106 protein-coding genes, 1 other RNA gene and 1 riboswitch (1 of these 108 only partly in view) are annotated in these 113031 nt (G+C 64.9%); of the genes, 47 read left to right on the forward strand and 60 right to left on the reverse strand.

Annotated elements, in window-relative coordinates:
* Both ACREXZ_RS07210 and ACREXZ_RS07215 read right to left on the reverse strand, forming a co-directional pair.
* Window positions 1-154, reverse strand: a 154-nt coding sequence (locus tag ACREXZ_RS07210; RefSeq protein WP_431763675.1) for a PAS domain-containing protein, incomplete at its 3' end; no start/stop codon positions are given.
* A complete protein-coding gene (locus ACREXZ_RS07215; RefSeq protein ID WP_431763366.1) occupies window positions 151-774 on the reverse strand; it encodes a chemotaxis protein CheC in 624 nt (207 codons plus the stop codon). The genes ACREXZ_RS07210 and ACREXZ_RS07215, both read right to left, overlap by 4 nt.
* 183 nt (window positions 775-957) lie before the next feature.
* On the opposite strand from ACREXZ_RS07215, the gene ACREXZ_RS07220 reads away from it, so the two are divergent.
* The gene (locus ACREXZ_RS07220; RefSeq protein WP_431763367.1) at window positions 958-1179 is read left to right on the forward strand and encodes a helix-turn-helix domain-containing protein; all 222 of its coding nucleotides are present in this window, start codon (window positions 958-960) and stop codon (window positions 1177-1179) included.
* Window positions 1180-1248: 69 nt separating this feature from the next.
* Here ACREXZ_RS07220 and ACREXZ_RS07225 read toward each other — a convergent pair whose 3' ends face one another.
* Both ACREXZ_RS07225 and ACREXZ_RS07230 read right to left on the reverse strand, forming a co-directional pair.
* Window positions 1249-1872, reverse strand: coding sequence for a hypothetical protein (locus ACREXZ_RS07225; protein ID WP_431763368.1), 624 nt, complete (start codon window positions 1870-1872; stop codon window positions 1249-1251).
* Window positions 1873-2378: 506 nt separating this feature from the next.
* Window positions 2379-2864, reverse strand: a complete 486-nt coding sequence (locus ACREXZ_RS07230) for a GNAT family N-acetyltransferase (RefSeq protein WP_431763369.1) — start codon at window positions 2862-2864, stop codon at window positions 2379-2381.
* Window positions 2865-3176: 312 nt separating this feature from the next.
* Between ACREXZ_RS07230 and ACREXZ_RS07235 the strand changes: the two genes are divergently transcribed.
* The 5 genes from ACREXZ_RS07235 (at window position 3177) to ACREXZ_RS07255 (ending at window position 8398) form a co-directional block, all read left to right on the forward strand.
* Complete coding sequence (locus tag ACREXZ_RS07235; RefSeq protein WP_431763676.1) at window positions 3177-3848, forward strand: GntR family transcriptional regulator; 672 nt, start codon at window positions 3177-3179, stop codon at window positions 3846-3848.
* Window positions 3826-5097: a dicarboxylate/amino acid:cation symporter gene (locus ACREXZ_RS07240; RefSeq protein WP_431763370.1), complete on the forward strand. Its 1272-nt coding sequence runs from the start codon at window positions 3826-3828 to the stop codon at window positions 5095-5097. The genes ACREXZ_RS07235 and ACREXZ_RS07240 overlap by 23 nt, the downstream gene beginning before the upstream one ends.
* 341 nt (window positions 5098-5438) lie before the next feature.
* Window positions 5439-6041, forward strand: a complete 603-nt coding sequence (locus tag ACREXZ_RS07245; protein WP_431763371.1) for a hypothetical protein — start codon at window positions 5439-5441, stop codon at window positions 6039-6041.
* Between the two features lie 259 nt (window positions 6042-6300).
* On the forward strand, window positions 6301-7098 hold the full coding sequence (locus ACREXZ_RS07250) for a class I SAM-dependent methyltransferase (RefSeq protein ID WP_431763372.1): 798 nt from the start codon (window positions 6301-6303) through the stop codon (window positions 7096-7098).
* 55 nt (window positions 7099-7153) lie between these two features.
* Window positions 7154-8398, forward strand: coding sequence for a glycosyltransferase family 9 protein (locus ACREXZ_RS07255; RefSeq protein ID WP_431763373.1), 1245 nt, complete (start codon window positions 7154-7156; stop codon window positions 8396-8398).
* 30 nt (window positions 8399-8428) lie between these two features.
* Here the strand turns inward: ACREXZ_RS07255 and ACREXZ_RS07260 are convergent, their stop codons facing one another.
* Window positions 8429-8725: a LysR substrate-binding domain-containing protein gene (locus ACREXZ_RS07260; protein ID WP_431763374.1), complete on the reverse strand. Its 297-nt coding sequence runs from the start codon at window positions 8723-8725 to the stop codon at window positions 8429-8431.
* 171 nt (window positions 8726-8896) lie between these two features.
* Here ACREXZ_RS07260 and ACREXZ_RS07265 point away from each other — a divergent pair, with 171 nt between their 5' ends.
* On the forward strand, window positions 8897-10327 hold the full coding sequence (locus ACREXZ_RS07265) for a hypothetical protein (RefSeq protein ID WP_431763375.1): 1431 nt from the start codon (window positions 8897-8899) through the stop codon (window positions 10325-10327).
* A gap of 62 nt (window positions 10328-10389) precedes the next feature.
* Here the strand turns inward: ACREXZ_RS07265 and ACREXZ_RS07270 are convergent, their stop codons facing one another.
* The 5 genes from ACREXZ_RS07270 to ACREXZ_RS07290 form a co-directional block, all read right to left on the reverse strand.
* Window positions 10390-11511, reverse strand: a complete 1122-nt coding sequence (locus ACREXZ_RS07270) for a porin (protein ID WP_431763376.1) — start codon at window positions 11509-11511, stop codon at window positions 10390-10392.
* Between the two features lie 38 nt (window positions 11512-11549).
* A complete protein-coding gene (locus ACREXZ_RS07275) occupies window positions 11550-12080 on the reverse strand; it encodes a hypothetical protein (RefSeq protein ID WP_431763377.1) in 531 nt (176 codons plus the stop codon).
* Between the two features lie 69 nt (window positions 12081-12149).
* The gene (locus ACREXZ_RS07280; RefSeq protein ID WP_431763378.1) at window positions 12150-13493 is read right to left on the reverse strand and encodes an MFS transporter; all 1344 of its coding nucleotides are present in this window, start codon (window positions 13491-13493) and stop codon (window positions 12150-12152) included.
* Window positions 13494-13597: 104 nt separating this feature from the next.
* Window positions 13598-13957, reverse strand: a complete 360-nt coding sequence (locus ACREXZ_RS07285; RefSeq protein WP_431763379.1) for a protocatechuate 3,4-dioxygenase — start codon at window positions 13955-13957, stop codon at window positions 13598-13600.
* A complete protein-coding gene (locus tag ACREXZ_RS07290) occupies window positions 13954-14811 on the reverse strand; it encodes a gallate dioxygenase (RefSeq protein ID WP_431763380.1) in 858 nt (285 codons plus the stop codon). Before ACREXZ_RS07290 ends, ACREXZ_RS07285 begins: the two co-directional genes overlap by 4 nt.
* Before the next feature lie 426 nt (window positions 14812-15237).
* Between ACREXZ_RS07290 and ACREXZ_RS07295 the strand changes: the two genes are divergently transcribed.
* A complete protein-coding gene (locus tag ACREXZ_RS07295) occupies window positions 15238-15939 on the forward strand; it encodes a GntR family transcriptional regulator (RefSeq protein WP_431763381.1) in 702 nt (233 codons plus the stop codon).
* A gap of 37 nt (window positions 15940-15976) precedes the next feature.
* Complete coding sequence (locus ACREXZ_RS07300) at window positions 15977-17218, forward strand: LysR family transcriptional regulator (RefSeq protein ID WP_431763382.1); 1242 nt, start codon at window positions 15977-15979, stop codon at window positions 17216-17218.
* On the opposite strand, the gene ACREXZ_RS07305 is transcribed toward ACREXZ_RS07300, so the two are convergent.
* From ACREXZ_RS07305 to ACREXZ_RS07335, 7 genes are all read right to left on the reverse strand, one after another.
* Entirely contained in the window at window positions 17215-18120 is a 906-nt protein-coding gene (locus ACREXZ_RS07305; RefSeq protein WP_431763383.1) for a DUF1932 domain-containing protein, read from the reverse strand. The two genes, ACREXZ_RS07300 and ACREXZ_RS07305, sit on opposite strands and share 4 nt — an antisense overlap.
* Complete coding sequence (locus ACREXZ_RS07310) at window positions 18117-18821, reverse strand: 4-carboxy-4-hydroxy-2-oxoadipate aldolase/oxaloacetate decarboxylase (RefSeq protein ID WP_431763384.1); 705 nt, start codon at window positions 18819-18821, stop codon at window positions 18117-18119. Before ACREXZ_RS07310 ends, ACREXZ_RS07305 begins: the two co-directional genes overlap by 4 nt.
* Window positions 18818-19549, reverse strand: a complete 732-nt coding sequence (locus tag ACREXZ_RS07315) for a PIG-L deacetylase family protein (protein ID WP_431763385.1) — start codon at window positions 19547-19549, stop codon at window positions 18818-18820. The genes ACREXZ_RS07310 and ACREXZ_RS07315 overlap by 4 nt, the downstream gene beginning before the upstream one ends.
* A gap of 228 nt (window positions 19550-19777) precedes the next feature.
* Entirely contained in the window at window positions 19778-20806 is a 1029-nt protein-coding gene (gene galE / locus ACREXZ_RS07320; protein ID WP_431763386.1) for a UDP-glucose 4-epimerase GalE, read from the reverse strand.
* 11 nt (window positions 20807-20817) lie between these two features.
* Window positions 20818-21978, reverse strand: coding sequence for a glycosyltransferase family 4 protein (locus tag ACREXZ_RS07325; protein WP_431763387.1), 1161 nt, complete (start codon window positions 21976-21978; stop codon window positions 20818-20820).
* Between the two features lie 31 nt (window positions 21979-22009).
* Window positions 22010-22852 carry a glycosyltransferase gene (locus ACREXZ_RS07330; RefSeq protein WP_431763388.1) on the reverse strand — a complete coding sequence of 281 codons (843 nt, stop codon included), beginning with the start codon at window positions 22850-22852 and terminating at the stop codon, window positions 22010-22012.
* Window positions 22849-24111 carry an oligosaccharide flippase family protein gene (locus ACREXZ_RS07335; RefSeq protein WP_431763389.1) on the reverse strand — a complete coding sequence of 421 codons (1263 nt, stop codon included), beginning with the start codon at window positions 24109-24111 and terminating at the stop codon, window positions 22849-22851. Before ACREXZ_RS07335 ends, ACREXZ_RS07330 begins: the two co-directional genes overlap by 4 nt.
* Before the next feature lie 245 nt (window positions 24112-24356).
* On the opposite strand from ACREXZ_RS07335, the gene ACREXZ_RS07340 reads away from it, so the two are divergent.
* From ACREXZ_RS07340 to ACREXZ_RS07380, 9 genes are all read left to right on the forward strand, one after another.
* A complete protein-coding gene (locus ACREXZ_RS07340) occupies window positions 24357-25751 on the forward strand; it encodes a phosphomannomutase/phosphoglucomutase (protein ID WP_431763390.1) in 1395 nt (464 codons plus the stop codon).
* A 198-nt stretch (window positions 25752-25949) separates the two neighbouring features.
* A complete protein-coding gene (gene waaC / locus ACREXZ_RS07345) occupies window positions 25950-26951 on the forward strand; it encodes a lipopolysaccharide heptosyltransferase I (RefSeq protein ID WP_431763391.1) in 1002 nt (333 codons plus the stop codon).
* A gap of 64 nt (window positions 26952-27015) precedes the next feature.
* Window positions 27016-27900 (forward strand): Kdo hydroxylase family protein, encoded by an 885-nt coding sequence (locus tag ACREXZ_RS07350; RefSeq protein ID WP_431763392.1) that lies wholly within the window; start codon window positions 27016-27018, stop codon window positions 27898-27900.
* 49 nt (window positions 27901-27949) lie between these two features.
* Entirely contained in the window at window positions 27950-29260 is a 1311-nt protein-coding gene (waaA, locus tag ACREXZ_RS07355; protein ID WP_431763393.1) for a lipid IV(A) 3-deoxy-D-manno-octulosonic acid transferase, read from the forward strand.
* Window positions 29261-29342: 82 nt separating this feature from the next.
* A complete protein-coding gene (locus ACREXZ_RS07360; RefSeq protein ID WP_431763394.1) occupies window positions 29343-29705 on the forward strand; it encodes a hypothetical protein in 363 nt (120 codons plus the stop codon).
* Between the two features lie 125 nt (window positions 29706-29830).
* Window positions 29831-31138: a TolC family protein gene (locus ACREXZ_RS07365; protein ID WP_431763395.1), complete on the forward strand. Its 1308-nt coding sequence runs from the start codon at window positions 29831-29833 to the stop codon at window positions 31136-31138.
* 8 nt (window positions 31139-31146) lie between these two features.
* Entirely contained in the window at window positions 31147-32727 is a 1581-nt protein-coding gene (locus ACREXZ_RS07370) for an efflux RND transporter periplasmic adaptor subunit (protein WP_431763396.1), read from the forward strand.
* Window positions 32724-35957, forward strand: coding sequence for an efflux RND transporter permease subunit (locus ACREXZ_RS07375; protein WP_431763397.1), 3234 nt, complete (start codon window positions 32724-32726; stop codon window positions 35955-35957). Before ACREXZ_RS07370 ends, ACREXZ_RS07375 begins: the two co-directional genes overlap by 4 nt.
* On the forward strand, window positions 35954-36316 hold the full coding sequence (locus ACREXZ_RS07380; RefSeq protein WP_431763398.1) for a copper-binding protein: 363 nt from the start codon (window positions 35954-35956) through the stop codon (window positions 36314-36316). Before ACREXZ_RS07375 ends, ACREXZ_RS07380 begins: the two co-directional genes overlap by 4 nt.
* A gap of 70 nt (window positions 36317-36386) precedes the next feature.
* Here the strand turns inward: ACREXZ_RS07380 and ureG are convergent, their stop codons facing one another.
* The 19 genes from ureG to ACREXZ_RS07475 form a co-directional block, all read right to left on the reverse strand.
* Window positions 36387-37046, reverse strand: a complete 660-nt coding sequence (gene ureG, locus ACREXZ_RS07385) for an urease accessory protein UreG (protein ID WP_431763399.1) — start codon at window positions 37044-37046, stop codon at window positions 36387-36389.
* A gap of 14 nt (window positions 37047-37060) precedes the next feature.
* Complete coding sequence (locus ACREXZ_RS07390) at window positions 37061-37750, reverse strand: urease accessory protein UreF (protein ID WP_431763400.1); 690 nt, start codon at window positions 37748-37750, stop codon at window positions 37061-37063.
* Complete coding sequence (gene ureE, locus ACREXZ_RS07395) at window positions 37737-38390, reverse strand: urease accessory protein UreE (protein ID WP_431763401.1); 654 nt, start codon at window positions 38388-38390, stop codon at window positions 37737-37739. Before ureE ends, ACREXZ_RS07390 begins: the two co-directional genes overlap by 14 nt.
* A gap of 20 nt (window positions 38391-38410) precedes the next feature.
* Window positions 38411-40117 (reverse strand): urease subunit alpha, encoded by a 1707-nt coding sequence (gene ureC / locus ACREXZ_RS07400; RefSeq protein WP_431763402.1) that lies wholly within the window; start codon window positions 40115-40117, stop codon window positions 38411-38413.
* 44 nt (window positions 40118-40161) lie between these two features.
* Window positions 40162-40467: an urease subunit beta gene (locus ACREXZ_RS07405; protein ID WP_431763403.1), complete on the reverse strand. Its 306-nt coding sequence runs from the start codon at window positions 40465-40467 to the stop codon at window positions 40162-40164.
* Between the two features lie 10 nt (window positions 40468-40477).
* Complete coding sequence (gene ureA / locus ACREXZ_RS07410; RefSeq protein WP_266250274.1) at window positions 40478-40780, reverse strand: urease subunit gamma; 303 nt, start codon at window positions 40778-40780, stop codon at window positions 40478-40480.
* A 191-nt stretch (window positions 40781-40971) separates the two neighbouring features.
* Complete coding sequence (locus tag ACREXZ_RS07415; protein ID WP_431763404.1) at window positions 40972-41808, reverse strand: transporter substrate-binding domain-containing protein; 837 nt, start codon at window positions 41806-41808, stop codon at window positions 40972-40974.
* Between the two features lie 322 nt (window positions 41809-42130).
* The gene (locus ACREXZ_RS07420) at window positions 42131-43012 is read right to left on the reverse strand and encodes an urease accessory protein UreD (protein WP_431763405.1); all 882 of its coding nucleotides are present in this window, start codon (window positions 43010-43012) and stop codon (window positions 42131-42133) included.
* Between the two features lie 105 nt (window positions 43013-43117).
* Window positions 43118-43810: an urea ABC transporter ATP-binding subunit UrtE gene (gene urtE, locus ACREXZ_RS07425; RefSeq protein WP_431763406.1), complete on the reverse strand. Its 693-nt coding sequence runs from the start codon at window positions 43808-43810 to the stop codon at window positions 43118-43120.
* Between the two features lie 391 nt (window positions 43811-44201).
* Complete coding sequence (gene urtD / locus ACREXZ_RS07430; RefSeq protein WP_431763407.1) at window positions 44202-45059, reverse strand: urea ABC transporter ATP-binding protein UrtD; 858 nt, start codon at window positions 45057-45059, stop codon at window positions 44202-44204.
* Entirely contained in the window at window positions 45056-46234 is a 1179-nt protein-coding gene (urtC, locus tag ACREXZ_RS07435; protein WP_431763408.1) for an urea ABC transporter permease subunit UrtC, read from the reverse strand. Before urtC ends, urtD begins: the two co-directional genes overlap by 4 nt.
* Before the next feature lies 1 nt (window position 46235).
* Complete coding sequence (gene urtB, locus ACREXZ_RS07440) at window positions 46236-47861, reverse strand: urea ABC transporter permease subunit UrtB (RefSeq protein ID WP_431763409.1); 1626 nt, start codon at window positions 47859-47861, stop codon at window positions 46236-46238.
* Between the two features lie 98 nt (window positions 47862-47959).
* On the reverse strand, window positions 47960-49261 hold the full coding sequence (urtA, locus tag ACREXZ_RS07445) for an urea ABC transporter substrate-binding protein (RefSeq protein WP_431763410.1): 1302 nt from the start codon (window positions 49259-49261) through the stop codon (window positions 47960-47962).
* 229 nt (window positions 49262-49490) lie between these two features.
* On the reverse strand, window positions 49491-50207 hold the full coding sequence (locus ACREXZ_RS07450) for a GntR family transcriptional regulator (RefSeq protein WP_431763411.1): 717 nt from the start codon (window positions 50205-50207) through the stop codon (window positions 49491-49493).
* A gap of 50 nt (window positions 50208-50257) precedes the next feature.
* Complete coding sequence (gene uca / locus ACREXZ_RS07455) at window positions 50258-53860, reverse strand: urea carboxylase (protein ID WP_431763412.1); 3603 nt, start codon at window positions 53858-53860, stop codon at window positions 50258-50260.
* Window positions 53861-53873: 13 nt separating this feature from the next.
* Window positions 53874-55712, reverse strand: coding sequence for an allophanate hydrolase (atzF, locus tag ACREXZ_RS07460; protein ID WP_431763413.1), 1839 nt, complete (start codon window positions 55710-55712; stop codon window positions 53874-53876).
* A gap of 253 nt (window positions 55713-55965) precedes the next feature.
* Window positions 55966-57444: a TolC family outer membrane protein gene (locus tag ACREXZ_RS07465; RefSeq protein WP_431763414.1), complete on the reverse strand. Its 1479-nt coding sequence runs from the start codon at window positions 57442-57444 to the stop codon at window positions 55966-55968.
* A gap of 8 nt (window positions 57445-57452) precedes the next feature.
* The gene (locus tag ACREXZ_RS07470; RefSeq protein WP_431763415.1) at window positions 57453-57776 is read right to left on the reverse strand and encodes a rhodanese-like domain-containing protein; all 324 of its coding nucleotides are present in this window, start codon (window positions 57774-57776) and stop codon (window positions 57453-57455) included.
* 125 nt (window positions 57777-57901) lie between these two features.
* Complete coding sequence (locus ACREXZ_RS07475; RefSeq protein ID WP_431763416.1) at window positions 57902-58555, reverse strand: protein-L-isoaspartate O-methyltransferase family protein; 654 nt, start codon at window positions 58553-58555, stop codon at window positions 57902-57904.
* Between the two features lie 372 nt (window positions 58556-58927).
* On the opposite strand from ACREXZ_RS07475, the gene ACREXZ_RS07480 reads away from it, so the two are divergent.
* From ACREXZ_RS07480 to ACREXZ_RS07510, 7 genes are all read left to right on the forward strand, one after another.
* Window positions 58928-59938 carry a LacI family DNA-binding transcriptional regulator gene (locus ACREXZ_RS07480; protein ID WP_431763677.1) on the forward strand — a complete coding sequence of 337 codons (1011 nt, stop codon included), beginning with the start codon at window positions 58928-58930 and terminating at the stop codon, window positions 59936-59938.
* Window positions 59939-59953: 15 nt separating this feature from the next.
* Window positions 59954-61441 (forward strand): sugar ABC transporter ATP-binding protein, encoded by a 1488-nt coding sequence (locus ACREXZ_RS07485; protein ID WP_431763417.1) that lies wholly within the window; start codon window positions 59954-59956, stop codon window positions 61439-61441.
* Window positions 61422-62435 carry an ABC transporter permease gene (locus ACREXZ_RS07490; RefSeq protein WP_431763418.1) on the forward strand — a complete coding sequence of 338 codons (1014 nt, stop codon included), beginning with the start codon at window positions 61422-61424 and terminating at the stop codon, window positions 62433-62435. Before ACREXZ_RS07485 ends, ACREXZ_RS07490 begins: the two co-directional genes overlap by 20 nt.
* A 37-nt stretch (window positions 62436-62472) precedes the next feature.
* Entirely contained in the window at window positions 62473-63435 is a 963-nt protein-coding gene (locus tag ACREXZ_RS07495; protein ID WP_431763419.1) for a substrate-binding domain-containing protein, read from the forward strand.
* A gap of 62 nt (window positions 63436-63497) precedes the next feature.
* A complete protein-coding gene (locus tag ACREXZ_RS07500) occupies window positions 63498-64547 on the forward strand; it encodes a sugar phosphate isomerase/epimerase family protein (protein WP_431763420.1) in 1050 nt (349 codons plus the stop codon).
* 22 nt (window positions 64548-64569) lie between these two features.
* On the forward strand, window positions 64570-65709 hold the full coding sequence (locus tag ACREXZ_RS07505) for a Gfo/Idh/MocA family protein (protein ID WP_431763421.1): 1140 nt from the start codon (window positions 64570-64572) through the stop codon (window positions 65707-65709).
* A 221-nt stretch (window positions 65710-65930) separates the two neighbouring features.
* Window positions 65931-66407 (forward strand): GNAT family N-acetyltransferase, encoded by a 477-nt coding sequence (locus ACREXZ_RS07510; protein ID WP_431763422.1) that lies wholly within the window; start codon window positions 65931-65933, stop codon window positions 66405-66407.
* Between the two features lie 48 nt (window positions 66408-66455).
* On the opposite strand, the gene ACREXZ_RS07515 is transcribed toward ACREXZ_RS07510, so the two are convergent.
* From ACREXZ_RS07515 to ACREXZ_RS07535, 5 genes are all read right to left on the reverse strand, one after another.
* On the reverse strand, window positions 66456-66713 hold the full coding sequence (locus ACREXZ_RS07515) for a hypothetical protein (protein WP_431763423.1): 258 nt from the start codon (window positions 66711-66713) through the stop codon (window positions 66456-66458).
* Window positions 66714-66790: 77 nt separating this feature from the next.
* Window positions 66791-69991, reverse strand: a complete 3201-nt coding sequence (locus tag ACREXZ_RS07520) for an efflux RND transporter permease subunit (protein WP_431763424.1) — start codon at window positions 69989-69991, stop codon at window positions 66791-66793.
* A gap of 15 nt (window positions 69992-70006) precedes the next feature.
* Window positions 70007-71179 carry an efflux RND transporter periplasmic adaptor subunit gene (locus ACREXZ_RS07525; RefSeq protein ID WP_431763425.1) on the reverse strand — a complete coding sequence of 391 codons (1173 nt, stop codon included), beginning with the start codon at window positions 71177-71179 and terminating at the stop codon, window positions 70007-70009.
* 1051 nt (window positions 71180-72230) lie between these two features.
* Window positions 72231-73388, reverse strand: coding sequence for an ABC transporter substrate-binding protein (locus ACREXZ_RS07530; RefSeq protein WP_431763426.1), 1158 nt, complete (start codon window positions 73386-73388; stop codon window positions 72231-72233).
* Between the two features lie 138 nt (window positions 73389-73526).
* Entirely contained in the window at window positions 73527-74468 is a 942-nt protein-coding gene (locus ACREXZ_RS07535; protein WP_431763427.1) for a CysB family HTH-type transcriptional regulator, read from the reverse strand.
* Window positions 74469-74681: 213 nt separating this feature from the next.
* Here ACREXZ_RS07535 and ACREXZ_RS07540 point away from each other — a divergent pair, with 213 nt between their 5' ends.
* The 6 genes from ACREXZ_RS07540 to cobA all read left to right on the forward strand — a co-directional run bounded on the left by ACREXZ_RS07540 (window position 74682) and on the right by cobA (window position 80870).
* The gene (locus tag ACREXZ_RS07540; RefSeq protein ID WP_431763428.1) at window positions 74682-76361 is read left to right on the forward strand and encodes a nitrite/sulfite reductase; all 1680 of its coding nucleotides are present in this window, start codon (window positions 74682-74684) and stop codon (window positions 76359-76361) included.
* A 22-nt stretch (window positions 76362-76383) separates the two neighbouring features.
* Window positions 76384-76920: a DUF934 domain-containing protein gene (locus ACREXZ_RS07545; RefSeq protein ID WP_431763429.1), complete on the forward strand. Its 537-nt coding sequence runs from the start codon at window positions 76384-76386 to the stop codon at window positions 76918-76920.
* Window positions 76917-77666 (forward strand): phosphoadenylyl-sulfate reductase, encoded by a 750-nt coding sequence (locus ACREXZ_RS07550; RefSeq protein ID WP_431763430.1) that lies wholly within the window; start codon window positions 76917-76919, stop codon window positions 77664-77666. The genes ACREXZ_RS07545 and ACREXZ_RS07550 overlap by 4 nt, the downstream gene beginning before the upstream one ends.
* Window positions 77667-77749: 83 nt before the next feature.
* The gene (cysD, locus tag ACREXZ_RS07555; RefSeq protein ID WP_431763431.1) at window positions 77750-78712 is read left to right on the forward strand and encodes a sulfate adenylyltransferase subunit CysD; all 963 of its coding nucleotides are present in this window, start codon (window positions 77750-77752) and stop codon (window positions 78710-78712) included.
* Between the two features lie 4 nt (window positions 78713-78716).
* Window positions 78717-80057, forward strand: coding sequence for a sulfate adenylyltransferase subunit 1 (locus ACREXZ_RS07560; protein ID WP_431763678.1), 1341 nt, complete (start codon window positions 78717-78719; stop codon window positions 80055-80057).
* A 57-nt stretch (window positions 80058-80114) separates the two neighbouring features.
* Window positions 80115-80870 carry a uroporphyrinogen-III C-methyltransferase gene (gene cobA, locus ACREXZ_RS07565; RefSeq protein ID WP_431763432.1) on the forward strand — a complete coding sequence of 252 codons (756 nt, stop codon included), beginning with the start codon at window positions 80115-80117 and terminating at the stop codon, window positions 80868-80870.
* Between the two features lie 80 nt (window positions 80871-80950).
* On the opposite strand, the gene ACREXZ_RS07570 is transcribed toward cobA, so the two are convergent.
* Genes ACREXZ_RS07570 through lptF form a run of 3 tightly spaced genes read right to left on the reverse strand, consistent with a single transcriptional unit; the run spans window position 80951 to window position 83609 of the window.
* On the reverse strand, window positions 80951-81346 hold the full coding sequence (locus tag ACREXZ_RS07570) for a sirohydrochlorin chelatase (protein WP_431763433.1): 396 nt from the start codon (window positions 81344-81346) through the stop codon (window positions 80951-80953).
* Window positions 81347-81356: 10 nt separating this feature from the next.
* Complete coding sequence (lptG, locus tag ACREXZ_RS07575) at window positions 81357-82505, reverse strand: LPS export ABC transporter permease LptG (RefSeq protein ID WP_431763434.1); 1149 nt, start codon at window positions 82503-82505, stop codon at window positions 81357-81359.
* A 3-nt stretch (window positions 82506-82508) separates the two neighbouring features.
* Window positions 82509-83609, reverse strand: a complete 1101-nt coding sequence (gene lptF / locus ACREXZ_RS07580) for an LPS export ABC transporter permease LptF (protein ID WP_431763435.1) — start codon at window positions 83607-83609, stop codon at window positions 82509-82511.
* Between the two features lie 125 nt (window positions 83610-83734).
* On the opposite strand from lptF, the gene ACREXZ_RS07585 reads away from it, so the two are divergent.
* The 3 genes from ACREXZ_RS07585 (at window position 83735) to ACREXZ_RS07595 (ending at window position 86224) form a co-directional block, all read left to right on the forward strand.
* Window positions 83735-85243, forward strand: a complete 1509-nt coding sequence (locus ACREXZ_RS07585; RefSeq protein WP_431763436.1) for a leucyl aminopeptidase — start codon at window positions 83735-83737, stop codon at window positions 85241-85243.
* A gap of 78 nt (window positions 85244-85321) precedes the next feature.
* Window positions 85322-85738, forward strand: coding sequence for a DNA polymerase III subunit chi (locus tag ACREXZ_RS07590; protein WP_431763437.1), 417 nt, complete (start codon window positions 85322-85324; stop codon window positions 85736-85738).
* A gap of 87 nt (window positions 85739-85825) precedes the next feature.
* The gene (locus ACREXZ_RS07595; protein ID WP_431763438.1) at window positions 85826-86224 is read left to right on the forward strand and encodes a DUF2486 family protein; all 399 of its coding nucleotides are present in this window, start codon (window positions 85826-85828) and stop codon (window positions 86222-86224) included.
* 42 nt (window positions 86225-86266) lie between these two features.
* On the opposite strand, the gene ACREXZ_RS07600 is transcribed toward ACREXZ_RS07595, so the two are convergent.
* Both ACREXZ_RS07600 and ilvD read right to left on the reverse strand, forming a co-directional pair.
* Window positions 86267-86593: a c-type cytochrome gene (locus ACREXZ_RS07600; RefSeq protein WP_431763439.1), complete on the reverse strand. Its 327-nt coding sequence runs from the start codon at window positions 86591-86593 to the stop codon at window positions 86267-86269.
* A gap of 210 nt (window positions 86594-86803) precedes the next feature.
* Window positions 86804-88477 carry a dihydroxy-acid dehydratase gene (gene ilvD, locus ACREXZ_RS07605; protein ID WP_431763440.1) on the reverse strand — a complete coding sequence of 558 codons (1674 nt, stop codon included), beginning with the start codon at window positions 88475-88477 and terminating at the stop codon, window positions 86804-86806.
* 146 nt (window positions 88478-88623) lie between these two features.
* On the opposite strand from ilvD, the gene ACREXZ_RS07610 reads away from it, so the two are divergent.
* Window positions 88624-89631, forward strand: a complete 1008-nt coding sequence (locus ACREXZ_RS07610; protein ID WP_431763441.1) for a LysR family transcriptional regulator — start codon at window positions 88624-88626, stop codon at window positions 89629-89631.
* A 100-nt stretch (window positions 89632-89731) separates the two neighbouring features.
* Window positions 89732-90637, forward strand: coding sequence for a prolipoprotein diacylglyceryl transferase (gene lgt / locus ACREXZ_RS07615; protein ID WP_431763442.1), 906 nt, complete (start codon window positions 89732-89734; stop codon window positions 90635-90637).
* Window positions 90638-90746: 109 nt separating this feature from the next.
* On the opposite strand, the gene ACREXZ_RS07620 is transcribed toward lgt, so the two are convergent.
* The 5 genes from ACREXZ_RS07620 to ACREXZ_RS07640 form a co-directional block, all read right to left on the reverse strand.
* Complete coding sequence (locus ACREXZ_RS07620; protein WP_431763443.1) at window positions 90747-91478, reverse strand: SIMPL domain-containing protein; 732 nt, start codon at window positions 91476-91478, stop codon at window positions 90747-90749.
* A gap of 256 nt (window positions 91479-91734) precedes the next feature.
* Complete coding sequence (locus ACREXZ_RS07625; protein ID WP_431763444.1) at window positions 91735-92193, reverse strand: EVE domain-containing protein; 459 nt, start codon at window positions 92191-92193, stop codon at window positions 91735-91737.
* 83 nt (window positions 92194-92276) lie between these two features.
* Window positions 92277-92458, reverse strand: a non-coding RNA gene (gene ssrS / locus ACREXZ_RS07630) — 6S RNA.
* A 103-nt stretch (window positions 92459-92561) separates the two neighbouring features.
* Window positions 92562-92876: a cell division protein ZapA gene (locus ACREXZ_RS07635; RefSeq protein ID WP_431763445.1), complete on the reverse strand. Its 315-nt coding sequence runs from the start codon at window positions 92874-92876 to the stop codon at window positions 92562-92564.
* The gene (locus ACREXZ_RS07640) at window positions 92873-93232 is read right to left on the reverse strand and encodes an ATPase (protein ID WP_431763446.1); all 360 of its coding nucleotides are present in this window, start codon (window positions 93230-93232) and stop codon (window positions 92873-92875) included. Before ACREXZ_RS07640 ends, ACREXZ_RS07635 begins: the two co-directional genes overlap by 4 nt.
* Window positions 93233-93443: 211 nt before the next feature.
* Window positions 93444-93725: riboswitch (cobalamin riboswitch) on the forward strand.
* 105 nt (window positions 93726-93830) lie between these two features.
* Between ACREXZ_RS07640 and ACREXZ_RS07645 the strand changes: the two genes are divergently transcribed.
* The 6 genes from ACREXZ_RS07645 to cobC are packed head-to-tail and all read left to right on the forward strand — an operon-like array spanning window position 93831 to window position 100134.
* Window positions 93831-95783 (forward strand): TonB-dependent receptor plug domain-containing protein, encoded by a 1953-nt coding sequence (locus tag ACREXZ_RS07645; protein ID WP_431763447.1) that lies wholly within the window; start codon window positions 93831-93833, stop codon window positions 95781-95783.
* A 45-nt stretch (window positions 95784-95828) separates the two neighbouring features.
* Window positions 95829-96878 carry a FecCD family ABC transporter permease gene (locus tag ACREXZ_RS07650; RefSeq protein WP_431763448.1) on the forward strand — a complete coding sequence of 350 codons (1050 nt, stop codon included), beginning with the start codon at window positions 95829-95831 and terminating at the stop codon, window positions 96876-96878.
* The gene (locus ACREXZ_RS07655) at window positions 96875-97732 is read left to right on the forward strand and encodes an ABC transporter ATP-binding protein (protein WP_431763449.1); all 858 of its coding nucleotides are present in this window, start codon (window positions 96875-96877) and stop codon (window positions 97730-97732) included. Before ACREXZ_RS07650 ends, ACREXZ_RS07655 begins: the two co-directional genes overlap by 4 nt.
* On the forward strand, window positions 97729-98784 hold the full coding sequence (gene cobT, locus ACREXZ_RS07660; RefSeq protein ID WP_431763450.1) for a nicotinate-nucleotide--dimethylbenzimidazole phosphoribosyltransferase: 1056 nt from the start codon (window positions 97729-97731) through the stop codon (window positions 98782-98784). Before ACREXZ_RS07655 ends, cobT begins: the two co-directional genes overlap by 4 nt.
* A gap of 7 nt (window positions 98785-98791) precedes the next feature.
* The gene (locus tag ACREXZ_RS07665) at window positions 98792-99550 is read left to right on the forward strand and encodes an adenosylcobinamide-GDP ribazoletransferase (protein ID WP_431763451.1); all 759 of its coding nucleotides are present in this window, start codon (window positions 98792-98794) and stop codon (window positions 99548-99550) included.
* The gene (cobC, locus tag ACREXZ_RS07670; RefSeq protein ID WP_431763452.1) at window positions 99535-100134 is read left to right on the forward strand and encodes an alpha-ribazole phosphatase; all 600 of its coding nucleotides are present in this window, start codon (window positions 99535-99537) and stop codon (window positions 100132-100134) included. Before ACREXZ_RS07665 ends, cobC begins: the two co-directional genes overlap by 16 nt.
* Before the next feature lie 9 nt (window positions 100135-100143).
* Here the strand turns inward: cobC and ACREXZ_RS07675 are convergent, their stop codons facing one another.
* From ACREXZ_RS07675 to cobU, 4 genes are read right to left on the reverse strand one after another with little or no spacing between them, the layout of a single operon-like run.
* Window positions 100144-101085: a cobalamin-binding protein gene (locus ACREXZ_RS07675; protein WP_431763453.1), complete on the reverse strand. Its 942-nt coding sequence runs from the start codon at window positions 101083-101085 to the stop codon at window positions 100144-100146.
* A gap of 34 nt (window positions 101086-101119) precedes the next feature.
* A complete protein-coding gene (gene cobD / locus ACREXZ_RS07680; protein ID WP_431763454.1) occupies window positions 101120-102166 on the reverse strand; it encodes a threonine-phosphate decarboxylase CobD in 1047 nt (348 codons plus the stop codon).
* Window positions 102167-102170: 4 nt separating this feature from the next.
* Window positions 102171-103106, reverse strand: coding sequence for an adenosylcobinamide-phosphate synthase CbiB (gene cbiB / locus ACREXZ_RS07685; RefSeq protein WP_431763679.1), 936 nt, complete (start codon window positions 103104-103106; stop codon window positions 102171-102173).
* A 2-nt stretch (window positions 103107-103108) separates the two neighbouring features.
* The gene (gene cobU / locus ACREXZ_RS07690) at window positions 103109-103693 is read right to left on the reverse strand and encodes a bifunctional adenosylcobinamide kinase/adenosylcobinamide-phosphate guanylyltransferase (RefSeq protein WP_431763455.1); all 585 of its coding nucleotides are present in this window, start codon (window positions 103691-103693) and stop codon (window positions 103109-103111) included.
* Window positions 103694-103882: 189 nt separating this feature from the next.
* On the opposite strand from cobU, the gene ACREXZ_RS07695 reads away from it, so the two are divergent.
* Both ACREXZ_RS07695 and ACREXZ_RS07700 read left to right on the forward strand, forming a co-directional pair.
* On the forward strand, window positions 103883-105361 hold the full coding sequence (locus tag ACREXZ_RS07695; RefSeq protein WP_431763680.1) for a cobyric acid synthase: 1479 nt from the start codon (window positions 103883-103885) through the stop codon (window positions 105359-105361).
* 152 nt (window positions 105362-105513) lie between these two features.
* On the forward strand, window positions 105514-105930 hold the full coding sequence (locus tag ACREXZ_RS07700) for a DoxX family protein (RefSeq protein ID WP_431763456.1): 417 nt from the start codon (window positions 105514-105516) through the stop codon (window positions 105928-105930).
* Window positions 105931-106028: 98 nt separating this feature from the next.
* On the opposite strand, the gene ACREXZ_RS07705 is transcribed toward ACREXZ_RS07700, so the two are convergent.
* Window positions 106029-106448: a PaaI family thioesterase gene (locus ACREXZ_RS07705; protein ID WP_431763457.1), complete on the reverse strand. Its 420-nt coding sequence runs from the start codon at window positions 106446-106448 to the stop codon at window positions 106029-106031.
* A 174-nt stretch (window positions 106449-106622) separates the two neighbouring features.
* Between ACREXZ_RS07705 and ACREXZ_RS07710 the strand changes: the two genes are divergently transcribed.
* Window positions 106623-107252: a ParA family protein gene (locus ACREXZ_RS07710; RefSeq protein ID WP_431763458.1), complete on the forward strand. Its 630-nt coding sequence runs from the start codon at window positions 106623-106625 to the stop codon at window positions 107250-107252.
* A 68-nt stretch (window positions 107253-107320) separates the two neighbouring features.
* On the opposite strand, the gene panD is transcribed toward ACREXZ_RS07710, so the two are convergent.
* The 4 genes from panD to ACREXZ_RS07730 all read right to left on the reverse strand — a co-directional run bounded on the left by panD (window position 107321) and on the right by ACREXZ_RS07730 (window position 109810).
* Entirely contained in the window at window positions 107321-107707 is a 387-nt protein-coding gene (panD, locus tag ACREXZ_RS07715) for an aspartate 1-decarboxylase (protein ID WP_431763459.1), read from the reverse strand.
* Window positions 107708-107726: 19 nt separating this feature from the next.
* Window positions 107727-108560, reverse strand: coding sequence for a pantoate--beta-alanine ligase (gene panC / locus ACREXZ_RS07720; RefSeq protein ID WP_431763460.1), 834 nt, complete (start codon window positions 108558-108560; stop codon window positions 107727-107729).
* A gap of 189 nt (window positions 108561-108749) precedes the next feature.
* Window positions 108750-109622, reverse strand: coding sequence for a segregation and condensation protein A (locus tag ACREXZ_RS07725; protein WP_431763461.1), 873 nt, complete (start codon window positions 109620-109622; stop codon window positions 108750-108752).
* Window positions 109623-109624: 2 nt separating this feature from the next.
* A complete protein-coding gene (locus ACREXZ_RS07730) occupies window positions 109625-109810 on the reverse strand; it encodes a DUF3460 family protein (protein ID WP_431763462.1) in 186 nt (61 codons plus the stop codon).
* A 363-nt stretch (window positions 109811-110173) separates the two neighbouring features.
* On the opposite strand from ACREXZ_RS07730, the gene ACREXZ_RS07735 reads away from it, so the two are divergent.
* Complete coding sequence (locus ACREXZ_RS07735; RefSeq protein WP_431763463.1) at window positions 110174-111994, forward strand: autotransporter assembly complex protein TamA; 1821 nt, start codon at window positions 110174-110176, stop codon at window positions 111992-111994.
* Window positions 111995-112031: 37 nt separating this feature from the next.
* Window positions 112032-113031, forward strand: partial view of a translocation/assembly module TamB domain-containing protein gene (locus tag ACREXZ_RS07740; protein ID WP_431763464.1) — the start only. It continues 3230 nt past the right edge of the window; 1000 of the gene's 4230 nt are visible here — the first part of the coding sequence; the start codon lies at window positions 112032-112034; its stop codon lies beyond the right edge, outside the window.

Below are 113031 nucleotides of genomic sequence, written 5' to 3' on the forward strand. Positions count from 1 at the left end.
TCGAATGGCCGACCACCTGTTCGGCAGGCAGGCCGCTGTGATCCTGCATGAAGCGGTTCCACATCAGCACCTTCGCGTCGCGGTCGACCACGAAAATACCGAAGCCGACGCGCTCGACGACGAGATCGCTCAAAGAAGCGGCAGAAACGTTCATAGGCTGGACAACAGCGCGTCGAGCGCGCGATTCATATGGCGGATCGAGTCTTCGGCCATCAGGATGACCAGATGGGCGCGAAAACTCTGGTCTTCGAGCGCGAAATTCACTTCGACCAGCAGCGCGACTTCCCACGCGAGCACGCCTGGCTGGAACACCTCGTCGAGCATCAGCGACTCGCCCAGCATGCCGGGAGCGGAGAACACCGGCGTGCGGCCAAGCTGGTCGAGAATGCACGACACACACGCGCCAGTCAGTGCGTTCGCGACGTCGAAGATCAGTTCCTGCTGGGTCGTCGCCTCGTACGCGGAGCGCGCGTACGGATCGTTGACGAGATCGCACAGCTGCTCGACGCTGCCGCTGCGGCACAGCACCAGCGCCTCACCCTTGATGTCCGAGCGGAAGCCCTGGCGCACCGCGGAGACCGGCTCCTCGATGCCCGTCATCTCGCGCAGCGCATCGGCGGCCTCGCTCACGGCGACCACGCGCACGCGCGGCACCGACAGTTCGATGAACGTATTGAGCAACAGCGCGAGACGCGTCGCGGCCTGACCCATCGCCAGATTGGCGACCTCCTGCAGCGCGTCGCGCTGATCTTCGGTGAGGACTGGCTCAGACATCGGCGGCTACCTAATTTCGCCTTCTTGCTGAAAGCAGTAACGAGCGAGACCTTGAAGTTGAAGCAGCGCTTCAATCGGAGCCACGGTTATCGGGCACATGGCACACCATCAATTCCTAATATACTGGGAAGACAAAGTATAGGGTAAAACGGACATTTCTCCTAGTTTACTAGGAGAAATGATGTGGAGCCTGCTGTCGCTTTTGGTAGAACCCTTCGCCGCTTTCGCAAAACAGCGAAACTCACGCAGGAGCAACTTGCCCTAGAAGCCGGGGTGCGACGGACATACGTGAGCTTGATGGAATTGGGGCAGAATCAACCTACTATTACTACCGTCTTTAAGCTTGCGAAGGCGCTTGGTTGCGCACCTAGCACCCTGGTCAGGGCTGCAGAAGAGGAGTGCTAGATTCGCCGGATGCCCCATGCTGGTTTGGTTGTGCCGCCGGAGACGATGCCGGCGGCACAATGACGGTGTTTACGTCAGATTTGATTCATCCTCTTTCCTATCTGCGGCGAGGGCTGCCGCGACCGCTCGTACGGACACGCCAAGCAATCTCGCCGCCTTGAAGGGACTACCTCGAGTCATTATCAACGCGGTCATGGCAGCTTCTGCGCTGACGGAGTTTGAGAAGCTATAGGCGAGTGTTGCATGTGGCCTTTCCTTCTGGCGGCTAGGGGAATCGGCTTTCCCACCAAATAGCCTGTTCTCCGCGCTTGTCGTTGCAACTCTTATCAGACTCAGCAACTGCACCTTACCGGTCCAACGGACGAACTTGCGCCAATGCGTGAGGCGGTCATCAATTTCATGTCGACTAGTTCCCGTTGTCACCCAGTGTTCGAGGAGAAAGCGAAGGTGTTTCTCCTTGAAGTTCCATGGCGTGGTGAGTGCGAAGCCGGCAGAGCGTAGCACCCGAAAACCTGCCAAGAGGGTAGCCACACGTCTCGCCTGTGTTTCAGCTGACACCGGGTACAACGCGCCCGTTGTCGTACTCAGGGTATGACTAATCTTTTCCTCCATGAGTGCCTGGAAGTCGTGTTTGAATCGGGGCGGTAATTTGCTGTCCGCGATGAGACGCTTATAGTCGTAGACCGTTTCCATTCTGTATTCCTGTGATTTCGGTGCAATCGCTTGCTCGTTGTCCCATGCAAAGGCAGGCGACAAAGTGGCGGCTTATACAAGAAGCCGGGGTGCGCTGTTGGGTCAGGCCGCGCGTGCCTTCGAAAGGAGAATGGAGAGGCGATGAAGCAGCAAACGCTGAGTGACGGCTTGACTTGACGAGAGGGGGCTATGAAAAAACAGGCAATCGTGTGCCCGCAATCTGCGCTGCGGCGATTACTTTTGCAACAGAACCATGATGGAAAACGACGCTTACCGTCGAGTCGACGGAGTATGGCAATAGAAATGCAGCCGCCTAACGATAGGGGATCGTTAGAGATTGGCACGCGAGTGCATGCCGGATCGATGCGTCGGTGACGCGGTACAGATTATATTGCTGAAAATTAATCGCACGCAAGTGGAGGGCACCACGGATGGAGCCACGCGCGGACATGTTGCGAATCAACGCTCAGTAAAAGCACAAGTCCTCGCGATTTCCTCGTGATACGTCACTCCACATCCGCCCCCGGCTCCCCCGGCAACACATAATGCATCTCGTAAAACAGCATGTCGCCCTTCGACGGCAGCTTGAACGCGGGCGTCGACGACGCGAAACCGAGCGCCTCGTAGAAGCCGCGCGCGGACTCCCTGGCGGTGCACCACGCGAGCCGGCCGCCGTGCTCGAAAGCATGCTGGAGGCACTGCTTGATCAGCAGCCTGCCGAGGCCGTATCTTTGCTGGGCTGTGTCAACGGCCACCCCGCGCAGACGCCATTCCGTATCGCTGTGGGAGCGGGGCATCGCTTCGTTGCAGATCGTCGCAACTGCAACGATCCGCTCGCTCCGGTAGATAGCCAGATGCAGTGTGGATGGGTCGTCGTCGCCGCGGAACCGGCTGCCTTCGGTATGTCCGTCGAGCAGCACCGCGCTGCGTAACGGTATGACCTGTTCGGAGGGAACCGAACGAACGGCAAGCAGTGTCTCGTAGGAGGCCATATTCGATGATGTCCACGCGGCCGTTCGCGGGCCGCTGTTTGAAAATGTCGTTGCTGACCGCTTCGCGTGTGTGGCCTGGCAGGACGCCCGCCCACACAGGGTGCAGTTCGTAGCGAGCGAACTTACCGGGTCTTTCTGCATCGCGCAACCGCCTTCGCAACGGCCCCATGGTTGACCATCAACGGGCTATGCAAAAGCGTATCCAGGTAAGAAATGCCACCTATCAAGAGAGGCAGGTGGCATTTCTCACCCTTCACAGGGTACCCTTGCGTCAACTACGACTGCCGGACAACAAGTCAACTGAGATCTCAGATGCTCGGGAATACTCAATCCGATACCCAGATGGCGTACACCCAGATCCGTTCGCGGATCCTGGATGGTCGCCTGGCGCCCGGCGCCGCCGTGTCGCCGCGCAACATTGCCGAGCAGTTGACGCTCGGGCACACGCCGGTGCGCTCCGCGATCCAGCGGCTCGTGGTCGAGGGGCTGGTGGACGTCGTGCCGCGCAAGGGCACCTACGTCGCCGCGCCGACGATCCACGATCTGCGCGAAATCTTCGAAGTCCGGCTCGCACTCGAAAGCACCGCGGCCTACCTCGCCGCCTTGAACGGGCCCACCGACGGCCTGACCACGGTCGTCGAGCAGTTGAAGGAAATCGTCGATACCGATTCGACCGATCTGATGACCGAACAGCGGATAGGGTGGGTATTTCATCAGGAGATGTTTGCCGCATCCCGCAACCAGCGTCTGTTCACGACCTACAAGATGCTCCGGGTGCAGACAGGTCTCGCGCTCAACGAACTGTATCGGGACGATGCCACGACGGTTCGGCGGGGCACGCGCGAGCACCTGCATATCTACGACGCCATTCGCGAGAAGAACCCCGAGGCCGCGCACCGGCATATGTGGAATCACATCGTGGACGGCACCGACGCACGAATCAAAATAATCAGAGGTAGCGATGAATCAGCCACACACGAGTAAGCGGTTTCCCCTCCCTGCGCAGATGCTGGCCGGCCTGGTGCTGGGCATCGTCGCGGGCATTTATGCGCCGACCGCGAGCGCAAAACTCGCGTTCCTCTCGGTGATGTTCGGTCACGCGATCAAGATGGTCGTGATGCCGCTGATCCTGCTGTCGGTCACGACCGGCGTATTCCGGATGGGTTCGCAGGGCGGTCGGCTTGGTCGCACCGCGTTGCTCAGCATCGTCTTCTTCATCGTGATGACCTGCGTCGCCAGTTCGCTCGGGCTCGGTCTGAACATGCTTTTCCGGCCCGGCCTCGGCGCGAGTCTCGAGCACACGGCCACACTGCCCGCGAATCTCGCCGGCAGCATCGACTGGACGAAGTTCGTCGTCGATCTGATTCCGGCGAACATCGTCGATGCGCTCGCTGCCGGCAATTCGTTGCCGGTGCTCGTCTTCGGCGTCTTGCTGGGGGCGGCGCTCGCGGCGGTCAACGAACGGGCCGCGCCGATGGTCGCGGTGCTCGACTCGCTGCTGTCGGCGCTCTTCAAGATGATCGAGTGGATCGTCGCGCTGTCGCCGCTCGCGATCTTCGCGGCGCTGGCATCGCTGCTGGCTTCGAAGGGCGTGGCGGCGATCCTGCCGCTCGTCAAGCTGCTCGGCATCGCGTACCTGGGCATGGCGGTGCTCGCGCTGATTCTCTCGCTGATCATCAAGGCGATGGGCCAGTCACCGCTGCGCGTGGTGAAGCAGGTGAGCGAGCCGTTGATTCTCGCGTTCACGACGCGGTCGTCGGAGATCACGTTCCCGGTGCATCTGAAGCGGCTGACCGAGATGGGCGTTCCGCCCGGCGTGGCATCGACCGTGCTGCCGCTGTCGTACATCTTCAATCGCGACGGCGCCGTCCTGTACACGGCGCTCGCGGTCGGCTACCTCGCCGATGCGTATCACTTGACCTGGAGCTGGCCGCTGCTGCTAACCATCGGCGTGCTGACGATCATCACGATCGACGGTGCGGCGAACGTGCCGTCGGGCGCGATCGTCGCGATCACGGTGATCCTGGCGGCGGTCGGTCTGCCCGCGGAAGCAGTCGTGCTGATCCTCGGCATCGACGCGTTCTTCGACATGGGCCGCACCGCGCTGAACGTGTATGCAAGTACCGTCGCGACCACGGTCGCGATGCGGATCGCGGGCAGCGAAACCGAACCAACGGAGCCAGCAGGGGACGCGCGCGTCGGCGGGATCGGAACGTTGCGCAGCGATACCTGAAGCAGAAACGTAGCCGGAACCTGAGAGCCTGCCTGTCCGGCAGGAGCGGTAGCAGAAGAACAGGAAGTAAAGAGGAAGGAAACTGGCAGTACGAGCGGTTGGCGCCGGTGTTGCGAGCACGGGCGCCAACCTGACCAAGGAAGCGTAACAAGAGAGACACCCATGGCTGACCGTATTCTACGGAAACATCAGCGTGACGCAGTACCCTTCGGCCGCGTCGCGACTGACCCTTCGGCACTGTTTGATTCATCGCGCGTGAGCGTTGCGGCCGGTTGTGCCTGCGACCTTTTCGTCTCGCCTGCTTGCGGACGTCAACCTGTCGAACGGGAGGGGCGGCGCTCATGAAAGTCCGTGCTAGCGGCTTACGCCGCAAAACCTCCGATGCGTCGCTGCTGCGATGCGATCTGCGTACGTTCGGTCGCGATGCGATGGAATCGCGCGTAATCGCGCGGCGCCCGTCGCCGCACGAATCGTTCGATACCGGTGTGGTGACGCCCGTGCGTCTTCCAGTGCGACAGGTCGCCGAACCGGCGGTCAAGTCGCATTTCCTCTGTCGCGATGGCCGTGCGCTGCCGCTTTATGGCTCGATGAAGGACGCCGCGCACGGCCTGTATCTGGGTCTCTTCCACGGTCGCGACAGCGTCGCGGCGTCGATGGACGAGATGGGCGCGCCGGGGCCGGCGATCGGTCCTTTGCTGTACGCGAGAACGGCGTACGCGGCGCATCTGTACCTGCGCTTCGTCGATCCTGCAACGGCGGGGCAGTTCTTCCCCGAGTTTCTCGCCGAGGCGGAGGACGATCCGTTCATGGACGTGCTCGACGAAATCCCGGTCGATCTGACGGGCAGCACGGTGCCGTATGACGGACGCTTCTTCGGCGACTGGACGGTTTTCTATCACGACGCGTCGCGCGACGAACCTCGCGAAGGCGGCACGCGCCGATAGTGCTTCGTTTCGGGTAACGGTCCTGACCGCGCGCCTGGGACTGCGCGCGCGTCGTCTCGCTTGTCACATCCCCCTGCACGCGATAGGCTCGTCACGAGCACGAGCCGTTCGAAAAACTGCGGCTCGACTTCAATCTCCCCCGAACCTGCCGGACTGCTACGATCGGGCTCACACCGGTCGTAGCAGAGCGTACTGGGGCACCGCGGTCGCCGATCCTTCCGCAGCCGCGCATCGCCCCGATATTTTCCGAGGTAGATTCATGTCTCTGAACCAGATGCAGATCGCACCATCGATAACGCCGTGCAAGTGCTGCTTTGGTGTGAGCCGTCTGTGTGGCGTCGTCGATTTTTCCCGCTGTGGGGCCGACCACGCAGCAGGCCGGAAAGTCGATCCCTACGTCGGCGTGCCAATCTATTTCCACCGCTGCGAGTACTGCGGATTCGTCTTTACCCGAGCGCTCGATGCATGGACCTCCGCGGATTTCGCGGCCCACATCTACAACGATGACTACGAGCGGCACGATCCCGATTACAAGGGCGATCGTCCGCACGCCAATGCCACGATGATCGCCGACAGTTTCACGGAGATGGCACAGCACAACATTCTGGATTTTGGTTCGGGCCTTGGGTTGCTGGAGCACGATCTGAAAGCGCGGGGTTTTCCACAGGTGCAATCGTACGATCCGTATGCGGCCCACTCCAATCCCGCGGTATTGTCGGATCGCTACCGGACGATCGTCGCGTTCGAAGTGTTCGAACATCATCCGCAACCGCACGCGCTGATGAAGGATCTGCTGGGCTTTCTCGACGACGACGGCGCGATCCTGTTCAGTACACTGCTCGCAACAGACGCGGTGATGGCCGAAGGTATCGACCGATGGTGGTATTGCGCTCCCCGCAACGGCCATATTTCGTTTTACTCGGCGCGTGCGCTGGTCGCGCTTGCAACACAACACGGACTCACCGCCGGCTCGTTCGACGAAGGCGTTCACTTTTTCTACAGGAAAACGGTCCCCGCGTGGGCGGCACGGTACTCGCATCAGATTCATTCGGCCTGATGCAGAGTCCGGTCGGTGCAGGGTAAAAAGGGGAAGCAGGCGCATGGACGGAAAAATGAACCCGGCAGCAGAAGGGTACGCAGCGCACATCAGCAGCACCGTTCACGAACTTCGCCGTGCGGGTCACGCCGATATGGCGCAGCAACGGGTGAGGTCGTGGGCCGACCGGGTCACCACACCGGTCGACCAGGCGCAGCTCGGTATCGACATGAATTTTCTGGGCCTGTTCGACGACGCTGCCGCGTTGCTTAAGAGCGCGCTTGCCGGTGGACTGGTCGACTACGACGCATACCTCGCAAAGTCCGAACTCACGATCGCGTTGTATGCAACCGGCCGCTATCACGAAGCGCACGGTCTGTTCAGATCGCTGCGCGACAGCGGGGCCAGCGCGTTGTTGCTGCGCCAGTTTTATCCGTCGCAGGTCGAGCTCGCGACTGCAAGGCTTCAGTCGAAATTTCTCGGACTAAGCGATTCCGTTGCAGGGAAAAAGGTACTGGTCTGCATGGAAGGTGGCGTCGGCGATCTCGTGATGTATTCGCGCTATTTCCGTTCGCTCATGAACGATGGCGCGATCGCGGTCCACGTTCAAGTGCCGGAGTCTGCGAAAGGCATCCTGCACCCCGAACCGTGGCTGAAAATAGCCGACGATTTCGAGGCGGCGGTGGACGAATGCGACCAGGTCACGTGGCTCTTCAACCTGTTTGCGCGGTACCAGACGAATCCGTATTTTCCGCAGCCGGACGGTTCGTGGATCGCGGCACCCGACGGACGCACGTTACCGTCCGGTGCCCGTGTGCTGCTGGACGAAGGACGCGACAGGATCAAGGTCGGTCTCGTCTGGCGCAGCAATTCGGGTGTGCGTCACGAACCCTACCGCTCGATCGAACTGCAGAAGCTCACCCCGTTGATGAGTAATCGCGCCTGCCGGTTCTACTCGCTGCAGGTCGGTGGGGTGACGGAGGCCGAGCAGGCGATTTTCGACGAGCACGGTATCGCCGATATCGGTTCGCAAATCGCCACGTTCGCGGAGACGGCGACCGTTCTCGAAGAGCTGGATCTGCTGATATCGATCGACACAGGCACGGCGCATCTTGCAGGCGCACTCGGAAGACCCGTGTATCTGTTGTTGTCGCAGGCCTGCGACAGCCGGTGGTACGATTGCCAGCGGTTCACGCCGTGGTACGCATCGGCGAGACTGTACCGGCAGACCACGCTGGGCGACTGGACCACTCCGCTCGCTGATCTGTCTGCGGACCTGGCGCAGGCGTGTTCATCGGTTCGTCGTGGCTACCATGATTGATAGCCGTCGGGCGCGTCACGCCAGCAAGCCTCAACGATTGTTCGACCGGGCCCGCGGCCGTGCATTTTGCTCGATGGCGTGCGTGCGAAAGTAGCTGTCGGTGAATGCGCTCGACACGAAACCGCGCGTGAGCAACGCGAGCGGCAGCGCTTGCAGTTCGTCCAGCCCGAGTGCGTCGGTCCGGCTCGCCAGCGTATGCGATGCGCTCGTCATGAGCGTGAGCCGTTCGAGAAACAGCGGCTCGATCTCGATCTCCTCCGAACGAACCTCGGTGAATCCGATCGCCAGATCGATCGCGTCCATCTCGCAGCGGTTCGACGCACACATGCGCATCCTTCGCCCACTTCGCATTCCTGTACGCGTTTTCTGGTGCCCCCAGGAACACGCCGACCCGCAGCGCTATCGTCAACCCGTACCTACCGCTCATGACTGCGTCGCACGACCGTGCTCCCGTCATGCGGCCACGCACGTCAACGAATCCTCGTCGGGAGCACAGGCATGAGCGTCACCGCTTTTCAACCGGCTTTGCAAACCATTTCGCCCACGCTGGGTACCGCTTATCCCGGCAATACGGGCGGCAACCAGGACGCGCTGGCGCTTCTCGCCGAACTCATGCCGATCATCGAACAGGCGTTGCGCGCACTGCAGTCGGCGTCGCAGGCACCGGGACAGCCGCCCGCGCCGCCGCAGCAATCGAGCCCGGGTCTACCGCAGTCTGGGGGCAGCGGTGCAGGTACCACCATGCCGCCCACATCGCAGGGCTCGCCCGCTGCAACACCGTCGTCCACGCCTGCCAGCGGCAGCGGTACGACTGGCAGCGGTGCGACCGGTGGCGGCACCAGCCTCGAAAACGCGATGTCGCAGACCCAGCAGATGGACCCGACGCTGTTCGCGAAGACGATGAAGGACGCGAAAAGCGGCGACGGCAACTCGCTGGCCGAAGACGAGTTGCAGGCCTACAAGGAGGGTGCGATCTCAAAGGACCAGGCCATCCAGGAAGTGTCGGGCGCGCAGAAACTCGCGAACGACCACGGCGGCGGCAAGATCAACGGTCACGTGAAGGACGACGCGAAGTCGCTGCTCGGCGGCAGCTACATCAACGGCGGGCAGACGCGCGCGGGCCACGCGATCTCGAAGTTCTTCGAGAGCTTCACGCCGATCGGCGCGATCGTCAAAGGCGTGCAGGGCAAGACGTCGAAGCAGTCCGAGGACATTCTCACCGCCGCGCAGCCCGCGGAGCAGCAGGGCGCGCAGCAGGCGATGGCCGACATGCAGGCGGCCGATCCGACGCTCACGGCGAAATTCCAGCAGGACGCGAAGAAGGGCGACGGCAATTCGATGGTCGACGACCTCGTGCAGCTGAAGAGCGAAGAGCAAAGCGGCCAGGTGCCCAACACGTTCAGCGATCAGGATGCGCAGCTGCTCGGCAGCCAGATCGGCGACGTCGGCAAGGGTAAGGTCAATGGGCAGAAGGACCAGGAGTTCACGCAGGCATTCGGCACCGACACGCTGTTCCGCGGGTCGAGCAAAGCGTCGAAGACCTGGGACAAGATAGAGAACGGCGTCGGCGGCTTCATGCAGCAGATCGTCTCGCCGGTGACGGACACGGTCGGCGGAGTCGTCGATCTCGCGCACGGCGACGTGAAGGGCGCGTTCTCGCAGTTCGGCCAGGCATTCGTCGGCGCCGCGACGGATGCGGCGATGGTCTTCGCGCCCGAAGCCGCACCCGAAATGGAAGTGGGCATGATGGCCGCGCGCGGCGGCATCGAAGCCGGGGAAGCGGCGTCGAGTGGCAGCAGCATGGTCAGCAACCTGATGAAGGGCGCGAAGGTGGTCGACAAGGCTGATAAGGCCTACGACCACGCGAACGACGCAGTGAACTATCTGACCGGCAACAACGACAACAGCAACTCAACGCAGGGCGCCTGATCGATCCGTCGATACGGCAGGCGCCTGCGCGATGTGCTGCGGGCCAGGTGAACGGCCCGCCGTCAGAACAGATGACGGATGCCGATCTGCACGCCCGTTTCGTTCTGTCCGCCATCTGGCGTCAGGAATGAACCGGTCGTGATGCTTGCGCCCGCCATCTTGAACTGCGCGGTGCCGGAGTTGCTCAGCCGCGACACGACCCCGTACAGGCGCGTGCGCTTCGAAAGATCGTAGTTGACGATCGCGCTCATCTGGCGAGCGTTATTGCCGAGCGACGAGCTGTCCTTGATAAACGCATAGCCGGCGCCCACGCTCAGGAACGGGCTCACGCGATAGTCGGCGGACACCGAGTAGGTGCTGTGGTAATTGCCAGCCTTGTTGCCCACCGGTCCCACGGTCGGGTCGTACTTGCCGGCCGGATTGCTCAACGCGTTGCTCGTGGTCGCGGAAATCACGTCGTTCGCGCGGAAGTACGCGAGATACACCCGGCCGCTGCCGTAGTCGACGTTGCCGCCCGCCATGATCTCCTGCACGCGGACCGTGTTCGTCGCATTGGCCGCGTTCAGGTAGGCCAACGCGAGATAAACCGGGCCCTGGTTCGTCTGCACGCCCACCTGGTAGACCGCGTTACCCGCCAGCGTGCCGGCTTTTCCGCCGACCGAATAGTGAGCTTCGATCTGGGTGTTGGCCACTTTCGGCGAGATGTAGCTGATGTCGTTGTCGACCCGCGCCAGCCAGTTCGCGAAGTTGTTGTAGCCGGAGCCGTACGTTGCCGCGCTGAACGCGTCGAGGTTGCCGCTCCACGCGAACATCGGCGTATTCTGCCGGCCGAAACGGAACTCCCCATACGGCGCCGAGATACCGATCCACGCCTGCCGGTCGAAGAAGCGGTAGGCGTTCTGCTGCGTGCCCGTGGTGGGATCGAAACCGCTTTCCAGGTCGAACGTGGTGCGGTATCCGCCGCCCAGGTCTTCCGTTCCGCGCACGCCCCAACGACTCGTCATCTCGCCGTTGCTGCCGAGCACGGCCAGCGACTTGTTGCTGCCGCCCACTTTCGCCGACTGATAGCCGGTGAACACGTCGAGCACGCCATATAGCGTGATCGACGATTGCGCACGGGCGGGTTCTCCGATCGCTGCTGCGGTTGAAAAAACAGTTAGTATGACTACTAGTCTAGTTTTCATGTCGTCCCCAGATCGATATCGCTCAATGGTTCACTGGTTCAGTTCGCGAGCTTGCGCTTGATGATCAATGCCAGCGGCACGGTGAAGCAGAAGTGCGACATGAAACCACCGATGATCACGGCGGGATCGTAGTAATTGGGATGGTTAGTGGAGGCGATCATGATCGCGACGTGCATCACGATCCATGCGAGCATCGCGTAGAACAGCGCGACGAACGTCGCTTCATAGCCGCGCCGGCGGAAGTACGGCCAGATTGCGGCGAACAGGATGCCCCAGCCGATCGCGAAGAAGAAGTGAATCGCGGTGCCGAGAAAATACGCCCAGATGCCGAGCGACTCCTGCACGTCCTTGCCGAATACGAGGCCGGTCGCATTGCGTGGAATGCCAGCCAGCGGCATCAGATGCTGCGCGCCGACCCAGATCAGCGCCTCGTAAATCCAGATGACCGCCGCGCCGGCGAGACCGCCCGCCACACCGGCGCGAATGATCTTCTGCAAACCGGGTTGTTCCGCTGCGCGTTGCGCCGCACCGTGGTCGAGCTCACTGCTCGTGCTGAAATTGCTGCCCATGTCTCCGCTCCTCAAAAGGTCATAAGAATCGTTGTGCTGCCGACTGCATGTGCTTGCTCATTTGTCCACTCACATCTCCGCGACAGGATTCGTGATGTACCGCAACGCGACGCGGTTCATCACGATCGCGATCGCCGCGACGATCGCGGGAATGGCGAGAATCGAAAAGACCGTCGCGAAGCTGAATCCCATCGACAGCAGCGCGCCGCCGACGAGCGAACCGAGAATCCCGCCGAGCCGCCCGAATCCGAGCATCCAGCTGACGCCGGTCGCGCGGGCGCGGGTCGGGTAATAGGTCGGTGCCAGTGCGTTCAAGCCGGTCTGTGCGCCGCTCATGAAGAATCCCGCGCAGCACACGAGCACTGGCAGCAAGCTGGACGTCAGCGAGCCGGTGCCCAGCGCGAAGATGAAGATTCCACCGAACAGGTACGCGGCGCCGATCACGGCGTTGCGGTTCATCCGGTCCATCGCGAAGCCGACCGCGACCGCACCGACCGTGCCGCCGAGCTGGAACAGGCCGGTGATCGCCGCCGCGCGTGCGATCGGCAGGCCCGCTTCCTTGATGAGCGTGGGCAGCCAGCCGGTCAGCAGATAGATGATCAGCAGGCCCATGAAGTAGGTAACCCACAGCATCAGCGTGCCGAACGCGTAACCGTCGGAAAACAGCATCCGTACCGGTGCTTTGGCGACGCTGGCGGGTTCCGATGCAACGAAGCTCACGTCGTTGCCGAACGGATGCCGGCACACGCGTCCGAGTGTTGCCGCGATGCGTTCGGTCGCCATGCGGCGCACGAGCATGAAGCGCGCGGATTCGGGCAGCAGCCACACGAGCACCGGTACGCTCAGCAGCGGCACGATGCCGCCGAACATGAACACGGAGCGCCAGCCGAACGCCGGAATCAGCCAGGCGGCGACGAAGCCGCCGGCACCCGAGCCGAAGTTGAAACCGGTAAACATGATCGTGAGCAGTAGCGACCGGCTGCGCGACGGCACGTATTCGGACAGCAGCGTCGTCGAGTTCGGCATCGCGGCGCCGAGCCCGAGGCCGGTCAGAAAGCGCAGTGCGATCAGTTGCAGCGGGGTGTCGGCGAACACGCAGCACAGGCTGAAGAAACCGAAGCACGCGACCGAGCCGACGAGAATCGCCTTGCGGCCGATGCGATCGGCGGCCGGTCCGGCGACGATCGCGCCGACGGCGAGCCCGATCATCGCGGCGCTCATCACCGGCCCGAAGGCCGCGCGCCCGACGTTCCAGTCGTGCATGACGACGGGCGCGACGAAGCCCATCACCGCGGTGTCGAGTCCGTCCATGGTCACGATCAGGAAGCACAGGGCGAGAACGAGCCACTGGTATCCCGACATTTTGCGTGCGTCGATGAACGCCTTGATGTCCACTGCCGATGCTGGGTTCATGCATGTCTCCGGAAAAAAGCTTCCCCGCCCCGCGCGCTGTCGAACGCGGGGTCGTGTTGTGGTGTTGTCGTGCGAAAGGGAGCAGGGTGTCGCTGCCCCCTTCGTTATGCCGAGTCCGGCACCTGACGCGTCTTCAGAAATGCCTCGAGGGTCTCGCCGCGCATGGACGCATACATGGCGAGGTTGGACACCTTCACGACGCGCGCGAACTTCTCGAGGACGAAGAAGCACACGCCGTAACGGATCAGACCGAGCCAGTCGCAGTCGTTCACCAGCATTCTTTCCTCTGCGGTCAGGCCGGCGGCGTCATAGGCCGCGGCCCGGTCCCGCAGCCACAGATCGCGCGTCTGCGGCAGGCGCATCTGCCAGAAAAAGCGGTTCAGCGACAGCGTCTTGATGCTCTGCCGGATATCGAACGGGTAGGTGCCGGTGAGTGCCGCGACACCGATCAGTTGCGGATTCATAGCGTGGGTTCGCCTTTGTCGAGCGATTCGTAAAGCGTCACCGCCATCGCCGTGCTGGTCGCGAGGTAGTAGTTGCGGTGCAGCTCGCGGATCGTGTTGCCGAGCGCCCCGCGCATCGCGAGCCACATGATGGTCTCGACGCTTTCCGCGCCGCCAAGGCGCACGTAGTCGACGTGCTTCATCGCCGCGAGGCGCTCTGGCTCGTGCACGATCAGATCGAGAAATTCGATGTCCCACTCGGTGTTGTTGAAACCGCTGCGCTCGCCGTGCACCTGATGCGATAGCCCGCCGGTGCCGACCACCACGACCTTCAGATCCTGTGGAAACGATTCGATTGCACGGCGCAGCGACTGCCCGAGCCGGTAGCAGCGCCGTGCGGTGGGCAACGGATACTGCAGTACGTTGACCTCCATTGGCAACAGCGCGAGCGGCCAGCCGCCGTCGTGCGGCAGCATCAGCGACAGCGGCGAGTTGCAGCCGTGATCGAGCGGACGTTCCTGAAAGATCGTCAGATCGAACTCGTCCTCGACCATCTGCTCCGCGATATGGATTGCGAGTTCCGGATGGCCCGCGATGTCCGGCAACGGCCGTTTGCCCGCGCCTTCATCCGCGAATTCGTGACGGGGCGATACGCCCAGCGCGAAGGTCGGGTAGCAGTCGAAGAAGAAACTGTTCGCGTGGTCGTTGTAGAACATCACCATCACGTCGGGCTTGTGTTCCGCGAGCCACTGCGCCACCGGTTCATAGCCGTCGAACAGCGGGGCCCACGCCGGATCGTTCTGCCGCCGGTTGTCGTATGCCGCGCCAATGGTCGGCACATGCGAGGTGCCGATTCCGCCGATGATTCTTGCCATGTCCTTCCGTTCCGTTGTTCGATGCTGCATGTGCTGTCGTGCGAACCTGTTGCGTGAGTTGTACGGGAATCACGTCCGATTCGATACGACCCGGTTGGGTGGTCTCTCGCGCTCGAAGCTGCTATGGGATACCAAAATACAAAGAGTCAGGCTTTTGCGACAGTCCGGGTAAACGTCACGAAAGTGTAAATATTCTATTGAAATCGAGGTAAGTTTCCGAAAATGGCGGTTTTGACGTCTTGGAGAAGCCCGTCTCACAAGCCTATTTGGTATCCCGTATGGTACGAGCCACGTCGTACGACAGTCCGCCAAAGCGAATCCGCGATAAATGAAACAGATGGCCGCAGAATCAACTCGCAATCCTGTGGAGTGTCGGTTGCGCAACAGCCCGTACCGGGCTATGTTCGGGACGAGGAGACTTGGCCCATGAATTCGACGACTCAACATGCGATCGTGCAGACGCTGCGCGAGAAAATCCTGCGCGGCCAGCTCGCACCGGGGCATCGCCTCGTGGAAGCGCAACTGGCGGAGCAGCTCGGCGTGTCGCGCACGCCGCTGCGTTACGCGTTGAGCGTGCTGTCGTCGGAAGGGTTGCTAGAACGGTCCGGCGCGCGGGGATTTCTCGTGCGACGTTTCAGCGTCGGCGACGTGCTCGATGCGATCGACGTGCGCGGCGTGCTCGAAGGGCTCGCCGCACGCAGCGTCGCGGAACGCGGCGCGAGCCCAGCTTTGCGAGCCGCGCTTGAAGAATGCCTGCGCGCGGGCGACCGCCTGTTCGACACCGGCGCGCTGAAGACCGGCGACGATGTCCTCTACGCCGACATCAACGGACGCTTCCACGCACTGATCGCCGATGCGGCACAAAACGCGGCACTGAGCGCCGCGCTGAACCTGAACGACAAGATTCCGTTCGTGTCGCCGGCCACGATCGCATTCGACGAAACTGCGAAGGCGCGGCAGTACACGATGCTCGTGTATGCGCACCGCCAGCATCACGTGATCGTGACGGCGCTTGCGAACGGAGAGGGTGCGCGGGTCGAGGCGCTGATGAAGGAGCACACGCACATCTCGCGGGAAAGCCTCAATCTGTCGCTGCCCAGACTCCAGTTGATCGGTGGTGCCGCATGACGCGGCGAGCGTTCAGTCAATCGCGAGACCGTACCCGATGAGCAGCGGCACGTTGTTGAATCTCGCGGGCCTGCGTGCGGTGCGGCTCGTCGCGGAGACGGGCAGTGTGAGCCGCGCGGCGGCGGCGCTGTTTCGCGCTCAATCGGCGGTGACGCGCGCGGTGCGGGAAATCGAGTCGGCGCTCGGCGAGCCGCTGTTCGATCGCAAGCCTACCGGCATGCTGCCCACATCAGTCTGTCGCGCGGTGCTGACGCGCAGCGACCGCGTGTTCGGCGAACTCGAAGCGCTCGCGCGATGGTGCGCGATACGGCAGGCACCGCGTCGTGCGGTCGCGCAAGGGTCCGTGCCCGCGTATCTGCTCAACACGCGGCGGCTCGAGCAGTTCTCGGCGCTGGCGCGTCATCGGCACATGCCGAGTGCGGCGCGCGCGCTGGGCATCACGCAGCCGGCTGTCAGCAGCGCGATCCGGATTCTCGAGAGCGGTGCGGGGTTGACGCTGTTCGACCGGAATCCGCGCGGGCTGCTACTAACAAGCGACGGTGAGACGTTTCTCGCACACGTGCGCAGCGCACTGAACGAGTTGCGCCACGTGTCGGACGATGTCGCTGCGTCGCGCGGCAGCATTCAGGGTTGCGTGACGGTCGGTGCGCTGCCGCTTGGCCGCACGCTGATCCTGCCGGAGGCGATCGCCCGCGTGACCGCGCGCTATCCGGGCGTCAGAGTCGTGACGGACGAGAGCGCGTATGAAGCGCTGGTCGCGGGGCTGCGAGCCGGCGACATCGATTTCATCCTCGGTGCGCTGCGTGCGAACGACGCGGCGAGCGGCCTCGAGAACGAGAAGCTGATGTCCGAGGATCTGGTGGTGCTGGGGCGGCGCGATCATCCGCTTGCTGCCGTGCATGGCCTGACCGTCAGGGACCTGGCCGCCGCACGCTGGATTTTGCCGCGCAGCCATTCGCCGGCACGGGCGCTGTTCGAATCGATGTTCCGGCGGATGCGCACGAAACCGCCGATGCCGACGGTCGAATCCGCCGACCTCGCGTTGATCCGCGGCCTGCTGTTGCGCACGGACATGATCGCGGCACTATCCGTGCAGCAGCTGCACTACGAGCGCGAATCCGGGCAACTGGTGCTGCTCGATGCGCCGATGCGCGGTACTAACCGCGATATCGGGCTGACGCTGCGAACCGCCGGCAGTCCGTCGCCGGCGGCGCGTGCGCTGATCGACGCTATCCGCGTCGTGGTGGATGAGGTTGCGTGCAATACGAACACGTGCTAACGCGACGTGTCGGGACCTTGAAGCAGATCGAGCACGTCCCGCCACACGAACGGCGATAGCGTTTCGTACTTCACTCCGCGCGCCGCCATCGTATCGACGAAGCGATCCTGAAGCTGCGCGCATGCGTCGCTCATCGAAGGTTCGATACCCACTTCGTGCAGGGTCTCGCTCACCTCGCGCATTTCCGCCGCGCGTCGGCGGCCATGCTCCGCGACACGGCTGATCAGATAGCCGGGTAGATCAGGCGTGGTACGCATCTTGTCGAAGGTCTCCTGCAGCGACGCGAGCACGATCCGCTCCGCGCCATGTGCACGCGCTGCGCTCAAACATTCGACAGTCAACGCCTCGATCCCCTTGATCATCACGCTGCGGCACATCTTCGCGGCTGACGCGACGCCGACCTGCGTTGCGACCGCGCGCGCCTTGAAACCGAGCGCACCCAGCTGATCGGCAAGCGATTCCGCGTGGGTTCCGCCGAGCAGCATCGGTACGGCGAGACCATAGGGCGGTACCGGTGCCATCACGGCCGCTTCGACGTAATGCCCGCCCGCAGCCTCGATGCATTGCTGGCTGTGCCGCTTCGTCGCGGGCGAGACGGAGTTGATGTCGAGGAACGTCTGACCGGCGACGATGCAGCGCGCGACTGCGTTCGCGACATCGACATCGGACGTCGCCGTTACCGCCGACACGATCAGCGGCGCACCGGCGATTGCATCGGCGACCGTTGCCGCAGGGTGCACGCCGGCGCGCATTGCCTTGTCGCGCATCGCGGGCGCGGCGTCCGGCTCGTTGAGCAGCCGGTCGAACATCGTCACGCGCAGGCCACGTGCCGCCAGCGCGGCGCCGAGGATGCCGCCGGCTTCGCCGAAGCCGATGAATGCGACCCGATCGATCGTGCTCATGCCGGGTCCAGCGAATCCACGGAATCCACGTACCGTAGGCCCTTTTCCGCGAGCTTCCCGCGCATCCCGTAGTAATCGAGGCCCAGTTGACCCGAAGCGAGCACGCCGCGTGTCTTCTCTTCCTTCGCAAGGCGGGCGTCTGCCGCGTCGGCCACGGCATCGACGGTTTCGAGCGGGACCACAACGACGCCGTCATCGTCCGCGACGATCACGTCGCCTGGGCGCACCAGTTGCCGCGCGCACACGACCGGCACGTTGACCGAACCGAGCGTCTCCTTCACCGTGCCCTGCGCCGACACGGCCTTCGACCACACCGGAAAATTCATCTGCTGCAATGCGCGGACGTCGCGGCACCCCGCGTCGATGATGAGCCCGCGCACGCCGCGATGCGCGAGCGACGTCGCCAGCAGCTCGCCGAAGTAACCGTCTTCGCACGGCGACGTCGGCGCGACGACGAGTACGTCGCCGGCCTGGCACTGTTCGACTGCGACGTGCAGCATCCAGTTGTCCGATGGCGGCACCAGCACGGTGACGGCGGACCCGGCAATCGACGCGCCGCCGTAGATCGGCCGCATGGTCGACCCGAGCAGACCGAGGCGGCTCTGCGCTTCATGCACTGTCGCGACGCCCGCCTGCTGCAGACGCTCGACGCTCGCGGGATTCGCGCGCACGATCCGCGTGACCACGACGCCGCGGGTCATGACAGATCTCCGACGACCTGCGGCGTGACGCGCTGATACCCTTCCGCGTACTCGATGTTGCGGCTCGCCGTGATGCCGATGTTGCGCTTCGCCTGCACGCCGCGCTGCAGCGCGACCCGCGTGTAGTATTCCCACAGGTGTTCCTGTCCCGCCATGCATTCGATCGCACGGCGCTTGACGTCCCATACTTCGGTGATGTCGAGGAAGGTCGTCGGCACCCATTCGCACTGCTCGGTCTGATGCGGCTCGAATGCATAGACGGGCGGCGCGCCGACCACCTTCTGGCCCGGTAGATGCCCTTCAGCCTGCGCGATGATGCGTGCTTCCTGCGCGACGTGCATCGCGAGCGGATGATCGAAGTTGTAGGGATCCTTCAACGAATGGCTCAATACAAACGCAGGCTGCACCTCGCGATACACATCGACGAGACGCATCAGCGCTTCATCGGTCACGCGCAGCGGGTAATCGCCCAGATCGAAGAACTCGACTTCGGCGCCCAGCACGTCGGCCGCGCGTTCGGCTTCTTCGCGGCGAGCGGTCTTCACTTTCTCTATCGTCATCTCGCCCTTGCGCCAGAGCTTCGCGGATTCGCCACGCTCTCCGAAGGACAGGCATACCACCTTCACGCGGTAGCCGTTTTTCTTATGCAGTGCGATCGCGCCACCCGCACGCCACACGAAATCCGCGCTGTGCGCGCTTACTACCAGCATCGACTGATTGGTGCTCATTCTGCGTCCTGTCCCGATCGAATGGATTAAGTCAGGACTTATTCTAGGTCTCGCACCGTGAAGGAGGAGCCGCAAAACACCGCGAATAACCTTCTGTTTTGTTTATCGATCCGTGCAACGCAGGGCAGCGGCGGGAGGGATGAAGCGGCGCCCGACAGAAGCCGGGCGCGTGGTGAAGAGGAAGGAAGAGAGAACAACCCGGGCCGGCGCGAACCGGCCCGCCAACATTCAGCCTGCCGCAAATCCCTTCGGATTGCTTTCCTGCCAGCGCCAGTGATCCGCACACATCCGCTCGATGCCGAACTGCGCGCGCCAGCCGATCACCTGCTCGGCCGCGGCCGGGTTCGCATAGCATTGCGCGACGTCGCCGGGTCGGCGCGCGACGATCTCGTACGGCACTGGCCGACCGGACGCTTTCTCAAACGCACGCACGACATCGAGCACGCTGTAGCCCTGGCCCGTACCGAGGTTCACGACGAAGCTTGCATCGCGCGTGACGAGCGCATCGAGTGCCGCAAGATGGCCGCGCGCGAGATCGACGACGTGAATGTAGTCGCGTACGCCGGTGCCGTCCGACGTGTCGTAATCGCCGCCGAACACGCGCAGTTTGTCGAGCTTGCCGACCGCGACCTGCGCGACATACGGCATCAGGTTGTTCGGGATGCCCGAGGGATCTTCGCCGATCAGGCCGCTTTCATGCGCGCCGACCGGATTGAAGTAGCGCAGCGTCGCGATGCGCCACGCCGGGTCCGAAATCTCCAGATCGCGGAGAACCTGCTCGGCGATCAGCTTCGACTGTCCATAAGGATTGGTGGCGGATAGCGGGAACGATTCGTCGATCGGCGAGCTTTTCGGCACGCCGTACACGGTTGCCGACGAACTGAACACGAACTGCTTCACGTTGCGCGCGCGCATGATGGCGAGCAGCACGAGCAGGCTGTCGACGTTGTTGCGGTAGTACTCGATCGGCTTCGCAACCGATTCGCCGACCGCCTTCAGCGCGGCGAAATGAATGGCGCCCGTGATGGGATGCGCGTCGAAGATCCGCTCGAGTGCGGCTTCGTCGCGTGCATCGGTTTCGTAGAACGAAACCGTTTTGCCGGTGATGCGTTCGACCCGCGCAAGCGATTCGCGATTGCTGTTCACGAGATTGTCGACGACGACGACGTCGTAGCCGCCGTTCAACAACTCGACGCACGTGTGCGAGCCGATAAAGCCCGCACCGCCCGTTACCAGAATCGTGCCCTTCGTGGCCATGCTGTGCTCCGTTAAAGTGAGACACCCGTCAAGTTTCGAATCAGGTCTTTGTATCGTTCGACGACATCGCGTTCGTCGAACTCTTCCGCGACTTTCTGCCGGCCGCGTTCACCCATCTCGCAGCGCGCCGCGCTGCCCACGTCGAGCATTTTAGCGAGCGCGTCGGCGAGACTCGTCGCGCTCTTCGCCTCGCACAGCACACCGTTGACGCCGTCCGCGACCACTTCGCGGCAGCCCGGCACGTCGGTCGCGACGGCGGGGCGGCTCATCGCCGCCGCTTCCATCAGTGTGCGCGGCACGCCCTCGCGATACGACGGCAGCACGACGCAGTCCGCATCGGCGATAAACGGCCGCACGTCGTGCGCTTCGCCCGCGTAGTCGATCACGCCTTCGCGTTCCCACGCGGCAACTTCGTCGCGCGAAATCGCGCTCGGATTGTCGACGCCTACTGGCCCGAGCAGCCGGAAGCGCGCGTGCGGGTAGCGGGTACGCAGCTGCCGCGCCGCTTCGACATATTCTCCAACACCTTTATCCCACAGCAAGCGGCCGATCAAAATGAATACTACTTCGTCACGTTCCGGCAGCGGCGCTGGCGCGAACTGGTCGAGGTCGACGCCTTCGCCGTGCAGCAGCCGTGCGCGCTCCGGGTGGACGAGCAGATTCTGGTCGGTAAACGCGGCCAGGTCGTCGCGATTCAAAAACCAGACCTCGCGCGGGAAGCGGAACGCAAAACGGTACAGCTTTTTCGCAACCAGCGCCGCACGGCTCTGCTGGATGAACACATAACCGAGCCCGGTCGTCACCGCGACCGACGCGACGCCCGCGAGTTTCGCCGCGATCGATCCGTAGATGTTCGGCTTGATCGTGTAGTGGAACACGACGTGCGGCCGGATCGCGCGATAGTGGCGATACAACGCGACGAGCGTGCGCAGGTCGTCGCGCGGACTGGTGCCCTTCGATGCGACCGGCAGCTCGATGCAGCGGCAACCCATCCCGGCGAGCAGTTCGAACGTGCGGTCGCGCGGCGCGATCACGATCACGTCCACGCCGCTTTCCACGAGCATCCGGATCAGCCCCTGACGATACGTGTAGATCGCCCACGCGGTATTGCAGACGAGGACGATGCGTAACGAGGCACCTGAAGAGGAACCCGAAGAGGAATGAGAACTCATGCAAAAGCCGGAGAAAAGAAAAAGAACAGCGTCATGCGCTGCCACTCGACGCATACAGTCTGCGCTTGATGTGTTGCAGCGCACGGTACGGCGTGACGAAATGCAGCAGATTCTTCGCAAGACCGAGCCAGTCGTACGGATTGACCGGATTGAAGTAGCGCAACTGCAGCCGCAGCGTCGACGCGATCTGGCGGCGCCGCTTCGTCGCGCTGATGCCGCCTTCGTTCAACTCGTAGTACAGGCCGAGTTCCGGCAGGTTCGCGCAGTCGTAGCGTGTCATCAGCCGCAGGAACAGGTCGAGATCTTCGGCTGCCGGATAGGCTTCGCGGTAGTTGCCGACCGCGAGCACGGCGTCGATGCGCAGCATCATCGAAGGATGGACGAAGCAGCTGCGCAGGAAGCGGATGCGGCGGATCGCGGCGGGGTCGGCGGGCGGGGCGAGCATGAAGAGCGGCCGGCCATCGTCGTGCGCGACAACCTGCGCCCACATGCCGAGCCCCGCGACCTGCGGATGTGCTTCGAGGTACGCGCGCTGTTTCGCGAGACGTCCCGGCACCGTCAGATCGCCGGCATCGATGCGCGCCGCGTAGCGAAAGCCGCGTGCCGCGAGCGCTTCGATGCCGGCTTGCAGCGCGCGTTCGATGCCGCCGTTGCGCGGCATCCGCAGCACTTCGACCGACAGGTTCGGGAGAACAGGCGCGACGATCGGCGGCGTGCTGCCGTCGTCGACGATCAGCACGTGCACCGGCGCGTCTTCGCTAAACGACGCGAGTGTGCGCTCGACGTCCGCGTGGCCGTTGTACGCGGGCATCAGCACGGCGACGTCGCCGAGTGAGCCAGGGGCCGCGTGCGAAGGATCGGAAGAAAGCGTCATGGGCGCAGCTTGAAGCGGATGTAGTAGAGATTGACGCTCGCGGCCGCGAGATAACCGACCGCGAGTCCGACGAGCGCACCGTATGCGCCGAGTCGCGGAATCGCGAGCAGGTTCACGACGAACGCGACGGCGAGCGCGAGCAGCCACTTCGACAGCAGCACGAATTTCGCCTGATATTTGAGCACGACAAGATTGCCGATCGCCTCGATGCCGGCCGGCACCGACAGCCACACGGCCCAACGAAAGATGTCGATTGCGCCTTCATACGCGGGCCCGAACACGCGCCGGATGATGAAGCCCGCGAGCGCGTCGAGCACCAGCGCACCGCCGATCATCAACAGCGCAGTGAGGCCGCTGAGGCGCCACAGGTTACGGCGCAGCTGCGCCTTGTCCTGCACGCGGTAGACGAACGCGGGTGCGATGGTTTGCGCGAGCATCAGCGCGAGCGTGATCCAGTTTTCGTTCAGCTGCTGAGCGGCCGAATAGCGGCCGAGATCGGCGAACGAGATCGTGCGTTCGAGCATCAGCCGGTCGAGTTTCAGGAACAGATACATGCAGATGAGTCCGAGCCAGAACACCGTGCCCGCGGTCGCGAAATGGCGGAACAGCGTGCGGTCCACGCGCCAGTCGAGCGAGCCGTGCCGGCGCACGTAGTACAACACCAGCACGATGCCGATCGCCGCCGATTCGAGCGCCCACAGCCAGCCGAAGCGCGCGGGGCTCGCGGCCGCGCGCACCAGCGCGAACACCAGCACGGCCTTGACGATCGCGGTCGTCATGCTGGTGATCAGTTGCGGCTTGCTGAACGTCATGCTCTGCAGCCACGAATTGATCACGCCGACGAGCGGTTCGCGAAACAGCATCGTCAGCGCGAGGCCCGCGAGCATCGCGCCGACGAGTGGATCGGTAAAGCCCGCCGCGATGCCGGCCCATGTGAGCAGCAGCGCACCCATCGACACCACGATGCGCAGCGCGAACGCACTGCCGAGCACGGTGCCAAGTTGTTCCGGCGGACGATGAACGATGGTGGGGACGAGAATCTCGGCACCGCACACCCACGTGATCGGCGACAGCACGAGCAGCAGCGTGTTCGCGTATTGCCATTTGCCGAACGCATCGGGACCGAAGTAGCGGGCGAGCATCCCGCTGATCGCGATCGCGACGACGATCTGCGTGACCCGTTCGAGCCCGAGCCAGACGATGTTCGCGACGGCCCGCGCGACGTCCGGGTTCGCGAAGCGGCGCGTCACCGAGGCCATCCGGCGCCGGCCCATGCGCGGTGACGCGCCGCGCAGATTCGCAAGAGTGCGCGCTGTGCCGCAGCTTCCGGCAACTTTGTTCGAGGAGCGCGTCTAAGCATTAGAATAGGCGCCTGCACGGCGTATCTGAAAAGCGCAATTATAAGTTGGAACCGGACCGCTTCCGGCAAGGGCGCCACGCGAAGTCTACCGATCTCGCGTGCCGCGCCGGTCAAAATTTCCTTTGCACGCAAGTGAGCCAACCCATGATCTCCCAGTCCATTTTCAAGGCGTATGACATCCGCGGTGTGATCGGCAAGACGCTCGACACGGATACAGCCCGTTCGATAGGCCGTTCGTTCGGCAGCGAAGTGCGCAAGCAGGGCGGCGATGCGGTCGTCGTCGCGCGCGACGGCCGGCTGTCCGGTCCCGATCTGATCGCGGCATTGTCGGACGGCCTGCGCTCGGCCGGCGTCGACGTGGTGAACGTCGGCATGGTGCCGACGCCGGTCGGCTACTTCGCGGCGAGCGTGCCGCTGAAGCTCAACGGCGGCGAGCGCCGCGTCGATTCGTGCATCGTCGTGACGGGCAGCCACAACCCGCCCGACTACAACGGCTTCAAGATGGTGCTGCGCGGCGCGGCGATCTACGGCGAGCAGATCCAGGCGCTGTATCAGCGGATCGTCGACAATAACTTCGAGACCGGCAGCGGCAGCTACGAGGACTACGACATCGCAGACGCGTATCTCGAACGCATCGTCAGCGACATCAAGCTCGCGCGTCCGCTGAAGATCGTCGTCGATACCGGCAACGGCGTCGCGGGCGGTCTCGCGCCGCGCTTGTTCAAGGCACTCGGCTGCGAACTCGTGGAGTTGTTCACGGAGATCGACGGCAACTTCCCCAATCACCACCCGGACCCGGCCCATCCGGAAAACCTGCAGGACGTGATCAAGGCGCTGAAGGAAACCGACGCCGAAATCGGCTTCGCATTCGACGGCGACGGCGACCGCCTCGGCGTCGTGACGAAGGACGGCCAGATCATCTACCCGGACCGCCAGCTGATGCTGTTCGCCGAAGAAGTGCTGTCGCGCAACAAGGGCGCGCAGATCATCTACGACGTGAAGTGCACGCGCAATCTCGCGAAGTGGGTGAAGGAGAAGGGCGGCGAACCGCTGATGTGGAAAACCGGTCACTCGCTGGTGAAGGCCAAGCTGCGCGAAACCGGCGCGCCGCTCGCAGGCGAGATGAGCGGTCACGTGTTCTTCAAGGATCGCTGGTACGGTTTCGACGACGGTCTGTACACCGGCGCGCGGCTGCTCGAAATCCTGACGCGCGTGAAGGATCCGAGCGCGTTGCTGAACAGCCTGCCCAATTCGCATTCCACCCCGGAGCTGCAACTGAAGCTCGAGGAAGGCGAGAATTTCGCGCTGATCGCGCGTCTGCAGAAGAGCGCGAAGTTCACCGGCGCCGACGACGTGCTGACGATCGACGGTCTGCGCGTCGAGTATCCGGATGGCTTCGGCCTCGCGCGTTCGTCGAACACGACGCCGGTCGTCGTGATGCGTTTCGAGGCCGATAACGATCAAGCGCTCGCGCGTATTCAGGAGGACTTCCGCCGCGTGATCCTCGCGGAAAAGCCGGACGCGAAGCTGCCGTTCTGAGTCGAGTGCGACGGGGCCAGCATGCCGCGCGAACGGAGATAAGCGCGTGCGATGTGCGCAATAAGCGGTAAGGCGCGGCGCGGGGGCTGACACCCCCGTGCCGCGTTTTTACGTCTTTTATGCGAAGCGACGCCCGCGGCGCGCTAAAATTGCGCACTTTTAACGCATCTTCAGCCGGACCCGTCCGGCGTTCCATTCTTGAGCCCACAAAAGATACTGATCGTGAGGGTGTCGTCACTCGGCGACGTCGTGCACAACATGCCCGTGATCGCGGACATTCGCCGCCGGCATCCGGGCGCGCAGATCGACTGGCTCGTCGAAGAAAGCTTCGTGTCGCTCGTGCAGCTGGTGGACGGCGTGCATCGCGCGATCCCCGTGTCGCTGCGGCGCTGGCGCAAGCGGCTCTTCTCGCCGGCCAACTGGCGCGAGATCCGCACGTTCCGCCGCGCGCTCGCGGCCGAGCACTACGACCTCGTGATCGACTGCCAGGGGCTCATCAAGACCGCGTGGGTCGCGCGGATGGCGCGCGGGCCGGTGGTCGGGCTCGGTAACCGCACCGACGGCGCCGGCTACGAATGGCCGGTACGCTTCTTCTATGGCGAGCGCGTGCCGATCGAGCCGCGCACGCACGTTGTCGAACGCACGCGGCAACTGGTCGCGGCGGCGCTCGGCGACCCGCCGCCGCAGCCCACCGACGACATAGACTTCGGCATCGATACGCGGCGCGCGGCGCTCGCGCTGAACGAGGCCGGGCTCAACCTGCCGGTGCCATACGTCGTGTTCGTGCACGCGACGTCGCGGGCCGACAAGCAGTGGCCCGACGCGGCGTGGATCGAGCTGGGCCAGGAACTGGTGCGGCGCGGCGCATCGATCGTGCTGCCGTGGGGCAGCGACGCCGAGCGCGCAACGAGCGAACGGCTCGCGAAGGAATTCGGCGCCGCGGCGATCGTGCCGCCGCGGCTGTCGCTGCCGGCGGTGGTCGGGCTGATCGACGGCGCGGCCGCGACGGTCGGTGTCGACACCGGCCTCGTGCACATTGCCGCCGCACTGAAGCGACCGACAGTCGAGTTGTACAATTTCGCGACTGCGTGGCGCACCGGCGGCTACTGGTCACCGAACGTCGTCAATCTTGGCACGGCTGGACAGCCGCCGACGTTGCAGCAGGTGAGGGCGACGCTCGCCGGATTCGGCCTGCTGTGACGCCAGACATCACGGACATCGAACCCACGCGCGCAATTCCGCTCCACCCGTTTTCAGAGCGACCATGAACGAATCCCAGATCATCGAAGTCACCGCCGGCGACTGGCACGCACAGAACCTGCCCGTGCCGCGCGAGGCACTGCTTGCCGGCGTCGAGCGGGGCAAGGTGCTGTACTTCCCGAACCTGCGCTTTGCAATCGAAGGCGGCGAGCAGGCGCTGCTCGATCCCACGATCGCGGACCCGAAGCGCAAGAACATCAGCCTCGAACCGAACGGCGGCGCGCTGCACGGCGTGCTCGGCGACGCGGTCACGCAGTCGGCGGTGCGCGCGCTGATCGCGCGTTACCAGACGAATGCCCGCTCGCTCGTCGACGGTCTCTTTCCCGAATACGACGGCAAACTGCGCGTCGCGCCGACGAGCCTGCGTCTGCATCAGGTCGAAACGCGCGAGACGTCGTGGCGCAAGGACGACAGCCGTCTGCACATCGACGCGTTTCCGTCGCGGCCCAACTACGGCGAACGCATCCTGCGCGTGTTCACGAACGTGAATCCGCAAGGCGTGCCGCGCGTGTGGCGCGTCGGCGAGCCGTTCGAGGATATGGCGAAGCGCTTCCTGCCGCGCATCAAGCCGCAAATGCCGGGTTCCGCGTGGCTGCTGAACCTGCTGCACGTCACCAAGTCGCCGCGCAGCGAATACGATCATCTGATGCTGAACCTGCACGACGGCATGAAGGCCGACCTCGACTACCAGAAAGCATCGCCGCAGCAGACGATGCCGTTTCCGCCCGGCAGCGTGTGGGTCTGCTTCTCGGACCAGACATCGCACGCGGTGATGTCCGGCCAGTTCATGCTCGAGCAGACCTTCTTCCTGCCGGTCCGCGCGATGGCGCAGCCTGAGTGCGCGCCGCTCGGCATTCTCGAACGCCTGCAGGGCAGGGCGCTGGTTTGAGCGCCGGCTGGGGTATGGGTGCGTTCTTCGTGCGGCTCTTGGAGGCCGCATGTTGAGGCCGGTCTACAACGCGCTGTGGTGGATCGTCGCGCCGCTCGCGGTGCTGCGTCTGTTGATCCGCTCGCGTCGCGAGCGCGGTTATCGCGAGCACATCGCCGAGCGCTTCGGCCGTACGCCGGGACGCGTGCCCGAAGACGACACGCCGCTGATCTGGGTGCATGCGGTATCGGTCGGCGAGACGCGGGCCGCGCAGCCGCTGATCGACGCGCTGCTGCATGCGCGGCCCGACGCACGCATCCTGCTCACGCACATGACGCCAAGCGGTCGCGCGACCGGCGAAGAGCTTTTCGGCGATCGCGTGCTGCGCAGCTATCTGCCGTACGACATGCCGGGCGCGATTCGCCGCTTCCTGCGCGCGTGGCGGCCGTCGCTCGGGCTCGTGATGGAAACCGAAGTGTGGCCCGCGCTGATCGACGAATGCCGGCGCGCCGACGTGCCGCTCGTGCTGACCAACGCGCGGATGTCGGATCGCTCGTACCGGCGTGCAGCGAAGTTCGGCCGAGCGACGCGCGAGGTGTTCGGCGGCTTCTCGCGCGTGCTCGCGCAGAGTCCGTCCGACGCCGAGAGGTTGACCTCGCTCGGCGCGCGCAACGTTGCGGTGCTCGGCAACCTGAAGTTCGACATGACGCCGCCTCCCGAACTCGCGGTGCGCGGTCGCGCGTGGCGCGCGGCGATCGGCACGCGGCCGGTGTGGGTCGCGGCGAGCACGCGCGAGGGCGAAGAGGAACTGGTGCTGCAGGCGTTCGCCGCGCTCGCCATCGACGACGCGCTGCTGATTCTCGTGCCGCGTCATCCGCAGCGCTTCGACGAGGTCGCGGCGCTTGCGGGCAAGCGCGGGTTGCGGGTCGAACGGCGTTCGACGTGGGCGCCGCAGGGTGCGGCCGTCGCTGCGCAGACGCCGATATCCACCTTGCCCGCCGATGTCACCGTGCTGCTCGGCGATTCAATGGGCGAACTCGGCGCGTACTACGCGGCGTCGGACCTTGCGTTTATCGGCGGCAGTCTGCTGCCGCTCGGCGGACAGAATCTGATCGAGGCGTGTGCGGTCGGCGTGCCGGTGCTGATCGGGCCACACGTGTTCAACTTCGCGCAAGCGACGAAGGATGCGGTGGCGACCGGCGCGGCCGTGCAGGTCAGCGACCCGGCCGATCTCGCGCGCGCGTTGCGCGAACTGTTCAAGGACCGGCCGCGGCGCATCGCGATGGGGGCAGCTGCGTCAGCGTTCGCTGCGCGGCATCGCGGCGCGACTGCGCGGACGGTGGATGTGCTGACGACGCTGTTGCCTGCGCCGGAGCTTTGACGATACCGGCAATAAAAGGACCTCGAGTTCAGCACATAATTTCTGCCGACCCGTTAGAATGGCGCGTCCTGCTAACGCTGCCATGAAACTCCTTCGGACCTTCCTCCTGCTTCTGCTATGCGTGACGCTGCCCATCAGTGGGCTGGCGGCGAGCGGCCTGGCGGGTGACTGTCCGATGCAGCAGACCATCGCGATGCACGACGACGGCAGCGTATCCACCTCGATGCCGGGTTGCGACTCGATGAAGTCTTCGCCCGACGGCAAGACCAAAGTCGGGTTCTGCAAGATGACGGCGCAATGCCAGTTCGGCAGCCTTTATCATCCCGGCGTCGTTGCAACCGTGGGTCGTCCTGCGGCTCCTCACAGCCAGCTCGTCTTCCACTACTCGCAGTCGCTTTCCATCCGCGCGCCGGATGGACTCTGGCGACCGCCGCGCTCCCTTTAACGCTCCGATCTTCCGGTACACCGCCGTTGCGCGGTGACGTTTGTCCTGATCCAGGACATGAGCCTCTACGTCCGTTCTAGCCCGTTCTAGTCGGGCGTGGACCGGCTCGACCATTCGGGGTTCACATGTTTTTCCCATTCCTTCCGTCGGGAAACCGGCGGTTGCGACGGCGGCCGCTGCGTCGCGTCGCGTGCGCGGCACTGATGATGCTCGCCGCTCGCACGGCCTTTGCCCAGAGCGCCGGCATGACGCTGGACGAAGCGCTCCAGGTCGCGGAGAGCCGTTCGTCATCCATTCAGGCTTCGCAAGCCGCTGTTCGCGGCGACTCGGCGGTCGTCGTCAAGGCGGCACAGTTGCCGAATCCGACCTTGAGACTAAGCGTCGAAGATCTGCCGATCAACGGCTCGCAGGCTTTCACGATCGGCCAGGACAACTTCACGATGCGCGGCATCGGCATCGAGCAGGAGTGGGTGTCGCCGACCAAGCGTCGCCTGCGTACCGCGCTCGCCAACCGGACGGTGGACCAGGACAGGTCCGCCTACCTGGAAAAGCTCGCCGAGGTCCGGCAGCAAACCGCGATGGCCTGGCTCAACGCCGTCTACGCAAAGAAGGCCGTTGCGCTGAACCGGGCACTGGTCGATCACCTGAACGATGAACTCGCTGCCCGCGAGGCGTCGTATCGCGGCGCGCAGGGCAGCGCGTCGGATATCGCGCAGGCGCGCGTGACACTCGGCAATGCACGCGACACGCTGATCGACGCGCAGCAGGATGAAAAATCCGCGCTGATCGATCTGTCGCGCTGGACCGCGGCCGGCAATGTGCTGGCCGTCGCCGACGAACCGCCGCCGCTCGATTCGCGGGTAGCCGGCATGAGCGCCGAACAGCTCGTTCAGATCCAGCCCGCGCTGGTGGCGGCGCACGCGGCCATTTCGGCGGCCGATGCGGCGACCGACGTTGCGCGCAGCGACCGCAGTCCCAACTGGACGTGGGGGCTGACCTACTTCAAGCGAGGCGGCAATTTCTCCGACTACGTGTCGTTCGGCGTGTCGATTCCGTTGCCCCTCAACCGGAAAAATCTCGAGGATCGCGACGTCGATCAGAAGTCGGAAATGGGCACCCAGGCGCGACTCAACTACGAAGACACCGAGCGGCAGGTGATGGCGGGCATCCAGAGTCTGTCGACGAAGCTCGCCAGCGGTCGCGAACGTCTGGCCAATCTCCGGCAAACCGTGTTGCCCGCCGCCGAACAGAAAGTGCAACTCGCCAATGCGGCCTATCGGTCCGGCTCGGGAACACTGGCCGATGCGTTCGAAGCACGGCATATGCAGCTCGAAACGCAGCTTCAGGTGCTGACTCTCGAGCGGCAGGTCTCGCTCGTCTGGGCCGCGCTCGAATACCAGGTTTTGCCCTCCGACACGATCGCCAGCCAGTGAGGAAAAAAATGAACAGGAAACAACTCGTACAGGCTGCCGCGTCGGCATTCGCCGGCGCCGCGCTGCTGGCAGGCGGCTATCTGGCCGGCACCCGTCACGCTCCGGCGTCGGCCGCGATGGCAGCTACAGTGCCAACGTCGGACGGCAACGCCAATTCGAACACCGGCCGCAAGGTGCTCTACTGGCACGACCCGATGGTGCCGAACCAGCACTTCGACAAGCCGGGCAAATCGCCCTTCATGGACATGCAGCTGCAGCCCGTCTACGCGGACGACGACGGCGGCGGAACTGGCATCCGGATCGACGCGGGCCTGCAGCAGAACCTCGGCATCCGTTACGCGACCGTGCATCGCCGCGACACGACGGAAGGGTTCGACGCAGTGGGCACCACGCAGTTCGACGAATCGCAGGCAGGCGTCGTGCAGTCGCGTGTGACCGGCTACATCGATCGTCTCTATGCAAGCGCGCCGATGCAGCGCATCGCGAAGGGCGCGCCGATCGCATCGCTGTTCGTGCCCGACTGGCTCGCGCCGCAGGAAGAATATCTGTCGCTCAAGCGCGGCAACATGGACGGCGCGCTGCTCGAAGCGGCCCGTGCCCGGATGCGCGCGATGTCGATACCTGAAGGGGTCATCGCGGGCCTCGATCGCACAGGCACCGCACAGACGCACATCGTGCTGGCGTCGCCTGAAACGGGTGTCGTTAGCGAACTGAGCGTGCGCGACGGCGCGATGGTGACGCCCGGACAAACGCTCGCGAAAGTCGCCGGTCTGTCGAAGCTGTGGCTCATCGTCGAGATTCCGGAAGCGCTCGCGCTGTCCGTGCAACCTGGCATGAGCGTCGATGCGACCTTCAGCAGCGATCCGGCGCGGCACTTCACCGGACGCATCCGCGAGATTCTGCCCGGCATCACCATGACGAGCCGCACGCTGCAGGCGCGGCTCGAAATCGACAACGCCAATGGCCAGCTGACGCCCGGCATGCTGATGCGCGTGCGCGTGAGCGGCGCGAAACCGGTCTCGCGTCTGCTCGTGCCGTCCGAGGCGGTGATCACGACCGGCAAGCGCTCGGTCGTGATCGTCAGGAACAGCAGCGGACGTCTGCAACCGGCCGACGTCACGGTCGGTAACGACGTCGGCAACGAGACCGAGGTGCTGAGCGGGCTGAACGACGGCGACACGGTCGTGGCGTCGGGCCAGTTCCTGATCGACTCGGAGGCGAGTCTGAAGTCGGTGCTGCCGCGGCTGGAAGCCGGAGCGACTGGCGGCGCGTCCGCACCGGTCGCGGGATCGGCTGCGGCCACTGCCGCCACCGCCGCCACCGCCGCCACCGCCGCCACCGCCGCCGTTACCGCCGCACCCACCTACGAGACCACCGGCAAGGTCGAGAGCGTTACCCCAACCGACATGACGTTCTCGCATCAGCCGGTTCCCGCGCTGGGCTGGGGCGCGATGACGATGTCGTTCAACAAGCCCGCGCCCGATGCATTTGCCGACGTCAAGGTCGGCGAGACCGTGCATTTCGTTTTCATGCAATCGGACGACGGCTATCGGCTCACGAAGGTCGAACCTGCTGGAGGCGTCAAATGATCGCGCGCGTCATTCGCTGGTCCATCCAGAACCGCTTCCTCGTGCTGCTCGCGACGGTGCTGGTCGCCGCATGGGGCGTCTACTCGCTGCGCGAAACGCCGCTCGATGCACTGCCCGATCTGTCGGACACGCAGGTCATCATCAAGGCGTCCTATCCCGGCAAGGCGCCGCAGGTCATCGAGGATCAGGTGACCTATCCGCTCACGACGACGCTGCTCGGCGTGCCGGGCGCGAAGACGATCCGCGCGTATTCGTCGTTTGGCGACGCGTTCGTCTACGTGCTGTTCGACGACAAGACCGACCAGTACTGGGCCCGCTCGCGCGTGCTCGAATACCTGAACCAGGTGCAGAGCCGGTTGCCGCCCGGTGCGACCGTATCGCTCGGGCCGGATGCGACGGGCGTCGGCTGGGTCTACGAGTACGCGCTCGTCGACAAAACCGGTCGCCACGACCTCGGACAACTACGCGCGCTCAACGACTGGTTCCTGAAGTTCGAACTGAAGTCGGTACCCGATGTGTCGGAGGTTGCGAGCATCGGCGGCATGGTGCGCCAGTACCAGGTCGTGCTGGACCCCGACAAGCTGCGCGCATACGGCATCACGCAGGCGCAGGTGACCGACGCGCTCGGCAAGGCCAACCAGGAGTCGGGCGGCTCGGTCGTCGAACTCGCGGAATCGGAGTACATGGTGCGCTCGTCGGGCTACCTGCATTCGCTCGACGATTTCCGCAACGTCGTGCTGCGGACCAACGACGCCGGCACACCCGTGCTGCTCGGCGACGTCGCGCGCATCCAGATCGGCCCCGAGATACGCCGCGGCATCGCCGAGCTGAACGGGCAGGGCGAAGTCGCAGGCGGCGTGATCGTGATGCGCTCGGGCAAGAATGCGCTGACCACCATCGAAGGCGTGAAAGCGAAGCTGGCCGATCTGAAGCGTTCGCTGCCGCCGGGCGTCGAAATCGTGACGACCTACGACCGCTCGCAACTGATCGAGCGCGCAGTCGACAACCTCAAGGACAAGCTGATCGAGGAATTCATCATTGTCGGCCTGGTCTGCGCGGTGTTCCTGTTCCATCTGCGCAGCGCGTTCGTCGCGATCCTGTCGTTGCCGCTCGGTGTGCTCGCCGCATTCATCGTGATGCGCTACCAGGGTGTCAACGCGAACCTGATGTCGCTTGGCGGTATCGCGATCGCGATCGGCGCGATGATCGATGCGGCGATCGTGATGATCGAGAACGCACACAAGCATCTGGAGGCGTACGCGCACGATCATGCCGACGAGCCACCGACCAACACGCAACGCTGGGAGATCATCGCGACGGCGGCGGCCGAAGTGGGACCGGCACTGTTCTTTTCGCTGCTGATCATCACGCTGTCGTTCATTCCGGTGTTCTCGCTCGAAGGACAGGAGGGCAAGCTGTTCTCGCCGCTCGCGTTCACGAAGACCTATACGATTGCCGCCGCGGCGGGTCTGTCGGTGACGCTCGTGCCGGTGCTGATGGGCTATCTGATTCGCGGACGGATTCCACGCGAGTCGGCGAATCCGATCAATCGCGTGTTGATGGCACTGTATCGACCGCTGCTCGATCGCACGTTGCGGCGGCCGTGGTTCGTCATCGGCCTTGCGGTGGTCGCACTCGCGTTGACAGCGATCCCGCTCTCGCGGCTGGGCGGAGAATTCATGCCGCCGCTTGACGAAGGCGATCTGCTGTACATGCCGACCGCGCTGCCGGGCATCTCGGCGGAGAAGGCATCCGAGCTGCTGCAACAGACCGACCGCCTGATCAAGACGGTGCCGGAAGTCGCGACCGTGTTCGGCAAATCGGGACGTGCCGACACGGCCACCGACCCGGCGCCGCTCGAGATGTTCGAGACGACGATCCAGTTCAAGCCGCGCAGCGAATGGCGCCCGGGCATGACGCCGGAGAAGCTCGTCGACGAACTGGACCGGACCGTCAAGGTGCCGGGGCTGTCGAACGTATGGGTACCGCCGATCCGCAACCGTCTCGACATGCTGTCGACCGGCATCAAGACGCCGGTGGGCGTGAAGATTTCCGGACCGGACCTGACGCAGATCGACAAGGTGGCGGCGCAGGTCGAAGCGGCGGTGAAGAACGTGCCGGGTGTCACGTCGGCGCTCGCCGAGCGATTGAACGGCGGACGCTACATCGACGTCGACATCGATCGACAGGCAGCGGCACGCTACGGGCTCGCGGTCGGCGATATCCAGTCGGTCGTGTCGTCGGCGGTCGGTGGAGACAACGTCGGCGAAGTGATCGCGGGCCGCGAGCGCTACCCGATCAATATCCGCTACCCGCGCGAAGTCCGCGATTCGCTCGACAAGCTGCGCGACCTGCCGATCGTCACCGACCGCGGCGCGCAGATCACGCTGGGGGACGTTGCGCATATCGCGATCGAGGACGGTCCGCCGATGATTCGCAGCGAGAACGCGCGACTCTCCGGCTACGTGTACATCGACATCCGGAACGTGGATCTGACGTCGGCGGTGAAGGCGATGCAGCAGGCGGTCACGCAGAAGGTGACGTTGCCGCCGGGCTACTCGATTGCGTGGTCCGGACAGTTCGAGTATCTCGAGCGCGCGGCCGCGAAGCTGCGGACGGTGATTCCCTTCACGCTGGTCGTCATCTTCGTGCTGCTGTTCCTGACGTTCAATTCCGCAGCGGACGCGCTGCTGCTGATGTCGACCGTACCGTTCGCTCTGGTCGGCGGATTCTGGCTGATCTGGGGATTGGGCCATGCGGTTTCAGTGGCGACGTCGGTGGGCTTTATCGCGCTGGCGGGCGTAGCCGCCGAGTTCGGCGTGGTGATGCTGCTCTACCTCAAGGAAGCGTTGAACCGCCGGTTAAAAGCAGGCGAACCGTTCAGCGAAACCACGCTCACCGATGCCATCCGCGAAGGCGCCGTGCTGCGCGTACGACCCAAGGCGATGACGGTCGCGGTCGTGCTCGCGGGCCTCATTCCGATCATGGTCGGACATGGCGCCGGTTCCGAGGTGATGCAGCGCATCGCCGCGCCGATGGTCGGCGGGATGATCACCGCGCCGCTGCTGTCGATGTTCGTGATTCCGGCCGCGTGGCTGCTGCTGCAGCGTCGTCGATTGCCGCGTAGTCGAGAAGTACCGAAAGCTCATGCAGTCTCTGGCGGCACACGCGTGCCGTCGCCCATTGCCGGCACGGCCGTGCCGCAGTCCCACACTGGAGAAACACTATGAAGAAATCGATGATCCTGTCTGCTGTTTTTGTCGCTGCGGTTGCCGCAGCTGTCGCAAGCGGCGCCGCTCTTGCAGACGATATGGCCAGCATGAAGATGAGCGGCGGCGCGATGAGCGCTGCGCCCGCATCCGGCAAAACCGCGATGACCGATGCGGTGGTCAGGCACGTCGACGCATCGGGCGGAACGATCACGCTCAAGCACGGCGCGCTGACGAACGTCGGCATGCCCGCGATGACGATGGCCTTCAAGGCTAAGGACGCGGCGATGCTGAACGAAGTGAAGGAGGGCGACAACGTGAAGGTGCGAGTCGAAAACGTGAACGGCACGCTGACGATCGTGAAGTTGGCGAAGCAGTGACCGGTTGACGCGAGGGGTGGACGCCGGCTTGACGGGCGTCCACGGGGCTAACGATGGTCCGGGTCGTGCATCACGCGACGCCCGCCGTCAACAACCCCTTCTTCTCGATAAATGCAACAACGTCGGCGAGCCCGTCGAGCGCTTTCAGATTGCTCATCACGAACGGCCGCTCGCCGCGCATCTTCTTCGCGTCGGACGCCATGACTTCGAGATTCGCGCCGACCATCGGTGCGAGATCGGTCTTGTTGATCACGAGCAGATCCGACTTCGTGATACCGGGGCCGCCCTTGCGCGGAATCTTCTCGCCGCCCGCGACGTCGATCACGTAGATCGTCAGATCCGACAGCTCGGGGCTGAACGTCGCGGCCAGGTTGTCACCGCCCGATTCGATGAACACGATGTCCGCATCCGGGAAGCGCGACAGCATCCGGTCCACGGCTTCGAGATTGATCGACGCGTCTTCGCGGATCGCCGTATGCGGACAGCCGCCCGTCTCGACACCCATGATCCGCTCGGCGGGCAACGCTCCTGCCACCGTCAGCAGACGCTGGTCTTCCTTCGTATAGATGTCGTTGGTAATCGCGACGAGGTCGTAGCGCTCGCGCATGGCTTTGCAGAGCATTTCGAGCAGAGTCGTTTTTCCGGAACCGACCGGACCGCCGACGCCTACGCGCAGCGGCGGCAGTTTTTTCGTGCGCGTGGCGGCGCGGGGAGCGTGAGGTGCGTTCATATTCGACGATGAGCTTAGGAGCGGAAGAGCCGCGAATACTGCGACTCGTGACGCGCCGACAGGATACCCAGCTGCGGCGCGAACGTATTGATGTCGTCGGGCGATGTGGCGAGTGCACGCGTGACCGCGCCGTCGATCGCATCGCGCAGCGCGACGATGATCCGCTGCCCCGCAAGCTGACCGAGCGGCACGGCCTTCAGCGCGGCGGCCGCCTGATTCTCGGCCCAGCTGAATGCATACGCGGCGAGCGCCGCGTCAGGAGCAACGTCGTGCGCGAACGCCGCGAAGGCGAACGCGGTCGGCTGCGCGATAGGCACGAGCGCGGCGAGCGTCGCGCGGCGCTCGGCATCGCCCCATTCGAGCGATGCGCACAGTTGCCGCAACGACCAGCCCATCTGTTCGGTTTCGCGCCGTAGTTCCGCCGATTCGCGGCTCGCGAGAAACGTTTCATTCGCGTCCGCGATATCGGTGATATCGGCGGCGTCGTGCGTGCGCCAGCGTTCCATCTGATGCGCGACGAACGGCAGCTCGCCGCGTGCGAGTACGTCGTGAAGGCCGCTCGCGATCCAGTCGCGCGCGCTGTCCGCATCGGTGACGAGTTGCGCTTCGATCGCCGCTTCGAGTCCCTGCGAATAGCTGAACGCGCCGATCGGCAATGCTGGCGACGCGAGGTGCAGCAGCGCGGTGAGTTCAGCGATACGCATGATGCGAGTGATGGCCGAGTCCGTGACCGGGGCCGTCGCCATGCGTGTGATCGTGACAGTGGTCGTGCTCGCACTCGCCGCCGTGCTCATGTGCATGGTCGTGCTCATGCGGATGCTCGTGCCCATGATGCTCGCCATACACCTGCTGCGCGAGCGCGTAGTCTTCGGCGAACGTGGCGTCGTGGCCGTGCTTATGGCCGCCGCCATACGCGCCGGATTCGGGCTGAAACGGTAGCGTCGCGTGCTCGACGTGCGCGCCGAGCCGGCGCAGCATGTCTTCGAGCACCGGGTCGGCTTCGAGCTTCAGCGCGTCGACATCGATCTCGACCGGCGTATGGCGATTGCCGAGGTGATACGCGGCGCGCGTGAGCGTCAAGCGGTCGGGCGCAGTGACGAACAGCACCGCTTCGGGCGCGGCGATCACGCGAACGAGGCCGCCGTCCTGCGCGACCAGCACGTCGCCGTCGTGCAGGATCGTGCCACGCGGCAGCAGCAGTGCCGCTTCGTCGCCGTTGTCGAGCGTCGCGGCGAGCCGGCTGCGGCAGCGTTCGCCGTACGCGAGTGTCAGCGTTGGCGCGCGCTTGACGAGCACGGCGGCGAGCTTGACGTGCGGGTCGATGCGTTTGTCGAGCGTTCGCATGATTGAAATTCTATAACCGGTCAGAACAGGAAGTAGCGTTGCGCCATCGGCAATACGGTGGCGGGTTCGCAGGTCAGTAGCTGGCCGTCGGCGATGACCTCGTAGGTTTCCGGGTCGACGCTGATCGACGGTTGCCACGCATTGTGAATCATATGCGCCTTCGTCACCGTGCGACAGTTGCGCACCGGCACGATGTGTTTCGTCAGACCATAGCGGCCCGCGATGTCCGCGGCGGCCGCCATCTGCGACACGAAGGTCAGCGACGTGCGCGCGAGCGCGCCGCCGCGGGTCGCGAACATCTCGCGGTAGTGCACCGGCTGCGGCGTCGGAATCGACGCGTTCGGGTCGCCCATCTGCGCGAGCGCGATCATCCCGCCCTTCAGGATCAGCGCGGGCTTGATGCCAAAGAACGCCGGTTCCCAGAACACCAGGTCGGCCCACTTGCCCGGCTCGATCGAGCCGACTTCGTGCGCGATGCCGTGCGTGAGCGCGGGATTGATCGTGTACTTCGCGACATAGCGTTTCGCGCGGAAGTTGTCATTGCGGGCGTTATCTTCGGGCAGCGCGCCGCGCTGCACCTTCATCTTGTGCGCAGTCTGCCACGTGCGGATGATCACCTCGCCGACTCGACCCATCGCCTGAGAATCCGATGACAGCATCGACAGCGCGCCGAGATCGTGCAGGATGTCTTCGGCGGCGATCGTCTCGCGACGGATCCGCGATTCGGCGAACGCGATGTCCTCCGCGATCGATGGGTCGAGGTGATGGCACACCATCAGCATGTCGAGGTGTTCGTCGAGCGTGTTGATGGTGTATGGGCGCGTCGGATTCGTCGACGACGGCAGCACGTTCGCTTCGCCGCAGACCTTGATGATGTCCGGCGCGTGGCCGCCACCCGCGCCTTCGGTGTGATACGTGTGGATCGTACGACCCTTGAATGCGGCGACGGTCGCTTCGACGAAGCCCGCTTCGTTCAGCGTGTCGGTGTGGATCGCGACCTGCGTGTCGGTGGCCTCGGCGACGGACAGGCAGTTGTCGATTGCAGCCGGCGTCGTACCCCAGTCTTCGTGCAGCTTCAGACCGATCGCGCCGGCCGCGATCTGTTCCTCGGCGGGTTCGGGCAGGCTCACGTTCCCCTTGCCGAGAAAGCCGAGATTCATCGGATAGCCGTCGGCGGCCTGCAGCATCCGTTCGAGATGCCACGGCCCTGGTGTGCAGGTGGTCGCGTTGGTGCCGGTCGCGGGGCCGGTGCCGCCGCCGATCATCGTCGTCACGCCGCTCGCGAGCGCTTCGTCGATCTGCTGCGGGCTGATGAAGTGGATGTGCGTATCGATGCCGCCCGCCGTGACGATCATCCCTTCGCCGGCGATCACTTCGGTCGCGGCACCGATCGCGATCGTCACGCCCGGCTGGATGTCCGGATTGCCCGCCTTGCCGATGCCGACCACGCGGCCGCCCTTGATGCCGATGTCGGCCTTCACGATGCCCCAGTGATCGAGGATCACCGCATTCGTCACGACCGTATCGACGACGTCGGCGGCGACGCGCTGCGACTGGCCCATGCCGTCGCGGATCACCTTGCCGCCGCCGAACTTCACTTCTTCGCCGTAGATCGTGTAGTCGCGCTCGATCTCGATCAGCAGCTCGGTGTCGGCGAGACGGACGCGGTCGCCGGTAGTGGGGCCGAACATTTCCGCGTATGCGCGGCGGCCGATGCGTAAGGTCATGGGGTGGGTCCGGAGAAGAGCGTGAAGGGTCGACAGGAAACGCGTTAAAGCTTGCCCATCACCAGGCCGTTGAAGCCGTAGACGGTGCGTGCGCCGGCCAGCTCGACCAGTTCGACCGTGCGCGACTGGCCCGGCTCGAAGCGCACCGCGGTGCCAGCCGCGATGTTCAGCCGGAAGCCGCGGGCCGCCGCGCGATCGAACGACAGCGCCGGATTGACCTCGTAAAAATGGTAGTGCGAGCCGACTTGAACCGGCCGGTCGCCGGTGTTCGCGACGGTCACCGTGATAGTCGTGCGGCCTGCGTTCAGTTCGTGTTCGCCTTCATCGACGATGAGTTCGCCAGGGATCATGCGGCCTCCTTCACGGAATCGGATGATGGACGGTGACGAGCTTCGTGCCGTCGGGGAAGGTGGCTTCGACCTGGATGTCGGGGATCATCTCGGGGATGCCTTCCATCACGTCGTCGCGCGTGAGCAGCGTCGTGCCGTAGTGCATCACTTCGGCGACGGTCTTGCCGTCGCGCGCGGCTTCCATCAGCGCGGCGCTGATGAACGCGACGGCTTCCGGATAGTTGAGCTTCAGCCCGCGCGCGCGGCGCCGCTCGGCAAGCAGCGCGGCGGTGAAGATCAGCAGTTTGTCTTTTTCGCGAGGAGTCAGCTTCATCGGGTCGGGGCGGTCGTGCTCTGTGCGGAAAGTGGGAGGGCTGGGGCGGAACCGGCGAGCGTCGTTGTTCACCGACCCGGCTCGGCATTTCACCGAAGCGTGTCAGGCGAACGATGACCGGATGCCCATCAGGCATCGGTCCAATACTGGCCGAAACCTGACCAAGATAGCAAGCCGCTTTAACGGGATGCTTACAGATCGGCCGGCAGCGGTGCGCCGAACCACTTCTTCGACATCGCGTTCAGTGTGCCGTCCTGCTTCGCCTGCGCGATCGCCGCGTCGACTTTTTGTTGCAGCCGGGGCTCGTTCTTGTTCATCCCGACGAAGCACGGCGAGTTCTTGATGACGAATTTCGGTTCGGGACGACGCGGCGGATTCTTCGACAGAATCGCGGCGGCGACGATGTTGCCCGCGGCGATGAGTTGGACCTGGCCGGACAGGAACGCTGCGATCGTTGCGTTGTTGTCCTCGAAGCGCTTGATCGTCGCGTTCGGCGCCATCTGCGTGAGCGCGATTTCCTCGAGCGCGCCGCGAGTCGCGCCGACGGTCTTGCCGGTGAGATCGGCGGGGCCCGCGACCTTGACATCGGCCGGACCGAACACGCCCTGGTAGTACGGCGCGTAGGCCGTCGAGAAGTCGATGACCTTCTCGCGCTCGGGCGTCTTGCCGAGCGACGAGATCACGAGGTCGACCTTGTTGGTCTGCAGATACGGAATGCGGTTCGCGCTGTTCACCGGCACGAGTTCGAGCTTCACGCTCATCGATTTCGCGAGCAACGCGGCGGTATCGATGTCATAGCCCTGCGGCTCCAGATCCGGACCGACCGCGCCGAACGGCGGATAGTCCTCCGGCACCGCGACCTTCAGTACGCCAGCTTTCGCGATTGCATCAAGGGTGTCGGCGTGCGCGATGGGGGCAGCGAGTGCGGTGAGCGCGAACAAGGGAGCGAGCAGCAGCGAAGCGAGCGATGTGCGGCGGGTGGGACGTGCATGAGGAACGTGACGGACAGACGTTTGATTCGGGTTCATCGACAGGGGGTCTCCAGCGAGCGGACGCCTGCCGTCGGAAGCGGCAGATGCGTGGGGCTATCAGGAGCAAAGGGTATGCCAGGCGAGTGAGGCCTCAGTGGCAACGCAGAGTGGTGTGCGTCGCGTGGTGTGCACTGCCGCGAGGCACGCGGGTAACCGGTGAGCCCTGGGGTGGTGCGGGTGCGTGTGTGCGGTCGGTTGCGCGGATTGGCCGTCGATGCACCGGCGTCGCATGGTGCTGCGTTTGCAGGGGCGAGGGTTGCCGAAGGTGCTGTTCGACGACGTTATAGCGGCTGCGCTGACGATGGACGACGTGAGCCGCTCATGTCGTCCACAGACGCAGCGGCGTCGCAGCGGCGCCGTGCACGACAGGACGCAGCCGCATCCAGCATTGCGTGAGCGCGTGTTGCAGCGGCTCCATCGATTGCGCGGCTACGCGCACCAGCAACACGTTTTCGCAGACGCACGATGCGCCTGCGCGGATCGTGTCGTCGAATGGCAGCGTAGCGGTCAGTGCTTCGGCGAGCGAATCGTCGCACGCGGGGCCGACCGCCCACAGCGTGCCCCACGCGGGGAAGCTCGCGAGACCTTGCGGCGCGTCGCGCAGCGGGTCCGTGGCGGTGATGCGCGTCTGTTCGAGCCATAGCGTACGGCCGGACGGCCCGATGATTCTTGCATCGGCGCGCAGCGTGCCTGCCGACCAGCGTTCGCCGGCCGCTTGCCGGCCGAGCTGACACGCGTCCCAACCGAGCGCGGTCGCGCCGTCGGCGAGCGTCAGCGTGAAGCCGGGTTGCGCGTGTGCATGGTCGAACACGATGTTGTTCTGCGGCAGCCAGTCGAGCTTCGCGTCGGCGCCGACACGGATGTCGATCTGTTGTTGCGCGGGGCGGCCATTCGACTTGTACCACTTGGTCGCGCCGGGCGTGGTCAGCACCGCGTGCGTACCGGCGTCGAGCGCGATGTCGACGTCGAGCCGGTCACCGCCCGCGACACCGCCAGGCGGATGCACGATCACCGCATGACAGATCGCGTCGCCTTCCGGATAGAGCGGTCGCTGCACACGCAGCGGCCCGCGATGCAACCGATGCGTGAGTGCAGTGCGCGTGCGTTGCAGCGTGAAGCCGAGTTCGAGACGCGCATGCCATCCGGCATCGGAGACAGTCGATGCCGGGCGCAGCGTGGCGTGATGTTCATGCAGCGACATGCGGACGATGAAAGTGGGTGCAGAAGCGGGGCACAACGATGCGGCGAGAATAGCACGCAGGATGCAGCACGCAGCCCGCGTATGAGTGGCTCGCGACGCAGCGTGTCACACCGCGATCAATGCGCGCACGCCGTCTGCGTCCATATTTTCGCCTTGACCGCCGGCGACGATTTCACCGCGGCTCATGACCCAGTACCGATCGGCGATGGCTTTTGCGAAGTCGTAGTACTGCTCGACGAGCAGGACGGTGAGGCCCATTTCCTCGACGAGTTGTCGCAGCGTGCGGCCGATGTCCTGGATGATGGATGGCTGAATGCCTTCGGTGGGTTCGTCGAGGATGAGCAGTTGGGGTTCGCTCATCAGTGCGCGGCCGATGGCAAGTTGTTGCTGCTGACCGCCGGACAGATCGCCGCCGCGACGCGAGCGCATGTCCTTGAGCACGGGGAACAGCTCATAGATGCGTTCGGGAATTTTCGATGGTGCTTTACGACTGGCGGCGCCGACCAGCAGATTTTCTTCGACGGTGAGTCGCGGAAAAATATCACGACCTTGCGGCACATAGGCGAGCCCGTGCGCGACGCGCGCATGCGGGGGCAGCTTGGCGAGGGAAGTACCCCGCCAGGCGATGGACCCGCTTTTCGGATGAACGACGCCCATGAGACAACGCAAGAGCGTCGTCTTGCCGACCCCGTTACGCCCGAGCAGAACGGTGAGTTTTCCATCGGGCACGGTGAGCTTCACATCGCGAAGGATGTGACTCCCACCATAGTATTGATTGAGTCCTTCGACCTCGAGCATGACAGTCCTTTAAAGCAGAAGACAAACACCAACCACAACCCAAAAAGAAACACCTACCAGGAACGACCCAACCGCGACGCACGCAGTGCGAAGCGGGATGAATGACGGCCTTGTCACTAACGCTAAAAATACGAGAGCCGGTCTCGTCTCGGACCACTACCCAAGGTGAGCGTGGTGCCCACTTAGGTGAGGGCCATTCCCGGTATCACATGGAAAGGAAGGGCTTACGTTTCGGCGGCTTTCTTTTGCCTACTTTTCTTTGCCGCGGCAAAGAAAAGTAGGTGCTGCCCCGCACAGGGGCAACGCCTGCGCCGCGAGGTGCAAATAAGCACCGCCTGCAAGGTCAAGCAACTACAAACCAAACAAACCCAGCCGCCGCAGGCAACAACAATCACCTCCCAAGATAAGACTCAATCACAGCCTCATCCCTCTTAACAGAATCAAGAGTCCCATGAGCGAGCACACGCCCTTCGGCCATAACAGTAACGCGGCCCGCAGAACCCGCTAAAGCAGCAACAAACTCCATATCATGCTCAACAACCATCATGGAACAAGACCCACGCAAGTGATTAAGCAAAGCAGCAAGCTCCATAGTCTCGTCATCAGTCATGCCAGCCGCAGGCTCATCGAGCAACAACAAAGCGGGCTGCTGCATCAACAACATCCCGATCTCAAGCCGTTGCTTCTGTCCATGCGACAACTCGCCGGCGGGCCGCCGAGCCTCACTCTCCAACCGGATCAAAGATAAAGTCTCTTCAATCCGAGCCTGGGCCTCACGATCGAGCCGCGCACGCAACGACGCAAACCACCCCTTATCGGTCTTCATCGCAAGCTCGAGGTTCTCCCACACCGGATGCTGCTCGAACACGGTAGGCTTCTGAAACTTTCGCCCAATACCCGCACGCGCAATCGTAGGTTCGTTCATCCGCGTGAGATCGATCGTCTGACCGAGAAACACCTTGCCCGAATCGGGTGAAGTCTTGCCGGTAATCACGTCCATCATCGTCGTCTTGCCCGCACCGTTCGGACCGATCACGCAGCGCAGTTCGCCGACGTCGATCGACAGCGACAGCGCGTTGAGCGCACGAAAGCCATCGAAGCTGACAGTCACGTCCTCGAGATACAGGATCGTGCCGTGCGACACATCGATCACGCCGGGCGTTACCGCGTGGCCAGTCGTCGCGACGCCGGATAGTATCAGCCCGTCGTCGGGCTGCGCGAGATCGGGGACCATCGGGTTCTCGTTCATCGGCGGCTCCTGCGGGTGACGAGTTCGATCAATCCCATGATGCCGTTCGGCAGCAGCAGCGGTACCAGCACGAAGATCAGACCAAGAAAGAACAGCCAGTATTCGGGGAAATTCGCAGTAAAGAAGCTCTTCGCGCCGTTCACCGCAAACGCGCCGATGATCGGTCCGATCAGCGTGCCGCGACCGCCGACCGCGACCCAGATCGCCATCTCGATCGAGTTGCCCGGCGACATCTCGCCGGGATTGATGATGCCGACCTGCGGCACGTACAGCGCGCCGGCGATTCCGCACAGCACGGCCGACAGCGTCCACACGAACAGCTTGTACGCGAGCGGGCTATAGCCGAGGAACATCAACCGTGTCTCGCCGTCGCGCACCGCGGTGACGACGCGCCCGAGCTTGCTCGTGACGATCGCGCGCGCGCCGAGAAACGCCAGCACGAGCACCGCGAACGTGATCACCAGCAGCGCCGCACGCGTGCCCGGATGCGTGACCGGAAAACCCGCGATGCGCTTGAAGTCGGTGAAGCCGTTGTTACCGCCGAAGCCCGTCTCGTTGCGATAGAACAGCAGCATCGCGGCGAACGTCATGGCCTGCGTGATGATCGACAGGTACACGCCTTTCACGCGCGAGCGGAACGTGAAGAAGCCGAACACCCACGCGACGATCGCAGGCACCGCGACCACCAGCAGCAGCGCATACCCGAGATGTTCGGTGCCCTGCCAGTACCACGGCAGCGAATGCCAGTCGAGGAACACCATGAAGTCCGGCAGATCGCTACCGTACTTGCCGTCGTGGCCGATCGCGCGCATCAGGTACATGCCGATTGCGTAGCCGCCGAGCGCGAAGAAGAGCGCATGGCCGAGGCTCAGGATGCCGCAGTAGCCCCATACGAGATCGAGCGCGAGCGCGGCGATCGCGTAGCACATGAACTTGCCGGTGAGCGTCATCGTGTACGCGGACAGATGGAACGCGCTCGATTCGGGCAGCACCAGCGCCGCGAACGGCACGCCGAGTCCGAACACGATGACGAGCGCAATCAGCGCGAGCCATGCGCGCCGCGACAGCAGCGCGGGCCGCGGCGGCAGGCCGAGCGCGAAGCCGTCGGGCTGCGTGCGCGCATTGCTTGCAACCGGCAGAGTGGACGAAGAAGCGGACGAGGAAGCCGCAGTCATCTCAAGCCTCCGCGCTGCGGCCCTTCAGGGCGAACATGCCCTGAGGACGCTTCTGGATGAACAGCACGATCAGCACGAGCACCGCAATCTTCGCGAGCACGGCGCCCCAGAACGGTTCGATCGTCTTGCTGACGAGCCCGAGACCGAAGCCGCCGAGGACGGTGCCCGCCAGTTGCCCGACGCCGCCGAGCACGACGGCCATGAACGAATCGATGATGTAGCTCTGCCCGAGATCCGGGCCGACATTGCCGATCTGCGACAGCGCGCAGCCGCCGAGTCCGGCGATGCCCGCGCCGAACGCGAACGCGTACGAATCGACGCGCGCCGTCTTCACGCCGACGCACGCGGCCATCCGCCGGTTCTGCGTGACCGCGCGCACGAACAGGCCGAGCCGCGTCTTCGTGAGCACGGCCCACGCGATGCCGACGACGATCATCGCGAACGCCAGGATCGCGAGCCGGTTGTACGGCAGGATCAGGTTCGGCAGCACGGTCACGCCGCCGCTCATCCACGACGGATTGACGACCTGCACGTTCTGCGCACCGAAGATCATCCGCGTCGCCTGGATCAGGATCAGGCTCACGCCGAACGTGGTGAGCAGCGTTTCGAGCGGACGGCCGTACAGGTGTTTCAGCACGAGCCGTTCGAGCACGATGCCGACCAGCGCCGCCGCGACGAACGATGCGGGGATCGCGAACAGCGGATACCAGTCGAACGCGCCGGGCGCGTGGCGCTGGAACACGTTCTGCACGGCGTAGGTCGCATACGCGCCGATCATCAGGAACTCGCCATGCGCCATGTTGATCACGCCGATCAGACCGTACGTGATCGCGAGGCCGAGCGCCGCGAGCAGCAACACGCTGCCGAGCGACAGGCCTGCGAACACGGTGCCCGCGATCTCACTGCGGCGCTGGATCGAGTCGAGCGAATCGATGCCTCGCTGCGCGACCGCGCGGATGCCCGCGTCGCTTTCCGCGAAGCTGCCGTCGGGCTTCTTCGCGACGAGCGGACGCAGCAGTTCGTACATGTCGAGGTCGTGCCGCGCGGCAACGAGCTTTACCGCTTCGAGCCGCGTCGCGGCATTGGGATTGTGGAGCGCGGTCATCGCCCACAGCGTGTCGAGGCGCTTCTTCAGCGCCGGGTCGGTTTCTTTCGCGCGGGCCGTGTCGATCAGCGGCTTCATCGCGGGGTCGGGGTTTTTCAGCAACTCCGTGACCGCCGCGCGACGCGTCTCGAGATCGGGTGAATCGAGTTGCAGGCCCGACAGCGCGCCCGTCACTTTCGAGCGCAGCAGGTTGTTCAGGGTGACCGGTTGCGCGTCGCCGGCGGCGACGGTCTTGCCGGTGGCGGCGTCGTGCGCGGTGTCGCCGTCCTGCAGCAGCACTTCGCCGCTGTCGGTGGCGAGCGCGGTGTCGTCGGACAGCGCTTTCAGCACGGCGAGCGATGGCGCGTCGTGATTCGCGATCAGCTTGTCGATCGCGGCGGACTTCGCATCGAAGTCGTCGCCCGCGAGCGGCGCGAGGTCCGCCGGGCTCAGTGCGAACGCGGCAAGCGGCGTGGCCGCGGCGAACGTCAGCAGCGCGGCGGCAACGTACCGGCGCAACGACACGGAAAGATTGAGCGCCATAGTGGTCTTCAAAAGTAGTGCGAGTAATACAGGTAGTGCGGCATCGCTGCGCAAGCCGATGCCGCACCGCCGGGTCACGACGTTACGACATCACCGCATTACGCAACGCGCGAGCGGCGCAGGAACGCCGGGATCGAGCTGACGACATCCGGCTTGCCCGCATTGCCGGCGATGTACGGGCTCCACGGTTGAGCGCGGATAGTCGTCTTGGTGCGCCACACGACGTTGAACTGGCCATCGGCACGCACCTCACCGATCATCACGGGCTTGTGCAGATGATGGTTACCATCCATCTCCAGCGTGAAGCCTGAAGGAGCCGCGACCTTCTGGCCGATCATCGCGACGCGCACCTTGTCGACGTCGACGCTCTTCGCTTTCTCGGCGGCCTGCTTCCACATGTGGATGCCGACCCACGTCGCTTCCATCGGATCGTTCGTCACGCGCTTCGTGCCGCCCGGCAGGCTCTGCGACTTGACCCAGTCGGCCCATTGCTTCTTGAACTTCTCGTTGGTCGGATTGCGCAGCGACATGAAGTAGTTCCATGCGGCGAGGTTGCCGACCAGCGGCTTCGTATCGATGCCGCGCAGTTCCTCTTCGCCGACCGAGAACGCGACGACGGGCACGTCGGTCGCCTTCACGCCCTGGTTGCCGAGTTCCTTGTAGAACGGCACGTTCGAATCGCCATTCACCGTCGAGATCACGGCTGTCTTGCCGCTCTGCGAGAAGGTCTTGATGTTCGCGACGATGGTCTGATAGTCGCTGTGGCCGAACGGCGTGTAGACCTCCTGGATGTCCGTTTCCTGCACGCCCTTCGACTTCAGGAACGCGCGCAGGATCTTGTTGGTCGTGCGCGGGTACACGTAGTCGGTGCCGAGCAGGAAGAAGCGCTTCGCGCCGCCGCCTTCCGCGCTCATCAGATATTCGGTCGCGGGGATCGCCTGCTGGTTGGGAGCGGCGCCCGTGTAGAACACGTTGCGCGACATCTCTTCGCCTTCGTACTGCACCGGGTAGAACAGCAGGCCGTTCAGTTCCTCGAACACCGGCAGCACCGACTTGCGCGACACCGAGGTCCAGCAGCCGAACACGACCGCGCACTTGTCCTGCGTGATCAGCTGGCGCGCCTTCTCCGCGAACAGCGGCCAGTTCGACGCCGGATCGACGACGACCGGTTCGAGCTTGCGACCCATCACGCCGCCACTCGCGTTGATCTCGGCGATCGTCATCAGTGCCGTGTCTTTCAGCGAGGTCTCCGAGATCGCCATCGTGCCCGACAGGGAGTGCAGGATGCCGACCTTGATCGGGCCTTTGTCGCCGCTTTGCGCAAAAGCGGAAGGGATCTTGCCCACGACCCCTGCAACCCCTGTTGCCGATGCGACCTTCAGAAACTCGCGCTTGTTCATTGATCGTCCTCTGCTTATTTGAAAGTTGGATATCGTCTTGAATACAAGACGGACTCAAGAGAGCAACTTCCAGGCCAGGCAGAGACTCAGGCTAACCGTCGCGTCGGCTGTTGTTCTCGCGTTGGTCTCAGGTTATTGCGACGGATGCGGGGCGCATGAAGGCGGTGCGGGTGCGGTGCCACGATGGTGCGCGATGCACGTGCGCGGGGACGTGCATGGAGGGTATATGTCAGGCTTCTTCCCGATCCGCGTAACGTGCGCGCGCGGTTTGCATCATGTAGAGCGTGATGCGTTTGACCTCGGCCTGACTCTCGGCGATGTGGTCGCGGATCATCTGCTGCGCACCGTCAGCATTGCCCGCGAAGATCGCTTTGAGAATCGCCGCATGCTCCTTGTAAGTCGCCGCGATACGCGGTTTTTTGGTGAAGTCCAACCGTCTGATGATCCGGATGCGCTCGGTCACGTCTTCGTGAATGCGCGCCATCTCGTCGTTGCCGACCGCGGCGACCAGGCGCGCGTGGAAGGCTTCGTCGAGCGATGCGACAGTGGCGGGGTCGTCGAGTTGTTTCTTTACGGGAACGCACCAGATTTCGCGTAGCGCGTCGAGACGCGAGGTCAACTCCAGCCCGACGATCTTCGCGATCGCCGAGGTCTCCATCATCACGCGGACCTCGTAGAGATCCTCGAAGTATTTGAAGTCGAATGCGCGGACCTGCCAGCCGCTTCTGAAGTTGACGTCGACGTAGCCTTCGCGCTGCAGCCAGAAGAGCGCCTGTCGCACCGGTGTACGGCTCACCTGCATCCGCGCTGCGATGTCGCCTTCGCTGAATTTGTCGCCGGGCAGCAGACGAAAATCGAAGATGTCCGCCTTGAGCTGCGTGTAGATCTGCGCAGCAAGATTGTTCGCGTTTTTCGCGGATCCGGCCGGCGTCCTGTGGTCAACCATATTCGATTCCAGGGGGCGTGATTGGGGGTAGGGGCGAAGGGCCGAAGGGACTATTCCAGCGACACCAGAGGGTCGCCGGCGCTGATCATCATACCGGGCCTGCAATGGAACGTTTTGACGATACCGTCGTGCGGCGCGGCCACGTGAAACTCCATTTTCATCGCTTCGAGAATCAGTAACGGGTCGCCCGCGCGGACCTGCGATCCCTGATCCGCGATCAGCTTCCACACATTTCCGGTGATGTCCGACGAGACGATCGAGCCCGACAGTTCCGCGATTTCGATCGGCTCCGCTTCGGGGTGCACGACGATTTCCGCGTTGCGTTCGTCGTTGACCCAACGCGCGACCTCGGCGTCGAACGCGTGTTTCTGGTTCGCGCGGAAGGCATCGAGTTCCGGCTCGATGCGCGCGAGGAATGCGTTGTACTCGCCGAGATCGAAGACCTCTTCGTCGATGCGCACGCTGCTGCGTCCTTCGCGGAGATCGTTGCGCAGTACGTCCAGTTCGCTTTCGCTGACAGGATAGAAGCGCACCTGGTCGAAGAAGCGCAGCAGCCACGGTTTGCCGTCGACGAACACGTCGTTCTTGAGGAACTTGTTCCAGATCGGCAACGTACGGCCGACAAGCTGATAACCGCCCGGCGAATCCATTCCGTAGATGCACATGTAGACGCCGCCGATCCCCACCGTGCCTTCGGCGGTATAGGTGCGGGCCGGGTTGTACTTCGACGTCAGCAGACGGTGCCGCGGATCGACGGGAACCGCGCACGGCGCGCCGAGATAGACGTCGCCGAGACCGAGCACCATGTAGCTGGTCTCGTAGAGGATGTCGCGAACCTCGTCGCGCGATGCGAGGCCGTTGATGCGTCGCATGAACTCGGTATTGCTCGGCAGCCAGGGCGCGGTGTCCTTGACCGATTGCCGGTAGCGCGCGACCGCGTCGAGCGTCGCGGAGTCTTCGTAGGCCATCGGCAGATAGACGACGCGGCTCGGCACTTTCATCGTCGCGATGCCGGTTAGCGTTGCGTCTGTTGCGGCGAGTGCGTCGACCAGCGCGCGCTGACCGATCGTGCGCGAGTCATAGCGCACCTGGAGCGAGCGCACGCCGGGCGACAGTTCGAGCACACCGTCCACCGGTTTTCGACGCAGCGCTTCCATCATCGCGTGGACCCGGAACCGCAGATTCAGATCGAGCACGTTCTCGCCGTACTCGATGAGGACGTACTTGTCGCCGGCTTGGCGGAATACGGTCTTCGGATGATCGCCGCTCGCCGGTGCTTCGAAAAGAATCGGCGAGCCGCGTTGTGCGGAGAACATCGGCGCAAGGGCGCCTGGATTTTTCCAATGCTCGATGAACGCGTCCTGCTGCTGTTCGAGTGCGAGTGCTTCGTCGAACGTCATTTCGTGGAAGCGGATCTTGTCGCCGGGTTTGACCTGTCCGACTTTCCACAATTCGGCTTTCGCAATCGTCGCGGCACAGACGAAACCACCGAGGCTCGGACCGTCGCGCGTGAGGATCACCGGCATGTCGCCGGTGAAGTTGATACTGCCGATTGCGTACTCGCAGTCGTGAACGTTCGACGGATGCAGACCGGCCTCGCCGCCGTCGGAGCGGGTCCATTGCGGCTTCGGACCGTTCAGCCGGATACCGAGGCGATTCGAGTTGTAGTGGACTTCCCAGTCGCTGGCAAAGAAGGTGTCGATCGATGCTGCGGTGAAGAAGTCGGGCGCGCCGTGCGGACCGTACAGCACGCCGATTTCCCAGCTTCGTCCATACGACGGGATTAGCATCGCGGGCAGCGGCGCCGGCGCATAAAGCGGCGCGAGGTCGGCCGTGGACGCGAGTTGTGTGTCCGCGACCGGCAGCACGTCGGAAGGACGCAGCGTGCGGCCCGCGTGACCGCCGAACTGTCCGAGCGCGAAGGTTGAGCGGCTACCGAGATACAGCGGCACGTCGAGACCGTTGCGCACCGCAAGGTAGGTCCGGCAACCGCTGGTCGCCTTGCCGATCCGCAACGTCTGGCCGGCCTTGATGTCGAGCGGCGTCCAGAAGACGAGCGGGGCGCCGTCGAGGTCACCGTCCGTCGGTGCGCCGGTGAGCGCGACGACGGTGTCGCGATGGAATCGCACCGTCGGACCGAGCACGGTTGTCTCGATCGCGGCCGCATGACTCGCGTTGCCGACGATCCGGTTGGCGAGCCGGAATGCCCAGTCGTCCATCGGACCGGACGGCGGCACGCCGATATCCCAGTAGCCGACGCGGCCCGGATAGTCCTGCACCGTTGTATAGGTCCCGGCATCGATGACTTCGATGACGTTCGGCCGGTACGTGAAACCATCGAGATAGCGGGTCGACACATCGCCTGAAACGAAGCCTTCGCTGGCGACGATCTTTCTGAGGTAGTCGAGATTCGTCGCGATGCCGGACAGGCGCGTCGCATCCAGTGCGCGTGTCATCGCGGAGATCGCAGCAGCGCGGTCTTCCGCATGCACGATCAGCTTCGCGATCATCGGGTCGTAGTGCGCCGATACTTCGCTGCCGGTCTCGACCCAGCCGTCGACGCGAACGTCCGCAGGAAAACTGACTTCGGTCAGCGTACCAGGGCTCGGCGCAAAATTACGCAGCGCGTTTTCGGCGTAGATACGGACTTCGATCGACGCGCCCCTGGGCACGATCGCACGATCGAACTCGGGCGGCTCTCCGGCCGCCGTCAGAATCATCCACTCGACCAGATCGATACCGGTCACGCATTCGGTGATCGCATGCTCGACCTGCAGGCGCGTGTTGACCTCGAGGAAATAGAACGCTTCTTTCGCGGCGTCGTAGATGAATTCGACGGTACCAGCCGACCGATAACCGACGGAGCGGCCGAGATTTTCGGCTGCCGCCAGCAGACGCTGCCGTACCGCATCGGGCAGATTCGGCGCAGGGGTTTCCTCGACCACCTTCTGGTTGCGTCGCTGCAGCGAACAGTCCCGTTCGCCGAGTGCGACGACGTTGCCATTGCCGTCGCCGAAAATCTGCACTTCGACGTGTCGTGCACGATCGACAAAACGCTCGACGAATACGCCGCCGTTCGCAAAAAACGATTGTCCGAGCCGTTGAACCGATTCGAATGCCGCAGCCAGTTCCGCTTCGTCGTTGCAGCGGGTCAAGCCGATACCGCCGCCGCCCGCCGTGCTCTTCAACATCACCGGATAGCCGATCGAAGCAGCGGCTTCGCGCGCGGCATCGAGGTCGGCGAGCAGGCCCGAGCCTGGCGTCAGCGGTACGCCGGCCTGGTCAGCGAGTTCGCGCGCAGCGTGCTTCAGGCCGAACTGCTCCATCTGTTGCGGCGTCGGGCCGACAAATGCGATGCCTTCTGCTTCGCAGCGCGCGGCGAAGTCCGCGTTCTCCGACAGGAAGCCGTAGCCGGGGATGATCGCCTGCGCCCCGGTTTGCTTCGCGGCTGCGATGATCAGATCGCCGCGCAGATAACTGTCGGCTGCCGCGTTGCCGCCGAGCGGCACGGCCACATCCGCCATGCGGACGTGCAGGCTGTCGCGATCGGCATCGGAGTACACCGCGACCGGGCGGATCTTCATCCGCTTGAGCGTGCGCGCAATGCGGCAGGCGATTTCGCCGCGATTAGCGATCAGAACCGTGTCGAACATGGCAGCCCCGGAATCAGGAATGGGATGGCGCGGTGGCATCGCGCTGACTGGCGAGATCCGCGAGATACGCGGCCCAGCCGCCGAATTCGGTGATGTCGCGCGCGCCTTGCAGTCCATACGGCTCGCAGATGAAACCCTTCACTTGCCTCCCGTCGACGAGCGTCACAGTGCCGATGCCGAGCGGCGCGGGGATCCCCGCGACGAACGAGCCGAACGTCTTCGCGGGGACGTCCCAGAGTTCAAGCTGGATCGGTGCGCCGCTGTCCGAACGCAGCAGGCCAGGTTTGGGCGGCGTCGTGCCGGTAAGTGCAAAGAGTCGATAGTCGGTGGACGTCGTCGTGCTCTCGACAAAGCGTGCGCTGCGGCTCGTCAGTTCGTGATTGAGCGGCATTCCGCGCAGATGGGCACCGACGACGGCGACGCGGATCGTGTCGGGTGTGTTGTGTGTTGCGCTTGAGGTAGACGTGGACCGTGACACCAGTGGCAATCCCGTCGCCCCGCGCGTGAGCCCGGTTGCCTGATGCCATTCACCCGCGAATTGCGCGAGCGCGCGCTCACGCCATGCATCGCCGATCAACGTGATGCCGAACGGCAACCCGTCGTCGCGCAGATTCGCGGGCACTGCCACCGCGCTCCAGTCGAGCAGGTTGACGAAGTTCGTGTACTTGCCGAGGTTGCTGTTCAGACGTACCGGGTCGGCGAGCAGCTCGGCGATCTTGTAGTGCGTCGGCGCGGTCGGCACGAGCAGCGCGTCGAACTGCGCGAGCAGCGCATCGGCATGGCGCTTCAGATCGGCCAGCTTGTAGATCGACTCGAACGTATCGGCCGCGGAAAATTCTTTGGCCTTGAAGATGATGTTGCGCACCACCGGATGAATGTCCGCTTCGTGTTCGTCTGCGAACTGCCGGATCGCGGCGAAGCGCTCGGCGACCCACGCGCCGTCGTACAGCAATGCGGTGACGTCGTCGAACAGGGAGAAGTCGACCGGCACGCAGATCGCGCCGCGCGCTTCGAGGCGCTTGATGGCTGCATCGAATGCCTTTGCCGCGAGTTCGTCGCCGAAGAATTCCGGCTGCGCAGGAATGCCGAAGCGAGGCGCGGCCGGCACACTCCAGTCGAGCGCGGCGGACGGTGCCTCGCGAGACAGACCGTCGGTCAGATCGAGGGCCGCGGCGACGTCGTAGATCAACGTGGCATCGTCGACGGTCGTCGCGAGAATCGACACGCAGTCGAGTGTGCGGCACGCGGGCACGACGCCCGTGTTGCTGAACGCGCCTCGCGTCGGTTTGATCCCGACGATATTGTTGAGTCCGGCCGGCACGCGCCCGGAACCCGCGGTATCGGTGCCCAGCGCGAACGGGACGATGCCGCGCGCGACCGCCGAGGCGGAGCCCGAACTCGACCCGCCGGAAATGTAGTCGGGATCGAAGGCATTGCACGGAATGCCGTACGGCGAACGCACGCCGACCAGCCCGGTGGCGAATTGATCGAGATTCGTCTTGCCGACGACGATCGCGCCGGCATCGGTCAGCCGCTGGATGATTGTCGCGTGGCGCTCGGGCGTATAGGCGAACGCGGGGCAGGCGGCCGTCGTGGCGAAGCCGGCCACATCGATGTTGTCCTTCACGCCGAACGGGATGCCGTAGAGCGGCAGCTTCGTCAGATCGCCGTTCGCGGCATCGAGCTTTTTCTGTAGCTGGGCGAGTTGCGCATCGAGCGTGGCTTGCGTTGCGGTCGATATCCAGGCGGGGTCCGCAGGCGCCAGGGTGCCAATGAGTTCATTGAGCAGTGTTGCCGGCGTCGCTCCGCCACGGTATGCATCCTGCCAGTCCGCAATCGTCCATCCACGCATCTCGTATTTCCTCTTGTGTACAAGTTCGGGAAACCTGTACACAAGAGTCATGCCATCGCGACGGAAACCGGGAAGGAGCCTTTGAACGTGGGGGTGTCAGCTTGTACGGCACATGAGATGGTTGGCGGCGAACATGCACATGGCTGGCGCAACGTGCGCAACGGTTGGGCGTGGGCTTGGCAATGGTGCGTGCCTGTGCTCCGTTGTCCGGCGGCGTTTGCTCGCGGCGCAGCGATGCGTGCCCGCTGGATAGTTACTGCACGCCCTCCGGCATCGTCCGTCGTCCGCCCCTGTTCGCAGCACCTTTCGCATGCACGCCCGGATGCGGGACGGCGACCGGCTGCGGGAGTTCGGTGAGTGCGCGGTCGTCGTCGGTGGAGAGCAGGGTGCTGAGTTGCAGCACGTCCTCGTCGGTGAGGTTGCCGGCCGATGCCTTCAGCTTCAACCCGTTGACGAGCGTGTCGTAGCGCGCCTTCGCGAGATCGCGCCGCGCGGTGAACAGCTGGTCCTGCGCGTTGAGCACGTCGATGTTGATCCGCACGCCGACCTGGTAGCCAAGCAGGTTCGATTCGAGCGACGTGCGCGCGGATTTCTCCGCGGTCTGCAACGCCTGCACCTGCGCGAGCCCGCTCGACACGCCGAGGTACGCCTGGCGCGCGGACAGCACGGCATTGCGCCGCGCGGTATCGAGATCGGATGAGGCCTGGTCTTCGAGCGCGAGTGTCTGACGCACGCGGCTCTGCGTTGCGCCGCCCGCGAACAGCGGAATGGTGACCTGGATGCCGATCGTGCTGCTCGTATAGGACGAGCCGAGGCCGCTCAGTTCGGCGCCGAGCGGCACGTTGCCGCCCGCGCCGAGCCCGCCGGCACCGAAGCCCGCGCCGGTCGTGCCGAGGCTGTTGCGCGAATAGCTCGCGACGAGATCGACGGTCGGCAGATGGCCAGCCTTCGCCTTCGACGTTTCGCGCTGCGCGGTATCGAGTGCGAGCCGCTTCAACACGACCTGGTAATTCGCTGCTGTCGCCGCGTCGACCCACTGACTGAGATCCGCGGGCATCGGCGGCGGCAGCGACGTGCCGGTCGCGAGCCCGTCGACGCGTTCGACCGGATGCCCGACGATCTGCTCGAGCGACGCGAGCTTCACCGCGAGATCGTTCTGCGCGCCGATTTCACCGGACACCGCCTGATCGTATTTAGCCTGCGCTTCGTCGGTATCGGTGATGGTCGTGTTGCCGACCTCGAACGAGCGTCGCGCGGATTCAAGCTGCTGCGCGATCGACGTCTTCTGCGATCGCGCGATCGCGAGCGAATCCTGCGCGGCGAGCGCATCGAAGTACGCCTGTCCGAGCCGCAGGATCAGGTCCTGACGCGCGGCACCGAACGATGCCTGCGCGGACTCCACCGCAAGCTTGCCCTGCGAATAGCCGTACCAGCTGTCGACGTGAAGCAGCGGCTGCGTGAGCGACACGGTATAGCCGGTGCTGTTGCCGTACGACTTCGGAAAGCCGCCGCCAAGATCGGTGCGCTGCCGGCTCGCATCGATCGTCGCGCCGACTTGCGGCAGCAACTTCGCGCGGGCGAGCGGCAGCTCCTCGCTGTTCGCGGCCATCGTCGCGCGCGCGCTTTGCAGCTGCGAGTCGTTGCCGAGCGCTTCGTCGTAAAGCTGCCCGAGGCCGACCGCCTGCGCGTGCGCCGTGCAGAACGCGAGCAGGACCGGCGCGGTCCGGCGCATCGTGCGGATCAATAGGTGGGAATCGACGGGTCGACCTGGCGCGACCACGCGTCGATGCCGCCCTGCAGATTGAAGACGTTCCGGTAGCCGCGCGATTCGAGGAACATCGCGACCTGTGCACTGCGCGCGCCGTGATGGCAGACGCAGACGATCTGCGCGTCGTCGTCGAGCTCTTCGCTGCGCGCGGGAATGTCGCGCATCGGGATCGACAGGCTGCCGGCGATCTTCGCCGTTTCGATTTCCCACGGCTCGCGCACGTCCAGCAGCACGGGGGCGGCGCGCGTCGTATCGGCGAGCCATTCGGCGAGGGCGGGGGCGGTGAGGTTTTGCATCGACGGATCCGGTGACGGGAAGTGGACGGCGGGCGGGCCGCGCAGTGCGCGGACGCGGCGCCCGATGTCGTGTGAAGACGGGTTTTGTCTGGGGCTGACCCATGACGAGCCAGCCGCGTGAACGATCAGAACTTGAAGCGCGGCGGCTCGACGGCGTTGATCAGCGGTTCGACGTAGGTTTCGAAGATGTCGGCGACGCGGTACTGCTTGTCGTCGATGCGCGTGATGATCTGCGCCTTCATCACCGGCGCGGAGCCGACGAAGACCGCGAGACGGCCGCCCACCTTCAACTGTTCGAGAATGTCCTGCGGCAACACCGGCAGTCCGCCCGACACGCAGATCACGTCGTACGGCGCTGCCGTGGGCCAGCCGCGCGAGCCGTCGCCGGTCGCGACTTCCGCGTTCAGCACGCCGTTCGCCGCGAGGTTCTGCTTCGCGAGTTCCGCGAGTTCGGGTTCGATGTCGACGGTCAGCACGTGCTGACCGCGATGCGCGAGCAGCGCCGCCATATAGCCCGAGCCGGCGCCGATTTCGAGCACGCTTTCGTGCTTCTTCACCGCCAGTTCCTGCAGCACGCGCGCTTCGACGCGCGGCGCCAGCATGCGTTGGCCGGCGGGCAGCGGTACTTCGAAATCGACGAAGGCCAGATCGTGGTGGATGGCGGGGACGAAGTTCTCACGCTTGACGATCGACAGCAGGTTCAGCACGTCCTGGTCGAGCACTTCCCAGGGGCGGATCTGCTGTTCGATCATGTTGAAACGCGCTTGCTCGATATTCATGGTGGGTTCGGCGGTTTGTAGGTTGAATGCGGCCCGGCTGGAGCGTGTTGTGGGTGGCAAGGCGTGGGGCCCAAGTCCGGCATGCGCCAGCAGGCCCAGCGACTGCGGAATTGTACCAAACCGATTGGGCGCGCTGTTTCGTCGCCGGCCGCCCGGCTCGGTGTTAATCCCTACGCGGTGGAGCTTGCGGTTCCGTGGTTCGTCGAGCAAAAATGTAATCGATTACATTTTTGGAGCTGGATCGTCGTGTCCCGTCCGTCGCGTTCTTCCCGTTCAGCGGTTTCTTCGGCCCCTTCTGCGTCTGCCGGTTCGGCGGACAAGGTGCGGGTTCGGCGGGCGGCATCGCGGACCGCGAAGGGCGTCGCCCCCGCAGTGGGGGATGCGGCGCCCAGCGGCCACTCCATCGCCGATGTCGCGGAGCAGGCGGGCGTATCGGTCGCGACTGTATCGCGCGTGCTCAACGGTCACTCGAACGTGCGGCCTGCGACGCGCGATCGCGTGCTCGCCGCGATCGACGCGAGCGGCTATCGCGTGAACGAACTCGCGCGCAACCTGCGCACCGCCGAGAGCCGTCTGCTGCTGACGATGGTGCCCGACGTCGGCAATCCGTTCTATGCGGAGATCGTGCGCGGCATCGACAGCGTCGCGCGGCAGCACGGCTACTTCATGCTGTTGTGCGACACCGGCGCCGACCCAGGCCGCGAGCGCAGTTACTTCGATCTACTGCGGCGCCGGCGCGCGGACGGTGCGATCTGCCTCGATCCGGCCGCGGTCCAGCAGGCGCTCGCCGAAGAATCGGGCGCGCTGCCGTGGGTCGCGTGCTGCGAATTCGATCCGGCGGTCGGCGTGCCGTACGTCGGCATCGACAACTATCGCGCGGCCTACGACGCCGTGCGGCATCTGCTCGCACGCGGCCGGCGACGGATCGCGCTGGTCAATTCCGGCGACAGCTATCTGTACGCGCGGCAGCGCGAAGAGGGTTACGCGGCTGCGTTGCGCGAGGCGGGCATCACGCCCGATCCACGCTGGCGCGTCGGTGTCGCGAGTCTCGACTACGCGGCGGGCGGTGCGGCAGCGGCCGCGCTGATGCAGCTACCGGAATCACCCGATGCCGTGTTCGCTGTCTCGGACACGCTCGCGATCGGCGTGATCGCTGGGCTGCGCGCGATGGGCCGGCGCGTGCCCGACGACGTCGCGGTGGTCGGTTTCGACGACATCTCGCTCGCCGCGCAGGTCGACCCGCCGCTCACGACGATCGCGCAGCCGATGCGCGAACTCGGCGAAACCGCCGCGCGTTTGCTGTTGCAGCGGCTGGCGAATCCGTTGGCAAATGTACCGGGCGTGCTGTTGCCGCATCGGCTCGTCGTACGCAGGAGCGCATGAAATGAGAGGCCACTCATGAGCGTCGCCGTGCGTTTCGACGACATCCGCAAGGACTTCGGTCCAGTGCGCGTCCTGCACGGCGTGAGCTTCGAGCTGGCGCCCGGTCGCATCTATGGGCTGCTCGGCGAGAACGGCGCGGGCAAGTCGACGCTGATGAAGATTCTCGCGGGCTACGAGACCGCGAGCGCAGGCACGCTGCTGATCGACGGCGAGCCGCAGCGCTTCGACGGTTCGCGTGCGGCGGAGGCCGCGGGCATCGTGCTGATCCACCAGGAGTTCAACCTCGCCGAGCATCTGACGATCGCGCAGAACATCTACCTCGGTCACGAAAAGCGTCGCGGCTGGCTGCTCGACGACACGACGATGCGCGCGCAGGCCGCGCAGTATCTCGCGCAGGTCGGCCTTGCAAAGCATCCGGATACGAAGGTGCGCGAGCTGATCGTCGCGGAGAAGCAGATGGTCGAGATCGCGAAGGCGCTGTCGCGGCGCGCGCGACTGCTCGTGATGGACGAGCCGACCGCGACGCTCACGCCTGCCGAGACCGAGCGCCTGTTCGCGTTGATGGCGAAGCTGAAGGCCGACGGCGTGACGATCGTCTACATCTCGCACAAGCTCGACGAGGTCCAGCGCATTACCGACGAAGTGATCGTGATGCGCGACGGCCGCTTCGTCGCGCGCGGTGAGACGGCTGGGCTCGCACGTCAGCAGATGGCGAACCTGATGGTCGGTCGCGACGTGTCCGACATGTTTCCGGCGAAGCCTGCTTTGCCCAAAGATGCGCCGGTCGCGTTGAGGGTCGATGGGCTGAGCGTGCCGGGCTGGGTCGAGAACTTAAGCTTTGAAGTGCGCGCGGGCGAGGTGCTCGGCTTCGCGGGGCTCGTCGGCGCGGGCCGCACCGAAGCATTCGAGGCGTTGATCGGACTGCGCCGGCGCAGCGCGGGGCGCGTCGAGATCGAAGGCCGCACGGTCGATCTGAAAAGCCCGCGCGATGCGATGCGCCATGGCCTCACGTATCTGAGCGAAGACCGCAAGGGCAAAGGGCTGCACGTCAACCTGAACCTGCAGGACAACCTCACGCTGATGACGCTCGAGCGCTACGCGCATCCGCTGCTCGATCTGAAGGCTGCGCGTGCCGCGCTCGATGACGCCGTCGCGACCTACGGCATCCGCACCGGCGACACGAATAGCCGCGCGCGCATGCTGTCCGGCGGCAACCAGCAGAAGCTCGCGCTCGCGAAGTTCCTGCAACCCGACCCGCGCGTGATCGTGCTCGACGAACCGACGCGCGGCGTCGACGTCGGTGCGAAACGCGACATCTATTTCCTGATCCATCGTCTTGCGGCCGAAGGTCGCGCGGTGATCGTGATCTCGTCCGAACTGATCGAGCTGATCGGCCTGTGCCATCGCGTGGCGGTGATGCGCGCGGGCACGCTGCAGGCGACGCTCGGCCTCGACCATCTAACCGAAGAGGAGTTGATCGCCCATGCGACCGGCACCCACTGACGCCGCGCAGCCGCATCGCGCCTGGCGCATCGCACGACGTCTCCACGGCCTCGGACCGCTCGCGGGCCTGCTCGCGCTATGCATCGCAGGCACGCTGCTGAACCGCGATTTCGCAACTGTCGACAACCTGATGAATGTGCTCACGCGCACGTCGTTCATCGGCATCATCGCGGTCGGCATGACGTTCGTGATCATCTCGGGCGGCGTCGATCTGTCGGTCGGTTCGATGGCGGCGCTGATCGCGGGCAGCATGATCTGGCTGATGAACGCGCTGGCCGGCGGCATCGGCGGTCATACGTTTGCGCCGCTCGCGATCGTCATGATCGGCATCGTGTGTGCGCTCGTGCTCGGCGCGCTGTTCGGCTGCGCACACGGCCTCTTGATCACGAAAGGCCGCATCGAGCCGTTCATCGTGACGCTCGGCACGCTCGGCATCTTTCGCGCGGTGCTCACGTGGCTTGCCGACGGCGGCGCGCTGACGCTCGACAACCCGCTCTCCGATTTATATGGTCCCGTCTACTACGCGAGCCTGTTCGGCGTGCCGGTGCCGATCTGGGTGTTCGTCGTCGTCGCGGCGGGCGGCGGGCTGATCCTGAACCGCACCGCGTTCGGCCGGCACGTGCAGGCGATCGGCTCGAACGAACAGGTCGCGCGCTATGCGGCGATCCGCGTCGATACCGTGAAAATCGTCACCTACATGCTGCTCGGCGTGTGCGTTGGCGTCGCGACGGTGCTGTACGTGCCACGCCTCGGTTCGGCGACGCCGACGACCGGCCTGCTATGGGAACTGGAAGCGATCGCCGCGGTGGTGGTCGGCGGCACTGCGCTGAAGGGCGGCGAGGGACGCGTCGCGGGCACGGTGATCGGCGCGGTGCTGCTGTCGGTGATCGCGAACATTTTGAATCTGACCAGCGTCATCAGCGTGTATCTGAATGCGGCTGTGCAGGGGGCGGTGATTATTGTGGTGGCGTTTTTGCAGCGTGGGCGGAGGTAGTAGCAAGCGGTTCGACAAACAACATAGGAGACACGACATGAAGCAGATGATTCGGACGTTAAGCGCCGGCATGCTGGCGCTGGGCATAATCGGCACGGCAGGCATCGCGCGCGCCGACGAGAAGGTGACGCTGGGCGTCGCGATACCGACGGCCGACCACGGCTTTACCGGCGGCATCGTCTGGTGGGCGAACAAGGCGAAGAGCGATCTCGAGAAAGCGCATCCCGATCTGAAGATCATCGTGAAGACGGCCGCCGGGTCGCCGGAACAGGCGAACCAGCTGCAGGATCTCGTGACGGTGAACAAGATCAACGCGCTCGTGATCTTCCCGTTCGAATCGGCGTCGCTGACGCAGCCGGTCGCGCAGGTGAAGAAGAAGGGTGTGTACGTGACGGTCGTCGATCGCGGGCTAACCGACACCAGCGCGCAGGATGCGTATGTCGCAGGCGACAACACCGCGTTCGGCAAGCTGCCCGCCGAGTACCTCGCGAAGACGTTGAACGGCCACGGCAACATCGTTGCACTGCGCGGCATTCCGACGACGCTCGACAACGAACGCTATACCGCGTTCACGGACGTGCTGAAAAACTACCCGGACATCAAGCTGCTCGACGCGAAGTACGCGAACTGGAATCGCGACGACGCGTTCAAGGTGACGCAGGACTACCTGACGCGCTTCAAGCACATCGACGCCGTCTGGGCCGCCGACGACGACATGGCGATCGGCGTCATGAAAGCGATCGAGCAGGCGAAGCGCACCGACATCAAGGAAGTATTCGGCGGCGCGGGGTCGAAGGTGATGGTGAAGAAGCTGATCGACGGCGACAAGCTGGTTCATGCGGACGTGTCGTACTCGCCGAAGTTCATCTACGACGCGATCAAGCTGACCGCCGAGGCACGTCTGAAAGGCGAGAAGCTGCCGGCGACGACGATCATTCCTTCTGTGCTGATCACGAAGGAAAACGCGCAGCAGTTCTACTTCCCCGATTCACCGTTCTAAATGGCGTACGAAGACGTGGGCGGGGCGCGTGACGCCTCGCCGGATCAATGGGAGTGAGCACGATGAAGACGATCAAGGGGCCGGCGATTTTTCTCGCGCAGTTCATGGGCGACGACGTGCCGTTCGACAACCTCGCGCATCTGGCCGCATGGGCTGCGGGTCTCGGCTACAAGGGCATCCAGGTGCCGGCCGATCCGCGGCTCGTCGACCTCGAACTCGCGGCGACGAGCCAGGCGTATTGCGACGACGTGCGCGCGACGGTCGACAACGAAGGCATCGTGATCACCGAGCTGTCGACGCATCTGCAGGGGCAACTCGTTGCCGTGCATCCGGCCTACGATCTGCTGTTCGACGGTTTCGCGCCGAAGCAGGTCGGCAGCAATCCGGCGGCGCGCACCGAATGGGCGATCCGCGAGCTAACCTATGCGGCGAAGGCGTCGAAACGACTCGGGCTGTGCAGTCACGTGACGTTTTCGGGTGCACTCGCGTGGCCGTATCTGTACCCGTGGCCGCAACGGCCCGAGGGTCTCGTCGATGCCGCGTTCGCCGAACTTGCACGCCGCTGGACACCGATTCTCGACGCATTCGAAGACGCAGGCGTCGACGTCTGCTACGAACTGCATCCGGGCGAAGACCTGCACGACGGCGTCACGTTCGAGCGCTTTCTCGACGCGGTGAACCAGCATCCGCGCGCGAACATCCTGTACGACCCGAGCCACTTCGTGCTGCAGCAGCTTGACTACCTCGCGTTCATCGATATTTACCACGAGCGGATCAAGGCCTTCCACGTGAAGGACGCGGAGTTTCGGCCGAGCGGTAAGCAAGGCGTGTATGGCGGTTATAGCGGCTGGGTCGAACGCGCGGGGCGTTTTCGTTCGCTCGGCGATGGACAGATCGACTTCGGCGCGATCTTCTCGAAGATGGCGCAATACGATTTTTCGGGCTGGGCCGTGCTCGAATGGGAATGCGCGCTGAAGCATCCGCAGGACGGGGCGCGTGAGGGCGCCGAGTTTATTCGTCGGCACATTATTCGCGTTGCCGATCATGCGTTCGACGATTTCGCGGGCAGCGGTGTCGACGATGCGCAATTGAAGAAGCTGCTTGGACTATGAGTCGCGCGGGGAAGGAACGACGATGAAAAGAAGGCTACGACTAGGGATGGTCGGCGGAGGGCAGGGCGCGTTCATCGGCGCCGTGCACCGGATGGCCGCGCGTCTCGACGATTGCTTCGAACTCGTCGCGGGCGCGTTGTCGTCCGACCCGCAGCGCGCGCACGACAGCGCACGCGACGCGGGCATTGCGCGCAGCTACGCGGACTGGCGCGACATGGCGCGGGCCGAGGCCGCGCGCGTCGATGGCATCGACGCGGTCGCGATCGTTACGCCGAACCATCTGCATGCGCCGGTCGCGACCGCGTTTCTCGAAGCGGGCATTCATGTGATCTGCGACAAACCTCTTGCCGTGTCGCTTGCGGAAGGCGTTGCGCTTGCGAAGCTCGCGCATGACACGCAGCGGTTGTTCGCGCTGACGCATACGTACTCCGGCTATCCGCTCGTGCGTCATGCCCGCGAACTCGTCGAATCCGGCGAGCTTGGGACCGTGCGCGTCGTGCAGGTCGAATACGCGCAGGACTGGCTCGCCGAGCCGATCGAAGCGCTCGGCACGAATCGCCAGGCCGCATGGCGCACCGATCCCGCGCTCGCGGGGCCGGCCGGTTGCCTCGGCGACATCGGTACGCACGCGTGGCATCTCGCGTCGTTCGTCACCGGGATGACTCCGTCGTCGCTCGCGGCGGAACTGCACACGTTCGTGCCCGGTCGCCGGATCGACGATCACGTGCAGGCGATGCTGCGTTATTCGAACGGCGCACGCGGGATGCTGTGGGCGAGCCAGGTCGCGAGCGGCGCGGAGAATGCGCTACGTGTGCGCGTGTACGGCACGAAAGCGAACGTCGCGTTCGATCAGGAGGCGCCGAACGAACTGTGGTTCACGCCGCTCGGTGGTGCCGCGCAACGGCTCACGCGTGCACGTGTGCAGGGAGCAGTCGCCGCGCACGCGACGCGTGTGCCGGCCGGACATCCCGAGGGCTATCTCGAAGCGTTCGCGCAGTTGTACAAGGATGCCGCGTTGCAGATCGAAGCGATCGATGCGGGGCGGCCGCTGCCTGACGAGAGCCGGTTGTTGCCGACTGTCGACGATGGGGTCGCGGGGTTGCGGTTTATTGAGGCGGTGCTCACGAGTAATGCGGCGAGTGGGGCGTGGGTCGAGGTGTAGGGTGAGTAGAAGGCTTTTTGCCAGGCTGTATGGACCCGGGATATGGCCGGAAAAGACACGCGACAGCGCGGCTTCCTGTAAAGCGCTTGCGCTTGTCGCGCCCATCGATAATTCTAGTGTCTTGTCGCGGGAGCTCGGGTGTGTTGTCGGAGTAACTGTTGTAGGGTGGCTTGCGGCGGAGTATTCGAGGAACGCGACGAACGATCGATAAGGAGCAGCAGTTGAAGTTGACATTCGCAAGTACAACCCATAACGACGGCGAAACGCTGGTCAAGATCCGCATCGACGCGATGCGGGAAAGTCTGGAGCGCATCGGTCGCTTCGATCCTCAGCGTGCGCGGGATCGTTTTCTGTTGTCGTTCGATCCGTCATGCAGTCGATTCATCGTCGCCGATGGCGTATCGGTCGGCTTTGTCGTGGTCAAGCCGACGGACGGTTACCTGATGATCGAAAACCTGTACATCCTGCCGGAACATCAGGGAAGGGGCATCGGTTCGGTCGTGCTCGACAGCATCTTTGCCGACGCCGATTCCCGCTCGATCCCGGTCAAGGTCGGCGCGCTCCGCGAGAGCGACGCAAACCGCTTTTATCAGCGCCACGGCTTCGTCAAGATCGAGGAGGCCGAGTGGGACATCCACTACGTTCGAGCTCCTCGGGACCGCGATAGCGGTGTGTCCGCTTCGGTGGATCTGCAGTGACGTCGTCACGTCAGACGACGGCCTGCCGCAAACAGCAAACGAGCGGTTCTACTTCCCGCTCTTCTTGATCTGCGCTTCGAACGCGACGTCCAGCTTGCTCGCCTTGCGCGGCTTCGCTGGTCCGAATCCATCGACGAATTTCACGAAATCGTCGAGCGGCAACGGATCGCTGACCTTCGCGTCGCTTCCGCCCGAACGGTCGACCAGATAGAACAGGCCGTTCTGCAGCCCGATCGCCGCGAATTGCGGATTGCCGCTGCGGGTTTTCAGCCGTTCGACGGCGTGGATGGCTCGAGTCGTGCGCATGGGATGGGGGACCGCGAAGAAGGCGAATAGATCGCTACTGTACCAACTTCGCGAGGTTGGCCGGCCACACGCTCCCATCACCCCCGCTTTCCCCACTTCCGCCGCACCCACCCCGCCCAGTCATCCAGCACCGCATACACCACCGGCACGACCACCAGCGTCAGCAGCGACGACGTAATCACGCCACCGATCACCGTCTGCCCGAGCGGCCCGCGCTGCTCGCCGCCTTCGCCGATGCCCGACGCGAGCGGCAGCATGCCGAAGATCATCGCGAGCGTCGTCATCAGGATCGGCCGCAGCCGCACGCGCGCCGCTTCGAGCAGCGCATCGTCCCGTGCCATCACGCGACCTTTGCCCGATGCGTCGAGTAGCGTGCCGCGCCGTGCCTGGTTCGCGAAGTCGACGAGCAGGATCGCGTTCTTCGTGACGAGCCCCATCAGCATCACGAAGCCGATGATCGAGAACATGTTCAGCGTGCTGCCGAACAGCAGCAGCGCGAGCAGCACGCCGATCAGCGTCAGCGGTAGCGACGCCATGATCGCGAGCGGCTGGGCGAAGCTCGCAAACTGCGACGCGAGAATCATGTAGATGAAAATGATCGCGAGCGCGAGCGCCTGCACCGCGTAGACGAACGACTCGTTCATGCTTTTCGTCGAGCCCTCGAAGCGGTAGCGGTAGCCGGCCGGCAGATGCATCGCGTCGAGCGTCTTCGCGACGTCCGCGGCGACGTCGCCCGGCGAGCGGCCGTTGACGTTCGCCGACAGCTCCACTTCGCGTTGCAGGTCGCGGCGGTTGATCACGTTCGGGCCGGTCGTCTGCTCGATGTCCGCGATCTGCCGCAGCGGCACGAGCACCGGCGCGCCGTTTGCATCGGTACGGTTGGTTGCGATCATCAGCCGCGCGAGATCGTCGACATCCTGACGCTGCGACGGCGGTAGCCGCACGCTGACGTCGTAGTCCTGGTCGTCGGGTGCGCGCCACGTGCTGATCGCATCGCCGGACAGCAGCGGACGCAACGCGGTGCCGACATCCGCGACACCGACGCCGAGGTCCGACGCGAGTTCGCGCTTCAGGCCGATCGCGACGATCGGCTTGTCGGCCTTCAGGCTCGCGTCGAGGTCGACGAGGCCAGGGATTTTCGCGAGCCGCGCCTGCGCGGCTTCGGACAGGCGGCGCAGTTCGTCGAGGTTGTCGCCCTGCAGGCTCAGCTGGATCGCCTTCGTGCCGCCAGCACCGTCAGCCATGCCGATCTGCGTGACCGCGATGCCCGCGACCGACGCAAGCCGCGTGCGAAACAACTCGTTCAACTCCTGCACGCCGCGCGTGCGATCGCGCCGTTCTTTCAGCTGCACGGTGATCATCGCCGTGTTCTTGCCCTGCGTGTCGCCAGAGTTGACGGTCGCGTACGTGTAGCGCACCTCGGGGTAGGTCGCGAGAATCTTCTGCACCTGTGCGACGCGCACGGATGTCGCGTCGAGCGACGTACCGACCGGTGTCGTGATGCCGACCTGCGTTTCGGAAAAGTCCGCGTTCGGCACGAACTCGGTGCCGACGAACGGCACGAGGAACAGGCTGCCGAAGAAGGTCGCGGCTGCGACTGCGAGCGTCGCGACGCGATGCCGCAGCGCCCAGCCGAGCAGCCGCTGGTAGAAGCCTGCGAGCCTGTCCACCTGCGCGTCGAAGAAACCGAGAAACCGCGCGATCGCACGGCCATAGCGCGCTCCCTTGCGGCCGGTTTCCTCGTCGTGCAGATCGGGGTCCGGCCAGATCGACGACAGCATCGGGTCGAGCGTGAACGACACGAACATCGAGATCAGCACGGCCGCCGCGACCGTCACGCCGAACTGGTGAAAGAAGCGTCCGATGATGCCGCCCATGAAGCCGACCGGCAGGAACACGGCGACGATCGAGAAGGTGGTCGCGAGCACGGCGAGCGCGATTTCCTTCGTGCCGTCGAGCGCGGCGGTGCGGTGATCGGCGCCGAGCTGCACGTGCCGCACGATGTTCTCGCGCACGACGATCGCGTCGTCGATCAGCAGGCCGACGCACAGCGACAGCGCCATTAGCGTGATCACGTTGATCGTGAAGCCGGCCATGTACATGAACGCGAACGTGCCGATCAGCGCGATCGGCAGCGTGAGGCCGGTGATCACCGTGCTGCGCCACGAGCCGAGGAACAGGAACACGATCAGCACGGTCAGCACCGCGCCTTCTAACAGCGTGCGCTTCACTTCGTTGACGCTGTTCTCGATGTCGAGCGACGTGTCGTCGATGATGTCGAGCTTCACGCCCGGCGGCAGCACCGGGCCGAGCCGCGCGACCTCGTCTCGAATGCCGTGCGCGACGTCGACCGTGTTTTCGCCCTGCGCCTTGATGATCGACAGGAACAGCGCGCGCCGGCCGTCGAGCAGCGCCATGCTGTCCGGTTCTTCCTGACCGTCGACGACGTCGGCGACCTGGTCGAGCGTGACCGGCTGCGTCGCGGACGTCGCGGTCGGAATCGCCGACTGTGCGCCGCGTCGCGCGACGATGATGCGTTTGAACTCGTCGGGCGTCGCGAAGCGGCCCTTGACCTGCACGCTCTGCTCGACGTCGTGTGATGTGAGCGGTCCGGCCGGAATCTCCTGATTCTCGTTCTGCACCGCGCGGATCACCTGGTCGACGCCGACCTGCAGCGCCTGCAGGCGCTCAGGGCGCACGTCGATACGCACCTGGCGCTTCACGCCACCGACGAGCGACACCGAGCCCACGCCGCGTACCGTTTCGAGCCGCTTGCGTACCACCTGATCGGCGACCGTCGTCAGGTCGCGCGTCGACAGCGGCGTGCCGCCTGCCGCGGGCACGCTCGAGATCGCGACCGTGATGATCGGCAGATCGGACGGATCGTAGCGCAGCACGCGCGGGTCCTTCACGCCGTCGCGCAGGTCCGGGCGGATCAGTGCGATCTTGTCGCGCACGTCCTGCGCTGCCTGCGCGGCATTGACAGACAGATCGAATTCGACGATCACGACCGACTGCGCATCGTACGAGCGCGACGTGATCTGCTCGATGCCGCTGATCGTATTGACCGCTTCCTCGATCTTGCGCGTGACGTCGGATTCGACCGATTCCGGCGACGCGCCGGGGAAGGCCGTCTGCACGACGACGACGGGAAACGTGATGTCCGGAAACTGGTCGACCTTGAGCCGCTGATACGAGAACAGCCCGATGACGAGAAACGCCGCCATCATCATCGTGGCGAGCACCGGGTTGCGGATGCTGATGCGCGTGAACCACATGGATGCGGACTCCGGTCAGCGCGCGGCGGCGTTGGCCGGCTGCGCGGACTGCACCATGCGCACGGTACTGCCGATGCGTAGCGAGCCCAGGTTGTTCTTCACGATCTGCTGACCCTCGGCGAGAGGGCCGCCGGTGATTTCGGTCCACGCGTCGTTGTCGTTGTTTTTTGTGTTTCCGGTCGCGCCGGTCTGCACGGTTTGCTCGACGAGCTTGCCGTTCGCGATCGCGTAGACGCTGCGATGCTGGCCGTCGGTGCGTACCGCGGTGGCGGGCACGGCGAGCACATTGTCGCGACCGCCGATGGCGATCGAGCCGGTGCCGAACATGCCGACCCGCAGCGTCAGCGACGGGTTCGCGAGGCGCACGTAGACCGTGATCGAGCGCGAGCCGGCCTGCGCGGCCGGGTTGATGCGCGTGATCGCGCCGTCGACCGGTTCGCTGACGCCGTCGAACACGATGTGCACCGGCTGACCGACGCGCACACCGCCGATCTCGCCGACCGGTACCGGTGCTTCGAGTTCGAGCGTGCGCAGATCGACGACGTCGAACAGCTTCGTGTCGACCGCGACTTTCTCGCCGGGCTCGACCGAACGCGATGCGACCTGGCCGTCGATCGGCGAGCGGATCACCGTGTCGTCCACTGACAGGTTCGACGATGCGAGCGAGGCGCGTGCCGCGTCGAGATTGGCGCGCGCGATCTCGTACTGGCTTTGCGCGGTGTCGAAAGCGTTCTTCGAGATGAAGCCTTTCTGCACGAGCACGCGATTGTTGTCGAGCGTCTGCTTCGCGATGTCGAGCTGGCCGGCCATCGCGTCGACCTGGCCGCGGGCCTGGCCGGCGCGGGCTGCGTAGTCGCGTGCGTCGATCCGGGCGAGTTCCTGACCGGCTTTTACGGTGTCGCCTTCGCGAACCTCGACGCGGAGTGCCGAACCGGTGACTTTCGATTTCACTTCGGCCTGCGCGACCGCGCGCAGCGAGCCGGTGAGCGGCAGCGTTTCGGAGAGCGTGCGGCGCGCGACGACGGTGAGGTCGTCGGGGGTGAATTCGATGATGGAGATTGTTTGCGTCGCGTCTTGCTTTGGCGGTGCCGAGCTGCGCGAGCGGATCGCGTGGGTGATCGCCACTATGAGGACGATCGCTATTAGCGCTGCAACGATGACGAAGGTGCGTTTTTTGATGGCTTGCATGTGAGTTGTTATGGGCCGGTGGCCGGGTGGCTTGAAGTTAACCGGGGCCGGTGCGGGCTGCAAGCCGGCTGTCAGGATGGTACACGGGGAATGAAGGAGAGTTTTTGGTCGTTGGGGTTTGGGGGCGGCGCCGGCTTGTTGTTCTTGCTTGTCCTTGCTTGCCCTGGCAGGCGGCTGTGATTGGGCGCCTCGAGGCGTGGGCGTTGGCCTTTGCTGGTTGCCCTTGCAGGCGGCTGCGATTTGGCGCCTCGCGGCGCAGGCGTTGCCCCTGTGCGGGGCGGCACCTCCTTTCTTTGCCGCGGCAAAGAAAGGAGGCAAAGAAAGCCGCTCGACACGTTACCGAGTCCTTTCCGCGCGTAACCAGAGATGGCCCGCACCTAAGTGTCGTCCTCGCACCGACACGGTAGTGGTCCGAGACGAGACCGTCCCTCGCGTGGCCCCACTAAGTGACAAGGGGCCCGCCCACCCCGCGGCGCACTGGTGTGCGCGCGGCCGGGTCTGCATGGGAAACCGTCGGGGAAGAGTGAGGATGCACCGCAGAACAGCGACCGCATAACCGGGGGTGTTATGCCCGTCGGCGGCGAAGCCCGCCGGAACGGATGATGGCCTTGTCACTAACGTGTGGGGTGCGAGGGCGGGTCTCGTCTCGGACCACTGTGCTGTGTGAACGAGGTGCTCACTTAGGCGAGGGCCACCAGGGCAAGCCTCCGGAAACGAGAAGCTTCGTGTCGAGCGGCTTTCTTTGCCTCCTTTCTTTGCCACCGCGGCAAAGAAAGGAGGTGCCGCCCCGCACAGGGGCAACGCCTGCGCCGCGAGGCGCCCAATCGCAGCCACCTGCAGGGGCAAAAAGCAAAACCAACGCCTGCGCCGCGAGGCGCCCAATCGCAGCCACCTGCAGGGGCAAAAAGCAAAACCAACGCCTGCGCCGCGAGGCGCCAAATCGCAGCCGCCAGCCAGGGCAAACAGCAAAGCCCAACGTCCGCGCCGAGAGGCGCAAATCAGCACCGCAACACGAAAAGCAAAACAGCAGCCGCAGGCAAAAAACCAACCCTTACTGACTTAAATAAACAAACTTCCCACCCTTAATCGTCCCCATCACACTAGCCCGCTGATCCAGCCCAACGTGATCCTTCGCACTCGTGCTAACCACCCCATTCGGCACGACAAGCTCATGCGCATGCTCGAGCTCATCCCGCAAAGCGACGCGAAACGCCACGGTCCCAGGCTGCGCCGTCTTCAACGCACGCGCCACGGCATCCTGTAACCGCGGATAAACACCCGCCGCATCGCCGGCAAACTGCGTCACCGTACCGGCACCATATCGCGCCTCGTAGGCATCGACAAAAGCAAGCGCTGCCTTCTTCGCCGGATGATCGGCGGGCAAAGTGCGCGCGACCACGACCGGCTGCGTCGGGAACAACGTGCCCTCGACGTCCTTACCGCCCAGCTTGATGAACTCCGGCGTCGCGATGCCATGCGTCTGGTAGATCGGCCCCTTGAAGCCGCGCTCGACCAGCGTGCGCTGCGGCAGCACGGTCGGCGTGCCTGCGCCCGCGATCAGTACCGCGTCCGGCTTCGCAGCCATCAGCTTCAGCACCTGCCCGGTTACGCTCGCGTCGGTGCGGTTGAAACGCTCGGACGCGACGACCTGGATGTGCCGCAGCGTCGCGAACTTCGTGAACTCGTTCAGCCAGCTGTCGCCATAGCTGTCCGCGAAGCCGATGAAGCCGACCGTCTTCACGTTGTGATTCGCCATGTAGCGCGTCATCACATCGGCCATCGCGCTGTCGGTCTGCGCCATCTTGTACGCCCACACGCGCTTGCCTTCCTGCGGCTCGACGACGCTCGCCGAGCCAATCAGCGTGATCATCGGCGTCTGGTTCTCAGCGATCGGATCGAGCGCGGCCAGCGCGGCCGGCGTGATGTTCGGGCCGACGATCACGTCGACGTGGTCTTCATTGATCAGCTTGCGGATGTTCTTCACCGCGTTGCCCGGGTCCGAGCCGTCGTCGAGGATCAGGTACTGCGCGTTCTGGCCAGCGATCGTCTTCGGCCACATCAGCATCGCGTTCTTGCTCGTGATGCCGATCGTGGCCGCGGGGCCGGTGCTCGACAGGTCGATGCCGACTTTCAGGTCGGCCTGCGCGGTGGTCGCGATCAGTAGCGCGCCGACGGCGGCGAGGCAGCGCAGGGTTTTCTTATGGTCCATCCGGGTCTCCGTAGCGGTCGATGCGGTCAAGAATATCGGGTCAATAATGTCGATAACGGCCGATGCATGGGCGCTACGCAAGGGCAAGCGGCACGACGCCGCTCATCTGCGCGCGGCCTGCGCAAGCAGCGCGGTCAATCAAAGCTCGTAGGTTTCGTGCTCGCCCTTCAACGCCTGCTCGATCAGCTTGCGGTTCAGCCCCGGCGACAGCAGCTCGACGAGCGTGTACACGTAGCTGCGCAGGTAGGCGCCGTGCTTCAGCGCGACGCGCGTCACGTTGCTGCCGAACAGGTGGCCGACCGGCAGCGCGCGCAGATGCCGGTCGCGTTCGGCGTTGAACGCGATGTCGGCCATGATGCCGACGCCGAGTCCCAGCTCGACGTAGGTCTTGATCACATCGGCGTCGATCGCCTCGAGCACGATGTCCGGGTGCAGCCCGCGCAGCCGGAACGCTTCGTTGATCTTCGTGCGGCCGGCGAACGCGTTGTCGTAGGTGATCAGCGGGTACTGCGTCAGGTCGTCGAGCGACAGCAGCTTGCGCTCGAGCAGCGGATGATCCGGCTGCATCACGGCGACGTGGTGCCACTGGAAGCACGGCAGTGACACGAGTTCCTTATAGTTGGCGATCGCCTCGGTGGCGATCGCGAGGTCGGCCTGGTCGTGGATCACCATTTCGGCCACCTGGGTTGGGCTACCTTGCAGAATCGAAAGGTGCACCTTCGGGAAGCGTTTCTTGAATTCGGCGATCGCGGCGGGCAGCGAGTAACGCGCCTGCGTATGGGTCGCGGCGATCACCAGATTGCCCTGGTCCTGCGCCGCGAAATCCTTGCCGACCCGCTTGAGGCTCTCCACTTCCAGCAGGATCCGCTCGACCGACGCGAGGATGATCCGGCCCGGTTCGGTCAGCGAACGCACGCGCTTGCCGTGGCGGGTGAAGATTTCGACGCCTAGTTCGTCCTCCAGCTCGATGATTGCCTTGGAGACCCCGGGCTGGCTCGTATACAGTGCTTTCGCCGCTTCGGTGAGGTTGAAGTTCTGCCGGACGGCCTCGCGGACGAAGCGGAACTGGTGCAGGTTCATTTATAACCTCTCCGCATATAAAAAGAATTTTTTAGTCGTTTGAAATATAAAGCGAGTTTATTACGATTACCCCAACTTTTCCAATATGGTTATCTGTTTTTGTCATTAGCAAATGAGCGATCGGGCTGAACGATCGCTCGCGCGCGTGGCCAATCTGATATCCAGACGCGACGTAACCGGAACGCCGCGTGCCACGAGAACTGGGGTCCCCGAATGTATCAATACGATCAGTACGACCAGACCATCGTCGACGAACGCGTCGCGCAGTACCGCGACCAGGTTCGCCGCCGCCTGTCCGGCGAATTGAGCGAAGACGAGTTCCGTCCGTTGCGCCTGCAGAACGGCCTGTACATGCAGCGCCACGCGTACATGCACCGCATCGCGATTCCGTACGGCAACCTGCGCAGCGACCAGATGCGCATGCTCGGGCGCATCGCGCGCGAGCACGACCGCGGCTACGGCCACTTCTCGACACGTTCGAACATCCAGTACAACTGGATCAAGCTCGAAGAAACGCCCGATCTGCTCGAGAAGCTCGCGTCCGTGCAGATGCACGGCATCCAGACGTCGGGCAACTGCATCCGCAACATCACCGCCGACCAGTTCGCGGGCGTCGCGCCCGACGAGGTCGTCGATCCGCGTCCGTGGGCTGAAATCCTGCGCCAGTGGTCGACGTTCCATCCGGAATTCGCGTGGCTGCCGCGCAAGTTCAAGATCGCGGTGTCCGGTTCGAAAGAAGACCGCGCGGCCGTGCAGATCCACGATCTCGGCGTCTATCTGAAGAAGAACGCGGACGGCGAAGTCGTCGCGAGCATTCTGGCCGGCGGCGGCATGGGCCGCACGCCGATCATCGGCGCGATCATCCGCGAGGATCTGCCCTGGCAGCATCTGCTCACGTACTGCGAAGCCGTGCTGCGCGTGTACAACCGTTATGGCCGCCGCGACAACATGTACAAGGCGCGCATCAAGATTCTCGTGAAGGCGCTGAGCCCCGAGAAGTTCTCGCAGCAGGTCGAGGAAGAATGGCAGCACCTGAAGGACGGCCCGTCGACGCTGACGCAGGCGGAAGTCGAGCGCGTGTCGCAGTACTTCCAGCCGCCACAGTATGAGAAGCTGCCGGATACCGACGCGACTTTCGAGAAGCATCTGCTCGAGAACCGCGGGTTCGCGCGCTGGGTCGAGCGTAACGTGCGGCCGCACAAGGTGTCGGGCTATGCATCGGTGACGCTGTCGTTGAAGCCGACGACCATCGCCCCCGGCGACGCAACCGATACGCAGATGGAAGCGGTCGCCGACTGGGCCGATCAATACTCGCTCGGCGAGATCCGCGTGTCGCACGAGCAGAACCTGATTCTCGCGAACGTGAAGAAGCGTGATCTGTTCGATCTGTGGGAAAAGGCGAAGACGCAAGGTTTCGCGACGGCGAACATCGGTTTGCTGACCGACATCATCGCGTGCCCGGGCGGCGACTTCTGCTCGCTCGCGAATGCGAAGTCGATTCCGATCGCGCTCGCCATCCAGGAGCGTTTCAACGATCTCGACTACGTGTACGACCTCGGTGACGTATCGCTGAACATCTCGGGCTGCATCAACGCGTGCGGTCACCATCACGTCGGTAACATCGGCGTGCTTGGCGTCGATAAGGACGGTTCCGAGTGGTACCAGGTGACGCTCGGCGGCGAGCAGGGCAATGGCGCGACCGGTGCGCATCTTGGCCGCGTGATCGGGCCGTCGTTCTCGGCGGAAGAGATGCCGGACGTGGTGTCGAAAGTGATCGACACCTTCGTCGAACATCGTACCGACGGCGAGCGCTTCATCGACACGTACAACCGCATCGGCCTCGCGCCGTTCAAGGATCGGGTGTACGCATCGCGTCAGCCGGCTCACGCGTAACCCGGATAAAGGAAACAGGCAGATGGCTTCGATTATCAGGAATCGCACGATCGTCGACGACGACTGGACCGTGGTGCGCGCGGCCGAAGACGGCACGTTGCCCGCCGTTGACGCGTTGCCGGAAGGCAAGATCGTGGTGCCGCTCACGCTGTGGCAGTCCTCGCGTGACGCGCTCGCCGCGACGCGCAGCGCCGCCGAACTTGGCGTGTGGCTCGCACCCGACAGCGAACCGGCGGACATCGCCAACGACTTCGACCAGGTTGCGCTGATCGCGATCGACTTCCCGAAGTTTCTCGACGGCCGCGGCTACAGCATCGCGCGGCTGCTGCGCGAACGCTACGGCTACAAGGGCGAACTGCGCGCGATCGGTGACGTGCTGCGCGACCAGTTGACCTTCATGTACCGCTGCGGCTTCGATTCATACGCGGTGCGCGCAGATAAAGACATCCGCGACGCGCTGAATGCGTTCGACGATTTCAGCGTGCAGTACCAGGGCGCGGTGGACAACCCGTCGCCGCTGTTCCGCCGTCGCGACGCAGCGGCGAAGGCGGTCGCATGAGCGCCGTTACTTCTTCAGTCGAGCTTGACGTGGAACTCGCCGCGAAGGTCGAACGGCTCGATGCGCTGCTCGACTCGATCGCCGCACACCATACCAGCGTGAAGCTCGCGAGCAGCCTCGCCGCGGAGGACATGCTGCTGACCCACGCGATCCTGTCGCGTAGCGTGAAGATCGGCATCTTCTCGCTGAACACCGGTCGTCTGCATGCGGAAACGCTCGGCATGCTTGATCGCGTGAAAGAGCGCTACGGCTATGACATCGAGCAGTTTCATCCGCAGCAGGACGCGATCGACGAATACGTCGCGCAGCATGGGCTGAACGCGTTTTATGAGAGCATCGATCTGCGCAAGCGCTGCTGCGAGATCCGCAAGGTCGAGCCGCTCAATCGCGCGCTCGCCGGCGTCAGCGCGTGGGTGACGGGCCAGCGCCGTGAACAGTCGGTAACCCGCGCGGAACTGCACGAAGAAGAGCAAGATGGCGCACGCGGTATCGCGAAGTTCAATCCGCTCGCGGACTGGACCGAGGCAGACGTGTGGGCGTATCTGAAGGCGTTCGATGTGCCGGTCAATCCGCTGCATGCGCGCGGCTATCCGAGCATCGGCTGCGAGCCGTGTACCCGCGCGATCCGTCCCGGCGAGGACAGCCGTGCCGGCCGCTGGTGGTGGGAGTCGCGCGACATGAAGGAATGCGGGTTGCACATCACGACGATTCCGATCGCGGTCGACAACGGACATGCATCCGCCTGATGCGCAGGCCGCACAGCAGAAAACCTGATTATTTCCCGCGCGGTGGCCAAAAGCCGCAGCGCGAACCGACGAAGGACCTGAACATGAGCACGACGCTCGATTCCACTGTGACTGCAACGACTGCCGGCGCGCCGAACCGGATGGATCATCTCGACTGGCTCGAAGCCGAGTCGATTCACATCCTGCGCGAACTGGTCGCCGAATGCAGCAAGCCCGCGCTGCTGTTTTCGGGCGGCAAGGACTCGGTGGTCGTGCTGCATCTCGCACTGAAGGCGTTTGGCCTCGGCGCGAATCGCAAGACCTCGCTGCCGTTCCCGCTCGTCCACATCGACACGGGTCACAACTACGACGAAGTGATCGACTTCCGCGATCGCCGCGCGCAGGAGATCGGCGCGGAGCTGGTGGTCGGCCACGTCGAGGATTCGATCAAGCGCGGTACCGTGCGTCTGCGCCGCGAGACCGATTCGCGCAACGCCGTGCAGGCCATCACGCTGCTCGAGACGATTGCCGAACACGGCTATACCGCGATGATCGGCGGCGCGCGCCGCGATGAAGAAAAGGCCCGCGCGAAGGAGCGCATCTTCTCGTTCCGCGACGAATTCGGTCAGTGGGATCCGAAGGCGCAACGCCCGGAACTGTGGAGTCTCTTCAACGCGCGGCTGCATCAGGGCGAACATCTGCGCGTGTTCCCGATCTCGAACTGGACCGAACTCGATGTGTGGCAGTACATCGCGCGCGAGAAGCTCGAACTGCCGTCGATCTACTACGCGCATCAACGCGAGATCGTGCGCCGCAACGGCCTGCTGGTGCCGGTGACGCCGCTCACGCCGATCCACGACGGCGAGACGAGCGAAACCACGCTGGTGCGCTTCCGCACGGTGGGCGACATCAGCTGCACGTGCCCGGTGGAAAGCGACGCGGACGATCTCGAGAAGATCATCGCCGAAACGGCCGTGACCGAAATCACGGAACGCGGCGCGACGCGGATGGACGACCAGACGTCGGAAGCCGCGATGGAACAGCGCAAGAAGCAGGGTTATTTTTAAGGCAATCATGAGCATTCATCAACCGGAAGACCTTGGCGTGCTGCGTTTCATTACCGCGGGCAGCGTCGACGACGGCAAGAGCACGCTGATCGGCCGTCTGCTGTACGACAGCAAGGCGGTTCTGTCCGACCAGCTGTCGGCACTGTCGCGCGCGAAGAACAAGCGCACCGTCGGTGATGAGATCGACCTGTCGCTGCTGACCGACGGCCTCGAAGCCGAACGCGAGCAAGGCATCACGATCGACGTCGCGTACCGCTACTTCGCGACCGCGAAGCGCAAGTTCATCATCGCCGACACGCCGGGTCACGAGCAGTACACGCGCAACATGGTGACGGGTGCATCGACCGCGCATGCGGCGATCATTCTCGTCGACGCGACGCGCGTGACGTTCGAGAACGGCGTCGCGCAACTGCTGCCGCAGACCAAGCGGCATAGCGCGATCGTCAAGCTGCTCGGGCTGCAGCACGCGATCGTCGCGATCAACAAGATGGATCTGGTCGACTACAGCGAAGCGCGTTTCAACGAGATCCGCGACGCGTACGTCGAACTCGCGCGCCAGCTCGGTCTCGCCGACGTGCGCTTCGTGCCGGTGTCGGCGCTGAAGGGCGACAACATCGTCACCGCGAGCGAACGGATGCCGTGGTACGCGGGCGAGCCGCTGCTCGACCTGCTGGAAACCTTGCCGGTCGAACTTCCGGTCGGCCAGACGCTGCGTTTCCCGGTGCAATGGGTCGCGCGTCAGGACGGCAGCCAGGCGGACGATTTCCGCGGCTACATGGGCCGTGTCGAAGCGGGCGAAGTGAAGACCGGCGATACGATCGTCGTGTTGCCGGCGAACCGCGAAGCAACGGTCGCCGAGATCATCGCGCCGGTGCCTGGCGGCACTGAGCAGGTCGAGCGCGCGTTCGCGGGGCAGACGGTGACGATCCGCCTCGCGGAGGATGTCGACGTATCGCGCGGCGATACGTTCGTGCTTCGCGGCGCATCGCCGGGGGGGGCAACTGAAGCGATACCGCAGCCGGCGAAGAAGCTCGAAGCCGACCTGTGCTGGTTCGACGAGACGCCTCTGTCGACGCAGCGCAAGTATCTGCTGAAGCAGACCACGAGCACGGTGTTCGCACGGATCGGCGCGATCGGCAAGGTGCTCGACGTGCATACGCTGTCGCACGCGGTGGACCGCAACGACCTCGCGATGAACGACATTGGCCGCGTGTCGGTAACGCTGCAAAAGCCGCTCGTGTGCGATACGTACGACGCGAATCAGGCGACGGGCGCATTCGTGCTGATCGACGAGGCGACGCATCACACGGTCGCTGCCGGCATGATTCGTGCATTTTCCGCGTGAGTGTGGCTGAGCGCGATTGAGCGTCGCGCATGAACGGACGAACGGGACTGAAACACAATGGGTAAGGTGTATCTGATCGGTGCAGGGCCTGGCGCAGCGGATCTCATCACGGTGCGTGGGGCACGCCTGCTGGGCACCGCTGACGTGGTGCTGCACGACGCCCTCGTCGAGCCGGTGATGCTCGACTACGCGCCTGACGCGCGCAAGATCGCGGTTGGCAAGCGTTGCGGTCAGCGCTCGACCGCGCAGCACTTCATCAACAAGCAGATCGTCGATGCCGCGCTCGAACACGGCGTCGTGGTGCGGCTCAAGGGCGGCGATCCGATGCTGTTCGGCCGCGCTGATGAAGAAATGCGGGCACTCGAAGCCGCGGGTATCGATTACGAGGTTGTGCCGGGCATCACGGCCGCGCTCGCCGGCGCGGCGACGCTACGCCGTTCGCTGACGTTGCGTGGTGTCGCGCGCAGCGTCGCGCTCGCGACGTACAGTCGCGCGCCCGACAGCGAAGCGATCCGCGAGCAGGTCAATGCCGATTCGCTGGTGTTCTACATGGGGCGCGACAGCGCGCCGGAGATCGCGCGTCAGTTGATCGAGGCGGGGCGTCCTGCAACGACGCCGGTGGCGATTGTCGAGGCGTGTAGCACACCGCGCGAACGCACGCTGACGTTGACGCTCAAAGGACTCGCCGATGGCGACGCGCAGACGTGGCTCGATCCTGCGCAGCCTAGTCTGCTGATGATCGGGGAAGCGTTTGCGTCACGTGTCGCCGCGACGGATACCGAAGGAAAGGGCGGGATGCTGGACGCAGCCTGAATTCAGGTTCGGGTCCACCAGAAAAAACGCGCCGGCATGCCGGCGCGTTTTGTTTTGTGCTTACGAACGCCATGCGTTCATCAGTCAGCGGGAGACGAGGACCCGGCAATCTGCCGTAGACAGTAATCGGCGACGGCGTCGAGCACGCCGTCGTCTTCGCCGGCTGCGATTGCGCAATGGATCGTCACGCCCGGATGCGCGACACGGCACGCGTCGATAAGCGCCGGCAGATCGCGCCGTACGTGGCCACCCTGGCCGAAGAAAACCGGCACCACGGTGATTGCGGCACAGCCGGCCGCGACTTGCTCTGCGACGGCCGTGGGCAGATCTGGCGACATCAGTTCGAGAAACGCGAGCGCAACCGGACCAGCCGTGCCGTGCGCATCGCGCAGCTTCACGGCGAGACGCTCGAACGGCTCCGCCCAGCGCCCATCGCGCGCTCCGTGGCCGAACAGGACGATGCCGTGCACGCTCATCGTGTCGCTCCTAATGCCGGTCGACCCACTTCAACCCGACGAGCCCGAGCACCAGATAGACCAACCCCGGCGTCGCCGCGGTGATCGGCGCGGGCCACGTGTTCAGCGTGCCGATGTGCGAGAACAGCGTATTGAACAGCTGGAAGCTCATCCCGAGCATGATCCCGCCGAACACCTTCACGCCGACCACACCCGCGCGCGTATGCAGGTACGCGAACGGCAGCGACAGCACCAGCATCACGAACACGGCGAACGGATACAGCAGCTTGCGCCACAGTGCGATCTCGTAGCGCTGCGAGTCCTGATGGTTCTCGGTCAGATGCTGGATGTAGCGGAACAGGTTGAACATCGACATCCGTTCCGGTGACACGAGCAGCACCGACAGGATCTGTGGCGTCAGTTCGGAGCGCAGCGAGTATTCAGGCAGTGTGGTCTGGGTCGCGCGATACACCGGATTCAGCGCGTCGGTGGGTTGCGAACGCGACGGGCCGACGTCGAGCAGTTGCGTATCGGTGACGTCGGTCAGCAGCCAGTGGCCGGGCGGCTGGTACTTGCCGCTCTTCGCGATGCGCACGTTCGACAGGCGGAATTTCGCATCGAATTCGTAGATCCGCACATCGCTGATCGTCGCGTCCGGCTGCAGCTTGCCGACGTTGACGAAGCGCGTGACCTGCTCGCCGTCCGCGCGCGCGGTCAGCGTGTCTTTCACCCACACGCCCGATTCGAAGTTGCTCGACACCGACGACCCGAGTGCTTCGAGCCGCACGCGTTCAGACAGCTGGTCGGTGTACGGGCCGACCACTTCGCCGATCAGATACGTGACGATCACGATCGGAATGCCGATTTTCAGCAGCGAGCGCAGCGCCTGGTTGGTCGCGAGGCCGGACACGCGGAAGATCGTGTATTCGGAGTTCGCGGCCATCTGCGCGAACACGTAGATCGCGCTGATCAGCGCGGCGACCGGGATGATCTCGTAGAAGCGCGACGGCGTCTGCAGCGCGACGCGCAGCACGGCGTAGCCGAACTTGTAGTTGCCGTGGCCGACCGAGTTCAGTTCGTTGATCAGGTCGAAAAAGAAGAACAGACCCGAAAACGCGAACAGGATGAAGACGAACGTGAGGTAGATCTGCCGCGCGAAGTACCGTTCATAGATGCGCATCGGTCACGCTCCCTGCGACGAACGACGAAACATCGCCCGCGAAAACAGCGGCCGGTTGCGCACGCGCAACCAGAAGATGAACACGACGACACCCGCCACGATGATATGCAGACCGAGGAGTCCGACGACGAACGACATCTTGCCCTGCTCGATCCACGACTGGATGACGTTCAGCAGGTTCGAATAGGTCAGATAGATCAGCACCGCCATCACGAGGTTGATCGTGCGGCCGCGGCGTGGGTTCTGGTGCGCGAGCGGGATCGCGAGCAGCATCAGGTTGATCGCGATCAGTGGCAGGCCCGCGCGCCATGCAAATTCGGCGAGATTGTCGCGGGTGGGATTGCGCAGCAGATCGAGGGTCGGCGTGCCGGTGGTGGTCGGTGTGTTGATGACCGGCTGGCTCTGGATCTTCACGCCATAGCGCTCGAATTCCATGATGCGAAAATCCGGATGGCCCGGCTCGCCGTCGTAGCGTCGGCCGTTCTCGAGCACGACGAAGCGGTCGCCGTTCTTCTGCGTTTCCGTGTGGCCCGTTTTCGATACGACGACGTTGACCTTGCCGCCTTCGGTACTGGTGACGAACACGTTCTCGACGCGCGCCTGGTCCGGCGACATTTTTTCGATGAAGAACACGCGATGGCTCGTCGCCGATTCGCGGAACTGGCCCGGTGCGAGCAGCGAGACTTCGTCGCGCTGCTGGAAGCGTGCGCGGATCAGCTTGTTCTGCTGGTTCGACCACGGCCAGCCGACGAACACGAAGAACATGATGAGGATCACGATCGGCGTCGCGAACAGGCCGATCGGCTTGATGAAACGCGTGAGGCTCACGCCCGACGCGAGCCACACGACCATCTCGGAGTCGCGGTACCAGCGCGTGAGCACGAACAGGATCGACACGAACAGCGTGGCGACCAGCATGATCGCGAGGTAACCGATCACGGTGAGGCCGATCAGCACCAGCACGTCGCGCGGATCGATCTCGCCGGACGCCGCGAAGCCGACGATGCGGATCATCATCGTCGTCAGCACTAGCGTGAGCAGAACCATGAACACGGCACCAGCCGTGTACGCGAGTTCGCGCTGGAGGGAGCGTTCAAAGATCATTGTTGATGGCAAGAGGGCGTGCGTTGGATCGCGCCTGTCGCGCTATCCATGCAGCCGCCGCGGGAAAAATAGCGGATAATTGCGGCTTTCATCCTAAGCCCAGATTTTATCCGAGGACAAGCGCGATGGACTTTAGCATAAAAGCCTGTGATTGGAGCAAAGGCTCGTCAACCGGGTTCCCGACCGGCAAATCCGATTGCATCGTGATCGGTGTGTTCGAATCGCAGACGCTGTCGGGTGCCGCGCTGGAAATCGATGCGGCCACGAAGGGGCTGCTCACGCGCATCATCAAGGCCGGCGACATGGACGGCAAGAGCGGCACGACGCTGTTCCTGCACGAAGTATCGGGCATCGGCGCATCGCGCGTGCTGCTGGTCGGTCTCGGCAAGCAGGACAAGTTTACCCAGAAGGCCTACGCCGACGCGGCCCGCGCCGCATGGCGCGCGGTCCTCGGCACGAAGGTTGCGCAGGTCGCGTTCACGCTCGCGCAGCTGCCGGTGCTCGAGCGCTCGGGCGATTGGGCCGTGCGCGCCGCGATCCTCGCACTGCGCGAACAGACGTACCGCTTCACGCAGATGAAGAGCAAGCCGGACAACAGCCCGCGCGCGTTAAAGCGCGTCGTGTTCAGCGTCGACACCGCCGACGAGAAAGCCGCGAAGGTGGCCGCGAAGCAGGGCGCCGCGCTCGCGAACGGCATGGACCTGACCCGCGACCTCGGCAATCTGCCGGCCAACGTGTGCACGCCCACCTATCTCGCGAATACCGCGAAGAAGCTCGCGAAAGACTGGAAGCTGAAGGTCGACGTGCTCGGCCAGAAGCAGCTCGAAGCGCTGAAGATGGGCTCGTTCCTGTCGGTCACGCGCGGCTCGGTCGAACCGCCGCAGTTCATCGTGCTGCAGTACCAGGGGGCGGCCGCGAAGGCGGCGCCGGTCGTGCTGGTCGGCAAGGGCATCACGTTCGATACCGGCGGCATCTCGCTGAAGCCGGGTGAGGGCATGGACGAGATGAAGTACGACATGTGCGGCGCGGGCTCGGTGCTCGGCACGCTGCGCGCGGTCGCCGAGATGGGGCTGAAGATCAATGTCGTCGGCATCATCCCGACCTGCGAGAACATGCCGGCCGGCAATGCAACGAAGCCGGGCGACATCGTCACCAGCATGTCGGGTCTGACGATCGAAGTGCTGAACACCGACGCCGAAGGCCGCCTGATCCTGTGCGACGCGCTCACCTACGCGGAGCGCTTCAAGCCGGCCGCGGTGATCGACATCGCGACGCTGACGGGCGCCTGCATCATTGCGCTCGGCCACCACAACAGCGGCCTGTTCTCGAAGGACGATGCGCTGGCGGGCGAACTGCTCGATGCGTCGAAGGAAGCGTCCGACCCGGCATGGCGTCTGCCGCTCGACGACGAATATCACGAGCAGTTGAAGTCGAACTTCGCCGATCTCGCGAACATCGGCGGGCGGCCGGCGGGCAGTGTGACGGCCGCGTGCTTCCTGTCGCGCTTCACCGAAGCGTACCCGTGGGCGCACCTCGACATCGCGGGTACCGCGTGGAAGAGCGGCGCCGCGAAGGGTGCGACGGGGCGTCCGGTGCCGCTGCTCGCGCAGTTCCTGATCGACCGCTCGGCGTAATCGCGTCATGACGCTGCGCAGCAAGAGCGGCGGGGCGCAGGCCCTGCCGCAATACGCACGATCGGCACGATCCGCACGATGACGCGGATCGATTTCCACACGAACGTCGGCGACGCGCTGCTGTACGCGTGCCGTCTCGCGCGCAAGGCGTATCAGGCCGGCCAGCCGACTATCGTGCTGGCCGAACCGCCGCGGCTGCGCGCCTTCGACGGGATGCTGTGGACGTTCTCCGCACTCGACTTCGTGCCGCACTGCATGGCGGGCATGGCGATCGCCGCGCAGACGCCGATCGTGTTGACGTCGAATCTCGACGATGCGCCGCATCATCAGGTGCTGCTCAATCTGGGCGCGGAGGTGCCGGCGCAGTTCGCACGCTTCGAGCGCCTGCTGGAGATCGTCGGCAATGCGCCCGATGAACTCGCGTCCGGTCGCGACCGCTATCGCTTCTACCGCGATCGCGGCTATGCTTTGAACAACTACAAGCAGGGCGACTGAGTTTTCCGGTTGTGCGGCGGTTGCATGGCGGTCGTGCTGAGATGCCTGATGCCCGCTAACGGTTCGATCCTTCGACGGAGTGTTCCCGTGTCCGATTCCTACGACAGTTCGATCCCGGTGCTGAACGATGTGCTCGTGCAGGGCAACCCCGAGCATGCGCGAGCAGCAACGTATCCCACATTTGCAGAATCCGGGCCGCCCGGCCTCGATCCCCGCATGGATCCCGGCGCGCCGGCGCCCACCGATCTGCGCGGCTACGACCCTGAAATACTTGCCGAGCGGCTGCGCGGCCGCTTTGCGAACTATCTGACGGGAGAAGGGCGCAGCATCGTCGAAGCGCGCTGTCGCGACGCGCTGCACGACCACACGACATGGCTCGTGAACCACATCACGCGTGAAGTCGCGCTGGCGCTCGAAACGGAAATGACCGGCTGGGTGCGCGAGGCGATGAGGGAAGAGATGGCGCGCCGCGCGCCGGAGCATTGAGCGGCTCGTATCGTTCGAGCCGCTGCTCGATGTAGATATCGATTACTTCAGCGTCAGGATCCACGCGGCAAGGCTTGCGGCCTGATCCGGTGTGAGCTGCGTGTTGGCCGGCATCGGCACCGGTCCCCACACGCCGACACTCCCTTCGATGATCTTGTGCCCGAGGTACGCGGCCGCATCGTTGCGGCCCGCGTATTTCGCCGCGACGTCGTGCAGCGCAGGTCCCATGAATTGACGCGTCACCGAGTGGCAGCTCATGCAGTTCTGCTGCTGCGCGAGCGCGAGACCGCCGGCGGTCGCTTCGGCATGTGCGGCACCGGTCGCGAATGCGCTGGCCAGCGCCACGGCTGCATACGTCTTCGATCTCATTTTTCTGGTCTCCGCCGGACGGACGTCCAGCTTGTGGTGTGCGCATCAGGTGCCCGCATTGGGTGTCCGCATTATAAGAGCAAAGAAGAAGTGGTTCAGGGGTCGATGGGCTGGTGCGCGCGGCAATGAAAAAGGGCACACGATTCATCGTGTGCCCTTGTCGAGCGGTTGCCCAGGCCCGCGTGTGCGAGCGTGCGCTCAAGCTCAGACTCAGCCTGTTATCGCGCCCTTGTTCGCCGGCAGCGTGAGCGCCGCGTACTTCGCGAGCACGCCGCGCGTGTAGCGGGGCTTCGGTTGCTGCCATGCGGCGCGGCGGCGGGCGAGTTCGGCGTCGTCGACGTTCAGCTCGAGCAGCAGCTTGTGTGCATCGATCGTGATCGAATCGCCTTCGTGCACGAACGCGATCGTGCCGCCGTCGAACGCTTCCGGCGCGACGTGGCCGACCACCATGCCCCACGTGCCCCCCGAGAAGCGGCCATCGGTGATAAAGCCCACCGATTCGCCAAGCCCCTTGCCGATGATCGCCGACGTCGGTGCGAGCATTTCCGGCATGCCGGGGCCTCCACGCGGGCCGAGGTAGCGTAGCACGAGAATGTCGCCGGCCTTGATCCTGTCGCTCAGGATCGCGTCCATCGCGCTCTGCTCATCGTCGAACACGCGCGCCGGGCCCGTGATGACCGGGTTCTTCAGGCCGGTGATCTTCGCCACCGCGCCTTCGGTCGCGAGGTTGCCCTTCAGGATCGCGAGGTGGCCTTCTTTGTACAGCGCCTGTTCGATCGGGAAGATCACCTTCTGGTCGGCGCGCGGTACCGACGGCACGTCCTTCAGTTCCTCGGCGATCGTCTTGCCGGTAATCGTCACGCAGTCGCCATGCAGCAGTCCGGCGTCGAGCAGGAGCTTCAGCACCTGTGGAATGCCACCGGCCTTGTGCAGATCGGTCGCGACGTACTGACCCGACGGCTTCAGGTTGCAGATCACCGGCACGCGCTTGCGGATGCGCTCGAAGTCGTCGATCGTCCATTCGATTTCGGCCGCGTGCGCGATCGCGAGATAGTGCAGCACCGCGTTCGTCGAGCCGCCCGTCGCCATGATCAGCGCCACGGCGTTCTCGATCGACTTCTTCGTGATGATGTCGCGCGGCTTCAGGTCCTGCTTCACTGCCTCGACGAGCACGCGTGCCGAGGCGGCCGCCGAGCCGACCTTTTCGTCGTCCGGGTTCGCCATCGTCGACGAGTACATCAACGACATGCCAAGCGCCTCGAACGACGAACTCATCGTGTTCGCGGTGTACATGCCGCCGCACGAGCCCGACGACGGGCACGCGTTCTTCTCGACCCCTTCAAAATCTTCCTGCGACATCCGTCCGGCCGTGAATTCGCCGACCGCCTCGAACGACGACACGATCGTCAGATCCTTGCCCTTCCAGTTGCCCGGACGGATCGTGCCGCCGTACACGTAGATGCCCGGCACGTTGAGCCGCGACAGCGCGATCATGCCGCCCGGCATGTTCTTGTCGCAGCCGCCGATCACGACGACGCCGTCCATCCACTGGCCCTGCACGCAGGTCTCGATACAGTCGGAGATCACTTCGCGCGACACGAGCGAGTACTTCATCCCTTCGGTGCCCATCGACATCCCGTCGGAGATCGTCGGCGTGCCGAAGATCTGCGGGTTCGCGCCGGCGTCCTTGACGGCGTGGACCGCGGCGTCGGCGAGACGCTGCAGGCCGGAGTTGCACGGCGTGATGGTCGAGTGGCCGTTCGCGATGCCGATCATCGGCTTGTCGAAATCTTCTTTCTCATAGCCGAGCGCGTAATACATCGAACGGTTCGGCGAACGCGCGACGCCTTGCGTAATGTTCTTCGAACGACGGTTGTACGACATGGGGAGCTCCATCCGTTTGTTTTGATCTGTACGCCGTGCGGCAGGGCCGGCGTGTGGCGCAAGAATGCAATGTCCTGATGCGCGTGTCCAATATATTATTGAGGGCCTATTGAGTCGTAAAATGTATCAGTCATCTGACCTGAGTTATGCAACCTGTCACGCCCGACCTGCGCCAGCTGCGCTATTTCATCGCCGTGGCCGAAGAGAAGCACTTCGGCCGCGCGGCCGCACGCCTGTCGATGACGCAGCCGCCGCTGTCGCAGGCGATCCGCGCGCTCGAGGACACGCTCGGCGTCGCGCTGTTCGCGCGCACGCGGCGCTCGGTGGAGCTCACGCCGGTCGGTGCCGACCTGCTGCCCGAGGTGCGCCGGCTGATCGCCGCAGCCGAGGGGCTGCGTCCGCTTGCGCAGAGCCTCGCGCGCGGCGAGGCGGGCGTGCTGTCGCTCGCGTTCGTGTCGACCGCCGACTACGGGCTGCTGCCGCTGCTACTGAGCGATTTCGGCGCGCGCCACCCACGCGTGCGGCTGCAACTGACCGAGGCGACCAGCGACGTGCAGATCGACGAACTCGTGGCCGGCCGCATCGATGCGGGCCTCGTGATCGCGCCGCTGCCGCCGCGCCACGCGGCGCAGCTGTCGTGGCTGCCGATCGCCCGCGAGCCGCTGGTGATCGCGATGTCGTCGGCGCTGGCGGCGCGCCTCGACGCTGGCCCCGGCTCGCGCGCGCGGAAGCGCAGTACCCCCGTCGAGCCGGACGACAGCGGCTGGAACCCGGCACCGATCAGTCTCGCCGACGTCGCCGACGAACCGCTCGTCGTCTTCCCGAGGCGTTTGGCGCCTGGCTTTTATGACATCATTATGGATTGCTACGGCGTGGCGGGCCTCGCACCGCGCATCGGCCAGGAAGCGATCCAGATGCAGACGATCGTAAGCCTCGTGTCGGCGGGCATGGGCGTCGCACTGGTGCCGCAATCGCTGCGTAATCTGCGGCGCACTGGCGTCGTGTACCGGCCGCTGCGCGAGGCGGTACCCGCGATCGAGACCGGGCTGGTGTGGCGCACGACCGAGGTCAGTCCGGTGCTCGCGGGCTTTATCGAGATCGTGCGCGCGCATGCGGCGACGGTCGCGAGGAAGGCTGTGGCGCCGCGGCGCTGAACGCATCGCGGCGGCATGCGTCCAATCCGGGCTGGCCGCTGTTACCGATCCTTATCAAAGCATATAGAAGCACACCGAAGAACCCGAACCTCACCACACGATGCTCATTCACCCGAATTTCAATCCCGTCGCGATCCATCTGGGACCGCTTGCCGTACGCTGGTACGGCCTGATGTACCTCGTCGCGTTCATCGCGGCAATCGTCGTGGGGCGCCTGCGCCTGCGTCTTCCTTATGTCGCGGCGCAGGGATGGACCGCGAAGGACATCGACGACATGATGTTCTACGGCGTGCTCGGCACGATACTCGGCGGGCGGCTCGGTTACGTGCTGTTCTACAAGGCGAGCTGGTATTTCGCGCATCCGCTCGACATTTTCAAGGTGTGGGAAGGCGGCATGTCGTTTCACGGCGGCTTTCTCGGCGTAACGTTCGCGATGATACTGTTCGCGCACCAGCGCGGGCGCACGTGGCTGCAGGTCACCGATTTCGTCGCACCGATGGTGCCCACCGGGCTCGCCGCGGGGCGCCTCGGCAACTTCATCAACGGCGAGCTATGGGGCCGTGTGACCGACCCGTCGGCGCCGTGGGCGATGCTGTTCCCGAGCGCCGCGAGCGAGGACGCCGGCTGGCTCGCCGCGCATCCGGACAAGGCTGCGCAGTGGCATCTCGCCGACGTGTTCGCGCAATATCACATGCTGCCGCGTCATCCGTCGCAGTTGTACGAGATCGCGCTCGAAGGCGTCACGCTGTTTCTCGTGCTGTGGTTCTTCTCGCGCAAGCCGCGGCCGGTCGGCGCGATCTCGGCGGTGTTCCTGATCGGCTACGGCCTCGCGCGCTTCACGATCGAATTCGCACGCGAGCCGGATGATTTCCTCGGGCTGCTTGCGCTCGGACTGTCGATGGGGCAGTGGCTGTCGCTGCCGATGATCGTCGCGGGCATCGCGGTGCTGGTGTGGGCCTACAAACGTGGCGGCCCCGCGCCGTCGCAGGCGGTTCGCACGAACTGACGGTTTTCGCGTTTCCGAAGCACCGGCATGATTGAAAAGCCCCTGCATTCTCGCGAATGCAGGGGCTTTCTTCATGCGTTGCCTCTACGGCACGACGCAATGCAATGCGTTACTTCATCTGCACCGAGCCCGACACGTTGACCGTCACCGTCGACGTACCCGCCTGCAGCGGCACCGGTGCCTCGCTCTTCGCACTGAAGGCTGCGGCGGGCGCGGCCATCATCATCATCCGCGGGTGCGGCATGATGCCGTCGCGGCCGATGTTGACCTCGCGGATCGAATAGCCGCTGTAGCCGAATGCCTGCGCGGACGAGGCGGCCTGCTGGCGGAACGATGCGATCGCTTCGCTGGTGAGCTTCTGCGCGGCGGCGCGCTGCGCTTCCGGCGACAGCGAGAACTGTACGTCGCCGACCTGCATGATCGAGCCCATCTGACCCGCGAGCTTCGAGGCGGCCGTGAAGTCGTGCGATTCGAGCACGACCTCGGTCCGGCCGCGCCATGCGGAAATGTGGCCGTTGCGATCGGTCGACGGGCTGATCGAGAACGAGCCGGTGCGCGCGGTGACGCTCGACACGCCCTTCGCCTTTTGCAGTGCGGCATCGGCACGCTGGTTCAACGTGGTGGTCAGCGACGACGGGTCGGCCGCTTCCTGCTCGTAGAACAGCGTGATGTTCACCACGTCCTGCGGCACTTCGGTGCTGGCCTGCGCATTCAGCGACAGCACGCCGGCCGGCTGGTACGGCGCACTCTGTGCGTGCGCGACCGAAGGCGCGAGCGACAGCATCAGCGGGGCGGCCGAAGCCATGGCGAGCGCGAATGCGATGGCGGTTTTTCTGGTCATTATGGGACTCCTTCCGTGAACAGGATCGCGCGCGCGGCTCGTGCCGCTGCGCGTTGCCCGCGTGGCCCTTCGTGCAGGTCATGAAGTTGCGGAAGACGAGACGGCCTGCACGCCGGATGGCACGACGCTTGCGAGCCAGTTAGGCGTGCTTTCATGCCGACAGGTTCCCTTTACCTGACTGTTTCTGACGGTTTCAGACTGTTTAGTCAGGTCGTCGCCGTGCTATCCGACGTCACGCGCGACGTTACCCGCGACGTCACATCAGCCGCTTGACGATGAAGCGCCATTCGTCGCTGGTGACCGGCGTGATCGACAGACGGTTGCCCTTTGCAAGCACGCGCATCTGCGCGAGTTCCGGATGCTCGCGCAGCGCGGCGAGCGGAACCAGCGCGGACTTCTTCTTGAACACGACGTCGACGAGCACCCAGCGCGGCGTTTCGTGCGTCGATTTCGCATCGTAGTACGGGCTCTTTGGATCGAACTGTGTCGGGTCGGGGTAGGCCGTCGACGAGACCTCGGCGAGCCCCGCGATGCCGGGCTCCGGACAGCTCGAGTGATAGAACAGCACGCCGTCGCCGACCTGCATCGTGTCGCGCATGAAATTGCGTGCCTGATAGTTGCGCACGCCGGTCCACGGCAACGTACGTTGCGCGGCGTTGGCGAGATCGTCGATGCTTGCTTCGTCCGGTTCGGACTTCATTAGCCAGTAGCGCATGAATCGAATGAACGCGAAGGTGAGTGAAGAAAAGCGCCGCTCAAAGAAAAACGGCACCGGACGATTGTCCGATGCCGTTCGAATAGGTCCCCGCCATAGCCGCTAGGCCGGCATCCTGAACCGGGGGTTCAGAATTGGTCGCAGTTAGCAACACTTCGGGTACATCAGACAGAGTGACGCGCACGCCCGTGCTGCAAATTTCCACAACCGTGCACATGGCATTGGTTCAAGGAATATATGACCTTGGCAAACCAGGCAGGGAAGCTGACAACAGAGCCGGTGTGTTGCATACCGACTCGTATAAACCGTTTGAAACAAGAGACCTTGGGACTCATGCTACCAGCCCGAACGACCTTTATCTACAACATTTACTGCACGCTGTACTGGTTGATCACCGTGTCCAGCTGATCGTTCATTTGCTGCATTGTACGCCGGATTTCTTCAGCGGGAAACGACTCCCCGTGACGCACGCTGGACTGCAGTTTAAGCAGTTCGGACGCGAGCGACAACGCAGCCATCACGGCGATGCGGTCCATGCCGCGCACGTTGCTGTGCGTGCGGATTTTCGACATTTCCGCGTCGACCCGCGCGACCGCTTCGAGCAGTGCCGCTTCGGTTTCCGGCGAGCACGCGAGACGATAGGACTGGCCGAGAATCGAGACTTCGATCTGCTTCGTGGTCATGCATTTTCTCCGTGGCGGGCCGCATCGCTGCGGGTATCGTCTTCTTCCTGCTGCGCGGACGCGAGCAGATCGAGTTGATTGTCCTGCTCGGAGGAGCCTTTCGCGCGCGGCAGTTTCTCGAGAATCGCGTTGAGCCGGACCTGCGCGTCGTCGATCTTTGCCGACAGCGTATCGCGTTCGGCCTGCAGCGCATTGCGTTCTTCACGCATCTGATCGAGTTCGGCGCGCGTCGCTTCGCAATCCGCACGCGCTTGCGTGAGCTGCTCTTCGAGCGCCTGGCGCGCCGCGTAGTGACGCTGACTGAGAGCAATCAGACGTCCAATATTCTGTGAGAGTGATTCGAGTTCGGTGAGCATGTGCTGCGTCCTCTAAAGACACGGCATTTTAGCGCGGAATGCGCGGCGTTCCGACAATTGTCTCGTTTCGAGACGTAACAGCATCGCTTTTTGCGGATATCCAGCGCTTGCCACTGCGATTTTCGAGGCGTTTTCCCGCTGCGTTCGACGCGGCTCGCGCACCTGCCGCGAAGCAGGGGTCCCCCTTTCTTGACGCCGTATTGTGCACTGCTACACTTGCGGCACTCTTGGTGCCCGCGCGCGATTTTCATATTGCGCGCAGTTAAACGGGAAACAGGGAGCGAAGTCCGCCGGACCGAGCCAACCTGTGCTGCCCCCGCAACGGTAAGCGACCGCATCGTCATGCAGGTCGACCCTTCGCGCATATCACCCGGCCGTCTCAGATATCAGATATCGCGGCCGTTCGATGTGCATCATGCCACTGCGCTTCGTGCGCGGGAAGGCGGGTCGATGTGTCGCCAGCCCGGATACCGGCCAGAGGGAGGGGAGCGTCGCCTGTTTGCGCACGATGCCGGCGAGCATCGGCCGGCGGTTGCCGTTCCCTGTTACGCAACGGCCTGCGGGGAGCGGGCCGCGCACGCTACCACAGGAAATATCGATGTCCACCCCGATCGCCCGCACGGCGCTGACCGCGCTGGCCGCGTTCGCTTATGCGCCGCTGGCCGCGTTCGCGCAGAGCGCGCCGCAAGAGCCGCCTTCAAGCTCTTCAGGCCTTTCAAACGATAGCCAGCCTTCTGTTGCCTCAGCTTCCTCTTCCGCCGCGGCCACCGCACCTTCCAGCACCGACGTGCATACGCTGTCGCCGATCGTCGTCACCGCGGAACGCGGTCCGCAGAAGCTCGCCGATGCGATCCCGCAGACCACGTTGTTCGATCGCCAGGACATCGCCGATACGACCGCGCAGGATCTGCCCGGCCTGCTGCAGCTCGCGCCCGGCGCGCAGATCGTGCGCAACGGCGGCCCCGGTTCGCAGGCGAGTCTGTTTTTGCGCGGCGCGTCGTCGGTGCAGTCGCTGGTGCTGATCGACGGCGTGCGCGTCGACTCGGTGAGTCTCGGCAACGCGCAGCTGGCGCAGCTTCCGCTCGACCAGATCGATCACGTTGAAGTGGTGAACGGCAACGTGTCGGCGCTGTATGGATCGGGGGCGATCGGCGGTGTCGTGCAGGTCTTCACGAAGAACGGTGACAACCATCCGCCGCGCTTCGACTTCTCGGTCGGCTATGGCAGCTATCACACGCAGACACAGCAGGCGGGCGTGAACGGCGCGCTCGATCGCGACGGCAACACGACGTTCAGCGTGTCGCTTGCGCGTTCGAAGGACGATGGGTTCTCGTCGGTGAATCCGGCGCTCGCGCCCGGTGCGAATCCGAACGCAAACGGCTATCTCGATGAGAGCGTCTCGGCGTCGCTGCGTCACCGCTTCAACGACAAGTGGGACGCGGGCGTGCGCTACTTCCAGTCGAACGGCAACGACAGCTACGACAACGCATACGGCCTGCCGACCGACGTCAACAATCTGTACAGCAAGGTCCAGCAGTTGTCCGCGTTCGCGAACGGCAAGCTGACCGACTGGTGGACCACGCACTTCGTCGTTGCAGCCGGTAACGACCGCAGCCAGAACGAGTTGAACGGCGCTTACACCGACCGCTTCAACACGAACAACCGCCAGTACACGTGGCAGAACGATTTCACGCTCGGGCACGACCAGAAGATCCAGCTCGGCTACGAGCATCTCGACCAGTCGCTCGATTCGGACGAATACGCGGCGCCGGACCGTCACGTGAACTCGGGCTTTGTCGGCTACACCGGGCGCTTCGGCGCGAGTCAGATCCAGGCGAACCTGCGGCGCGACCAGTACTCCGATTTCGGCGGCGCGAACAGTTACTATCTCGGCTACGGCTACGATTTCGACGCGCACTGGAAGGCCACCGCGAGCCTGTCCGATGCGTTCCGCGCGCCGACCTTCAACGACCTGTATTTCCCGCTGAGCGGCAATCCGTCGATCCATCCGGAGCGCAGCCATTCGGTCGAGGCCGCGCTGCAATACGCATCGGATGCGCTCGGCGTGATCCGCGTCAACGCGTTCCAGACGCGCTACTCGAACCTGATCGACTACGTGCAGACGATCCCCGGCATCTACGTCGCGCAGAACATCGGGCGGGCGAAGGTGCAGGGCGTCGAGGGTTCGTGGAGCGGACACGTGGGCAAGACCGACCTGCGCGCGTCGTTCACGGTGCAGAATCCGGTCGACGAAGACACCGACACCGATCTCGTGCGCCGCGCGCGCCACTTCGCTTCGTTCACGGCGAACCGGTCACTCGGCGCGTGGCGCGTCGGCGGCGAATGGATCGTCAGCGGGATGAGCAACGACAGCGGCACGCCGCTGTCGGGCTACGGTCTCGTGAACCTGTCCGCGCGCTACAACATCACGAAGGCGTGGTACGTCGCCGCGCAGATCCAGAACCTCTTCAACAAGGACTATGAAACGGCCTACACGTACAACACGCCGCGACGCAGCGCCTTCATCACGGTCGGCTGGCAGCAGCAGTGAGCGCGTCTTGCGACCTTCGCTGCGCCTCCGTGTGAGGACTCGCGGATGAATCGCGTCGCACCGCGGGATCTGCCGCGCATGAGCGCACCGCGGGCCACTGCGATCTGGCTCGCGCTCGTGTTGCTCGGCGTGCTCGTGTTCGTCGCGTCGCTGTCGCTCGGCAGCGTGCCGGTGCCGCCCGCGCGCGTGTTCGCCGCGTTGCTGCCCACCCACGATGCCTCCGCCGATCTCGCCGTCGAGATCGTCCGCTCGCTGCGTCTGCCGCGCGCGCTTGCCGGGTTCTCGTGCGGCGCGTTGCTTGCGCTCGGCGGCGCATTGCTGCAGGTGCTGCTGCGCAATCCGCTTGCGGAACCGTATGTGCTCGGCGTATCGGGTGGCGCGGCGAGTTTCGCGCTCGTCGCGATGATCGCCGGTTGCGCATGGTGGCTCGTCGACGCGAGTGCGTTCGCTGGCGCGTTCGTGTCGATCCTGCTCGTGCTGGGGCTTGCGCGTCGCGAGCTATGGCGCGAGTTGTGGCGTGGAGGGCCCCAGGACACATCGCCACGTCTGCTGCTGACGGGCGCGGTGGTCGCCACCGGCTGGGGCGCGGTGATCACGCTGCTGCTCACGGTCGCGCCGGAAAGCCGTCTGCGCGGCATGCTGTTCTGGCTGACCGGTGATCTGAACGGCGGCGGCATACCGTGGACCGCGCTCGCGGCACTAGCGGTCACCGTACTCGCGATCGTGCCGGCCGCCCCGCAACTGAACGTGCTGCTGCGTGGCGATGCCGCAGCGCAAGCGCTGGGCGTCGCAGTCGTGCCGCTGCGGCTGCGCATCTATCTGATCGCGTCGCTGGCGGCTGCGGCCGCGGTGACGACCGGCGGCACGATCGGCTTCGTCGGCCTCGTCGTGCCGCACATGGTGCGGCTCGCGTTCGGCAACGACCAGCGGATGCTGCTGCCCGCCGCGGCGCTCGGCGGCGGCGTCGCGGTGATGGCCGCCGACCTCGTCGCGCGTACCGTGATCGCGCCCGCGCAATTGCCGGTCGGCGTGATCACTGCGCTCGCCGGCGTGCCTATGTTTCTGTGGATGCTGCTGCACAGGCGGTCGCGATGACGCGCGCTTCGATCTCACCTGGCGTGTCGGCCGCATCGCTGACGACCCGCGCGCTCACGCTGCGCGTCGGCGATCGCGTGCTGCTCGACGGCTTCACACAGACCTTCGGTCCCGGCGAGGTATGGTGCGTCGCCGGACCGAACGGCGCGGGCAAAACGACATTGATCTCGGTACTCGCCGGGCTCGCGCGGCCCGCCGCGGGCGATGTCGAACTCGACGGCACGACGCTCGCGCGCTGGCCCGCAGCGGCGCTTGCGCAGCGACGCGCGCTGATGCCGCAGAGCGTGCACGATGCGTTCAGCGCGAGCGTCCTCGACGTCGTGCTGCTGAACCGCTTTCCGCATCTGACCGGTTGGGGCTGGGAGCGTCCGGAAGACGTCGACGCCGCGCAGCGCGCGCTCGCGACGCTCGGCCTCGACGCGTTCGCCGCCCGCGACGTGCTGTCGCTGTCCGGGGGCGAACGGCAGCGCGTCGCGCTTGCCGCGGTGCTGTGCCAGGCGACGCCGTTGCTGCTGCTCGACGAACCGCTGTCGCATCTGGACCTGCATCACCAGATCGAATGCCTCGATGCGCTGACCGCATGGGCACGCGAGTTCGCGCGCACGGTCGTGTTCTCGTGCCACGACCTGAACCTCGGACGCCGTTTCGCGACTCACGCGCTGCTGCTAGACGGCCGCGGCGGCGCGCATGCCGGCGCCGCGCGCGACGTGCTGACACCGGAACTCGCGAGCCGCGCGTTCGGCTATCCGCTGATCCTGATTCGCGAAGGCGAGCACGAAGCACTGATTCCCGCGCTACAGTCTCGTCATTCGACAGAGGCTGCACCCTCGCTTTCATCCAGACAACAACAATGACCCATTCGCCTTTCGCTTTGCCTTCTATCGCGCCGCTCGATCCGTCGCTGCGCGCCGATCTGCAACATCTGATCGACAACAAGACCAAGCCGCCCGGCAGCCTTGGCCGACTCGAGACGCTCGCGCGCCAGGTCGGTCTGATCCAGAACACCACGCACCCGACGGTGCAACGCGCGGCGATGATCGTGTTCGCCGGCGACCACGGCATCGCGGCCGAGGGCGTGAGTCCGTACCCGCAGGCCGTGACCATGCAGATGGTCGCGAACTTTCTCGCGGGCGGCGCGGCGATCAATGCGTTCAGCCGCGTCGCGGACCTGACGCTTGAAATCGTCAACGCCGGTATCGCGACGCCGCTCGCTGACACGACCGGGCTCGTCGACATCCCGATCGCGAGCGGCACGCGCAACTTCGCGCATGAGCCCGCGATGACCCACGACGAAACGCTCGCCGCGATTCAGGCGGGCATCGAGCGGGTACGTCATCACGCGGCGCTCGGCACGAACGTGATCGGCTTCGGCGAGATGGGCATCGCGAACACGTCGGCGGCCGCGTGCATGATGAGCCGGCTGTGCGGCGTACCGATCGACGAATGCGTGGGCCGCGGCACCGGCCTCGACAACGCGGGCCTCGCGAAGAAGCGCAACGTGCTCGCGTCGGCGCTCGCGCGACATCCGGACGCGGTGAGCCCGCTCGACGTGCTCGCGACGTTCGGCGGCTTCGAGATCGCGATGATGACCGGCGCATATATCGCTGCCGCCGAAGCGCGGATGGTCGTGCTGGTCGACGGCTTTATCGCGACCGCCGCGCTGCTCGTCGCCGATGCGCTCGCGCCCGGTGTGCGCGAGTACTGCGTGTTTGCGCACGCGTCGAACGAGGCGGGGCACCGCCGGATGCTCGATCACTTCGGCGCGATTCCGCTGCTCGCGCTCGACATGCGGCTCGGCGAAGGGACTGGCGCCGCGCTCGCGGTGCCGCTGCTGCGCGCGGCAGTCGGGTTCGTCAACGAGATGGCGAGCTTCGAATCGGCCGGCGTCGCGAACAGGCAAGCATGAAGCCACGATGAGCCCGTTGACCGAACTGCGCTACTTCTTCACCGCACTCGGCTATTTCACGCGTGTGCCGGTGCCGCGCTGGGTCGGTTACGAGCCGCATTACCTGAACGCGGCGGCGCGCTATTTTCCGCTCGTCGGCGCGATGGTCGGTGCGCTCGGCGCCATCGTTTATCTTGCGGCGCTGCGGGTGTTTCCTCCGGGCGTCGCGGTGCTGCTGTCGATGGCCGCGACACTCGCCGTCACCGGCGCATTCCACGAAGACGGTCTTGCCGACTGCTGCGACGCATTCGGCGGTGGCTACACGCGCGACGACGTGCTGCGGATCATGCACGACTCGCGCATCGGTGCATTTGGTGCGATTGCGCTTGTCATTGCGCTTGCGCTGAAGTGGCAGACACTCGCCGCGCTGCCGCCCGCGCGTGCCGCATGGCTGATGATCGCCGCACATGCGATGAGCCGCACGTTCGCGATCAGCTATCTGACGACGCTCGACTACGTGCGCGCTGAAGGCAAGGCGAAGCCGGTCGCGCAGCGGATGAGCGCGGGGGCGTTCGTGTGCGCGGTGGTGTTCGGCGTGCCGTGGCTGCTGTGGCTTGATTGGCGCGCGGGTCTCGCGACACTGATCGTGCTGGTCGTGCTGCGCGTCGTGCTTGGCCGCTATTTCGTGCGCCGCATCGGTGGCTATACCGGCGACTGCCTCGGCTTCGCGCAGCAGATATTCGAACTGGCGATCTATCTCACAGGGCTCGCGTGGATCTCATCCTGATCCGCCATCCGGCCGTCGCCGTCGACGCGGGCGTGTGCTATGGCCGCAGCAACGTGCCGCTCGCCGGCACTGCAACCGATGGGGCCGCCGCGCTCGCGCAGCGTCTCACGGCGTGGCGTGTGGACTCGCCGCGCATCGTGTTGACGAGCCCGCTGTCGCGCTGCGAATCGGTGGCTCACACGTGGGCGGCGAACATCGGCGCAGCGTGCCGCAGCGACCCGCGACTCGCGGAGATGGATTTCGGCGCGTGGGAGATGCAGCGCTGGGACGCGATCGAGCGTGCGCAGCTTGACGCATGGGCGGCAGATCTCACGCACGCTCGGCCGCACGGCGGCGAGAGCGTCGCGCAGTTCACAGCGCGCGTGCAGTCATGGCTCGACGACGTTTGCATCGAGGCCATGTCGTTCGAGCAAACGCCGATGTGCGTCGTCACGCATGCGGGCGTGATGCGCGTGGTCGCGGCACTGGCGCTCGGTCTGCCGGTCGAGCACTGCGTGAACTGGGCGCTCGATCTGGCCGCGCTCGCATGGCTGCGTCGCGATGACGCGAATGGACGCTGGACGCTCGTGCGCTGGAACGCATAAAGCGCTTGGTCAAGGTGTGTTCGCAGGCCGTCGCGAACGCGCAGTCTCGAGGTCTTCGCACAATTGCGCGGCACCTTGCGCGATGCGCGGCGCAGGCCGGTTGATCAGATCGCCATCGATCGCGAACAGGTTGCCGCGTGCTACGGCGGTCAGCGCGGGCCATGCCCGCCACGTATCGAGTTGCGGCAGCGGCCGGTCGGGCGCGGTCGCGCCGGGCGACGCGGTGACGATCGCTTCGGGGTTCGCGGCCAGCACCGCTTCAGTCGATACCGTCGGCACGAGCGGTTCGAGTTGCGCGAACACGTTGCGGCCGCCGCACAGCGCGATCACGTCGCTGATCATGTGCGTGCCGTTGAGCGTCATCAGCGGCTTGTCCCATACCTGATAGAACACGCCGACCGGCGGTCGCGTCGCATAGCGTGCGCGCAGCGTCGCGATGTCGCGGCGGAATGCATCGGCGGCGGCATTGGCGGTTTGCGACGTGTCGAGCAGACGACCGAGCTTCGTCAGCGTGACGGCGATGTCATCGAGATGTCGCGGCTCGCTGAAGTAGAGCGGGATGTGCAGTTCGCGCAACCGCTCCAGCTGACGCTGCGCATTGCCATGCCGCCACACGACGATCAGGTCCGGCTTCAACGCGACGATGCGTTCGAGATCGAGCGCCTTGTTGTCGCCGACTCGCGGCACCTGCTGCGCCTCGGGCGGGTAGTCGCTGTACGCGACCGCGCCGACCAGCTTCGACCCGCCGCCCGCCGCGTATAGCAGTTCGGTCACGTGCGGCGCGAGGCTGATCACGCGTTGAGCGGGGGCGTCGAGCGTGACGGTGGCGCCGGTGTCGTCGGTGACGGTGATCGGGGCGGCCTGGGCTGCGGTGATGAGCGCGGTGCAGGTGAGGGCGGCGATGGTGTGCCGACGCGCGCAGCGGGCAACGAAACGAAGAGAACGCATCATCGGATCAACGAAGGTAGGTCGGTGTACGACTGGATTAGCGACCATGCAGCGTATCGATCGCATCGACGCTCTCGCGCAGTGCGCGTTCGAAGCGCTGCCATTCGGCGTCCGTCGCGGGCAGGCCGAAGCGCACGCTGGCCGGCTGCGCGAACAACCGCGTCCAGATGCCGCGTTGCGCGAGCGCGCGATGCAGCGCAGGCGTGCGAGGATCGGCGGTCCATGCGAAGAGCGGCGTCGCGTGCGGTGAGAGACGCGGCTCGTGCAGCAACCGCACGAGCCGGGCGCTATCGTCGGCGAGCTGGGCGCGCATTCGCTGTTGCCACGCGCGATCGGCGAATGCGGCGGCAACCGCATGACGTGCCGGCCCACCGACGGTCCACGCGCCCAGCATGTCGCTCAGCGAGTGCAGCAACGTCGGCGCGCCGAGCACGAAGCCCGCGCGCACGCCGGCTAGTCCGAAGAACTTGCCCGGCGAGCGCAACACGACGAGGCCGGGTGTGCTGGCATGTGCCGCAAGCGATGATGCGTCGACATACGCATACGCATCCGCAAACGCTTCATCGACGATCAGCGTCCCACCGCGCGCAGCGAGTTGCGCATGCCAGCGCAACAGCCGGTCTCTGTCGACACGCACAGCAGTCGGATTATTCGGATTGACCACGACGACATGCGTGAGCGCATCGGGCAGCGTGTCGTCGGCGACGTCGAGCGCGGCCACGCGATGCCCGGCGCGCACGAACGCCGGCGCGTATTCGCTGTACGTGAGCGGCGCGATGCCGACCGTCGCGGGCCGCAGCAGCGTCGGCAGTGCGCGGATGGCCGCCTGGCTGCCCGCAACCGGCAGCACGCAGGCCGGATCGGGCACACCGTAGTACGCGGCTGCGCATTCAGCGAAGCCGTCACCGTCGTCGGGCAGACGGCGCCACGCGTCGGGTGGCACAGGCGGCACCGGATAGCCGTGCGGATTGATGCCGGTCGACAGATCGAGCCACGCGTCGTACGGAATACCGTACGTGCGTGCTGCTTCATGCAGGTTGCCGCCATGGCGCGGGGCGGTCAGATCGGTCGATTCAACATCCATCCCGCTATCCATGAAACGGTACGCTCAGCAGCGCGAGCGCGATCAGCACGGTGAGCCACAGCGTGACCGCGCGCTCCACCAGATGCAATGCGGCCGGCACGTGCCGTGCAGCGGCGGGCTCGCCTGCGCCGAGCGTCGGGCGTTGTTCGAGCGCGCCGTGATAGACCGCTGCGCCACCGATCCGCACGTTCAGGCTGCCCGCGCCCGCGGCCATCACCGGGCCCGCGTTCGGGCTGTCCCAGCGATGCGCCTGGTCGCGCCAGCATTGCCATGCGGTGCGCGTGTCGCCGAGCAGTGCGTAGCTCGTCGCGGTGAGGCGCGCGGGAATCCAGTTGAGCACGTCGTCGATGCGCGCCGCGGCCCAGCCGAAGCGCAGATAGCGCGGCGTGCGGTAGCCCCACATCGCGTCGAGCGTGTTCGCGAGCCGGAATGCGAGCGCGCCCGGGCCACCCGCGATCGCGAACCAGAAGAGCGCGCCGAAGATCGCGTCGTTGCCGTTCTCGAGCGCGGACTCGACCGCGGCGCGTGCGAGCGCCGCTTCGTCCGCATGTGCGGTTTCGCGCGAGACGATCCGCGACGTCAACGCGCGTGCTTCCGCGAGATCGTGCCGTGCGAGCGCCGCGCCGATCGGTGCAATGTGATCGTGCAGGCTGCGCGCGCCGAGCGCGAACCACAGCAGCGCGACGTGCACCGCGCACGCGAGCGGCAGCGGCAGCACGGCGACGAGCCACGCAGCAATGGCGACCGGCGGCGCGACCGCGAGCAGCCAGCCGGCGAGTCCCATCAATCGGCCGCGCCGGCCGGTGTTCAGACGCGCTTCGAGTCGCGTGGCGAGCGTGCCGAAGGCGACGAGCGGATGACGCGTGCGCGGCTCGCCGGCCCAGCGGTCGACGGCGACCGACAGCGTGGCGAGCCCGGCGACGAACGGTAGCGACAGCATCGTCATAAGTCGGCGTGGTCGCTGCGATCGCTGCGGTCGGCGCGCTTCAACGCGAGCGGCAGACCGGCGACCATCATCGTCACGTCGCGGCTTAAAGCTGCGACGCGCTGGTTCAAGCGACCGAGTTCGTCGACGTACGCGCGCGTCGCCGCACCGAGCGGCACGACGCCGAGGCCGATCTCGTTGCTGACCACGATCACTTTGCCCCGGACGTTTGTGAGCGCAGCGTCGAGTGCATCGAAACGCGCGGCGCTGTCGGCGAGCGCGGGGCCGCCGTCGGGTGGGCACAGCAGATTCGCGAGCCACAATGTCAGACAGTCGACGAGCACGCAGCCGTGCGGCTCATCAGCCTCGGCGTTGGCAATCGCGCCGGCGAGATCGACCGGCGCTTCGACGATGCGCCAGTGCGCGGGACGGCGCGCGCGATGATGGGCGATGCGCGCGGCGAATTCGTCGTCGTCCGCGGCAATGCGGGCGGTGGCGATGTACGTGACGGAGCGCGCGCTGTCGGTCGCAAGCTGTTCGGCGTGCGCGCTCTTGCCCGAGCGGGCGCCGCCGAGTACGAAGGTGAGGTCGCGTGAAATCATCGCGTGATTGTAGCGGCTTGCTCGAGGCGCATGCGGCTTCTCATCCGCTTCGCTGTGCGTTTGCGCGGGCGTTCGCGGCGCACGGCGCGATGGGATAATGCGGGCTCTCTCCCTGATCGCGATTTCTTCTCCGTGACCTCACCATCCCCCTCGCTTCCCGCCGACCTCACCATCCCCCACGGCACGCTGATGATCCAGGGCACAACGTCCGATGCGGGCAAGAGCACGCTGGTCGCTGGGCTGTGCCGGCTTGCGCGTCAGGCGGGCGCGCGGGTCGCGCCGTTCAAGCCGCAGAACATGGCGCTCAACAGCGCGGTGACTGTCGACGGCGGCGAGATCGGTCGCGCGCAGGCACTGCAGGCGATCGCCGCGGGCATCGACGCGCACACCGACCTGAACCCGGTGCTGCTGAAGCCGACCAGCGACCGCGGTGCACAGGTAATCGTGCAAGGCAAGGCGCGGATGAATCTCGATGCGCGCGCGTATCACGACTACAAGCCGGTCGCGTTCGACGCGGTGCTCGAGTCGTACCGGCGTCTGCAGGCGCGCTTCGACACGATCTTCGTCGAGGGCGCGGGCAGTCCCGCCGAGATCAATCTGCGCGATCGCGACATCGCGAACATGGGTTTTGCCGAAGCGGTCGACTGCCCGGTCGTGCTCGTCGCCGATATCGACCGGGGCGGCGTGTTCGCGCATCTGACGGGGACGCTCGCGTGCCTGTCGGCAAGCGAGCAGGCGCGTGTGAAAGGCTTCGTGATCAACCGCTTTCGCGGCGACATCGCGCTGCTGAAGCCGGGGCTCGACTGGCTGGAGGCGCAGACCGGCAAGCCGGTGTTCGGCGTGCTGCCGTATCTGCATGGCCTTACGCTCGATGCCGAGGACATGCTGCCGCGCGAGCTGCACGCGGGCAATGCGGGTGACGCGTCACAGGTGCTGCGCGTGGTGGTGCCGGTGCTGCCGCACATCAGCAATCACACCGATTTCGATGCGCTGCGCGCGCATCCACAGGTCGATTTCCATTACGTCCGCAGCGGCACGCCGCCGCCGCCCGCCGATCTGATCGTGCTGCCTGGTTCGAAGAACGTGCAGGGCGATCTCGCGTTCCTGCGCGCGCAGGGCTGGGACGCGGTGCTGCAGCGGCATCTGCGGTACGGCGGCAAGGTGATCGGCATCTGCGGCGGGATGCAGATGCTCGGGCGGACGGTAGCCGATCCGCATGGCGTCGAGGGCACGCCGGGCACCGTCGCGGGACTTGGCTGGCTCGACTTCGCGACCACGCTGACGCGCGAGAAGACGCTCGAAAACGTCACGGGCGCGCTGACGCTGCCAGGTGCGGCGGCGATGCGCGGCTACGAGATCCACATGGGTGAGACCGACGGCCCGGCGCTCGCCGAACCGGCGTTGCGGCTCGAAACGGCGGACGGCCCGCGCCCGGACGGCGCGCTGTCCGCCGATGGCCAGATCCTCGCGACCTACGTACACGGGCTGTTCGATACGCCGTCGGCGTGCGCGGCGCTGCTCGAATGGGCAGGGCTCGATGCGGTTGCCGCGGGCGCGGCGGTCGATTACCCGGCGCAGCGCGAAGCGTCGCTCGACCGGCTCGCCGCGACACTCGGTGAGCATCTGGACCTGCGTCGGCTGTTCGCGGCGATGAGCGCGGATGCTTGACCAACCCCCCCCGCCGCGCTGCGACGACTAATTACCTCCCAAAAGGAAATAATCTAAGCGCGACCGCCCGTTTTTCGGCCGTACGGGTTCGAATATAGTCCGACCCATCGACGGCACATCGCCGTCCCTTCAACCGATCGAAAGGGGTTGCCATGAACTCGAACCGTACCGCCGATGCCGCCGCACTGCTGCTGCGCGTCGCCTTGGGCGTGCTGTATCTCGCGCACAGCCTGCAGAAGATTTTCGTCTTCACGCTGCCGGGCACCGCGCAGTTTTTCGTGTCGCTGGGTCTGCCGGGCTGGCTCGGCTATCTGACGGCGTTCGTCGAGCTGGCCGGCGGGATCGCGCTGCTGGCGGGCATCCAGGTCCGCTGGGTCGCGCTCGTGCTGCTGCCGTTCATGCTCGGCGCGATGTCGACGCACCTGCACAATGGCTGGGGCTTCGCTTCGCCGAACGGCGGCTGGGAATATCCGGCGTTCTGGGCGGTGACCCTGGTCGTTCAGGCGCTGCTCGGCGGCGGGCTGCTGGCGCTGGGCGGGGCGAAGGCCATGCGACCGGCGACGGCCTGACCACGCAAGGGCTGTAGCCCACGACACAAGGGCCGCCAGCGCCGCGAAAAGCGGTGCCGGCGGCCCTTCGTTCATCCTGCGTCCCGCCCGGTCAGCGATCAATACAACACGATCTGCGTGCAGCGGAACAGCGCCATCGTCTTGCCGTTCGGGTCGGTGACGACCGCGTCCCAGACCTGGGTGCTGCGGCCCAGGTGGATGCCGGTCGCGACGACACGGATCGTGCCTTCGAGCGCGGTGCCGAGGAAGTTGGTCTTCAGCTCGATGGTCGTGAAGCCGCGTGCGGTGTCGGGCAGATGGGCGATGCACGCATAGCCGCAGGCCGTGTCGGCGAGCGCGACGACCGTCGCCGCGTGCAGGAAGCCGTTCGGTGCGAGCAGTTCGCTGCGCACGGTCAGCTCCGCGGTCAACGACCCCTCTTCGAGCGAAAGAGCCCGAAAACCCAGTAGATCCGGGAGTGTGCCGCGCTGGCGTTCGGCCAGGCGTTCGATCGATGCGTCGGGGCGGAGCTTGCTCATGGGTGGGGTCCTCGAGGAAAGAAATGCGTGTCGGAGCGGCATCGAGGCTTCGACGCCGCCGGTTTTGCCGATATTATCAACGGCTGGATCGACTCGACGGCAGCAAACCGGCAAGTCGACCGCGGCAAAACGGCAAACCGGCTGGCCGTGCCAGCCATCTTCCCGGGGGAATTCATGACGGTCATCGTGGTGGCGAATCCGAAGGGCGGCGTGGGCAAGAGCACGCTGTCGACCAATCTGGCGGGCTATTTTGCCGCCGCGGGCGAGTGGGTCGCGCTCGCTGACCTGGACAAGCAGCACTCCGCGCACGCGTGGCTCGACTTGCGCCCGGCGACACTGCCGCCGATCGAAACCTGGGAAGTCGACCCCGAGGCGCCCGCCAAACCGCCGCGCGGGCTAGAGCACGCGGTGGTCGATACGCCGGCCGGAATACACGGCAACCGACTCGGCGTCGCGCTCGATCTCGCGGACAAGGTGATCGTGCCGCTGCAGCCGTCGATGTTCGATATCCTCGCGACGCAGGAATTTCTCGAACATCTCGCGAAGGAAAAAGCGGTCCGCAAGGGCCGCATCGAGATCGGCGTCGTGGGCATGCGGGTGGACGCGCGCACGCGTTCGGCTGACCAGCTGCATCGCTTCGTCGAGGGGCTGAAGCTGCCGGTGCTCGGCTTCCTGCGCGATACGCAGAACTACGTGCAGCTTGCCGCGCACGGCCTGACGCTATGGGACGTCGCGAAAAGCCGCGTGGAGAAGGATCTGGAACAGTGGCAGCCGATCGTCGAATGGACCGGCAAGAAGGGATGAAGGGATAACGCTGGCTGGGCGAGGGCCTTGGCCTTGCAGCCGCCCTTCTGCGAAAGCGGGACGCCCGTTCAGCTCCACGCCTGCGTCGGCACGTGATCGCGGCTGCCCTTGATGCGGTTGCGTTCGTCGACGAACACCAGGTCCGGTTTCCATCCCGCCTTCAACTCGGCCTCGTCGACCGTCGCGAACGCCGCGATGATGACGAGGTCGCCAAGCTGCGCACGCCGCGCCGCCGACCCGTTCAGCGAGATCATCCCGCTGCCGCGCTCGCCCTTGATCGCGTAGGTTGAAAAGCGCTCGCCGTTGTTGATGTTCCAGATGTCGATCCGCTCGTTCTCGACGAGGTTCGCCGCTTCCAGCAAATCTTCGTCGATCGCGCACGAGCCTTCGTAGTGCAGTTCGCTGTGCGTGACCGTCGCGCGGTGGATCTTCGATTTGAGCATGTGGCGTTGCATGGGTCGTGACTCTCTGCGATCAGATTTCGAGGTTGTCGATCAGCCGCGTCGCGCCGAGCTTCGCGGCGGCGAGCACGACGAGCGGCGCATCGACGTCTTGCGCGGTCGGCGGCAGCAGATCGACGCGCTTGCGGATCGCGATGTAGTCGGGCTTCCAGCCGCGCGCGGCGAGCGCCGCCATCGCATCCTGTTCGATCTGTGCGAACGCGCGGTTGCCGCCGAGCACCGCCGCGCGCACGCCGTTCAGTGCGGCCGCCAGTTGCGGCGCTTCCGTGCGCTCGGCCGGCTGCAGAAAGCGGTTGCGCGAACTGAGCGCGAGGCCGTCGGTGTCGCGTATGGTTTCGGCCGCGATGATGTCGGTCGGCAGCGCGAACTGGTTGCACATCTGCCGGACGATCATCAACTGCTGGTAATCCTTCTTGCCGAACACGGCAACGCGCGGTTGCACGCACGACATCAGCTTCATCACGACCGTGCACACGCCCTGGAAGAAGCCCGGCCGGAACTCGCCTTCGAGAATATCGCCGAGGTCCTGCGGCGGATGCACGCGGTACTGCTGCGGCTCCGGGTACAGGTCGCGTTCGGTCGGCGCGAACAGCACGTAGACGTTTTCCTTCTGCAGCTTCTCGATATCTTCCTGGAGCGTGCGCGGGTACTTGTCGAAATCTTCGTTCGGCCCGAACTGCAGCCGGTTGACGAAGATGCTTGCCACGACCGGATCGCCGTGCTGGCGCGCGAGGCGCATCAGCGATAGATGTCCGTCGTGCAGATTGCCCATCGTCGGGACGAACGCGGTGCGATTCTGGCCGCGCAACTGGTCGCGCAATTCGTGGATCGAGCTGATGACTTTCATGATCGGCGTTGAACTCCTCGCGCGGGGCGGGGGTGCGGGTCTCCGGTTCTTGAATCGCGAACGATGGCAGCGGTTCGCGGCGTGTGTTCTCCGACTTCCGGGCCTCTATGGACAGACAGGGTTCGGAGCGCGGGATTGTAGTGGATTTGCGCGGCCGGCGCACTTTCGCGGCCGCGCTGCGTTTCACTGCTACGCGGGCAGGTACGCGAGACGCACGTAGATCGGCGCGAACGGCTCGGCCTGGGTGATCTCGATCAGCGATTCGCGCGACAGCTCGAGCATCGCGATGAAGTTCACGACGACGACCGGCACGCCGCGCATCGTATCGAACAGGTCGGAAAACTCCATGAAGCGCGCGTTCTGCAGCTTGCGCAGGATCGTGCTCATGTGTTCGCGCACCGACAGTTCCTCGCGCGAGATCTTGTGATGCTGGACCAGCTTCGCGCGCTTGATCACGTCCGCCCATGCCGTGCGCAGATCGTCGCTGTTCACGTCGGGGAAGCGCGGCGTCATGCTCTGCTCGATGTACACCTCGGCGCGCAGGAAGTCGCGGCCGAGTTGCGGCAACTGGTCGAGGCGCTGTGCGGCGAGCTTCATCTGCTCGTATTCGAGCAGGCGCCGGACGAGTTCGGCGCGCGGATCCTCGGCTTCGTCGCCGGTATCGGCTTTCCTCACCGGCAGCAGCATCCGCGACTTGATCTCGATCAGCATCGCGGCCATCAGCAGATACTCGGACGCGAGCTCGAGATTCGACTCGCGCAGTTGCTCGACGTAGCCGAGATACTGCACGGTGACGTCCGCCATCGGGATGTCGAGCACGTTGAAGTTCTGCTTGCGGATCAGGTACAGCAACAGGTCGAGCGGACCTTCGAACGTCTCGAGAAAGACCTCGAGCGCGTCCGGCGGAATGTACAGATCCTGCGGGAGCTTGAAGAGCGGCTCGCCGTACAGGCGGGCGAACGCGATGCCGTCGACTGTATCCGGCGTCGAATCGGTCGCGGGCGCGGCGAGCACGGCGTCGGCCCCGGCCGTTGCCGGACGGGACTCGTCGGCGGTCGTCACGTTCAGAAGTTCTGGTAGTAGACGTAGGGCGTCTGCTCGACGCGCGATGCCTGCTGGCGTTCGCGTTCGTCGAGATCGACCGGCTGCTTGTCCCACAGCAGCGAGCGGCCGCGGCGCTGTTCGGCCTCGAGCGTGGGCTTCTGGTCTTTCAGCTGGTTGATGAACTGGGTGATGTCCGACTGGTACATGGCTCGAGGTCCGTGAAAGAAGAGGCGGGGGCGGGGCGGAGTTCCGCTCGCGGGTCCACGCGGTCGGACTTAATTTTACAGCATGCGAAACGCGTGGGGCGACGGGGCGCGACGCCAGGGCGAATTTGCGGGAGCCGCATGCCTCGTCGCCGCATGCGGCTTCGGCTTGTACCGTTTGCGGAACATAGGTCGGGGCGGCGCGTCCAAGGCGGGCAGCCTGCGACGGAGAAGTGGCCAGGCGGCGTCGGGTGGGCGGCGCGGTCGGCCGTTATGACTTGCCGATGTGGTCAAATAGCGAGCTTCGGTCCGCGACGGCGGGCCGGCGGCAAACCCAATCATCATAATCTGGGCGGGAGGTCCTGTTTGGCGGGGTGTCTGATCGAACCGTCGCGCGCGCGCCGCCGCATTGCGGGCCGCGTTTGCCGCGCACTGCGCGTGGGGCTGGCCGGCTGTGCGCTTGCGCTGGTCGCATGCATCGCCGCGAACGGCGCCTGGGCAGCGAAGGCGAAGGCATCCTACCGGGTCGATATCGAGACGTCACCGCGCTCGCTGCGCAAGCTGCTCGAAACGCATCTCGATGTCGCGCGTTTTGCGAAGCGCAGCGACATCAGCGACGACCAGTTCGGCTTCCTCGTCACCGCGACGCCGCAGCAGGTGCGCGATCTCGCCGCAACCGAAGGCTACTTCTCACCGGTGGTGCGAACCGACGTGCGCACCGTCGACGGCGCGAAACGCGTGCTCGTCAGCGTCGATCCCGGTCCGCAGACGACGATCTCGTCGATCGAGCTCAGCTTTCGCGGCCCCGTGCTGACCGAAGACCCCGGCCAGGAAAACGCGACCCGCTTCGCCTTTTCGCTGCACGATGGCGATCCTTTCTCGCAGTCCGGCTGGGACGACGCGAAGGGCGCGTCGCTGAGGGCGCTGCAGGCGCGTCGCTATCTCGGCGCGAAGATCGCGCGCTCGGAGGCGCGCATCGATCCACGCACGCACGAAGCGCGGCTCACCGTCGTGTACGACAGCGGCCCGACTTTCACGATGGGCAAGCTCGACGTGTCGGGCACGCGACGCTATCCGGCGTGGATCGTCGATAACGTGAACCCGGTGTCGGTGGGCGACATCTACGACGTGCAGCGCATCAACGAACTACAGCGCCAGCTGCAGAACACGCCGTACTACGCGAGCGTCGCGATCGACGTCGACAACGACCCGGCGAAGCCCGCCGATACCCCCATCCACCTGAAGGTCAGCGAGTACCCGTACAACAGCGTGCGCGGCGGCGTCGGCTATTCGACCGATACCGGGCCGCACGTGCAGGGCTCGTATTCGTATCTCGATACGTTCGGCCGCGCGTATCCGTTCTCGGTCGTAGGGCGCGTCGACAAGATCCAGCGCTACGGACAGGTCCAGCTATCGATGCCGCCGGGCCCGCGCGCGTGGACCAACAGCGTGCTCGCGTCGTACACCAGCACCGACGTGTCGGACACGAACATCTACAGCGCGCGCGTCGGTGTGCAGCGCACGCGCACGTCGCAGAACATCGACTATGTGTACTCGATCCTCTACTACCAGGATCGGCTCACACAGAACAGCGGCAGCCCGACGACGAGCCGCGCGCTCGTGCCGTCGTGGTCATGGACGCGCCGCAATACCGACGATCCGCTGTTTCCGCGCTCCGGCAACCTGATCCACGCGGAAGCGGGCTTTGCGGTGAAGGGTGTGGCGACCGACCAGACGTTTATCCGCGGCTATGCGCGCGGCCAGCAGTATCTGCCGATCGGCAAGCGCGACCTGATGGTGTTCCGCGCGGAAGTCGGCGGCGTGTTCACGAGCGGCCCTTCGTCCGGCGTGCCGGCGTCGCTGCTGTTTCGCGCGGGCGGGTCGAACTCGGTGCGCGGCTACAGTTTCCAGAGCATCGGTAACAACGTCGACGGCTCGGTGCTGCCGACCAAATACCTGATGACGGGCAGCGCCGAATATCAGCACTGGTTCAACCGCGACTGGGGCGCGGCCGTGTTCTTCGACATCGGCACCGCCACCGACACCTGGAGCGAAAAGATCTTCTATCAGGGCGTCGGTGTCGGCGCGCGCTGGCGCAGCCCAGTCGGACCGGTCAACGTGGATCTCGCGTACGGCATCCGCAACCGCGACGTGCGACCGTACCTGACGCTCGGCATCGCCTTTTGACAACCCAACATTACTCACTTATCGGCCTGTATCGCGCATGACCACGGACTCCACCGCACAACCGCCTCAGCCCGCTCCGGACGATCGCTCGCCCGCGGGCCCCGGCACGCCGCCACCGCCGCCACCAGGTAGGGGCGGTCGGCGCGCGGTGAAGGCGCTCGCGTGGATGGTCTTCGTGCTGGTACTGCTCGCGGCACTCGCGGTCGGGTTGCTGTACGGCGCGGTCGTCACCGAGCGCGGTACCGCGTACGCGTGGCGCGCGGCGGTGAAGCTGCTCGGCGGCCAGTTGTCGGGCACGCTCGACGGTGGCTCGCTCGCCAGTGGCGTGCGTTTGCGCAATGTCGAATGGCGCGGCAGCGACGGCACCGACGTCAAGATCGACAGCGCGAGCGGCAAATGGGCGCTCACGCACGCGCCGTGGCGGTTCTCGATCGACTATCTGCATATCGGTACCGTCGACGTGCGCGCCGTGCCCTCGCCGTCGTCGTCGGAGCCGACGACGCTGCCGCAGGATCTGCAACTGCCGATGCAGCTCGAGGTTCGCGATCTGCGCGTCGAGCGGCTGCTGCTGCACGCAGGCGCATCGACGACCGAATTCGCGCGGCTGATGTTCCATGGACGCAGCGACGGCCGGCATCACGAGGCCGCGGTCGAGCGGCTCGACACGCCGTACGGCGCAGTGACCGCGTCCGCGAAGCTCGATGGCGTGCGGCCGTTTGCACTCGCGGGCGACCTCGGCTATGCGGGCAAGGTCAACGACGAAGCGGTCGAAGTGCGCGGCACCGTCGCGGGCTCGCTCGAAACCCTGACCGCCGAACTCGACGCGAGCGGGATGAAGCTGACCGGGCATGCACACGTCGAAGCGACGCCGTTCGCCGCGGTGCCGTTGCAACGCGCAACGCTGACGTTCGATCACGTGAATCCGCAGGCTTTTGCGCCGGGTGCACCGCTCGCGGATCTGGCGGTGCGGGCGGAGTTGCAGCCGGCGGGGGAAGTTGCTGGTACGGCCGCTGAGGTGAAAGCGGCTAGCGGTGTGG

It is taken from the genome of Paraburkholderia sp., assembly GCF_050742655.1.
GTDB lineage: Bacteria > Pseudomonadota > Gammaproteobacteria > Burkholderiales > Burkholderiaceae > Paraburkholderia.

What these genes read in the sequence shown, in the direction of transcription:
- ACREXZ_RS07215 (WP_431763366.1), bottom strand. Translation starts at nt 774, where the DNA reads ATGTCTGAGCCAGTCCTCACCGAAGATCAGCGCGACGCGCTGCAGGAG.
- ACREXZ_RS07225 (WP_431763368.1), bottom strand. Translation starts at nt 1,872, where the DNA reads ATGGAAACGGTCTACGACTATAAGCGTCTCATCGCGGACAGCAAATTA.
- ACREXZ_RS07230 (WP_431763369.1), bottom strand. Translation starts at nt 2,864, where the DNA reads ATGGCCTCCTACGAGACACTGCTTGCCGTTCGTTCGGTTCCCTCCGAA.
- ACREXZ_RS07235 (WP_431763676.1), top strand. Translation starts at nt 3,177, where the DNA reads ATGCTCGGGAATACTCAATCCGATACCCAGATGGCGTACACCCAGATC.
- ACREXZ_RS07240 (WP_431763370.1), top strand. Translation starts at nt 3,826, where the DNA reads ATGAATCAGCCACACACGAGTAAGCGGTTTCCCCTCCCTGCGCAGATG.
- ACREXZ_RS07245 (WP_431763371.1), top strand. Translation starts at nt 5,439, where the DNA reads ATGAAAGTCCGTGCTAGCGGCTTACGCCGCAAAACCTCCGATGCGTCG.
- ACREXZ_RS07250 (WP_431763372.1), top strand. Translation starts at nt 6,301, where the DNA reads ATGTCTCTGAACCAGATGCAGATCGCACCATCGATAACGCCGTGCAAG.
- ACREXZ_RS07255 (WP_431763373.1), top strand. Translation starts at nt 7,154, where the DNA reads ATGAACCCGGCAGCAGAAGGGTACGCAGCGCACATCAGCAGCACCGTT.
- ACREXZ_RS07260 (WP_431763374.1), bottom strand. Translation starts at nt 8,725, where the DNA reads ATGTGTGCGTCGAACCGCTGCGAGATGGACGCGATCGATCTGGCGATC.
- ACREXZ_RS07265 (WP_431763375.1), top strand. Translation starts at nt 8,897, where the DNA reads ATGAGCGTCACCGCTTTTCAACCGGCTTTGCAAACCATTTCGCCCACG.
- ACREXZ_RS07270 (WP_431763376.1), bottom strand. Translation starts at nt 11,511, where the DNA reads ATGAAAACTAGACTAGTAGTCATACTAACTGTTTTTTCAACCGCAGCA.
- ACREXZ_RS07275 (WP_431763377.1), bottom strand. Translation starts at nt 12,080, where the DNA reads ATGGGCAGCAATTTCAGCACGAGCAGTGAGCTCGACCACGGTGCGGCG.
- ACREXZ_RS07280 (WP_431763378.1), bottom strand. Translation starts at nt 13,493, where the DNA reads ATGAACCCAGCATCGGCAGTGGACATCAAGGCGTTCATCGACGCACGC.
- ACREXZ_RS07285 (WP_431763379.1), bottom strand. Translation starts at nt 13,957, where the DNA reads ATGAATCCGCAACTGATCGGTGTCGCGGCACTCACCGGCACCTACCCG.
- ACREXZ_RS07290 (WP_431763380.1), bottom strand. Translation starts at nt 14,811, where the DNA reads ATGGCAAGAATCATCGGCGGAATCGGCACCTCGCATGTGCCGACCATT.
- ACREXZ_RS07295 (WP_431763381.1), top strand. Translation starts at nt 15,238, where the DNA reads ATGAATTCGACGACTCAACATGCGATCGTGCAGACGCTGCGCGAGAAA.
- ACREXZ_RS07300 (WP_431763382.1), top strand. Translation starts at nt 15,977, where the DNA reads ATGAGCAGCGGCACGTTGTTGAATCTCGCGGGCCTGCGTGCGGTGCGG.
- ACREXZ_RS07305 (WP_431763383.1), bottom strand. Translation starts at nt 18,120, where the DNA reads ATGAGCACGATCGATCGGGTCGCATTCATCGGCTTCGGCGAAGCCGGC.
- ACREXZ_RS07310 (WP_431763384.1), bottom strand. Translation starts at nt 18,821, where the DNA reads ATGACCCGCGGCGTCGTGGTCACGCGGATCGTGCGCGCGAATCCCGCG.
- ACREXZ_RS07315 (WP_431763385.1), bottom strand. Translation starts at nt 19,549, where the DNA reads ATGAGCACCAATCAGTCGATGCTGGTAGTAAGCGCGCACAGCGCGGAT.
- galE (WP_431763386.1), bottom strand. Translation starts at nt 20,806, where the DNA reads ATGGCCACGAAGGGCACGATTCTGGTAACGGGCGGTGCGGGCTTTATC.
- ACREXZ_RS07325 (WP_431763387.1), bottom strand. Translation starts at nt 21,978, where the DNA reads ATGAGTTCTCATTCCTCTTCGGGTTCCTCTTCAGGTGCCTCGTTACGC.
- ACREXZ_RS07330 (WP_431763388.1), bottom strand. Translation starts at nt 22,852, where the DNA reads ATGACGCTTTCTTCCGATCCTTCGCACGCGGCCCCTGGCTCACTCGGC.
- ACREXZ_RS07335 (WP_431763389.1), bottom strand. Translation starts at nt 24,111, where the DNA reads ATGGCCTCGGTGACGCGCCGCTTCGCGAACCCGGACGTCGCGCGGGCC.
- ACREXZ_RS07340 (WP_431763390.1), top strand. Translation starts at nt 24,357, where the DNA reads ATGATCTCCCAGTCCATTTTCAAGGCGTATGACATCCGCGGTGTGATC.
- ACREXZ_RS07350 (WP_431763392.1), top strand. Translation starts at nt 27,016, where the DNA reads ATGAACGAATCCCAGATCATCGAAGTCACCGCCGGCGACTGGCACGCA.
- waaA (WP_431763393.1), top strand. Translation starts at nt 27,950, where the DNA reads ATGTTGAGGCCGGTCTACAACGCGCTGTGGTGGATCGTCGCGCCGCTC.
- ACREXZ_RS07360 (WP_431763394.1), top strand. Translation starts at nt 29,343, where the DNA reads ATGAAACTCCTTCGGACCTTCCTCCTGCTTCTGCTATGCGTGACGCTG.
- ACREXZ_RS07365 (WP_431763395.1), top strand. Translation starts at nt 29,831, where the DNA reads ATGTTTTTCCCATTCCTTCCGTCGGGAAACCGGCGGTTGCGACGGCGG.
- ACREXZ_RS07370 (WP_431763396.1), top strand. Translation starts at nt 31,147, where the DNA reads ATGAACAGGAAACAACTCGTACAGGCTGCCGCGTCGGCATTCGCCGGC.
- ACREXZ_RS07375 (WP_431763397.1), top strand. Translation starts at nt 32,724, where the DNA reads ATGATCGCGCGCGTCATTCGCTGGTCCATCCAGAACCGCTTCCTCGTG.
- ACREXZ_RS07380 (WP_431763398.1), top strand. Translation starts at nt 35,954, where the DNA reads ATGAAGAAATCGATGATCCTGTCTGCTGTTTTTGTCGCTGCGGTTGCC.
- ureG (WP_431763399.1), bottom strand. Translation starts at nt 37,046, where the DNA reads ATGAACGCACCTCACGCTCCCCGCGCCGCCACGCGCACGAAAAAACTG.
- ACREXZ_RS07390 (WP_431763400.1), bottom strand. Translation starts at nt 37,750, where the DNA reads ATGCGTATCGCTGAACTCACCGCGCTGCTGCACCTCGCGTCGCCAGCA.
- ureE (WP_431763401.1), bottom strand. Translation starts at nt 38,390, where the DNA reads ATGCGAACGCTCGACAAACGCATCGACCCGCACGTCAAGCTCGCCGCC.
- ureC (WP_431763402.1), bottom strand. Translation starts at nt 40,117, where the DNA reads ATGACCTTACGCATCGGCCGCCGCGCATACGCGGAAATGTTCGGCCCC.
- ACREXZ_RS07405 (WP_431763403.1), bottom strand. Translation starts at nt 40,467, where the DNA reads ATGATCCCTGGCGAACTCATCGTCGATGAAGGCGAACACGAACTGAAC.
- ureA (WP_266250274.1), bottom strand. Translation starts at nt 40,780, where the DNA reads ATGAAGCTGACTCCTCGCGAAAAAGACAAACTGCTGATCTTCACCGCC.
- ACREXZ_RS07415 (WP_431763404.1), bottom strand. Translation starts at nt 41,808, where the DNA reads ATGAACCCGAATCAAACGTCTGTCCGTCACGTTCCTCATGCACGTCCC.
- ACREXZ_RS07420 (WP_431763405.1), bottom strand. Translation starts at nt 43,012, where the DNA reads ATGTCGCTGCATGAACATCACGCCACGCTGCGCCCGGCATCGACTGTC.
- urtE (WP_431763406.1), bottom strand. Translation starts at nt 43,810, where the DNA reads ATGCTCGAGGTCGAAGGACTCAATCAATACTATGGTGGGAGTCACATC.
- urtD (WP_431763407.1), bottom strand. Translation starts at nt 45,059, where the DNA reads ATGAACGAGAACCCGATGGTCCCCGATCTCGCGCAGCCCGACGACGGG.
- urtC (WP_431763408.1), bottom strand. Translation starts at nt 46,234, where the DNA reads ATGACTGCGGCTTCCTCGTCCGCTTCTTCGTCCACTCTGCCGGTTGCA.
- urtB (WP_431763409.1), bottom strand. Translation starts at nt 47,861, where the DNA reads ATGGCGCTCAATCTTTCCGTGTCGTTGCGCCGGTACGTTGCCGCCGCG.
- urtA (WP_431763410.1), bottom strand. Translation starts at nt 49,261, where the DNA reads ATGAACAAGCGCGAGTTTCTGAAGGTCGCATCGGCAACAGGGGTTGCA.
- ACREXZ_RS07450 (WP_431763411.1), bottom strand. Translation starts at nt 50,207, where the DNA reads ATGGTTGACCACAGGACGCCGGCCGGATCCGCGAAAAACGCGAACAAT.
- uca (WP_431763412.1), bottom strand. Translation starts at nt 53,860, where the DNA reads ATGTTCGACACGGTTCTGATCGCTAATCGCGGCGAAATCGCCTGCCGC.
- atzF (WP_431763413.1), bottom strand. Translation starts at nt 55,712, where the DNA reads ATGCGTGGATGGACGATTGCGGACTGGCAGGATGCATACCGTGGCGGA.
- ACREXZ_RS07465 (WP_431763414.1), bottom strand. Translation starts at nt 57,444, where the DNA reads ATGCGCCGGACCGCGCCGGTCCTGCTCGCGTTCTGCACGGCGCACGCG.
- ACREXZ_RS07470 (WP_431763415.1), bottom strand. Translation starts at nt 57,776, where the DNA reads ATGCAAAACCTCACCGCCCCCGCCCTCGCCGAATGGCTCGCCGATACG.
- ACREXZ_RS07475 (WP_431763416.1), bottom strand. Translation starts at nt 58,555, where the DNA reads ATGAATATCGAGCAAGCGCGTTTCAACATGATCGAACAGCAGATCCGC.
- ACREXZ_RS07485 (WP_431763417.1), top strand. Translation starts at nt 59,954, where the DNA reads ATGAGCGTCGCCGTGCGTTTCGACGACATCCGCAAGGACTTCGGTCCA.
- ACREXZ_RS07490 (WP_431763418.1), top strand. Translation starts at nt 61,422, where the DNA reads ATGCGACCGGCACCCACTGACGCCGCGCAGCCGCATCGCGCCTGGCGC.
- ACREXZ_RS07495 (WP_431763419.1), top strand. Translation starts at nt 62,473, where the DNA reads ATGAAGCAGATGATTCGGACGTTAAGCGCCGGCATGCTGGCGCTGGGC.
- ACREXZ_RS07500 (WP_431763420.1), top strand. Translation starts at nt 63,498, where the DNA reads ATGAAGACGATCAAGGGGCCGGCGATTTTTCTCGCGCAGTTCATGGGC.
- ACREXZ_RS07505 (WP_431763421.1), top strand. Translation starts at nt 64,570, where the DNA reads ATGAAAAGAAGGCTACGACTAGGGATGGTCGGCGGAGGGCAGGGCGCG.
- ACREXZ_RS07515 (WP_431763423.1), bottom strand. Translation starts at nt 66,713, where the DNA reads ATGCGCACGACTCGAGCCATCCACGCCGTCGAACGGCTGAAAACCCGC.
- ACREXZ_RS07520 (WP_431763424.1), bottom strand. Translation starts at nt 69,991, where the DNA reads ATGTGGTTCACGCGCATCAGCATCCGCAACCCGGTGCTCGCCACGATG.
- ACREXZ_RS07525 (WP_431763425.1), bottom strand. Translation starts at nt 71,179, where the DNA reads ATGCAAGCCATCAAAAAACGCACCTTCGTCATCGTTGCAGCGCTAATA.
- ACREXZ_RS07530 (WP_431763426.1), bottom strand. Translation starts at nt 73,388, where the DNA reads ATGGACCATAAGAAAACCCTGCGCTGCCTCGCCGCCGTCGGCGCGCTA.
- ACREXZ_RS07535 (WP_431763427.1), bottom strand. Translation starts at nt 74,468, where the DNA reads ATGAACCTGCACCAGTTCCGCTTCGTCCGCGAGGCCGTCCGGCAGAAC.
- ACREXZ_RS07540 (WP_431763428.1), top strand. Translation starts at nt 74,682, where the DNA reads ATGTATCAATACGATCAGTACGACCAGACCATCGTCGACGAACGCGTC.
- ACREXZ_RS07545 (WP_431763429.1), top strand. Translation starts at nt 76,384, where the DNA reads ATGGCTTCGATTATCAGGAATCGCACGATCGTCGACGACGACTGGACC.
- ACREXZ_RS07550 (WP_431763430.1), top strand. Translation starts at nt 76,917, where the DNA reads ATGAGCGCCGTTACTTCTTCAGTCGAGCTTGACGTGGAACTCGCCGCG.
- cysD (WP_431763431.1), top strand. Translation starts at nt 77,750, where the DNA reads ATGAGCACGACGCTCGATTCCACTGTGACTGCAACGACTGCCGGCGCG.
- cobA (WP_431763432.1), top strand. Translation starts at nt 80,115, where the DNA reads ATGGGTAAGGTGTATCTGATCGGTGCAGGGCCTGGCGCAGCGGATCTC.
- ACREXZ_RS07570 (WP_431763433.1), bottom strand. Translation starts at nt 81,346, where the DNA reads ATGAGCGTGCACGGCATCGTCCTGTTCGGCCACGGAGCGCGCGATGGG.
- lptG (WP_431763434.1), bottom strand. Translation starts at nt 82,505, where the DNA reads ATGCGCATCTATGAACGGTACTTCGCGCGGCAGATCTACCTCACGTTC.
- lptF (WP_431763435.1), bottom strand. Translation starts at nt 83,609, where the DNA reads ATGATCTTTGAACGCTCCCTCCAGCGCGAACTCGCGTACACGGCTGGT.
- ACREXZ_RS07585 (WP_431763436.1), top strand. Translation starts at nt 83,735, where the DNA reads ATGGACTTTAGCATAAAAGCCTGTGATTGGAGCAAAGGCTCGTCAACC.
- ACREXZ_RS07590 (WP_431763437.1), top strand. Translation starts at nt 85,322, where the DNA reads ATGACGCGGATCGATTTCCACACGAACGTCGGCGACGCGCTGCTGTAC.
- ACREXZ_RS07600 (WP_431763439.1), bottom strand. Translation starts at nt 86,593, where the DNA reads ATGAGATCGAAGACGTATGCAGCCGTGGCGCTGGCCAGCGCATTCGCG.
- ilvD (WP_431763440.1), bottom strand. Translation starts at nt 88,477, where the DNA reads ATGTCGTACAACCGTCGTTCGAAGAACATTACGCAAGGCGTCGCGCGT.
- ACREXZ_RS07610 (WP_431763441.1), top strand. Translation starts at nt 88,624, where the DNA reads ATGCAACCTGTCACGCCCGACCTGCGCCAGCTGCGCTATTTCATCGCC.
- lgt (WP_431763442.1), top strand. Translation starts at nt 89,732, where the DNA reads ATGCTCATTCACCCGAATTTCAATCCCGTCGCGATCCATCTGGGACCG.
- ACREXZ_RS07620 (WP_431763443.1), bottom strand. Translation starts at nt 91,478, where the DNA reads ATGACCAGAAAAACCGCCATCGCATTCGCGCTCGCCATGGCTTCGGCC.
- ACREXZ_RS07625 (WP_431763444.1), bottom strand. Translation starts at nt 92,193, where the DNA reads ATGCGCTACTGGCTAATGAAGTCCGAACCGGACGAAGCAAGCATCGAC.
- ACREXZ_RS07635 (WP_431763445.1), bottom strand. Translation starts at nt 92,876, where the DNA reads ATGACCACGAAGCAGATCGAAGTCTCGATTCTCGGCCAGTCCTATCGT.
- ACREXZ_RS07640 (WP_431763446.1), bottom strand. Translation starts at nt 93,232, where the DNA reads ATGCTCACCGAACTCGAATCACTCTCACAGAATATTGGACGTCTGATT.
- ACREXZ_RS07645 (WP_431763447.1), top strand. Translation starts at nt 93,831, where the DNA reads ATGTCCACCCCGATCGCCCGCACGGCGCTGACCGCGCTGGCCGCGTTC.
- ACREXZ_RS07650 (WP_431763448.1), top strand. Translation starts at nt 95,829, where the DNA reads ATGAATCGCGTCGCACCGCGGGATCTGCCGCGCATGAGCGCACCGCGG.
- ACREXZ_RS07655 (WP_431763449.1), top strand. Translation starts at nt 96,875, where the DNA reads ATGACGCGCGCTTCGATCTCACCTGGCGTGTCGGCCGCATCGCTGACG.
- cobT (WP_431763450.1), top strand. Translation starts at nt 97,729, where the DNA reads ATGACCCATTCGCCTTTCGCTTTGCCTTCTATCGCGCCGCTCGATCCG.
- ACREXZ_RS07665 (WP_431763451.1), top strand. Translation starts at nt 98,792, where the DNA reads ATGAGCCCGTTGACCGAACTGCGCTACTTCTTCACCGCACTCGGCTAT.
- ACREXZ_RS07675 (WP_431763453.1), bottom strand. Translation starts at nt 101,085, where the DNA reads ATGATGCGTTCTCTTCGTTTCGTTGCCCGCTGCGCGCGTCGGCACACC.
- cobD (WP_431763454.1), bottom strand. Translation starts at nt 102,166, where the DNA reads ATGGATGTTGAATCGACCGATCTGACCGCCCCGCGCCATGGCGGCAAC.
- cbiB (WP_431763679.1), bottom strand. Translation starts at nt 103,106, where the DNA reads ATGCTGTCGCTACCGTTCGTCGCCGGGCTCGCCACGCTGTCGGTCGCC.
- cobU (WP_431763455.1), bottom strand. Translation starts at nt 103,693, where the DNA reads ATGATTTCACGCGACCTCACCTTCGTACTCGGCGGCGCCCGCTCGGGC.
- ACREXZ_RS07695 (WP_431763680.1), top strand. Translation starts at nt 103,883, where the DNA reads ATGATCCAGGGCACAACGTCCGATGCGGGCAAGAGCACGCTGGTCGCT.
- ACREXZ_RS07700 (WP_431763456.1), top strand. Translation starts at nt 105,514, where the DNA reads ATGAACTCGAACCGTACCGCCGATGCCGCCGCACTGCTGCTGCGCGTC.
- ACREXZ_RS07705 (WP_431763457.1), bottom strand. Translation starts at nt 106,448, where the DNA reads ATGAGCAAGCTCCGCCCCGACGCATCGATCGAACGCCTGGCCGAACGC.
- ACREXZ_RS07710 (WP_431763458.1), top strand. Translation starts at nt 106,623, where the DNA reads ATGACGGTCATCGTGGTGGCGAATCCGAAGGGCGGCGTGGGCAAGAGC.
- panD (WP_431763459.1), bottom strand. Translation starts at nt 107,707, where the DNA reads ATGCAACGCCACATGCTCAAATCGAAGATCCACCGCGCGACGGTCACG.
- panC (WP_431763460.1), bottom strand. Translation starts at nt 108,560, where the DNA reads ATGAAAGTCATCAGCTCGATCCACGAATTGCGCGACCAGTTGCGCGGC.
- ACREXZ_RS07730 (WP_431763462.1), bottom strand. Translation starts at nt 109,810, where the DNA reads ATGTACCAGTCGGACATCACCCAGTTCATCAACCAGCTGAAAGACCAG.